Source organism: Nocardia aegles, from assembly GCF_052545135.1.
Genome location: NZ_JBQWRI010000002.1, coordinates 57672 through 170554, shown reverse-complemented (window position 1 = coordinate 170554; position 112883 = coordinate 57672). Strand labels below are relative to the sequence as shown.

Here is a 112883-nt window from a genome sequence, read left to right as displayed (position 1 = left end):
CGCCGACAACGGCGTCTATCTGATCGCGGGTCTGGGCATGCTGAATCAGGATCCACCCAAGGACGTGGACGGATTTCTGGCGCACCTGGATGCGGCGCCGAGTCCGATCGTCGGGGAGATCGCCCGTAAGGCCGAGTTCCTGGGACCGGTCGTGCCCTATAGGGTCAGGGGCAGTCGCCGGCGGATGTGGGAGAAACTCGAGCGGATGCCGGACGGGTATCTGGTCGTCGGCGACGCGGTAATGGCGTTCAACCCCCTCTATGGGCAGGGCATGTCGGTTGCGGCGTGTGAGGCGCTCGCCCTCGAACAGACCCTCGACGAGGACCGGATCCTCACGACCGCCGGCCGCCGCGCCCAGCGAGCCATGACCGAGGTGATCGACACCGTCTTCGCCATGGCGGTCTCCACCGACGGAGCCTACGAGGGAGCCGAACTCATCGGCGTCGAGCGGCCCTCCGCCGAGGCCGCGGCCGCCGGAGCCGCACTGTCCCAACTGGCCACGGAGGACGCTGAGGTGGCGCTGGCGACAAAACGCTACGCGCACTTCTTCGACCGCGACGCGTTGCGGACCCCGACTATTGCCGCCAAGCTCGCCGACTGGCAAGCGAAGCGGCGCACGGTCGTGCGCAACGATCCGGCGGTGGTGCCGGGCTTGATCGGCTGACCTGCCTGAAAGCGGCGAGCTCTGAAGGCGACGAGCCGGGCTCGCGTCGTTGGGGGTCTCGGCCTGCGACCGCGGTGTACCCCATCTCCTGCGCCGGCGACTGGAGCTGGGTCGCGGTGCCAGGCTGTCCAGGTAGTCGGTGTGGCGGTGGACTTGCCGTTCCCGTTGTGCGAGGTGATCTTCGCATTCTCCCGTTAAAGTCGGGTTGTCAATAGTATGCAGCTAGACTACCGTCATGTAATGTACATCACAGTGTGCAGATCCGGTGCCGGAGTCGCCTCCCGGATGAAGCCGACCCGATTTCGCCAGTGCGGCTATCGGATTGCGCACGAGAGGTATTGCTAGAGAGGGAGATTCGTCATGGTCGACATCACGCGCCCCTGGGTGGTGGACAACGAGCTCAGTGATCGGTGGCCGGTCTACACCCGCGGGAATGTCGGCGAGGTATCGTCCACGGCGGCGACCCCACTGTTCTGGAGCATGGTGGGCGGCCCGCTCGCCGAGCGCGAATGGAAGCAGGCCTTGGCCGAGTTCGGCGCCTTCGACCTCGACGAATTCCGTATCGATGTGATCGACATCCAGGCTCTGGTGCACGGCTACGTGTATCTGAACCTGTCCAACATGCGCACCTTCGGCGCCCGGATGCCGGGCGCCACACCGGATCTCATGGACCGGACCTACCTGGGCGACCGGCAGGCACCGCCCTACGTCCCGCACCCCGACGACGACAAGCCCGAGTACACCGAGCGGATTCTCGCCACCGTACAGCGTGTGCTGAGCGATACCGCACGCCCCGATGTCGAGGCGCACCGCGATGTCGCCGAGGATCTGCGCGCCCACCGCCCGGATCTGCGCGGGCTGCGGGAGCATGAGCTGGTGGATCGCAGCCGCCAGGTGATGAACGAGGTGTACCCGCCCCTGATTCGCACTCACCTGCGCATGGTCTACGAGGGGTCGGTGGTCACCGGCACACTCGACCAGACGCTGGCTCCACTCGAGGACCCCTCGCTCACCGTCGCGCTGATGAGCGGGCTGGGCAACGTCGCCTCGGCCGCACCGAACGAAGCCATGTGGCAGTTGGGGCGCCGTGTCGCGAGCAACCGGACACTGACCGCCGAATTCGACTGCGGCGTCAAGGATCTCGACGAGCGGTTGCGGTCCTCGGCCGAGGCGGAGGTGGAGGTGGAGGTGAAGTCGTTCGTCGCGGAGTTCGACGACTTCCTCTACCGATTCGGCTCGCGCTCGACCCAGGAGTGGGAACTCAACGCCAAGACCTGGGAAACCCACCCCGCCATCCCGCTCGGCATGATCGACCGGATGCGCTTGCAGCCGGAGGACAAGAACCCAGCCGCCCAGCAGGCCCGCTTGCGCGCCGAGCGAGACGCGATGCTGGCCGACGTGCGCTCCCGGCTCGTGGGTATGCCCGAACAACTCGCCGCTGTCGAACGCGTGCTCGCCTCGGTCGCCCTGTACTCCCAGGCCCGGGAGCAGAGCAAGACCAACACGATCCGAGTGCTGCACGAGGCGCGGATGTGCATGGTGGAACTGGGTGCCCGGTATGCCGCGCAGGGTGTCTTCGCCGAGCCCGGGGACATCGTCATGGTGCGCGAGGACGAACTCGACGCTCTCGTCGAGGACCCGGCGTCGTTTCGCGAAACCATCGCCGAGCGGTGGGAGTGGTGGCGCCAACTGTCGGAGTTGGAGCCGCCACTGATCATCGAGAAGGGGGCGGTCCCGCCGGTCACCGAGTGGCGCAAGCGGCGCGACCACGGTGTCGAGCCGGCCGCCGCCGGTCAGGTGCTCGAGGGCCTGCCCGCCTGTGCGGGCGTGGCCACCGGCAAGGCGCGGATTATCGAGGATCCGGAGGACGGTGTGGAACTGCAACCAGGCGAGATCCTGGTGGCGCCATGGACCGACCCGGGGTGGACGCCGTTGTTCACTTCCGCCGAGGCGGTCGTGGTGAACGTCGGCTCGTCGATGAGCCACGCGGCGATCGTCAGCCGGGAGCTCGGCATCCCCTGCGTACTGGGGGTCACCGACGCGACCAAACGCATCGCCGACGGCACGCTGTTGACCGTGGACGGCGCCACCGGAACGGTCACCGTCCACTGACCTGGTGAAGCTTTCCACGGTCAGCAGCGGTGTCATGATCTCCGCCGCGGTCGCACCGCGCGTGTGCCGCAGCTCCTCCTGAGCGCGGGCGATGGACTGCGCCGAGCGCGTGGTGGATTCCAGGTAGTCGGCCATGCCGCTCGTAGCTGATCGACACCGTCGACCAACAACGTAACCGAGGGCGCCGCCCCTCACGGCAGCGGCCGTTTCGTCGGGAAGCGGGATCGGTCTCGGCCTGCCATCGCCTCAGGGCCTCTGGCCGACACCTTCGCGTACTTGGTCAGGCTGCGTACCGAGGTGTGCCCGGACAATGCCATCAGCATCGGTGTGGACGCGCCACTCCCGGCGGCGTGGGTGAGCCGGGAGTCTTCCGTATCGGGACCCCACGACAGCGGTAGCCGCCGACTTCTCGCTCTGCGGGAATTTATCTCTGGCCGTGCCTAATCACCGCAGGTCTCGCCGGTGGCGTGGGACGTGAGGGGTCGGCGGGAACGGCTTTCGGTCGCCGCCAGGGGCGATGATGTCGAGGTGACCGCAGCGCGCAGCATCTCCGACTCCGACCTGTTACTCGCTCGGGTAGGGGACTACGCCGAGCAGGTGTTGCGCCCCGCCGCGCTGTCGACGGATCGGGGCGGGGTCCCCGCCGAGCGGATCGGTGAGCTGCGGGCGCTGGGCCTGCTCAATCACCTGGCGCCGCGAGAGTTCGGCGGACTGGCGATCGACCGCGACACCGACCGGCGGCTGCATGAGATCGTCGCGGGTGCCTGCTTCAACACCTGGCTGGTGTGGGCGCAGCACGCGCCGCTCATGGGGCGTATCGCCGCCATCCGCGCCGAGGGGGCGTCGTTGTCCGCTCTGTCCGAACAGATCCTGCGCGGTGAGGTGCTGGTCGGCGCGGGCGTCAGTGATGTGCGGCGGTTCCCGGATCACTTCATCGCCGCCCGCAAGTCCGCGGGTGGCTGGGTATTCGACGGCACCCTCTCTTGGGTCAGCGGATGGGGCCTCAATGCCGTGCTGGTCGTGGCCGCCGTGGAACCGGACACCGAGACTGTGGTGACCGCGCTGGTGCCGGTGAGTGAACGCACCCGCAGCGCTGGACCACTCGAACTCGGCGCCGTGGCGGGCAGCCGGACAGCACGGGTGCAGCTGGACGAGGTGTTCGTCCCCGACGAGAATGTGCTGGCCACGGAGAGTCTCGACCAAGCACGATTCGCCGATATCGGCACCGCGAGCGACGCGCGGGCCCATCACTTCGGTCTCGCCGAAACCGTCCTGACCGAGTTGGAGAACACCGGCCGACCGCTCGCCGTCGACGTCGCGGCGGCCTGGCGTCCGCGGATCGCCGACATCCGGGCCACTGCCTACGCTCTCGCTGACGAAGCCATGTCCGTGGGCGGGGGCCCGCATCGCCTCGACGAGCGCCTGGCCACCAAAGTCGCCAGCGGCGAAGCGCTCTCGGCGATTACCCGCGCGCTGCTCATCGCGCGAGCGGGCCGTGGCCTCGCCGGCGACGATACCGCGCAACTGCACGCCCGCTCCGCTCTCTTCGTCCTGGTTCAGGGACAGACCACCGATGTCCGTCGCGCCCAGCTCGCCCAGCTGGCTCGCTGATCACCACCGAACGCTCACCGCGCAGGCGCTGGAGGCGCACGGCTGGAAGGGTGCACTGCGCGGGATCGGCTGGGGTCGTCCGGACACTCTCGGCGTGGCCGCGATGCCGGCCGCCGCTGCACTGATACCGCTGTCACGCAAGCCGCCCGTCGACCGGACACCGATGCCGAGCCAGGACTGTCCGATGGCCTGACACCACTGGGCCACACCACCGTAGCGACGGAGCCGATCCCGGTTCCGGACAGCGAACCGGCCCACCAGTGCTGATGGGCCGGGTGTTCGCGGGCGAGTCAGGCGGAGGCGCGGGTGCGCTCGCGGGCCTGACGAGGGTGCGGTAGTCCGAAGCGTCCGCGCAGGGTGGGATCTGGGTAGTGGGTCTGGAACAGGCCGCGCTGCTGGAGGATGGGGACCACCAAGGTGGCGAAGTTCTCCAGGTCGACGGCGGTTTCGGCGGGCATGACGGTGAATCCGTCGGCGGTACCCGCGTTGAACCACGAGGTCAGATCGTCGGCGACCTGTTCGGGCGAGCCGACCAGCAGCCGGTGGCCCGACCCGCCTGCGCCGAGCTGGATCAGCTCGCGCGCAGTGCGTGGCCCGTCGGCGATCAGCGCTCTGGTCGAAACGCCGAAACCGGTGGAAAACGCCTCGGCTGGGATGGATTCGGGCAGATCGGCGAGGCCGATCGGATCGTCCGGCCCGAATGCGTTCGTCGGCAACCCGAGGTTGGTCAGCAGGCTCGCGGTGAGCCGCTCGATCGGCAACTGGTCGTAGAGTTGCCGCTCGCGCCGGCGGGCCTCGTCCTCGGTAGCCGCGACGAGCACCACCACCCCGAGCGAGATCTTCACATCGTCGGGATGACGGCCGGCCGCCGCCGCTCGCCGCCGGATGTCGTCGCGGAATGCGACGGCCTTGGCCTGGGTCTGGGCCACGGTGAACACGAGGTCGGCGAAGTCACCGGCGAGCTGCAAACCACCCTCGGACCCACCCGCCTGCACGATCACCGGTCGTCCCTGCGGTCCCGGTGCCACCGGCAGCGGCCCGGCCACCGAGAAGAACTCGCCCTCGTGGTCGATGCGATGGATCTTGCCGGTGTCGGCGTAGCGGCCGGTCGCCTTGTCCGCGATCAGCCAGTCGGGGTCCCAGCTGTCCCACAGCCGGGTGACGACGTCGAGGAATTCCCAGGCCCGCCGGTACCGGGTCGCCCGGTCCGGATGCTCGGCCAGGCCGAAGTTGGCTGCGGCGGCGAAAGTTCCGGTGGTGACGATATTGACTGCCGCCCGTCCCTTGGTCACATGATCGAGCGTCTGGAATCGCCGCGCGAGATTGTAGGGCGAGTTGTAGGTGGTGGACGAGGTGATCACCACACCCAGGTTCTCGGTCACCGCGGCCAGGTTGCCGAGCAGCACGAGCGGGTCGAGGCCGGTGCCGGGCGCCTCCTCGATCTCCCCGCGTAGCGCGGGGCTGTCACCGAGGAAGACCGCGTCGATCTTGGCGGCCTCGGCGATCTTCGCCAGTCGCTGGAAGTAGTCGATGTCGAGATAGGCCAGCGGATCGGCGTGATCCAGTCGCCACGCGTGGCGGAAATGTCCCGGGCTCAGCAGGGACAGGTTCAGGTGGAATCCGGTCATCTCAGAGCTTCAGTCCGGTTCCGTGCACGCCGTGCTCATCGATCAGCGCGAGCTCCTCCTCGGTGAAGTCCGGGAAGGTCAGGGCCGCGGTGTTGTGGTCGAGCTGGGCGACCGAGCTCGCGCCGATCAGCGCCGAGGTGACTTCGGGCTTGCGCAGCACCCATTGCAGGGCCAGCTGGGCCAGCGACTGGCCGCGGGCCTCGGCGATCTTGTTCAACTCCGTGGTGCGCTGCCGGTAGGTCTCGTCGATCACGTCGGGGGACAGGAACGTGCTGTTCTGCGCGCGGGCGCCGTCGGGAATGGTCTCGAGGTACTTGTCGGTGAGCAGTCCCTGGGCCAGCGGGGAGTAGACGATCACGCCGAAGCCGTCCTGGGCGGCGGTGTCGAGCAGGCCGTTCTGTTCGGGTCGGCGGTCGTAGATCGAGTACCTGGCCTGATGGATGAGCAGTGGCACACCTGCCGCGCGCAGCTGCTCGGCGACCTCGTGGGTGCGATCGGGCAGGTAATTGGAGATGCCGATGTAGAGGGCCTTGCCCTGCTGCACCGCGCTGACCAGAGCGCCGACGGTCTCCTCCAGTGGAGTGTCGAGGTCGGGGCGGTGGTGGTAGAAGATGTCGACGTAGTCGGTGCCGAGGTCACGCAGGCTGTGGTCGAGGGAGGCCAGAATGGATTTGCGGGAGCCGCCGCGCAGGTAGGGGCTCGGGCCGATCGGATTGCCCGCCTTGGTGGACAGGATGATCTCGTCCCGGTACGGGCCGAGGTCCTTGGCGAGCACCCGGCCGAAATTCTTCTGCGCCGCGCGGTGCGGTGGACCGTAGCGGTCGGCATTGTCGAAGTGGGTGATGCCCAGATCGAAGGCGCGCAGGATGATCTCGCGCTGGGTCTGGAACGGGTAGTCGGTGCCGAACTTCTGCCACAGACCGAAGGAGAAGGCGGGCAGGTCGAGACCGGAGTTACCGGTGCGGCGGTAGGGGATCTTCTCGTAGCGGTCCTGCGCGGCGGTGTAGGTCAGGTCGTAGGCGCCGTAGCTCATCAGGTGGTTCTTTCTCTCGTCGGTTCAGAAGAGGCCGGTGGTCGGGGGCTGCTCGCCCGTCAGGTGGAACGCGCCGGCGACGGCCTGCTTCCACTGGCGGGGATTGTGGTTGGCCGCGGTACGCGCATTGCGCCAGTGCCGGTCGAAGCCGAGGCCTCGGTCGGTGATCGACCCGCCGCCCACGTCGAAGACGAGTCCGGCTGCGGCCAAGGCGGATTCGATGGCGATCACACCTGCCTGGGCGATCTCGACAGCGGCCGCGGCGGCCGCTGTCCTGGCATCCGCGCCGGTGCGCCCGCGCACGTCGTCGAGGGTTTCGGCGGCCAGCACCACTACCGCCCGCGCGGCGAGGGCACGGGCGGCGATCTCGCCGACGGTCTGGCGGACGTAGGGGTCCTCGACGCTGCTGGTCGCGGTGCTGTGCTTGATCGGGCGGGCCTTCTCGCGCACGAATGTGACCGCGTCGTCGCGCGCCCGCGCCGCGATTCCCGCCTGGACAGCGGCCAGATACAGCTGCGCGAAGGAGCCCTGCCACGGGTTGTCGGGTTCGGTCTCCGGTGCCGGGATGACCTCGTCGGCAGATACCCGCACGCCGGTGAACCGGGTGGTGCCGCTGGCGGTGAGGCGCTGGCCGACCGCGTCGAAGTCGTCGAGCCGCTGCACTCCTTCGCGATCCAACGGCACCGTGAACCGCAGGATCTCATCGTCCTCGGTGCGCGCCTGGGTCGAGAACCAGTGCGCGTAGAGACCGCCGGTCGAGTAGTACTTCTCGCCGTCGATCACCCAGTCCTCGCCGTCGCGGCGGGCGGTGGCATTGACCTGGCCGCCGGCTCCGCCGGTGCGCTCGTTGGAGGTGCCCGCGAACAGTTCCCGGTTGCGCAGTCGCTGCAGGATCAGCGCCCGGTGCGGCAGGTCCGGCCTGCTCGCCGCCTGGTTCGCGATCAAAAAGCTGGCCCGCAGTGCCTGCGCCACATTGGAATCGGCGCGGGCGATCTCGATCACCAGTTCGGTGACCTCGCGCAGCGAGCCGCCTGCCCCGCCGTCGGCCACCGCGATACCGGTCAGCGTGACGCCGGCCTCCGCGAGCGCGCGCACGTCGGCGAAGGCGTAATCGCGCGTCTCCTCTCGCACTCGCGCGGTGTCGCCCAGCCTGCGCAGGATCGGCGCCGTCGCCGACCTGATCCCGGCCACGGTGAGTGCCGCAGCCGCATCGGGCTGCTCGACGCTGTTGTCGGTATGCGATCGATCGTGATTCACGTCGTCGGACCGATCGAGGTGTGCGGTGGTCATCGCGCACCGTCCGAGAACGCGTCGGCGGTGCGCACCGCGTCGGTGTCTGCCGGTCCGGTGCCGGTGTGGGAGGACCGCTGACGGTAGTAGCCGGGCACCGGGATGTTGCCGTTGAGCACGAAGTCACCGAGGACGCGCGGCTTGTAGACCACCGGATTGTGGGAGGCCAGGGTGCGGGCATTGCGCCAGTGCCGGTCCAGGTGGACGCGGTTGCGCACCGCGGAGGAGCCGCCTGCGTCGAAAGCCCTTGTCGCGGCGTCGAGTACGGCTTCGATGATGGCGATCTGGGCGGCCGAGGTGTCGAGGTAGGCGCGGGCGTAGGCGGCTTCGTCACCGGCGCGGTGGGCGGCCTCCAGCTGTTCGGCGGCGTGGCGCAACAGTGTCTCGGCGGTGAGCCTGCGCGTCTCCAGGGTGCCGATGACGGACAGGATGTCGGGGTCCTCGGTGGCGGTCTGGGTGAGGGCGTGCAGGCTCGTGCGGGTCCGGGCGCGCACGATCGCGGCGGTCTCGGCGACGATGCTGCGGGCGATTCCGGTGAGGTTGGCCAGGTGCACGATCTGGACGAAGGAATCCAGGCCGCGCAGCGACTCCTGATGGCGGCCGACGTCGCCGTGCTCCGCGACGGGGACGTCCACGAAATAGGTGGTGCCACTACCGGTCTGGCGCTGACCGATGCCGTCCCAGTCGTCGGCGTGGGTGACGCCGGGGTGGCGGGCGGGAATCACCACGAAGCGGCGGTTGCCGTCGTCGTCGGCGACGGCCGTGCGGATGAAGTCGGCGAATCGCGCGCCGGTGGAGTAGAACTTGGTGCCCGAGACCACGCGCGCCCCGTCGGCGCCGATGTGCTCTCGCGTGGTGATCGTGCCCCAGCCGACGGATTCGCCCTCGGCGGGTGCGGCCTCGGCGACGAGGGCCGCGGGTTCGGACTGCGCGTTGCCGAACACCGCGCCTTCGCTGATTCGCCGGAACCAGTGCTCGCGCACCACGGGGTCGGTTTCGGCGCGCAGGATCTCGGTGGTGGTGAAGTGACCGCGCCAGATCTGCGGGATGTTGGAGTCGGCCTGCCCGGCCTCGGCGAGCAGAGCGACCAGCGTCGGTAGATCGACGTCGAAACCGCCGAACTCCACCGGCACTCGCAACCGGCCGAAACCGGCGTCGGCCAGCGACCGGATCAGCTCGTCGGGGTGCTCGAAGGTGAGATCGCGATCGCCGGTGCCCGGCGCGAACTCGGCCAGGACGGCCCGGATGCGGGCCAGCGCCTCGTCCAGGGACGCGGGGGCAGTGGTGGTAGTGGTGGTAGTGGTCATGACAGTCCTCCGATGAGGTCGCGGCCGGCGATCGCGTCGAGCAGTCGAACGGTGTAATCGTCGGTGGGAGAAGAGAAGACCTGGTCCACGGTGCCCTGTTCGACGATGCGGCCCTGCCGCATCACGGCCACGCGATCGGAGATCGCCCGCACCACGGCCAGATCGTGGGAAATGAAGAGGTAGGTCAAGCCTCGGTCCTCCTGCAGGCCGCGCAGCAGATCCAGGATCTGCGCCGCGACCGAGACGTCCAGCGCCGAGATCGGCTCGTCCAGCACGATCACCTTCGGCTCCACCACCAGCGCCCGGGCGATGGCCACCCGCTGACGCTGCCCACCGGACAGTTCCCGCGGATGACGGTCGACGAAATCGGCGGGCAGCGCCGCCGCCTCCAGGGCGGCCACCACCCGATCCCGGTTCGGCTTGCCACGACGGAAGCCGCGCCGCGGTTCGAACGAGCGCAGCGGCTCGTCCACCACGTCGTACACGCCGAAACGCGGATCGAACGAGGAATACGGGTTCTGGTACACGATCTGTACGTCGCGGCGCAGTGGCCGGAACTCCCGGCGACCCAGCCGGGTGATATCGGTCCCGAGCAGCTGAACCCGCCCCGAATCCGCCTCGGTCAGCCCGGTCAGCACCCGCGCGGTCGTCGATTTACCGCTGCCGGATTCGCCGACGATGGAAAAGGTTTCGCCGCGCCGCACCCGGAACGAGATGTCGTCCACGGCGGGCACGCCACCGTAGTTCTTGCGCAACTGCTCGACGTCGATGACGGTCTCGTTCGTGACCTCGACCGGCGGACGGTCGCGCACCCACGGCCGCCGCGACGGCACACTGTCGAGCAGGCGGCGAGTATAGGGGTGCCGGGGAGCGGCGACCAGTTGCGCGGTCGGCCCGAATTCGACCAGCCTGCCCTGGTGCAGCACCCCGATCAGATCGGAGCGGTCGGCGGCCACACCGAGATCGTGGGTCACCAGCACCACGCTGGTTCCGGTGCGCGTGCGGACCTCGTCGAGCAGGTCGAGCACCTGCTTCTGCACCGTCGCGTCCAGCGCCGAGGTCGGTTCGTCGGCGATGATCAGCTCCGGCTCCGCCGCGACGGCGGCGGCGATGAGCACGCGCTGACGCATGCCGCCGGACAACTCGTGCGGATACTGCCGGTAGCGGCGCTCGACATCGGTGAAGCCGACCAGCTCGAACAGTTCGTGGACCCGCTGTCGGCGCGCCGCGGTGCCGAGGTCGGTGTGCAGGCGCAGAACGTCCTCGACCTGGTGGCCCACGCGCCGAACCGGATCGAGCGACACCGTCGGATCCTGTGGGATGAGACTGATCGCCCGCCCGCGGACCGACCGCCAGCCTTTGGCGCTGAGCTCGGTGAGGACCTGGCCGCGGAAGGTGATGGTGCCACCGGTCACCGACCCGTTGGCGGGCAGTAGCCCGAGTACCGCGTGCGCGGTGGTGGACTTGCCGGACCCGGACTCGCCGACCAGGGCGAGCACCTGGCCTGCGGGCACCTCGAAGGAAACGTCGTGCACAGCCGGGACGAGCCGGTCACGCACTCGGTATCCGACCTCCAGGTCGGATACCGTCAACACCGGCGTGTCGACGGATTCCACTGCGGGACTGTCTGTTTCGTAAGCGACGCTCATACGGAGGTGCTCCTGGTGAGGTGACGGGACAGGCGATTGGTCGCCAGCACCACCGCGACGAGGGTGAGACCCGGCCACAGCGTCAGCCAGCCGCGGGTGGCGATGTAGTTGCGGCCGTCGGCCACCAGACGGCCCCACTCCGGGTCCGGCGGCTGTGCGCCGAGGCCGAGGAAACTCAGCGAGGCGATCCAGATGATCGCGATGCCGAACTGCACGGTGATCAGCGCGACCGTCGGCGCGATCGAATTGGGGACCACGTGCCGCCGCAGGATGGCTGCCGTCGACGCGCCGCTGGTGGTGGCCGCTTCGACGTAGGTGCTGGTGCGGGCCTTGACCACTTCCGAACGGAGCAGCCGGGCGAAGGTCGCCGCCGAACTCAGCCCGACGGCGATGCCTGCCTGCCACACCCCGAAGCCCAGGAGCACCACGATGGTGATCGCGAGCAGGAAACCGGGGATCGACAGCACCACGTCGATCAGCCGCATGACCAGGCTGTCGGGGAAACCGGCGAACCAGCCCGCCACCGCACCGAGCAGCGAACCGACGAACACGCCGACCAGCACGGCGATGGCCGAGCCGAGCAGCGAGGCACGCGCGCCGTAGACGATCCGGGCGTACAGATCCCGGCCGAGCTGATCGGTGCCGAACCAGTGTTCCGCCGACGGGGGTTTCAGCTTCTGTGCCGGATTCACCGCCAGCGGATCGAAACTCGTGAACAGTTGCGGGACGACCGCCCACAGCAGCACCGTGCCGACGACCACCGCCGCCAGCACCACACTCCAGTTCCTGCGGGTCCAGTGCCACGCGAACAACGTATTTCGGCTGTTACCCGTCGGATCGGTCGGTGTGGTGACCGATCCGGGGATTTCGACGGCGGTCATGGCATCACCACCTCGGCAGGCAGGCGACGCGGAACAGGCGCGACGATCTCCGTGCGCTTCACTACGCGCGATCCGGTGACCCGGCGCGTGCGCCCATCCACGAGCACCCGCGGATCGATGAACGGATAGGCCAGGTCGACCGCCAGATTCACCAGCACATAGGCCGCCGTCGACAGTAGCACCACCCCTTGGACAATCGGCAGGTCCTGGGTGTCGACCGCGACCACGGTCAGCTGGCCGATGCCCTGACGCGCGTACACCGATTCGGTCACGACCGCACCGGCGATGAGCTCACCGAATGCCAGACCGAGCAGCGTGAGCACCGGCAGGCAGGAGTTGCGCAGCACGTCCTTGCGGAAGATGTAGCCCTCACCCGCACCCCTGGCCGCCACCACGTGGACGAACGGCCGCTGCCGGGTCGTGCGCACCGAGGTGGCGAACACCTGGGCCATCGGCGCGGCCACGATCAGCCCCAGGGTCGCCGCGGGTGCGAGGAGCGCGACCAGCGTGCCGTTGTCGACCGAGGGAATCAGGTGCCAGCGAAACGACAGATATTGCAGCGCCAGTACACCCACCACGAAGGTCGGTACCGAGGCGAACAGGGCAGGCGCGGAATCGAACACCCCGCGCAGCCACGCCCACGGCGTGTAGTTGGCGGCGACCGCGACGATACCGGCGAACACCAGTCCGAACACCAGCCCCAGGCCCGTCAACGTCAGGGTCGAGGGCAGGGCGTCGGCGACCGCCTGCGTCACCGGCTTTCCGTTGGTGAGTGAGAAGCCCAGGTCACCGTGCAGCAGCGCCCACAGTGCGCGCAGGTACTGCTCCCACACCGGCCGGTCGAGCCCGTAGAACTCGAGCAACTGCCGACCGGCCTCCGGCGTGATCTGCGCTTCTGGGTTCTGGATCCGGTTGGTCACCGAATCGCCCGGCAGCGCGCTGAGCAACAGGAACGACAGGGTGTAGGCGGCCCAGAGGACCAGTACCGCCTGCATCAGCCGCCGCAAGACATAGTTACGCATCTGCCCGCCCCTACTTGGTGATCCAGGTGTCGTAGAGCCAGGTGCGGGCCGTGGACTCGGTGCTGAAACCGTGCACGGTCGGCGCCAGGCCGAAGACCTGGGTCTCGTCGTAGAGCGGAATCGCGTAACCCTCGCCGAACACGCGGTCCTCGATCGCCTGCACCGCCTTGGCGCGCGCGGCCGGATCGAACTCGAAGGCCTGTGCGCGCACCAGATTGTCGAGGGTCTGGTCGGGGACCGGTGCGAAGAACTCGTTCTGCGCGGTGCTGTCGAACGCGGTGCGCAGCACATCGGCCTCGGCACGCGAGGTCTGGCCTTGCACCAGGGACCAGTTGTCGGGGCGGTTGTTGCGCAGCGAGTCGTATTCGGTCTGCGACGCGCTGCGGATCACCAGGTCGACGCCCGCCTTCTTCCACTGCGATTGCAGCAGCTCCAGCACCGGCTGCGACACCTGGTAGACCGGGGCCACCCACACGTCGAACTGCAGGCGCTTGCCGTCCTTGACCCGGATGCCGTCGCTGCCCTTCTTCCAGCCCGCGCCCTCGAGCAGCGAATTCGCCTTGGCCAGGTCGTAGTTCAGGTACCTGCGCGCGTCACCGCGGGATGGAGTGCCGTCGACCAGGATGGACGTCGGGATGGGGTAGCTGGGCGAGAGGACCGTCTTGTTGATCTCGGTGCGGTCGGTGGCGGCTTGCAGCGCGAGGCGAACGTCCTTCTCCCGGATCGGAGAATTCGAATCCAGTTGCGCCGACAGCTTGTTTGTCTGTCCCTGGACGGGGAAGGCCACGATCCGGCCGCCGTTGGCGGTCACCGTTTCCTCGTCATCGGGGGTGATGTTGCGGGAAATGTCCGCCTCACCCGATTGCAGTGCCCCCACGCGGGTACCCGCCTCGTGCACCGTCTTGAACACGACCCGCTCGAGATAGGCCTTGCCTTGGTGAGCCGATCCTTCGGGCGCCCAGTTGTAATCCTCCCGGCGGGTGAGGGTGACGCCGTTGTTGCCGTCGACCGACTCCACGACGAACGGACCCGATCCGATCCAGTTCTTCACTTGCCCTTGCCCGTTGAGATCCTTCTGCAGAAACGGCTTGGCGAGGATGGAACCGACCCGATAGAACGACGCTACCTGGAGGAAGCCGGCATTGGGCTTGGTGAAGGCGACCTCGATGGTCAGCGGGTCGATCACGGTCGAGGCCTGGTAGTCGGAGAAGAACCGGTCCGGTGGGATGCCGAGTGTCTTGTCGCCCAGGGCGTGCTGGTCGTAGTTGGCCTTCACGATCGCCGCGTCGACCGGGTCGCCGTTGCTGAAGGTCACCCCTTTGCGCAGCCGGAAGGTGTACTTCAGCTTGTCGGGGCTGATCTCCCACGACTCGGCCAGCCAGGGCTTGATCTGCCCCGTCTTGGGATCCTGCCAGGTGAGGCGATCGGCGAGGTTGTTGGCGACCTGGCTGTTGGACCAGATCGAATTCGTCGGCAGCCAGGCGGTGTACTCGATCGGGTCGTAGAACCGGAGTGTGCCGCCGAACACGGGGTCGCCTGCTGCTTCTCCTGGCGACGACGCGCCACCGCAGGCGGCGAGCGCCGAGGCGAGGGCGATGGCCACGGTGCCGGACGCCAGGAGCCTGCGGAATCGGATAGTCCTCATTGCGGTGGTAGATCTTTCGTCGAAGCGGATGGTGACGGGTGCACTCCGGAGATTAGGTCCGCAACCGTCGCATTCCGCGATTTCGGATCGCCAAGAATGACTACACCGATATTGAAGTTCGTCTTCACGATCCGAGCGTTCGAACGTGCACAGAAACTGAACGTGCTCGACCCGCCCGCCGATCTCGACCCACACTCGCCGCATGTGGCTCTCGCCCGGTCGGCGTAGCGGAACTGCACAGAATCGCGCTGATCGTAAGGATTTCCCGGAATGTCGTCGGTAGCGAGTATGGGGATATCGGGATGCCAACCGATCGGAGCGAGGAATTCATGTACGACATTCGACGTCTGGTCCTGTTGCGTGATCTCGCGGAGCGAACCACCATGACCGCGGTGTCGGAATTGCATGGAATCACCACCTCGGCGGTGTCGCAACAGTTGCGCATCTTGGAGGAGGAAGTGGGCACCGTGCTCACTCGGCGCGAAGGCCGGGTGCTGCGTCTGACCCACGCGGGCCGGGTGCTGGTGGACTACACCTCGCGTGTCATCGCCGCCCTCGAGGAGGCCGAGAGTGCGGTGGCCGCGACCGCGGAGGCGATCACCGGGGTGCTCACCCTGGCAACCTTCCGCACCGCGCAGACCCGACTTGCGCTGCCCGCCGCCGCGAAGCTGATGAACGAGCATCCCGGTCTGCGGGTGCGGGTGGTGGACCTGAGGCCGGTGGACTCGGTGCCCGCGGTGCGCCAGCAGGAGGTCGATATCGCGATCACCTACTCGTACTCGTTCCGGGCTCGCGACCTGCCGCTCGGGCTGTCCTCGGAGTTCCTGTTCGATGATCCGCTGGTGTTGCTCGCCCCGCCGGGCCCGCGGGAACGGGCACGTCAGCATGGCTTGGCCGCGGTGCGCGATGCGGACTGGATCACTGCCCGCGACGGGGCGCCGTCGATCGTGTCGGTGCTGTACGCGTGCCGCGAGGCCGGTTTCGCCCCGCGCATCGAGCATCGCAGCGGCAGCTTCGCCGGGATGGCCGAGATGGTCGACCACGGGCTCGGTGTCGCGGTGGTGCCGCAGATGTCGGTTCCGCCGGAGTACCGGCATCTGATCGCATGCACCATCACCGACGGGTCGCGGCAGGTCGGCGTGACCTACCGGCAGGCCGCGCTGGAACGACCGGCCATCGGGGCGGCCATCCGCGCGCTGCGCGGCATCGCCACACCCGAGCAACTGGCGTCATAGTCGTGGGCGACGATCGGCGATGCGGGCCTCTCCGACACTGAATCGCGAATTTCTCGACAATCCCTTCATCGTGGCCAGGGCGCCTTTATCGGCGGATTCCGGTAGGCCGCACAGATACATGCGTCCGATCGCTGACGTCGGTCGTGACGCGACCAGGAAAGTGACACCCGAATGACTACCGTGACACCAGCACAGACCGTGCACGGCCTGGACGAGACCGCATTCGCCGACGCGCCGGCGGCGATCGCGGGCCGCGCGCAGGAGCAGCAGCCATGAACCGACGACAGGTGCATCTCAACGTCAACATTCTCAACGCGGGAGTATTCGGCGGATCGTGGCGCTTCCCCGGCACCGATCCGGCCGCCTGCTTCACCCTCGACCACTACGTGCGAATCGCGCAGCGCGCCGAGGCGGCCACCTTCGACGCGATCTTCCTCGCCGACGGCCCCGCCATCCGGGAGGACATCCGATACCGGCCGTTCAACAGCCTCGAACCGACCGTCATCCTGGCCGCCGTCGCCGCGGCCACCGAACGTATCGGACTCATCGCCACCCTGTCGTCGAGCTACAACGACCCCTACGACGTGGCCCGCCGCTTCGCCTCACTCGACCTGCTCAGCGGCGGTCGCACCGGCTGGAACGTCGTCACCACGGCGGGCGCGGACGCCGCCCGAAATTTCGGTTTCGACACCGAACCGGCGCACGGCGCCCGCTACGAACGCGCCGCCGAATTCGTCGAGGTGGTGCGCACGCTCTGGAACAGCTGGGAGCCCGGCGCCCTGATCGGTGACAAGGCCACCCACCGTTTCGCCGACCCAGCGCGTATCCACCGGGCCGATCACCGTGGCCCGCATTTCGACGTGGCGGGCCCGCTGAACGTGCCGCGCTCACCGCAGGGCGAACCGGTGGTCGTGCAGGCGGGTGCGTCGAAGGACGGCCGGGCACTGGCCGCCCGGGTCGGCGAGGTGATCTTCACCGCCGCCCAGACCGAGGACGAGGCGGGGGAGTACTACCGCGACGTCAAGGGCCGCGCCGCCGGATACGGTCGCCGAGCCGAGGATGTCCTGGTGCTACCCGGCCTGTCCACGGTGATCGGCTCCACCGAGGCCGAAGCCGCGCAACGCAGGGAACTGCTCGCCGAACTGGTGCCCCCGGAGTACGCGCTCGACCGGTTGGCGAGCCAGCTCGGCGTCGACCGCGACGACCTGACCCTCGACGGTCCGCTGCCGTGGCACCTGCTCGCCGACCCCGACGAAGCAGGCGGCTCGCAGACGTTCTACAAGATCGCGCTCGGCCTGGCTCGCCGCGAGAACCTGACGGTGCGGCAACTGCTGCGCAGATTGGGTGGCGGCGCGGGCCACCGGATCGTCACCGGCACACCGGAACAGATCGCCGACGCGATCATCGACTGGGTCGACAAGGGCATCGCCGACGGTTTCAACCTGATGCCCGACGTGCTGCCCGGCGGCTTCGACGACTTCGTCGACGGCGTCGTGCCGATCCTGCGCGAGCGCGGCGTGTTCCGCACCGACTACGAGGCGACCACCCTGCGCGGTCACCTCGGACTGCCCGTCCCCGCCTACCGGGGAACCGCCGCGGAAGGGGCTGCCTGATGGCACGCAGACTGCATTTCCTCGTCAATGTCGGCAGTGCCGGCTACCACCCGGCCGCCTGGCTCGAGCCGGCTTTGCCCGCCGACGCGTTCATCCAGCTGCCGCACTATCAGCGAGTGGCCGCCGAGGCCGAACGCGGCGCCCTCGACGGGCTGCTGTTCCCCGACATCCCGGTGCAGCAGCCGGGGATCGCCCGCGCGCCCGCGGCCACCCTCGACCCGATCCTGCTCACCTCGGCGCTGGCCGTGTCGACCGAGCGCATCGGACTGATCCCCACCGCGACGACCTCGCTGAACCTGCCGTACAACCTGGCCCGAAGAATCCTGTCGCTCGACCATATCAGCGGCGGCAGAGCGGGCTGGAACGTCGTCACCACCTTCGAGCCCGCCGCGGCACGCAACTTCGGCATCCGTGAACTACCCGAGCGCGACGAACGCTACCGGCGCGCCGGCGAATATGTCCGTCTCACCGAGAAGCTCTGGGACAGTTGGGAATCCGATGCGGTGATCGGTGACCAGGAGCTCGGCCGGTTCGCCGATGCCGACCGCGTGCACGCGGTCGAGCACCGCGGCGAGTTCTACTCGGTGGCGGGACCGCTGAACGTGCTGCGCTCGCCGCAAGGCCGCCCGGTCCTGGTGCAGGCCGGCGCGTCCCCGCAGGGCCGCGCGTTCGCCGCCGCGCACGCCGAGGCGATCTACACGACCCAGCTGAGTCTGTCGGCCTCGCGTACGTTCTCCGCCGAGATCCGCTCGGCCGCAGCGGCGTCCGGCCGCGACGGGGACGCGATCCGCATTCTGCCCGGGCTGGTGCCGGTGATCGGCGCGACCGAGGCCGAAGCCAGGGCACGCTTCGATGAGTTGCAGGGCCGCCTGCACCCCGACAGCGCGCCTGCCCGCCAGCTCGCCCGCTGGCTCGGTTACCCCGACGTGGAACTCGACCTCGACTCGCCACTGCCACTGCGGCTCACCACGCTGCCCGAAGGCCGGATCGGCCCGCAGGGCTTCTTCGCCGCGATCACCGGATACGCCCGCGAGACCGGACACACCGTGCGGCAACTGCTCACCGAATTTCTCGGCGGGCACCGCGTGGTGATCGGCACGCCGGTGACGGTGGCCGACCACATCGAGCTGTGGTTCCGCACGGGCAGCATCGACGGCTTCACCATCATCCCGGCCGTCCTGCCCGGTTACCTCACCGACTTCGTCGACCAGGTGGTGCCCGAGCTGCGCAAGCGCGGACTGTTCCGCCACGAGTACGAGCACACCACCCTGCGCGGGCACCTCGGGCTGCCCGAGCCCGCGAATTCCTTTGCCCGCGAGCCTGTCTCCGCTGCCGGAAACTGACAACTCATTCCATGACGTCGCGATACCCCTGCCGCACCGGCGTGCTGGTCAGCCCACTCACACTGGCCGCCATGAACTTCGGTGCCTGGGCCAACCGTGATCAAGACGACGCGGCGAAGATCATCCACCGCGCTCTCGACGCGGGCATCAATGTCGTCGACACCGCCGACGTGGACTGCCAGGGCGAGAACGAGGAGATCGTCGGCAAGGCGCTGCGCGGCTGTCGCGACGACGTGGTGCTCGCCGGCAAATTCCACGGCCAGATCGGTACCGACCCCAACAGTCGCGGCGACTCCCGGCGCTGGATCATCCGGGCCGTGGACGACTCGCTGCGCCGCCTCGGCACCGACCACCTCGTCCTCTACCAGGGGCACCGGCCCGAATCGGTCAGCACGCTCGAGGAAACCGTTGCGGCGCTGGACGATCTCGTGTGTTCGGGCAAGATCCCTATTACGGCACCTCGGTGTCCCTCCGGTGAACTGGTCGAGGCGCAGTGGATCGCGGACAGCCGGGAGGTGAATCGTGCTGCTGCCGCACAGGTTCCGTATCCGCTGCTGATCCGCGGTATCGAGCGGGAGACCTTGCCGATCGCCAGAAGGTACGGTCTGGGTGCACTCACCTACGGCCCACTCGCGGCCAGCTGGCCGTCGGGCCAGTACCGGCGCAGCGCAGCCACAGTCGCACCGCGCCGACCTGATCCCGGGCAGGTTCGACATCGAATCACCCGCGCACGATTTCCCGCTAGAATTTGGCCCGAATGATATTCCGCTTACCCAGGTCGAACGTTCGTCCTTCCAGTGCTGCGGCTGGTGCAGACCGGCAGCGGCGGCATGTGTGGCCCGGAAATCCTTGACCCACAGCGAACCCAGGCCGCGGCGTCCGATTCACGATGCGAATTCCGGGCACAAGTTCGTCGTCGCCGCGCTCACGAACAGCGTGCCCTGGCTGAAACGGTAAACCCGCTCAACCGAAGATATCTCGTCGAGAACCGACACACCTGCGCGCAGGTGGTCACAGGTCGCGTAACCCGCGGTAATCATCTCGGTCGCCGATTTTCCGGGCAGGGTGGCGTTGTTCAGGCTGATCTCGTCGAAGAACATGGCTTCGGCGGTGCTGGTGTCGGCCGTCGCGGTAGCACCGTCGACCGCAGCATTTCCGAGTGCCACGAGTATCGCAGCACAGGCAACTGCGAAGGTGCGGCGGCGGATTCGGTTGATCACCATGATGTCTTTCCTTGGGTTCAGGCGCCGTTGTCGACGCAGTACCAACGATCCCGCAGCCACCATCGGCAAAGAACCCACCCCAGGGCTGACACAGGCCACCCTCGAATCTCGCCTGTGCTCCCTGGCAGGATGCGGTCGCGCTGGAAGTGCCAGCCCGACTGGGGACAGGAGGGCCGCCTCCCCAGCAACCCGACAACCGCCGAGTTCCTGCAAGCGCTGGCGACCGGCGAAGCGCCATAAGCCACGACGCCCTCGACGCCCGATCCACCCCGTGGGCTTTGACCAGCAAAGTAGATGGAACCTACGAATTCGAGCTCCTGTCCCTGCGAGAGTATTTCGCTGCCCGGTTCCTCTACCGCAACGCGGGCGAGGAAAATCCTGACTTCTCGACACCACGGCCGTGCTACGCGAGCTGCTGCGTCGCCCCTATTGGCTCAACACTGCCAGGTTCTATGGGCGCAACGCGAAGGGGAACGCAATCTACCCTCTGACGGCCGGGATCGATCTGCGGATGCGGCGTCACGATTCCGAGTTCCGGTCTGACGAGGCTGACCAGCCCGTTCACGGGCGCTGCCGCTGCCGCGTTCGCAATCCGGTTCATCCCGCTCCTCCTCCTGAGCCTCGTAGAACTCGCGCAGGACGGCCCCGCGCTCGTCTTCAACGCTGTCGCATGGGACGCCTTCACCGCGAGCCTGAGCCGGCGCGGCATCCACCTCTAGACGCACGACGATGCCCTCGCACACCACTGCGGGGGCATCGTCATGTCGGGACACGATCGCGCAAGTCAGCTGGAACGTGCCCCTTACCCTTCCGGCCGATACGCCACACTCGATACAGTCTGAGAGCTTCGTAACGGCCCCCCAGCCGAAACGATTGATCAATCAACAACAGACTGCACCAGGGGTCACCGTGTCCCAACCGCCGCCAGGGCCGCCACCACCGCCATATGGGCCACCGCCTCGTCCTGCGAGGCCGTACAAAAAGAACGACCCGGCCTGGCTAGGCCCACTGATCGTTGCAATCGTTGTAATTTTCGTGCTCGGCATGGCGGAACAGTCTGGGCTTGACGGCACTGGGTTCACGGTGCTGCTCATCCTGGCTATACCTGTAGGGCTCCTCGTACTGATTGTCCGCGCCCTGATTCGAGTGGGCGACAAACGGCCCGCGCCGGTCGTGATCGCTCCACCGCGAACTTCCGGCCCTCCCCCAGGCTGGTATCCAGACAGTGCAGGCGTGAGGCGCTGGTTCGACGGCAGCCAGTGGACGGAGTTCACTCAGCCGCCGCCGAACCCCGACAGCCCCTGAAACGCCAATAGTCTGAACGCCTCATCGCCGACGCGAAGCTGGCGCAGAGCACGTCGCCCGCGTCCTACCTGGCCCTGCGAGTGGCCGATGCCGGTCAACGTGATGCGGGTGGGATGCTCTGCTCGTACTGGAACACGTTGTGGGGGTCGTACTTCGCTTTGATCTCCCGCAGCCGCTCGAAGTGCTCGCTGCCCCAGTAGGCGGGCTCCCACCGCTGCATTCCAACGTTCGGCACGTTGACGTAGGCGCCGTCCACATAGGGTCGCAGTGCCTGGCTGAACTCGGCGGTCCAGGCTTGGGCCTGCGCGGTCAGCGGGTCGCCGACTCCGGGTTGTGAGGAACGAGTTCCCCAGGCCGCGCCGATCTCGCCGTAGAAGAGCGCGTCGCGGTGCGCGAAGGCCGTACCGCCGGTCGGCTCCTTCTCGATCGCCCCGCCGAAGGCATCGACGAAGTAGTTGCTGTCTTCGGAGGGAGCGTTGCGCATGAAGTCGCCGATGATGTCGATGGCCGCCTTCGGAAACCGCTGTTTGGCGAACTGCGAGAAGAACTTCCAGTTCGCGGGCTCCTGCGCGAGTGGAATCTGGCTTCCGCCGAAGATGTCGCCCCAGTTGCCGACCCGCACCGTGACATCGGGTGTGCCGACCGACAGGATCGGCGCCAGCATCTCCCTGGCCTGCGCCGCCTCCCCTTCCACGAGCCACCCGGACAGCATGATCTGGGATTTGTGGATCTCCAGCTCGGACCCCAGCCTGCTGTCGGCGGACGGCACCGTGCGCTGCCATGCCTCGAAGATCCCGTTCAGATCCCCGAGTCCGTCCCATGTCGCCTGCACGGAGGCAAGATGGTCGAGCGGATGGACCGTGTAGGTGAGTTGTGTGACGATGCCGAAGTTGCCGTTTCCCGCCCCGCGCAGCGCCCAGAGCAGGTCCGAGTGGTGCTGGGAGTCCACGGTGATCACCTCGGCGCAGTCGTGACCGGACGCGACAACGACTTCGGCTCCCGTCAGGCTGTCGCAGGCCATGCCGAACGAACGGTTGAGCGGCCCCAGACCGCCGCCGAGCGTCGCACCGGCCAAACTCACGCTGCCTTCACTACCGGTCGTGGCCGCGAGGTTCTGCTTCGCGAGCGCTGTCACCGCTTCCAGCTGCGTTATTCCGGCGCCGACCGTCGCGATACGAGTGTCGGGGTCGATCCGCACCGACTTCAGCCCGCTGACGTCGATCACGATGCCGTTGTCGACATTCGACCAGCCTTCGAGAGCGTGGCGGCCGCTGCGCACCCGCAGGGCGATGTCGTGCTGCCGCGCCCACGTCAGGGCGTTCACCACGTCCTCGGTGTTCCGCGCGAACACGATGACCAGCGGATAGTGCGAAAAGAGCTGATCCCAGCCGAGTCGCGCCTCCGTGTAGGACGCGTCACCGGGGCGCACGATATCGCCGGTCAACGTCGCGGGCGGGCATTGCGGGTTCGTGTTCGGCTGATCTGCGATATCGCGGGCGCTCGTGTCCGCGTGATCCAGCGTGACCGCCGCAGTGAGGCCCGCGCCGACGACTGCGCCGACGCCCGCGGCCGCCGACGCCCTGATCAGGTCACGGCGAGAAAGATCGCTCAAGGTCCAGTCCTCTCGATCGGGCTACGCGACTACCCGGCACACTCGAGGAACTCGCACCCGCCGGGCAGTCCTACGTGGTCGACCTCCGCACGTTAACCGGGTGGCGTGGTGACACGTATCGGACACGCCTGTCGGGGACCGATCTCGAACCTCTGCCCGCCGGACATCTCCTACCAGCGAGATCCCGTTCGAAACAGGCCCTGGACCGGCGACCCGCCGCCCGAAACTCCGGACAGAACCTCGTCATCCGCCGGAAGTCGGGCTCGCCGGTCCGGCTGCTATGTGTCAGGCGCGGGCGAACAGCAGTTCGGCGATGAGGGCTTCCGTGCGGGTGCGGATCTCACAGAACCCAGCGTTGAGAATTGCCGATGGACGTGGATCGTAATTCGACCTGAAGAGTTTATTTACTGGTCCTCGAGCACGCTCCGAGCCGCTTCGACATAGAGACATCAAAGCATTCGTCTATAAGTAGCGCAGATAATTACCCATAGTAGCCTGGGCCGGCGACCAGAATAGATTCAAAATATCGAGCCAAGCCATCCCGATCGACATCATTGCCGCCCTCGCGATTGAATCCCAGAGTCAGATCGGGGCAGCTAGGGCAGTAAGGATCGCTATCATCTACCCGAAACCCTCGCAAACGAATAATATTCAACACTGATTCAGCTGTCTCCACGAACACCTCGATACCCTCGAAGGTGACCTGCACGTCGGAATCAATGTCCTCGGGCCGCCAAACCTCGATGGCTGTCAAACGACCATCGGAGCCGAGATGTGCGAATACATCGAGGTTCAGATTCCGGTCGCACACGCGGAGCCTATTTGTCGGCCCCTCGAGTAGTTCAGGAACACCCCAGGAACCCATAGCCCCGGCGGCTTCATCGGAAGACATACCCAGGAGGAGTGGCGGCACACCCACTGGTGGAATCAAGCTCAAGTTCATCTAAGATCCTTTCCCTTTCCCTAGAATTATAAAACAGAGGGTGAATAAGCGCAGTATCGAGAATTCCGCTGATGACTGCCGGGAGGAAATTGACCTGTTTCGAGGCACGGTGGCAGGGATCAATTCGCACGCAATGTAAGGTCGTCCTGTGACTGAATGGCGAGCGCTCAGCGATGCCGAGATCGTCGAGTTGGCTACCCAGCTCTTGTCTCTGGATTGGTCGTGGCGGATGGCTGATATCCCTCAGCTGGCCGCCGAATTCGGCTGGGAGGTGCAGAGTCTCCGGGAGCGATCAGCCATCTTCGACGTGGGCTTCGGCATGGCGAGCGGAGGGGTGCAAGGCCGCGCCGACCTGGCCGAAGTGATCGAGGTGGCAGTGACTGCCAGGACAACCAGTGACGCAAGTGGCCACACATCGCTACGCGATGCCTTCGCGCGGATGGTGTCGGCGCTTACTGATGAACTGGGCGCACCGTCGAAGCAACTTCCAGGGGAGGAACCTGAGGTCCGTTGGGCCGGGGAAAGGACAACACTCCAACTGATTTGCTTCGAAACCATGGTATGCCTGTACTTGGTGACAAACTCGTGGCTCGCCATGCACGACAAGACCATCGAGCTGCAAGAACAAGGACTGATATGACCAGTTGGCGGAGTTCGCCGACGGCCTGACACCGCACGTGGCCGTGTTGTCCGCTGGGACGGTCGTCATCAGCGGAGAGGAAGACCAACCGAAGGAGCGCCGCCGCTTCGTCCAGTTCCGGCAACTCGACACCATGATCTGGGCAGAGCTGCCCGGCGACAGCCGGCTTGCCCCCGGACGTGCAGGCCGGAGACGAACAACCCGCAGCAACAACGCGCGCTCGTCGATGCCGAAGAAACCACAGGTCCAGGGGCGATTTGGTCCACAACGATGGGATCCGATAATCTTGCTGGGCACACCGGTCCGGGTGGCGGAATGGCAGACGCGCTAGCTTGAGGTGCTAGTGCCCTTTATCGGGCGTGGGGGTTCAAGTCCCCCTCCGGACACAGACACTACGCACGCGGGTGGTTGTGGAGCAGCTTCTGCCACGACCGCCCGCTTTCCGTGGTTGTAGGTGAGCTTCAGGCCGAGTTGCCGGTAGACCTCGAGTTTGTCGGTGGGGTCGGCTGCCTTCAGTATGTGGACAAGCCGTCCCAGTGACGTCACGAGTTGGTGGATCTCCTCCCGTTGCTTGCGCTGCTTGTTCCACCTCAGTGGCAGCGCCGGGCTGCCGGGTCGGTGTTCGCCTGCCCGGCCCGCAGGGCGTCCTTGCCCCGCCGTGCGTACTTCGCCGGCGAACGCACCGAGGTGTGCCCGGACAGTGTCATCAGCATCCCGAGGGAGCGGACGCGTGAGCGCCCGCACCGCGGTCGACATCGCCACGGTCCAGATGGTGATGGAACGTCTCGGGCCCACCGTTGCCGACCTGTCAGCCTCACCGTTGCCGACCTGTCAGCGCAGACCGGGCCGGCCACGGCGAGCGGGGAATGGCCGTGTGGTCTCACCGCGCGTGCTCCGGCATGGGTTCGCCGGCAATGTGCTCGACGCTGGCGGTGCGGTTGACGAGGTGCAGCAAGCTGCTGGGTTATCGCTTATTTCAGCTCCCGCCGCCAGGCGGTCTCGAGGTCGACGGCGGGTTCGATTCCTGGGGCGTTTGTCGGCGAGCCAGCGGCTGGTCGGGCGCGACACCGTGCACAGCAGCGCGGTGCAGCTGAAGAGCAGGAGCGTCCCGATGAAGGTCCAGTCGGCGGTGCGGCTGTCGCCACGAAGGGTGGCTCCGGCTCCGACCAAACCGACAATGCTGATGATGCCGGTACCTAACACCACGGCGATCCGGCCCGCACGCTTGCGCCGCAACAGTGCGATGGAGCCGCCGATCAGTAGGAGTGCCATCGTCGTGGAGATCGCCATGGGCGGGGCAAGTTCCAGGGCGACCGCACGCAGCGTCTGAGGGCGACCGAATAGGTCGCCGCTACGCCAGTTCGCCAGCTCGCTGACCCCGTTGGCGAGGACCACGCAGAAGAGCAGGCCGAAGGCGAACGCGATGACGGCGCCGATCCTGGGAACAACGCCGGATGGCCGGGCCGGATCATGGATGGGCGTGAGCGGTCGCAGCGGCGGGAGCTGCTCGGCGCGCCACCGGGGCTCCGAAGGCTGATTCAGCGCGGTCGGGACCGAACGCGGCCACGGGTCGACCGCCGTGGCCGGGTGCGCGGAGCGCTGGTTGCCGAAGGCCGGCGCGGGCGGCGCAGCGGGAACGTCGCCGCGCAGGGCCGCCGCCGCGGCTGCCGCGAAGTCGCCGCAGCTGGCGAATCGTTCGTCCCGATGCTTGGCCAGCGCGCGAGCGATCACCTCGTCGAGTCGCCGTGGCAAGTCGGGACGCGAATCGCTCAGTCGCGGCACCGGCTTGGCGATGTGCCCGGCGACGATTTGACCGGGATTGGTCGAGGGAAACGGTGGTTGCCCCGCCAGCATCGTATAGAGGGTGCAGCCCAGGGAATATTGATCGGCGCGGTGATCGACCGGCTCACCGGACAGTTGCTCCGGTGAGGCATAGGCGAGGGTGGCGGTGAACGTTCCGGTGGCGGTCAGCTTGGTATCCGCGTCGAGCACTCGGGCGATACCGAAATCGGTGAGGACAGCGCGAGTTTCGCGACCGGCTTCCGGCTCTGCGATCAGGATGTTGGCCGGTTTGATGTCGCGATGCAGCACGCCTCGGCTGTGGGCGTAGTCCAGTGCCTTCGCCGTATCGCCGACGATCTGCAGGACCTGATCCGGGCGGACGCTGCGGGGATCGAGCCGGGCGGCGTCGGTGCCGCGCACGTACTGCATGGAGATCCACAGGTGCCCATTCTGGGCACCGCGATCATAGACGCCGACGATGCCCGGATGCTCAAGGCGCGCAACCACATTGGCTTCCTGTTCGAACCGCCTGCGCAGCTCCTCGTCCTCGGACACCGCGCGATTGAGCAGTTTGAGTGCCACCAGTCGCGGCAGACGCGGGTGCCGGGCCAGATAGACGGTGCCCATGCCGCCTTGCCCGAGCACGCCTTCGATCACGTAGCCGGCGAACGACTCGTGCTGCCTCAACACCGGTGGCCCCCTTCCAGATCCCAGCCCACCTGGACCGCAGGCAGCATAACCTTCGCTTCCGGACCGGAGAACCAGCGGCGCTCACGCTGCGATCGACGAGCGGCAGCACACGGCGTCACGGTGACGAGCTCATCGTGTCGCGTGCTGCGCCGGACGTCGGTGAGCACGACGGCGACGGCTTCGATCTGGGCCTCGAGGTGTCGACCAGCAGGGGGCCCAGTGGCGCGGGACTTCGGTACGGTGGGGCTCGAGGTCCAGCAGCTGGCACGGTGCGAGAGTTCCGATCACCCTGATGACAACCCGGTCGGGGGTGATCGCGCACCGTGCGGGCCGCATGGCCGGGCCGCGACACCCTGTCGGCACGTTCGCCCTGCCGCGCGGGTGGTAGGAAAGGGGGCGTGTCCGCAACTGGCGAAGGATTCGACCCGAACAGAAACTCCCGCGCGGTGTCGGAAGTGGTGGAGTTGGTCAGCACGCTGATCCGCTTCGACACCTCCAACACCGGCGACCTGGCCACCACCAAAGGGGAGCGTGAGTGTGCGCAGTGGGTGGCCGACCAACTGCATCAAGCGGGGTATGTCACCGAGTACGTCGAGTCCGGCGCGGACGGGCGAGGCAACGTCTTCGCGCGGCTGGAAGGCGCCGACCGCAGTCGCGGCGCGCTGATGATCCACGGGCATCTGGACGTGGTGCCCGCCGAGGCCGCGGACTGGAGCGTGCACCCGTTCTCCGGTGCGGTGCGCGACGGCTACGTGTGGGGTCGCGGCGCGATCGACATGAAGGACATGGTCGGGATGATGCTGGCGGTGGCCCGTCAGTTCAAGCTCGAGGGCACGGTGCCGCCGCGCGATCTGGTCTTCGCGTTCCTCGCCGACGAGGAGAACGGCGGCAAGTGGGGCTCGCAGTGGCTGGTGGACAACCGCCCCGATCTGTTCGACGGCGTCACCGAGGCGGTGGGGGAGGTCGGCGGGTTCTCGCTCACCGTGCCGCGGCCCGACGGCACCGAACGCAGGCTGTATCTGGTGGAGACCGCCGAGAAGGGCCTGGGGTGGATGCGGTTGCGTGCCAAGGCCCGTGCGGGCCACGGCTCGTTCCTGCACGAGGACAACGCGGTCACCATCCTCGCCGACGCGGTGTCCCGCCTGGGCAAACACACCTTTCCCTTGGTGCTGTCGGATTCGGTGGCCGCGTTCCTGGCCGCCGTCGCCGAGGAGACGGGTCTCGAGTTCGATCCGGCGAGCCCGGACATCGAGGGCCAGCTGGCGAAGCTGGGCACCATCTCGCGCATCATCGGCGCCACCTTGCGAGACACGGCGAACCCGACCATGCTGCAGGCCGGTTACAAGGCCAACGTGATCCCGCAGACCGCCGAGGCGGTGGTGGACTGCCGCGTGGTTCCCGGACGGCAGGCGGCGTTCGAGCGGGAGGTGGACGAGCTGATCGGCCCCGATGTCGAACGCGAGTGGATCACCAAGCTCGACTCCTACGAGACGACCTTCGACGGTGATCTGGTCGACGCGATGAACAACGCCGTGCTGGCGCATGATCCGCGCGGCCGCACGGTGCCCTACATGCTCTCCGGCGGCACGGACGCGAAGGCGTTCGCGCGCGTGGGTATCCGCTGCTTCGGTTTCGCGCCGTTGCAATTGCCGCCGGAGCTGGACTTCACTGCCTTGTTCCACGGCGTCGACGAGCGGGTGCCGGTGGAGGCCCTCGAATTCGGCACCCGCGTGCTGGAACACTTCCTACTGCACAGCTGATCCGATCCGGAAGAGAGGTTCCATGACCTACAACCCCTACGACGCGCTGCCGAAGGTGCCGTCGTTCACCCTCACCTCCACCGATGTCACCGACGGGCAGCCGTTGAACAACGAGCAGGTCAGCGGCATCTTCGGTGCGGGAGGCCAGGATATCTCCCCGCAGCTGTCCTGGTCGGATTTCCCGGCGGAGACCAAGAGCTTCGCAGTGACGGTCTTCGATCCCGACGCCCCCACCGCATCCGGCTTCTGGCATTGGGCCGTCGCCGACATCCCCGTGAGCGCGACCTCCCTGCCGGCGGGCGCCGGCAGCGGCGAAGAGGGCGGCGCCCTACCGACCGGTTCGATCACGCTGCGCAACGATGGCGGCTTCCACGGCTTCGTCGGCGCGGCCCCGCCGCCCGGCCACGGCCCGCACCGCTACTTCATCGTCGTGCACGCCGTCGACGTCGAAAGCCTCGGCATCGATGAGACCGCCACCCCCGCCTACCTCGGCTTCAACCTGTTCTCCCACACCCTGGCTCGTGCGACCCTGATCGGCACCTACGAGCAGAAGTAAGAACCACTGCGCGATCGTGGCCCTGAGCGACATGCTCGGGGCCACCGCTCTTTTCCGCCGACGGGCGCGCTCCGCTACGGCTGAACAGCCGCCCCAAGTGGGTGCGCGGGATGGAACTGGTTGGCGGGCCCGCAAATAGGCGGGCGGGAGCGCCGCGATCGCTGCCGCCACAGGCAGGTTCATGCCTCCGCCATGCACGGTAGGGCCTTTGCGCCATGGCCGCGTGCTCGCGCTCCGAGGTGTGCACGCCGAGGCCGCTAGTATTCCGGCGTCGTTGCTCACCATCCTCCCGCCGAGGAGCCCGCCATGTCCCAGCCGTCGAATCCCGCCCAGCACCCGGTCGTGGCCGACTTCCACACCCGCCGCCGCGACAACTGGCAACTACGCCTCGCGGACTGGATCACGCGCTTCGCCGGCTCGATGCCGTTTGTCTACCTGCACGCGGCCGGATTCGCCGTCTGGATGATTTTCTGCGAGCACAGCCCTTGGCCGACATTGACTCTCGCGGTATCGCTCGAAGCGATCTTCCTGTCGACGTTCGTGATGATCGGGCAGAACCGTGCGGCCGAATTCCAGCAACTCAAGGCCGACCACGATTTCGCCGAGGAAGAGCTCGAACTCAAGACCAACACCGAACTCACTCGCGCCATCCACGCCATGACCACCGAACTGCACCGCCGCATCATCGACGACACACACAGCACGGCCGAGCCGTGATGATCGCGGTAGAGCCGCTCCGAGGGACATCCCGATGATGCTCGACAGCGACACTTGTGCACAGCGGACACGCTGAGGGGGTTGCCGGGTCGGGCCGCGACTCCGGGGTGACGGCGAGCACCGCGCACAGCGTGGCGAGGCGCTGTGCTCCCGAAGCTGCCGTGAAGTGACAAATAGCTCTCTGTAGCCGGTTCGGGGCCTGTTGTCCCGGCTTCGGTCGTTTCGTCCCTTCTCTGATGTGGCCCCGTCACCTTGGTGGCGTTCGTGGTGATCGGAAGGGGGTTGAGCGTGCGTCAGGACTGGGAGCCAGAGGACCTGATCGATCCTTCGGTGGCCAGACGGAAGAAGCTCAGTGAGCGGGGCGGGGCAGTACAGCAAGCGCTGTCCGGGCTATATCGGTCAGTGTCTCCTCGCTCGCTCCGGCCTTGCCCAGCGCTTCAATGCCGCGCAGTACGGCGAGCACCAGCGCAGCCAGCTTTCCCGGATCCGCGTCCGCGGCAATGTCGCCATTGCGCTGGCAGGCTGCGATGTCGCCTTCCAGTAGCGCCTGTAGCGCCTCGATGGCCGCGCGCGCCCGCTTGGCCACCGTCTCGTCGTGTTCGGCCAGCTCGGCGACGCCCTTGGCCAACAGACATCCGCGGTGGGCGGTGTCTGCGGCAGTCGCCGCCGCCACCGCCTACACGTGGGCGGACAGCCGCGCGTAGGCGTCCGCGTCGCTGCCGCGCAGCTGCCGGCTCACTTCGCCAACATGCACGCCGAAGGCGTGGCTTGGGGTAAGTCGGTGCAAGGACAGCATCGCCAGCCTGTAGTCACCAACCCGCACCGTGGTGTCGCCACTGGTGCGGGCGGCCGCGTGGCGACGAGGTCGTAGTCCTCAATCCAGTCGCCTCGACGCCCAGCCGCAGGGTCGCAGGACGCCGGACGCAGGCTCACACAGTGAGCGCTTTCCATCTGGCCACCTATCAGGCGAACACTGCGCAGACCACACGCCGGCCCGACCGCGGCGCCCAGCGCTTCGGCAACATCAACTTCTTCGGCGCGATCGAGGTCGACATCGATGCCGAACTCGCTCAGCACAGCCCGACCGGCTACCGGCCGCTACGGGTCCGCGACACCCTCTTCTGACCCTCACGGCTACAGGCGTGGCTGCGATCCTCGTCGAACTCCGCGCTGCTGGTCGCGCCATTCGGGACGGCCAGCGCTGAATTAGAGTGTTCCGGATGCCCGACCCACTGCATTTCGACAACCATGCTGAGGTCTACGACCGGGCCAGGCCGCCGTACCCGGCTGTACTGTGGGCCGAGCTGCAAGATCTCGGAGTGCTGCGGCCGGGAATCCGAGCTATTGATCTCGGTGCCGGTAGTGGACTGGCCACCGGAGGAATCCTCGAAGCGGGCGCGTCGGTCGACGCGATCGAACCGGGCCCGGCCCTGGCGGATCGTTTGCGTCGGCGCTGGCCGGCCGCGGTCGTGCACGCCGTCACGGCCGAGCAGGTTGAGCTGCCGACCGGATTCTATGATCTCGCGGTCGCGGCCACCGCCGTGCATTGGTTCGATCTCGAGGTAGTCGTGCCGAAATTGCATCGCATGCTGCGACGTGGCGGCCATTTCGCCGTGTGGCGCAACGCCTTCGGCGACCCCACTGTCCCGATCACGCCGTTTCGCGAGCGAGTCGCCGAGATCGTCGCCCGCCGGATAGCGGTGGAACCACGGCGCGTGCATGGTGAACTCGACACCGACGCGTGGGCAGCTCGCCTGACCGCCAGCGGGCATTTCGTCACCACGCATATTCGCCACTTCCCGTGGTCGATCGAGATGCGGACCGACCAGATCCGGGACCTGTTCACCACATTCAGCAACTGGAACCCCGCCGAAGTGGATGAGGCAGCTCAAGCTGTGGACGAACTCGGCGGCCGGGTGATCGAACACTATGTCACGCCACTGATCGTGCTGCGTCGCAACGAATCCGCTAACGCCTGAACACACGGTGCATCGGCGGTGACCGCGTTCGATCATCGGATAATCCGTTGCTGTCGCGCCCACCGACGGACGGCATGCGGTATGACTTCCGATCCCGCCGTACCTGGAGATCGAAGCCGCGACCGAAGACGACGTCATCCGTATCGCCGGATTGCTCGGCTACACCGATGCCGAACTGACCGGCCACAGCGCTTTCGCCGGGCACTACTCGACGCTGATCACCCGTCCGGAGGGTTCCTCGGCGTACAGCGCCTCGATCTCGGCGTGGTACTTGGCCGCGATGGGGGCGCGTTTGAGCGACATCTTCGGGGTCAGTTCGTCGCCGCCGGGCTCCCAGACCGCGCCGAGGATGGTGAAGCGTTTGATCTGCTCCACACGGGACAGTTTGGCGTTGCCCGCCCGAACCGCGGCGAGGACCTCGTCGACGATCTGTCTGCGGGCGGCCAGGGCGGCGATGTCCTCGGCGGTGGCGTCGAGTTCCTTGGCGCGCAGCGCGGCGACGTCGGGGTCGAGCACGATGAGGGCGGCGATGTAGGGTTTGGCGTCGCCGATGGCGACGACTTGGCCGATCAGCGAGGAGGCGGCCTTCACCGAGTTCTCGATGTTGCTGGGGGCGATGTTCTTGCCCCCTTCGTTGATGATCAGTTCTTTCTTGCGGTCCACGATCCGCAGGTAGCCGTCGGCGTCGAGGGTGCCGACATCGCCGGTGTGCAGCCAGCCGTCGGCGTCGATGGCCTCGCAGGTCTTGTCGGGCATGTTGCGGTAGCCGCGGGTGACGATCGCGCCGCGCACCAGCACCTCGCCGTCGGCGTCCAGTCGCAGTTCCACGCCGTCGCCCGCACGCCCGACCGAACCGGGCCGGGGCTTGTCCAGTTCGGTGTAGGTGCCCACGCCGGTGGTCTCCGACATACCCCACACTTCACTGACGGTGAAGCCGAGGCCGAGGAAGTACTCCAGGGTTTCCGGCGGGATGGGCGCGGCACCGGAGGAGGCGACTTTCAGCTGATCCAGGCCCAGGGCACGGCGCAGCTTGGACAGCACCAGCGCCTCGGCGATCGCGTGCTGGGCACTCAGCAGGGGACCGCGGCCTTCGCCCGCCAGATCAGCGCGAGCGGCGGCGATTCCGGTGCCGATCGCCCAGTTGGCCAGTGCCTTCTTCACCGGGCTGGGTTCTTCGGCGAGCTTGCCCTCGACACCGGCCTTGATCTTCTGCCAGACCCGCGGGACACCGAAGAAGGTGGTCGGGCGTGCGTCGGGCAGGGCGGCGGCGACTTCGCGCGGGTCGGGCACGGTGGTGATCTGGATGCCGGTGAACAGGTTGAGCGCGTGGGCAGAGATGCGGTCTGCGACGTGCGCGGCGGGCAGGTAGGACACCACCCGGTCGTCCGGGCCGACCTGCAACGGGCCGCTGAGCAGGACGATGATCTGGGCGAGCACGTTACGGTGGGTGATCTCCACGCCCTTGGACGGCCCGGTGGTGCCGGAGGTGTAGATCAGGGTGGCCAGGTCGTCGGCGCCGACGGCCTGCCAGGCGGCGTCGAAATCGAAGCCGGTTGCGGGCGCGGCCTCCACCTCCTCCAGGGTGACGGTGCCCTCGGCGGGGCCGTCGACCACGACGATGTGCTCGACCGGCACCCCGGCAGCGGTGATCCGGTCGAGGAAAACCTGTTCTGTCACAACGACTTTGTTGCCGGCGTTGGTGAACAGGTGGGTGATCTGCTCGGGGGAGCTGGTGTTGTAGACGGAGAACGGGGTGGCGCCCAGATGCAGGGCGGCGGTGTCGACGAGATTGAATTCGGGGCGGTTGGTGAGGATGATGCCGACAGTGTCGCCGTGGCCGACGCCGAGCCCGGCCAGGCCCGCGGCGATCGAGCGCACCCGTTCGGCGTACTCGCGCCAGGTGTACTGCTGCGTGCCGCCCACCGTGCGCAGGGCGATCTGGTCGGGGCGCAGCCGCGCGGTCTCCTGGAATGCGGCGGGCAGGGTGTACACCGTTGCGCCCGACCGATGCGCGTATCCGATTTCTGTTGTCGTCATATCCCTGTTCCCGGTAGCGCTGGCGTGAACCGGGCGCCGGTCCGGCCGGTGCCCGATCCGGGACTCGACATGGCGGTCGGCGGCGCCGTCGGTGTCACGAGTGAGCTGCGACACATGTGTCGCAGCTCACTTATGGTAGCGACATGTGGGAAGCCGGGTGGGCAAAAATCCTTCAGGCGCCGATCAGATCCGGCGCGGCGCCGGGTCCGGGACGCGGACCGACGTTCTCACCGGGTGCGAGCATGACCGGGTCCACGGCCTGCGGTCGGCCGGCGCGATCGCCGTCGTACTCGTCGAACGCCCATGGTGCGGAGTCGGTCGGGATCCAGTGCTTGCGGCGGGCGCGCTTGGCCTCGAGGTAGTCGCGGGCGCGTTCGCTCAGCGGCCGGGTGCGCAACGGCACAGGGGTGACCCGCAACCCTTCCTGCCGCAGGGCCTCGACCTTGGCGGGATTGTTGGTCAACAGCTGCACCGAACGCAGTCCGAGGTCGGCCAGCGCACGGGCGGTGGCCACGTAGGTTCGCCCGTCGGCGGGGTAGCCGAGGGCTTCGTAGCTGGTGAAGGTGTCCGCGCCGGAGCGCTCGCTTTCCCGGTAACCCAGCGCTTTGGCGATCAGCCCCGCACCGCGGCCCTCCTGTTCGAGGTAGACCAGTACTCCCGAGCCCGCGGCCTGGATGAGATCCAGTGCCTTGTCCAGTTCCGGCCCGCAGTCGCAGTCCTGTGATCGCAGCGCCTCGCCGTACAGGCAGCGCGAATGCACCCGCACCAGGCAACCGTCGGCGACCGCGCCGAACAACAACAGGTGCCCCTGTTCACCCACCCCGTCCAACTCCACCACGCGAACTCGCAGATCATGCCCGTTACGACGGAACCGATGCTCGGTGTCGGCAGGATCCACAACGTTGGTCAATGCTCCTCCGTAGCGAGTTTGTAAATTCGCTCCACCTCACTCACCAGTGGCATCGCCCCGGGAACATCCCCGATCGATTGCGTCGCCACCATCGCGGCGGTCGCCCAGACGTAGTCGTTGCGTTCGGCGGGGCGGCGCGTCGAAACGAGACGATATACCAGCGCGGCGGAGAAGGCGGCGTGAGCGCCCACCGAGTCCTCCAGCGCTGTCGGGAACGGCTGGAATCGGTCGCTGACCTGCTCCGACCAGACCTCGCACCGGAAATCCTGGATCGCGCAGACCGCGCCGACACCGAGCGCGCGCAGCCGGGTGGCGGTCTGCTCGCCGCCGGGTGTCGCGTCCTCGCCCGCCATCGCCAGCGCTCGCAGGTCCCGATCGCCGCCGACGAGGTAGTCCACTGCCGCGAGATGCTGATACAGGTACTGAGGGCGATCCAGCCGCGGCGCCGGATGTACCACCACCAGCGGCCGGTCCGGCAGTCCGCGCAGCTGCGCCATGATCTGCTCGATGACGCCGGTGGGTTGCTCGAAGGTCAGCAGCACCGCGTCCGAGGTGGCGATCGCCGAACGGATCGCCTCGCTGCGTAATTCTTGGGCGCTCAACCGGATTCGCTCGTCTTTACAGCCGATCGTGCTCGCCGCGCCGGTGCGGGCGACCACCACCGCGGTCACCGGTGTCGGGGCGAGGGGCACTACTTTGACCAGTTCGGTGTCGACGCGTTCGCTGCGCAGATATTCCAGGATGCGCTCGCCCGCGTCGTCGTCGCCAACCGCCGAGATCAGCCGCACCCGCAGCCCCAGCCGGGCCGCCGCGACGGCGCGGGTGAGGCCCTTGCCACCGGGATGCTCCCGATAGCTGCCCTGGGCGGTCGCGCCGGAACCGGGGATACGGTCGACCACGTACAGGTGGTCGATGACCGCGTCCCCGATCACCGTGACCACACCGCGATCGTGCGCCGTAACCGATTCGGACGCAACCGCTTGCGAGGACATGCCGAAGTCGACGACGTGCGCGCCGTCGAACACCGAGGCGGTGGCCAGCTGCGCGGCCAGCTCGGTGAACGCCCGGCGCTCGGGTGCGCCGCGCAGCGAGCGCACCGTCAGCGTGCGGGGAACCGGCTGCGCCCCCAGGGCTTCGTGCAGCACCGCCCACCGCTCGGCGAGGTACTCGCGCCGCTCACCCAGATCCGGCGCGTAGAGCCGACCGGGATCCACTCCGGCGGGAGGGTTTTCGCGCAACAGCCCCAGCGACAGTTCCGCGTCGACGACGAGCCGGTCGGTGGGGTCCATCCGCTGCGCCAGATCGCACACCAGCGGCAGCACCGCGTCTTCGCGGTCGATGCCCGCCCGCCGCGCGTACTGCCGCACTGCCAGCAGATCCAGCAGGGGGAGTACGTCGATTTCGGTGCTGCGCAAGCGATCCGAGCTCAGGCCGGAGCGTTTGCACAAGCGAGTGAGGATATTGCGAACGGCAACCATTCCCGAATCCTGCGGGACCATGGCGATGCCACCCTCCTCTATCGGCGCGACCTCGGGCCGTCGCGCGCATGTTGGCACGCACATCGGGTTTAGCCGGCGAGAAAATTGTCAATTACCAAATTACAACGGCAATTGCGCGCTGGGAACGGCAAATGCCACACTGGGTGTGGCGATCCCCATCGCACCACCAGGCAATCGGGAGGGCTGGTGATGAGAGTGATTCTTCAGATACGGCAGCCGCGACGGCGACGGCGACACCGCCCCGCCGGATCCGACACCGAGCTGGTGCCCAAGCCGGTGAGGGACTGAACCAGCCACCGGACGCTTCCCGCGGCAACGCACCGGTCATCACCCGCCTTGCGGCGGCACACCGGTACGCCGACCACACGCTGGAGCGCACACGGGCCCCTCGGCACCACGCCCGCTTCCCGCCCCACCCCTGAACCCACCACAGCCGTGGCGTACGCCACCAGGCCGATCAGGCCTCGCGCACCGCAACCGGCGCGCGACAGCAGCCCGCGCGACCGCCTCGACCACCCCACATCAGCGAGCACCCCTAGCCACCCGGCCCGCAGCGGAGATCTCCGGCCGGGACACTCCCACCGCGCCCGCCGCACCGGCGGATCGCACGATGTGGCGCATCCCCACCGCGCCGCATCAGCGGATGCACGACAGGAGGCATTCGTGAGCATCGACATCAGCATCCTGGAGCAGGCCTCACTCCACCCGTCGCACCGGAGACCGCGATGACCATCCACACCACCGAATGGACGATGACCAGTGACATCACCCCGGAATCGGCCTGCCGCGACACCGACGCGACCGACAGTTGGCGGCTGAGCTGGCTACCGGAGCGGCGGCTGACCCGCAGCCAGGCACTGGCCGGAATGTCCCTGGACGAACTGCTCAGCGACCCACACGTCGTGCACGACCGGATGACCCACGCCCGCGTCGAGGCCTATGCCGACCACCTGGGCATCTTGCGCGACCACGCGGTGATCCTGCTCGCCAAGCGAATGGCCGCGCGGCTGGGGCAGGAACTGCGGCCGAAGGGAGATCCCGCGCCGCCGGGGCACCCGGCACGGGCTCGGCGGCTACACCTGCGCACCGCCGAACCGCCGTTCGTACACGGCTGATTCGCCTGATTCAGGCGTGGGCTTTGTGCTCCGCGCCGACCGCATCACCGATGCTGCGGTAGCCCCCGGCCCGCAGCCGCTGCGCCAACCCGCGATGAATCCTGCGCATCCAGAACGGGCCGCCGTAGATGAAGCCCGTGTAGCCCTGCACCAGCGTCGCCCCGGCGAGAATGCGTTCCCACGCCTGGTCGACGGTTTCGATGCCACCGACCGAGATCAGCACCAGCCGATCACCCACCCGACGGTAGAGCCGCCGCAGCACCTCCAGCGAACGGTCGGCTACCGGCGGACCGGACAATCCACCCGCTCCCATGGCGGCGACCTCCGCCGCGTCGGTCCGCAGACCGTCACGGCGAACGGTGGTGTTGGTGGCCACGATGCCCGACAATCCCAGTTCCACGGCCAGATCGGCGACCGCGTCGATGTCCTCGTCGGACAGATCCGGCGCGATCTTCACCAGCACCGGCACCCGCACACTGTCCAGCACCGCCCGCAGCAGCGGCCGCAGTGATTCCACCGCCTGCAGATCCCGCAGCCCCGGAGTGTTGGGGGAGCTGACGTTGACCACGACGAAATCGGCCAGCGGTCCCAGCAGCGCGGCGCTGGCGGCGTAGTCCGCGGCCGCGGCGTCGGGTGCCACGACCTTGGTCTTACCGATGTTCGCGCCGATCGGCACCCCGCCGCGGCGCGCACGCAGCCGTTCGGCGGCCGCGGCCGCACCGTGGTTGTTGAAACCCATCCGGTTGATCAGGGCACGGTCGGCAGGCAGCCGGAACAACCGTGGCGGGGGATTGCCCGGCTGCGCCTGCGCGGTGACCGTGCCGATCTCGGCGAAACCGAACCCCAGCGGCGCCCAGGCATCGACGCCGTCGGCGTTCTTGTCGAAACCGGCGGCCAGGCCCAGCGGCGCGGGGAACTCGACCCCGAACGCCTCGGTGCGCAGGATCGGATCGCGGGTGACCAGGACCTTGCCCATCGCCCAGCGCAGCGGCGGCAACCACGCCGCGAACCGCATGGCGACGAAGGCCACGTGGTGGATGCGTTCCGGCGCGACCAGGAACATCAGTCGGAGTAGCAGGGCGTACATCAGCTCACATTCCGGGTTCGGGCTGGGGTAGTAGCGCGGATTTTCGCCGCCGCAGCAGCACCCGCCTGCTGCCGTCGGTGTAGGCGCGCACTCGCGACAGCTCCCAGCCGCCGAACTCCGCCTGGATCGCCAGCCGCATGGACGCGGTCACCCGCGTGACATCCGGCGGCAGCCGCAGCGGCACGTACTCGTAGTCGTCGCTGGTGGTTTCCCAGCCCGCGGGCAGCGCACGCCCGCGCCCCCGATGTGCTGCCGGTTCGGTAGATGCCGCGGAGTCATCGCCCGCGCGTGATGTCGGAGCCATCAGTGCCCTCTCTTCCGATCGTCCGCACCGATCCGTTGCAGACCGTCGCCGGTCGCGGACCCCACGAACAGATCACCGGTGCGTTGCTCGACAGCCACCGAGTTCGGTTGCCGGACGGTGGCGTAGCGGCCCACTTCCTTCGGTATACCAGTCGACAGGTCGAATCCGACCAGCTCGTTGCGCTGCGTGCACGTCACCCACACGGTGTCCGACCGCTGATCGTAGGCAAGTGCGTAAGGCGAAAATCCTACCGGGAAACGCTGCCGCAACACGAGCGGTCCCGCGGTGTAGACCAGCAGTTCTCCGCCCGCGGTATCGGTGACCACGAACCGGCCGCGCGTGTCGCCGATCAGCTGGGTGGCCCCATCACCGGCGCGCAGCGCCAATCCAGGACGCTGTTTGCCCGGGTCGAGCTCGAAAATCGCGGTCTGGTGCCGGTCCAGCACGGTCCGCTTGCCGTCGGCTTCGGCCAGTACATCGGCGGACACCAGCCCGGACACCGTGCTGGTGACCGCACCATCGGACGCCAACTCCAGCACCCGGCCGTCGGCGGTGCCGACCGACAACCCGCCGTCGGGGCGCGAGCGCACCGACCGCACGTCGCCGTCGACGGCCACCGCGGCCACCGATCCGGAGGCGAGGTCCACCCGCAGCACCCGGCCCGGCGCGGCCACCAGCATCTCACCCCGCCGGCCCGGCGTGAGACCGCTCGCGCGATCCGGCAACGTCACCGTGCGCACCACCGGCTCGGCGGCGTCCGGATCGAGCACGGTGAGCACCGCTCCGTCCAGACCCGCCAGCAACCGGCCACCGGAATCGGCTTGCAGCTCGGCCAGCGGACCGGCGGACAACACCCGCCCGACCGGCGGCGTCGTCACCGCCGGCGCGACCGCGGGAGCAGCCGGGTCCCTGGTGGGCAGATCAGGACCGCCGGGGCCGGAGGAGCAGCCGACCAGCAACACCAGCACCGCCACACCCGCGAACACCGAGACGAGCGAGCCGCGAGAGCGCATCCACCGAACTCCTTCTACCGACGAAACTGCCGCAACCTCACCATCTGACCATGATGACGCAACCAACCGACCGACCGGGGTGGCGGCTGGAGCGGAATGTCGGCCGCGGAAGCTACCGTGGACACCACACTGTCCGCTACAGGGAGATCCGGGTTGAAAGCCGACCATACGTCGGAATTCGTCATCGACGACCTCACCGTCGGCGCGTACGCGCACGGATTCGGGACCACGGCCGACGGCCACCCCTTCGCGTTCCGCACGGTCCGCGCCACCCTGACCCTGGAGATCTACCGCCGCGATCTGGGCGACGCCGTTCCCTGCCCGCAGGACGTGCTCGCGGTCGCCGAAGCCACGGTCACCGACATCGACCTCGACGACGAACGCAGTATCGCAGCCTTGGTGCGGGATATGATCCCCGCCACCGCGACGATCGACACGGCCGCGGAACGGGACGCCACGACCGTGCGTGCCCTGCTGGGACGAATCAGCTCCGTCATCGAAGGTATGTAGGAAGTGATGACCCACACACGACTCGCCCGCGCCGCGCTCGCCGCGGCAGGCCTGCTCCTGGCGGCGGCCGCCGCCGCGTGCGACACCGGAACCGACGAGGCCGCCGTCGACGCCGCCCGCTCCTCGGCGAACGCGTCGCTGTCGTCCTCGATCGCCGCGTCCGCCAGCGCCGCGCATCCGCCGCTGCCGACGGCCGCCGATCTGGACGCCCAGATCAAGCGGGCGCTGGACCCGGCGCTGCCCGACAGCGAACGCACCGCCCTCATCGAGGACGGGGAATCCTTCCGCCAAGCGATCCCCGACATGTACAAGGCACTGCGGGACAACCCGCGCGCCGTCTACGGCGTCACCGACCCGGTGTTCGACAACCACGACGGCACCCTGACCGCCACCATCCGACTGGACAAGGACGGCACCGGCGCCGCGGTCCGCACCACCGTCATGCATTTCGTGCTCGTCGACGGCACGTGGAAGATCTCGCGCACCGACCTGTGCGGCATCCTGCGCTCGGCCGACTACCGCACCCCGGCCTGCGGCTGACCCGCGACGCGATGCGCCGGTCCGCAGCAGTGCAGTGGGGGCGGTGGGTCCACCGCAACCGCTACCTCGTTCTGGCCTCGTTTCTGCTGTTGGTCCTGGTCTCCGGCTGGTACGGCCGCGACCTGGCCGAGCGGCTGACCCAGGAGGGATGGTTCGACGAGAGCAGCGAATCGGTGGCCGCGGCCGAACTGGCCGACCGCACCTTCGGCCGCGACACCGACAGCGACCTGATCCTGCTCTACACCGCACCCGACGGCGCCACCGTCGACGACCCCGCCGTACGGGGCCCGGTCACCCGGCACCTGGCCGGATTGCTGGCGGCCTACCCCGACCGCATCCAGAAGATCGACAGCTACTGGGACAGCCCGTTCTCCGCCCAGGCCACCGACCCCACTCACCTCCACGCCGTCGCCAGCGTCGGGTTGCGCGGCTCGGGCACCGCGACGGTCCAGAACTACGCCGCGATCAAAGACCATCTCGGCGCCGGCCGCGCAGGCGCGGGCCCGGGCGGCACGACCGTGCAATTGGCCGGGTTGCAGCCGATCGTCGATGGCATCAACACCGGCATGCAACGCGACATCAAGCGCGCGGAACTGATCGCCCTGCCTGTGGTGGCGATTGTGCTGTATTTCGTGTTCGGTGGCGTGATCGGCGCGCTGCTGCCGGTACTCATCGGCGGCATGACGATCCTCGGCACCCAGGGCGCGCTCCGGGCACTGACCGACCACCTCGAGGTGAACGTCTTCGCCAACGCCGTGATGACCCTGGTCAGCCTGGGCTTGGCGATCGACTACGGCCTGTTCACCGTCACCCGCTTCCGCGAGGAACTCGCCGCGGGCCACACCGTCGAAGCGGCCACCGCCCGCACCGTCGCCACCGCCGGTCGCACCGTACTGCTCTCGGCGGCCATCATCGCCGTCAGCCTCGCGACACTGTTCATCTTCCCCACCGGGGTGCTGCGCTCGGTGCCGCTGGGCGGCATCAGCTCGGTGCTGCTGGCGGCGCTGCTATCGGTGACCGCGCTGCCCGCGGCGTTGAGCATCGTCGGGCGCCGCATCGACTTCCTGGGCTGGAAACGGTTCTCCCGCAGCCGGACCGAGACCCAGATCGACGCCGGATTCTTCTCCCGCCTGGCCCTGTGGGCAATGCGCAGGCCCGTGGCGGTGGCCGTGCCGATCGTGCTGGCCCTGCTCGCGCTGAGCATCCCGATGCGGCATATCGAATTCGGCGGCCTGAGCGAACGCTATCTGGCCGACGACAACCCGGCGCGCGTCGCGCAGGAACGTTTCGACACCCTGTTTCCCAGCTTCCGCACCGAACCGCTGAAACTGGTCGTCGTCGGCGCCGACCCGCGCCAACTGAGCGACATCCGCTACGCCGCCAATCAGATCCCCGGCCTGACCGGACGCTTCGAACCCGCCGCACCCACCCACGACGGCATCACCGTGCTCGCCGCCGGGCTGACCGACACACGCGACGCCGACCCGGTGATCGCCGCGCTGCGCGCCATCCCCGAACCACCCGGGGTGCAGGTGATGGTCGCAGGCGTGCCCGCCCTGGAACGCGACAGCATCAACGGCCTGCTCGACCGCCTGCCGATGCTGCTGGCCATCCTGGTCGCCGCGGCACTGGCACTGCTGTACGCGGCATTCCGCTCGCTGGTGCTCGCGTTGAAAGCCGTGCTGATGAGCGCACTGAGCCTGCTGGCCACGCTGGGCATGCTGACCTGGATGTTCGTCGAGGGCCACGGCGCGGGGATCGTGCACTTCACGCCAGGACCGCTGATGTTCGCGGTGCTCGCGCTGATCGTGACAGTGGTGTTCGGGCTGTCCACCGACTACGAGGTGTTCCTGCTGTCGCGGATGTCGGAAGCGCGCGCCGCAGGCGCCGACGCGCCCGAGGCCATCCGCTCCGGCATCGCCCGCACCGGCGGGGTGATCACCTCCGCCGCCGCGATTCTCATCGTGGTCACCGGCGCGTTTGGCGTCTCGGATCTGGTGCTGATGAAATACATCGCCTACGGCATGATCGCCGCGCTGATCCTGGATGCCACCATCATCCGCATGCTGCTGACTCCCGCGGTGCTCACACTGATCTGGCGGTAGCGGGCGCCGGTCCGCGACACCACCGACAGCCGCTGCCCCCCGACAGCCGAGGCCTTCGGTGCACCGGGCCGGAAAGCGGCAGCCACCGTATCGACCGACGCCACACCCGCCGTCAGCGGCGTACCGGCAGCACCAGTTGCGCGCCGGTGACCGGATGGTCGAGCACTTCGACCGGATGCTGGTAGACCTTGGTGAGCAGCTCGGTGGTCAGCACGTCCCGAGGCGGCCCGTCCGCGGCGATGCAACCGGCATCGAGCACGGCCACCCGATCGGCGTAGGCGGCCGCGACACCGAGATCGTGCAGGACGACGACCACCGCCGCGCCCGCCGCGGCACGCTCGGCAGCCACACCCAGCACCGCCTCCTGGTGGCCGAGGTCCAACGCGGCGGTCGGTTCGTCCAGCAGCAGGGTGGCGGTGTCCTGCGCCAGCACACGCGCCAACGCGACCCGGGCGCGTTCACCACCGGACAGGGTCGGAAACGAGCGCGTGGCCAGATGCGCGACGTCGGTGGCGGCCATCGCGGCGGCGATGTGCTCCTCGTCGTGTGCGCGGCGTTCGGTGCGCACCCACGGCGCACGGCCCATCGCCACCACTTCCCGCGCGGTGAACGGGAACCCGACGGTGTGGGTCTGCGGAAGCACCGCCCGCCGCCGGGCCATGTCCACCGTCGTCCACTGCGCCAACGGCCGTCCGTCGAGTTCCACCGTCCCCTCGCTCGGCGCCAGCTCCCCGGCCAGCGCGGCCAACAGCGTCGACTTCCCGGCACCGTTGGGCCCGACAACAGCCACGACCTGCCCCGCCACCGCCTCGAAATCGACACCGTCGAGTACCCGCCGCGCCTGCCCGCCCCCGCGCCGTTCCACACTCACCCCCGACGCCCGCACGGTCACATCGCCCCGCACCGGCCACCCCGGCACCTCGTGCACCATCCGCACCCTCACCCCACACCTCCGGCGCAGCCACGTGCCACTCGACAAGACCCGGTCACGCCCAGCCTCCGGAACGGGCGCGGGTGCGGCGCAGGAGGTAGAAGAAGACCGGACCACCGATGAGCGAGGTGAGCATGCCCAAAGGAAGGTCGGCGTTGTCGACCAGGGAGCGGGCGGCGACATCGGCGGCCAGCAGCACCACCGCGCCGACGACGGCGCTGAGCGGGATCAGCACCCGGTGGGCGGGACCGACCAGCATCCGCACCAGATGCGGGACGATCAACCCGACGAACAGGATGATGCCGGTGAACGCGACACCGGCGGTGGCGAGGATCGCCACCACCACGATCACGTTGCGCCGCAACCGCTCCACGTCGACACCCAGATGCCGGGCCGCCGACTCCCCGAGCGCCAGCAGATCCAGCCGCGGCGCCAGCAGCACCGCCGCCGCCACCCCGACCGCGGTCAGCGGCGCCACCACACCCACCGACTCCCACGTGGCCCCGTTGAGCGACCCCAACTGCCAGAACACGATCTGATCGCGGGCGGCGGGGGAGGCCACGAACAGCAGCAGCGCGATCAACCCGCCCGCGAACGCGTTGATCGCGACACCGGTCAACACCAACGTGACGACCTCGGTGCGGCCACCCGAACGCGCCAGCAGATACACCAGCAACGTGGTCGCCAGCCCCGCCACGAACGCCGCCGCGGCCACCGACCACGCCGCCACGAACGCCCCGCCCACCACGATCACCGTGCCCGCACCGACCGCCGCCCCCGCCGACACCCCGATCACGCCGGGCTCGGCCAGCGGGTTGGCGAACACACCCTGCAACAACGCACCCGCTGTCGCCAGCGCCGCACCGACCAGCATCGCCAACACCACCCGCGGGAACCGCACCTGCCACAGCGTCACCTCACCGGCGGGATGCGCGGGCATCGGCCCGACCTCCACCCCGATCCGGTGCAACACGCTGCCGGCCACCTCGGCGGGCGTCGTCGGCACCTGCCCGATCGCCGCCGACGCCACCGCCAACACGACCAGCCCCGCCACCGCGACCACGAACACCAGCAACACCCGCGAACGGCCCCGCGACTTCGGCAGCGGCGGCACCGGCGGCCGCGCCGTCGTCTCCGAGATACTCATGCGTGCCCGCTGCCGTACACCGCCGCGCTCAACGCCGCGATCACCCGGCCGGTGTTGGGTCCGAAACTCAACAACACCGCATCCGACATGTCCACCACACGCCGGTCGCGCCCCGCCGGGGTCTGCGCGATCCCCGGCACCTTCTCCAGGCCCTCCACACCACCGACGGACTTCAACCCGTCCGACATCACCAGCAGCACATCCGGCGCCGCACCGATCATGGCCTCACTGGTGATCGCGGTGAACGGCTCTTTCACTCCGGCCACCGCACCCGCGTCCCGTGCCCGCAGCGCCGCGATCAACGCGTCCGCACCCGACCCCGGCCCGGCGAGCATCGTGATCGCCGTCGAGCGCAGATACAGGAAAGCGATGGTCAGCTGCCGGTCCTGCGCGGGCACCGCGGCACTCGCGGCGGCGATCTCGTCGCGGGTGCGCTGCGCCAGCGCCTGCCCCCGATCCGGCACACCCAACGCGGCCGCCACCGCCTCGATCTGCGGCACAACCCCGTCCATCGTGCGTTCCGGATCGAAGTACACGACCGTGACCCCGGCCGCGCGTAACTGCTCACGCACCGCGGGCGCGGCGCTGGTGGTGTCGGTCAAGAACACCGACGGCCGCATCGCCAGCACCGATTCCACGTTCAGCGATCCGTTGCCCCCGGCCACATTCGGCACGTCCCGCACCGCGGGAAACGCCGCCGATGTGCTACGCCCCACCAGCTTCGGCCCCAACCCGAGTGCGTACACGATCTGAGCGAGGGTGCCGTAGCGGTCGACGGCGATGATGCGGGAGGCATCAGTGACGGTGACCTCCGCGCCGTCGAACGAGCGCACCGTCACCGGCAGCGCCGGCGTCGGTTCCGGCCCGATCGGCACCGGGTCCAGATCGGTCAGCGTCGCCGTCGTCGGCCCGTGCCCGCCGTGCGCGGACCCGGCGTCCGCGCCACACCCGACGGCGACCGCCAGCACACTCACCACGAACAACACCGGCACGGCACGCCACCATCCGGCTCGGACTCGGTTCCCACCCCCGGTCACTGCAGTGCTCATGCAGGCAAGGCTAATCTGTGTCACTCGGCGCGTGCACTCACATCGTCCAGGGCCGCGGCGATCGCCCGCGGCAACTCCAGGGTCTCGGCGGCCAGCACGCCGGTGAGCTGCCCGATGTCACGCGCGCCGACGATCATGCTCGCGATGCCCGGCCGGTCACGGATCCAGGCCAGCGCCACCGCCAACGGCGAGGTGCCCAGCCCGTCCGCGGCGGTCACCAGCGCATCCACCACCCGGGTGGCGCGATCGTCGAGACCACTGCGGATCTCCGCCGCGGTCGCCTCGTCGGCGCCCCGCGAATCGGCCGGAACACCGTCGCGATACTTACCGGTCAGGATGCCACCGGCCAGCGGCGCCGAGGCGATCACCCCCACCCCGTGGAACCGCGCGGCGGGCACGACATCGACCTCCGCATCCCGCGCCAGCAGCGAATACGGCGTCTGCGCCGAGGTCACCGGCGCCACCGCGGCCAAGCTGGCCAGCTGCCAGGCCCCGAACCCGCGCACCCCCACGTACCGGACCCGACCCGACCGCACCACCTGCTCCACCGTCGAGGCGACCTCCTCCAGCGGCGTCCGCGGATCCCACACCGCGACATTCCAGATATCCAGATGATCGGTGCCGAACTCCAGCAGCGTGCGGTCCAGCTGCCGCAGCAGCGCCCGCCGCGAGGTGTCCACCGTGACCCGCGCCGCCTCCGGCACACCCGCCGCGGCCGGCCCCCACGGCGCGATCCCCGCACAACCGCTGAGCACCAGCTCGTCGCGGGAGACCAGGTCACCGAGCAACTCGGCCAGGATCCGCTGCGCGGCCCCACCCGCATAGGTGGGGGAGGTGTCCACCAGCGTGCCACCCGCCTCGACGAACGCCACCAGCTGCCCCGCCGCGTCCTCGGCGTCGGTGTGCGCACCCCAGGTATGGGTCGCCAGACCCATCCGCGACACCCGCAGGCCGCTGCGACCCACCGTCCGCTGTTCCATCACCGTGCCCGCACAATCGTCACGGCGCCAAGCCTAGAGTGTGGACACGCGACTCGGCGCCCACCAGCACAGTGGGTCGCGCTTCGGTGCGCGGGAAAACCCGCGACCCGAGCGGTGGCGGCAGCGCAACATCCGGGCACGCTGCCGCCACCTCGACACTGTACTGTCGCTGCGTAATTGGAGAGGTCCTCGGACAGGAACCGACCGACCGCACCAATGCCCAGGTAGGAACGCGTATTTCGCGCGGAAGTGGAGGATGGTTCGTGGTAGGCGAGTCGATGACCTGGGTGCAGGCCTTGGTGCTGGGTCTCGTGCAGGGACTGACAGAGTTCCTACCGATCTCCTCCTCGGCGCATCTGCGCATCGTGTCGTCGGTCTTCTTCGGCGACGACGCGGGCGCCTCGTTCACCGCGGTCACCCAGCTGGGCACCGAAGCCGCGGTACTGGTGTACTTCGCCAAGGACATCTGGCGGATCGTGCTGGCCTGGTTCGCGGGTGTCCGCGAACAGCTGACCACGCGCGGTCGCCCGCAGATTCCCCTGCACGATCAGCCCACCACCAGACTTCCGGTCATCACCGCCGACCACAAGCGCGTTTTCGACGACCGAGCCCAGCGCGACCTCGACTACCGCATCGGCTGGTATGTGATCATCGCCACCATACCGATCGGTGTCCTGGGGTTCCTGCTCAAAGACGAGATCCGCACCGTCGCCCGCAATCTGTGGCTGGTGTCGTTCATGCTGGTCTTCTTCGCCCTGGTCATCGCCGCCGGTGAGCACTTCGGCCGCAAAGAACGCCCGATCGAGCAACTGAGCACCCGCGACGGCCTGGCCATGGGTTTCGCGCAGTGCCTGGCGCTGATCCCCGGTGTCTCCCGCTCGGGCGCCACCTCCACCGCGGGCCTGTTCCTGGGGTTGGAGCGCGAAGCGGCCGTGCGGTTTTCGTTCCTGCTGGCCATCCCCGCCGTCACCGCCTCGGGCCTGTTCAGCCTGCCGGACGCGTTCGAACCCGCTGGTGAGGGCCTCAACGCCAGTGGGCCGCAACTGCTGGTGGCCACCGTGCTGGCGTTCGCGGTCGGCTACGCGTCGGTGGCGTGGCTGCTGCGTTTCGTGGCACGGCATTCGCTCTACTGGTTCGTCGGCTACCGCGTCGCGCTGGGCGCGATCCTGCTGGGTCTGCTGGCGGGTGGGGTGGTCTCGGCGACATGATCGCTAGGCTGACCGCATGACGGTGATCCTGTTGCGGCACGGTGTGTCGACGTCCAACACCGCCCGCACCCTGGCCGGTCGCAGCACCGGCGTCGAGCTCACCGAGCGCGGCGAGGAGCAGGCGAGAGCCATAGCCGAACGATTGGCCGGGCTGCCGATCGAACGAATCGTGCACTCCCCGCTACTGCGCTGCCAACGCACGGTCGCACCGCTGGCGGAAAAGTTCGGGCTGGAACCGGTATTCGACGACCGGCTGCTCGAAGTGGACTACGGCGAGTGGACCGGCCGCCCCATCGCCGAACTGCTCGAGGAACCGCTGTGGAAGGTCGTGCAACGGCACGCCTCCGGCGCGGTGTTCCCCGGCGGGGAGGGGCTGGCACAGGTGCAGGCCCGCGCGGTCGCCGCGATCCGCGAACACGACCGCGCCCTGGCCGAGCAGCACGGCCACGACGCACTGTGGGTGGCGTGCACCCACGGTGACGTGATCAAATCGGTGCTCGCCGACGCCCTTGGCATCCACCTCGACGGATTCCAGCGGATCCTCGTCGAACCCGCCTCGCTCAGCGTCATCCGCTACACCCCGACCGCACCCTACGTGTGGCGGCTCAACGACACCGGCGCCGACCTGTCGGCCCTCGCCGCCACCGGCGGGCAACAGCAGGCCGCGGCGGCGCCGACGCCCGGGGGCGAGGTGACCGGACCGGTCCCCGGTGGCGAACTCGGCAACAGCGCACGTGCGGATAATGGGAATGCGGAGCGACGAGATTCCTTGTAAACAACCGAGCGGTCGTTGTATGGAATCCCCGCGCCGCGGGTAGTCGATCAGGGTCATATCAGGAGGTGCATGTGTCACGCGCAATCCATGTATTCCGCACCCCCGATCGTTTCGTCGCCGGGACCGTCGGTGAGCCGGGCGATCGCGCGTTCTACCTGCAGGCCGTGCAGGAACCGCGCGTGGTCAGCGTGCTGCTGGAAAAGCAGCAGGTCAAGGTGCTCGCCGACCGGATGGGTCTGCTGCTGGACGAGGTCGCGCGCCGCTTCGGCGCCGAAGTGCCCCCGCAGGCCGAAGACGTCACCGACAACGCGCCACTGGTCACCCCGATCGACGCCGAATTCCGCGTCGGCACCATGGGCCTGGGCTGGGACGCCGACGCGGGGGCGGTGGTGGTGGAACTGCTGGCGATCACCGAGACCGAAGTCGACGAGTCGGTGGTGCTCGACGACACCGACGAGGGCCCCGACGCGGTGCGGGTGTTCCTCACCCCGATCCAGGCCCGCGAATTCGCGCTGCGCTCCACCCGGGTGATCGCCGCGGGCCGCCCGCCGTGCCCGCTGTGCGGGGAGCCGCTGTCGGCGCGCGGGCACATGTGCGTGCGCACCAACGGCTACAAACGCGGTGACATCTTCGGCGCGGCCGAACTGGAGGAGTGATTCGGTGGCCGAGACCGGGGACGGATTCCACAGCGGCGAGTTGACCGTGATCGGGCGGGTCAGCACCGCCAGCAACGTCACCCTGGTCTGCGAGGTGAACGACACCGCCACCGGCGGAACACCGCTACGGGTGGTCTACAAACCGATCCGCGGCGAACAACCACTGTGGGACTTCCCCGACGGCACCCTGGCCGGGCGCGAGGTGGCCTCGTATCTGATCTCCGAGGCGATCGGCTGGGGCGTGATCCCCGAAACCATCTTGCGCGACGGCCCTTTCGGCCTCGGCATGGTGCAACGCTGGGTCGTGGGCGCCGACAACCACACCGACCGCGGCGACCGCCTCGACCTGATCGACCTGTGCCCGGCCGGCGCGGTGCCCGACGGCTTCCGCGAAGTGCTGCGCGCGATCGACGACATGGGCCACGAAGTGTCGCTGATCCACGCCGACGATCCGCGGTTGCAGCGCGTGGCCGTGCTGGACATCTTGCTCAACAACGCCGACCGCAAGGGCGGGCACGCCCTGGAAGGACTGGACGGGCAGGTCTACGGCGTCGACCACGGCATCTGCCTGCACACCGACCACAAACTGCGCACGGTGCTGTGGGGCTGGGCCGGGCAGCCCATCGACGACGGACTGATCGCCGACATCACCGCGTTCGCCAAGCAACTACCCGGCGCGTTCGCCGACACGCTCGGCGAACACATCACCGACGCCGAGATCGACGCGTTGATCGAGCGCACCCAGCAGGTGCTCGACAACCCGGTGATGCCGGTGCCACGCACATCGCGGCCCATCCCGTGGCCCGCCTTCTGACCGTCACCGCTGCCACGCGCGGGGTTTCCTGGCACAGTTGAAACTTCGAGCACTCGGCGCGACGACCCGGAGGACGCGATGCCCCACCCCACTCCCGATCGCGCGGCACCGGTGGTGCGGATCGTCGTCGGCGCCCCGACCTACCGCATCGCCTTGCACTACCTACACCTCTACGACAAGAAACCGTTTCCCGACACCGACCTGCACCTCTACGACAACGGCGTCTACTGGCTGAGCTCGGAAGGGGAGAACCACTTCGGCGTCTACGTCCTCACCGAGGGCTCGGTGGACTCCGGGCGGTTCACCATGCGGTTCATCTCGTTGCCTTCCGCGGACTGGGGCGATACCGTCGCCTATCACGAACTCGAGTTCGACGTCGCGCGCGGCGTATTCACCCAGATCGCGCTCGCCGACACCGATCCCGACATCCCGGAACTGGACGGGACCTTCGCGATCACCGCCAACACCGTCACCGATCCCACCCGCGGCGCCGACAGCTGATTCAGCGAAACCGTAATTATTGACATCCCACGATTTCCTGGAAGACGCAGGTCGCGGCGTCCGATCGGACCGCCCGGACGGCCGGGCCACCGGCCCGGGGAACAACGAGCTCGACCAGACCTTTACCCTCGTAAGCATGCAGTCCTGGTCCGATACCGCCCTCCCCACCGTCCCCGGAGCAGGACCGCCGTTGCGGTTGTACGACACCGCCGACCGCCTGGTGCGCCCGGTCACCCCCGGCCCGACCGCCACCATGTACGTCTGCGGCATCACCCCCTACGACGCCACCCACCTCGGGCACGCCGCGACCTACCTGACCTTCGACCTCGTCAACCGGCTGTGGCGCGACGCAGGCCACGACGTGCACTACGTGCAGAACGTCACCGACGTCGACGACCCGCTGTTCGAACGCGCCGCCCGCGACGGCGTGGACTGGCGCGACCTCGGCGCGGCCGAAACCGACCTGTTCCGCGAGGACATGGCCGCACTGCGGGTCGTCCCGCCCCGCGACTACGTCGGCGCCGTCGAATCCGTCGACGAGGTCGTCGAATTCGTGCAGAAACTGCTGGCCTCCGGCGCCGCCTACATCGTCGACGACGCCGAATACCCCGACATCTACTTCCGCGCCGACGCCACCGAGCAGTTCGGATACGAATCTGGCTACGACCGCGCCACCATGGAGCGGCTGTTCGCCGAACGCGGCGGCGACCCGGACCGCCCCGGCAAACGCGACATCATCGACGCGCTGCTGTGGCGCTCGGCGCGTCCCGGCGAACCGTCCTGGCCCGCCCCGTTCGGCCCCGGCCGCCCCGGCTGGCACATCGAGTGTTCGGCGATCGCGTTGAACCGCATCGGCGCCGAATTCGACATCCAGGGCGGCGGCAGTGACCTGATCTACCCCCACCACGAATACTCCGCCGCGCACGCCGAATCGCTCATCGCGGGCCGCCGCTTCGCCCGCCACTACGTCCACGCCGGCCTGATCGGGCTGGACGGGGAAAAGATGTCGAAGTCCCGCGGCAATCTCGTGCTGGTATCCACGCTGCGCCGCGGCGGCGTCGATCCGGCCGCCATCCGCCTGGGCCTGCTGGCCGGGCACTACCGCCAGGACCGGATGTGGACCGATGCCCTGCTCGAGCAGGCACAGCGGCGCCTGGAGCTGTGGCGCGAGGCCGCCGCGCTGCCCGCCGGCCCGTCGGCCACCGATGTCGTCGCCCGGCTGCGCCAGCACCTGGCCGACGATCTGGACACCCCCAAGGCGCTCGACGCGATCGACAACTGGGCTCGCCAAGCGCTGGACTACGGCGGCCAGGACGCCGACGCGCCCGCGTTGATCGCCACCGCCGTCGACGCACTACTGGGCGTTCTCCTGTAACCGATCCCTTGCCCGCATCTGCTGCACACGGTGGTGCGGCGGCTGCGCGACGCCTCGGTCCGGCACTGTTCGTGCCGAGTCATCACGACAAACGGTCGACGGCGCGGCGATCGCCCCGCCGCCGGCAGCAGCCGCGACGAATCGGGACTCCGCTCGGCGGACCGGGCGGGCGTCAAATATTGCAGCAGGTGACAGGTACCGAAGCGTCTTCCCGGCGTACGCATCGGTACTTCCCGTGCACGGTCCGAGCGACACTAGGATGAGGTACTGTTCGGTCCCTTCCCTGACCGAACGCAGAGAACGGCGCACGCATGTCACGAATGGTCACCAAGGATCAGTACTTCGACACCGGCTTGGAAGTGCTCGCCGAACTCGGCTTCAAAGGTCTCACCATCGGCGTGCTGTGCCGCCGGCTCGGCGTCACCAGCGGATCCTTCTACCACCACTTCGGCAGCTGGCAAGGATTCGTCGACGCCTTGCTCGAACACTGGGAGAACCGCCAGGTGCGCATCCTGGGCACCATGCCGTTCAACCAGGGCAACCCCGACAACGACATCCGCGCCCTGTCCGACCTCGCCGCCGGACTGCACCACACCGCCGAAGCCGCCATCCGCGCCTGGGCGGCTAACGACGAATCGGTCAACCTCGCACTCAAACGCGTCGACGAATCCCGCAGGCGCACCGTACACAAAGCCATCAAGGGCATCGTCGGCGACGACGACACCGCCGCCGTGGTCACCGCACTCGGCATGGCGATGCTCGTCGGCTACCAGCAGATCGCCGCGGGCGGGGAAAACCTCTCACTGGACCAACTGCTGGCCGAGTACGCGCGCCTGATCTACTCCCACGCCCAGCGCTGACCCCCGTCAACCGAGCAACTCGTCGACATAACACCAGCGCCACGCCTCACCAGGCTCCACACTACGCATCACCGGATGCCCGCTGGCGGCGTAATGCTTGCTCGCATGATTGCCCGGAGAAGAATCGCAGCACGCGACATGCCCGCATGACAAGCACATCCGCAGATGCACCCACGCCAGCCCTTCGGCGACGCATTCGGCGCATTCGTCCGGCCCGCCGTGCGCACGCACCAACGGCGCATCCCGCAGATGCCCGCACGCGTCGTCGGCCCCGGCCGCGGCCAGCGGCTCGACCCGTTCTTCCTCGGTCTCGTCGTAGCGATCGATAATCGACTCCTCGAGATCCAACTGCGCCAGCACATGCTGCAGGACCTCGTAGTCGACAGTGCCCGAATCCCGCACCCGCAACACGGTTTCGCGTTCGGCCCGCAACATCGCCAACCGCAGCCGCCGGTACTCCGCGGTCGGTGTCACCAGCTCCGACTCCGCCCGCCCCAACCGCTCCCAAGCGGCGTTGGTCTTCCACAACACGCGATCACGCAACATCTGCACCACCCCCGGCGGCGTCTCCGGCGTAGCCTCCCGCTCCAGAACCGCCAAACCGGCCGCAGTGGCCTGCTGCAACACGTTGGCCTTCTGCAACGCATCCTCGGCGCGACTCGGCGCCCGCAACCGCAGCCACCGCACCAGCCACGGCAACGACGTCCCCTGCACCAGCAGCGTTCCCGCCACCACCACCAGCGCCAGCAGACGCAGCACCGCCAGCAACGGCGTCCCCTCGGGCAGCAAAAACACCGCCGCCAACGTCACCACACCCCGCATCCCCGCCCACGACACCACGACCAGATGGCTCACCGGCACCGCCCTGCCACCACCGAGACTGCGCGACAACAACGACGACCCGAACACCCACACCGGACGCGCCAACATCGTCACGGCCAGCACCGCCAACGCCGACAACAGCAGCGCGGCGTGATCGAGCTCGCTGTGCCAAGCACCCTCCACGATGCCGCGCACCTGTAACCCGATCAGCGCGAACACCGCGCTCTCCAGAATGAACTGGATCGTGCGCCAATTGATGCGTTCGGCGATCCGCGACGCCGCGCTCTGCCACGCCGGCGCATTGTGCCCGAGGATCATCCCGCACACCACCACCGCGATCACTCCCGAGGCATGAATGCCCTCGGCGGGCAGATACGCCGCGAACGGCGCCAGGAACGACAGCGTCGTGTCCAGCACCGGATCGGTGATCCGCCGCCGCAGCATCGCCAGCAGGTAGGCAACCACCACCCCCACCGCCGCGCCACCACCGGCCGCCAACAGGAAATCGGCCCCCGCCGCCCACACCGACACCGAGCCCACCACCGCGGCCAACGCCGTCCGCAACGCCACCAGCGCGGTCGCATCGTTGAACAGCGACTCGTCCTCCAAAATCGTCACGACCCGCCGCGGCATCCCGATCCGCCGCGCCACCGCCGTTGCGGCCACCGCATCCGGCGGAGCCACCACCGCACCCAACGCGACAGCGACCGCGAACGGCACCGGCAGCAGCCACCACACCACCACCGCCACCGCGAACGTCGTGAACAACACCAACCCCACCGACAACAACCCGATCGTGCCCACATTCGCCCGGAAATCCACCAACGACGTACGGATCGCGGCGGTATACAGCAAAGGAGGAAGAAAACCGAGCAGAATGATCTCCGGCTCCACATGGATCTCCGGCACGAACGGCAGATACGACGCCGCCACCCCGCCCACTGTCAGTACCAGCGGTTCGGAGACCCCGAACCGACGCGCCAACGCCGCCAACGCGGCCGCCGACGCGACGAGAACAACCAGGCCGATCGCGACATGCACGGTGAAATTCTCGCAGAGCCCCGACCGGCCGCCGCCCCGCGCAGTAGATGACACGTACACGGCCGACCGAACTACTGCCGCCCCGGCGCACACACGCGCCATGCTTGTCGAGCACAAGGAGGTAGACATGGAGGAGTTCGCGTCCTGGCGGACAAACGGACGACACCACACCCACCGCGGCCACCAGATCTTCTGGCGCGACGCAGGCGCAGGCACCGACGGGACACTGGTGTGCATCCACGGATTTCCCACCGCATCCTGGGACTGGCATCGGATCTGGTTCGGCCTGTGCGAACGATTCGCCCGCGTCATCGCCCCCGACATGATCGGCTTCGGCTGGTCGGCCAAACCCCGCCACTACGACTACCGCATCACCGACCAAGCCGACCTCCACGAAAACCTGCTCCGGGAACAAGGCATCGGCCGATTCCACATCCTCGCCCACGACTACGGCGACACCGTCGCCCAGGAACTCCTGGCACGCGACGCCGAACGCCGCGCCGCCGGCAACGAATCCCTGGTGATCGAATCGGTGTTCCTGCTCAACGGCGGCCTGTTCCCCGAAGCCCACCGCCCCCGCACCGCACAACGACTGCTGGCAAGCCCGCTCGGCCCGCTCGTCGGCGTCCTCGGCAGCGAACGCACCTTCCACCACAGCCTCGCCGCGGTTTTCGGACCCGACACCAAACCCACCGACATCGAACTACACCAGTTCTGGCTGCTGTGGTGCAGCAAGCATGGAAAACGCAACGGCCACAAGCTGATCCGCTACATGGCCGAACGCCGCAAGCAGCGGCGGCGCTGGGTGGGCGCACTACAGCAAGCCCAGGTTCCGATCCGGTTCGTCAACGGCGTCACCGACCCCGTCTCCGGCGGCCACATGGCGCGCCGCTACCGCGAACTGATCACCACCCCCGATGTCGTCGAACTGCCGCGAATCGGCCACTACCCGCAACTGGAAGCACCCGCCCAGACCCTCGAGGCACTCATGGAATTCCACGACACCCGCGTCCACAAACCCACCGCTTGACCACCACCCGAGCACGTTCCCGATCGCGCCGAAAACATTAGGGTGTAGCAGGCAACCGCGCCCGGACAATCATCGAAAACAACTCGCGCGAAACAGTTCTCACGCCCCAACCGCCGACACCGCACCGAAGGAGCCGCCGATGTTCGCCGCCGACCTACCGCTGGAAACCATCGAACTCGACCAGACCGGACGAGTACTCACCGCGCGGATCGTCGCACCCCCGGTCAATTTCGTCACCACCACCGTCGTCCGCGACCTCGACACCCTCACCACCACGGTCGACACCGACGACACCGTCGGCGCGGTCGTGCTCACCGGAGGACTACCCGGCCGCTTCCTCACCCACGCCGACCCCGCCGCACTCGGCGGCATGATCGACAAGCCACGCCCCTTCGTCCCCGCCCGCACCGCCGCACCGTTCCTACGCGCCGCCGCGGCTTTCCTGCACGTACCCGGCGCCACCGACCTCGTCGAACGCCACGGCGGCAGCCTCGGCGCCGGCCTGGTGTGGGGCTACCGCTGGAAACGCACCACCCTCCGGATGAACCGCTCCGGCGTCGCCTACCTCGCCGCCATCAACGGCCCCGCACTCGGCGGCGGACACGAGATCGCGCTCGCCTGCGACCTGCGCTACGCCGCCGACGCCGACCACGTGCGCCTGGGCCAGATCGAAACGCTGGCCAACCTCATCCCCGGCGGCGGCGCCACCCAACGCCTCACCCGCCTGCTCGGCGCCGCCAAAGCCATCGAGATCACCCTCGAAGGCACACCCTTCACCGCCCGAGAAGCGCTACGCCTGGGCCTGGTGCACCGCCTGCTGTCCACCGAGGACCTGCTCGCCGAGACCCAAGCCACCGCGGCACGACTGGCCGCCCGCAACCCGGTCGCCGTCGCCGAACTCAAACGCGCCGTCTACTTCGGCTCCGACAAATCCCTCTCCCGCGGCCTGGACGCCGAACAAGCCGGATTCGTCTCCGTCGGCACCACCGCCGCGGCCGCCCGCACCACCAAAGCCTTCTTCGAAGACCTCGATCGCCTCGAAGACACCCCATTCCTCGCCGACCCCCAACCTTGGCTGGACGGCACCCGCGTCGACCAGGTCAGCAAGTGAAACCCCGCATTCGGTCGCCGCACCGATGACCACGTGCTGCGCCTGAATCGGCCCGAACGACGAACCCAACCGGCCTCTGAAACCGAAATTTCACCTTCTGCCTGACCGCTTACCCGCAGGCTATCGGGGACAGCACGTCGCGTGCAGCTCTCTACGCCGAGCGGATGCGTGCATGCACGTGCATGTCATGCCAGCCGTCCGCGTGCAAACCGGCGCTGCGCCGGACACCCTCCGGCGCGAATCCCGCCTTCACCGCCGCACGACACGACGGCAGATTACGCACCGAATGCGACACCTCCAGCCGATGAAGCCCCACCTCGAACGCCCACTGGGTCACCACCTCGACCGCAGCAGGCGTGACACCGCGCCCCCGCCAGCCCGGAGCGGTCCAGTACGCGAGTCACACGCAACCACTTCCCGACCTCGACCGAGATCGTCACAGTGCCGACCGCCGTGAACTCGGGCATCACAGGGGAGTAGGGCCGCCAAGCTACGCGGCCGGGAGCTCCGCGGCACCACCGAGGGCAGGCACCGGCTTCGGTGCGGAACCAGGCAGGAACCGGTTCACCGCGGGGAATCATGCAGGTGGATCAGCGGGCCGATCCCGAAGGCGTACACCAGTGTTCCGATGCCGACACTGCCGCCGAGCACCAACCCCGTCACCAGCACCATCACCTCGATCACCGTCCACCAGCCGGAGTGGTCGCCCGAGTATCTGATCGGGTCGTGGACGCTGATCGGCAAGAACGACCGGCGGTTGGTGGGCAACAAATCGGGAGCTACCAGGCGCGGGTTCGCCGTTTCAGCGTTGCGGGTAGTCCCAGTCGCGATCCTTGCCCATGTGCGGTTTGCTCAGCCCTGCCGAGTCGGTCGAATGGTCAGGTCACCGATTTCGACGTCGTGGGGTTGGTCGATCGCGAATGCGATTGCCCGAGCCACTGCGGTGGGGTCGATACCGAGTTCGGCCATGTTCTGCCTGGCCTGCTCACGTACGGCTGGATCGTCGACCGCGTTGTCGATGAGTTCGGTGCGCACGTAGCCGGGAGAGATCGACGTCGTGCGTAGAATCCCGTCGGTGCTCTCCTGACGCAGCCCTTCCAGGAGAGTGCGGACCGCGTTCTTCGTCCCGGCGTACACCGCTTGTGTGGGAACGATCTTCAGACCGGAGGTTGAGACGACGGTGACGAGGTGGCCGCTGCCCTGCTGGCGGAACACCGGCAGGGCAGCGGCGATGCCGTGCAGGAGCCCTTTGACGTTCACCTCCACCATCGCCGACCAGCCCGCGACGTCCAGGTCGGCAACGGGGCCGATCCTGCTGATCCCGGCGTTGTTCACCAGAACATCCAGCCGCCCGAAGCGTTCGATGGCGAGGGTGACGAGCGACTGGAGGTCGGCGGGATCGGTGACGTCCACCCTTGTGGCGGCTGCCTCGCCGCCAGCGGCTTCGATCTCGGCAACCAGACGGTCCAGCCGGTCGGTGCGGCGGGCACCGAGCGCGACGGCCGCACCGAGTGATGCGAGATGACGAGCTGTCGCTTCACCGATTCCGCTGCTGGCACCGGTGATGGCGACGACTTTGCCGTGGATGGCCATGAGGATCCCTCCGCCTAGAATGGACATATGTCCGGTTACATCGACCATACTAGCGGACACATGTCCGCTTCTGTCAAGAGCGGCCCAACACGACGTGCGGACGCACAACGCAACCGCGAACGGATCCTCCAGGCGGCCCGCGAACTCGTGCACCAGCCGGGAGAGCTGAAGCTCAACGCAGTCGCGAAAGCCTGCGGTATCGGTCAGGGCACGCTGTATCGGCACTTCCCGACCCGCGAGGACCTCCTCACCGAGGTGTACCGACGCGAGATGGACGAGCTGGTCGCAGCGGCTGCACACCTGCTCGAGACCCATGGGCCGCTGGATGCGCTGGCGGCGTGGTTCGACCGCGTGGCTGCCTACGCCCGGGTCAAGCGCGACGTATTCGCTGCCGTCGAGGCCGCGACATGGCGTGACCTCGCCGCCCACAGCCTCGGCCCGATCGGTGACGCCGTGGAACTGCTGCTGGCCGCTGGTCGCTCGGCCGGCGAAGTCCGCGCCGACGCCGAAGCCCGCGATGTCATCGTGCTCATCAGCTGGCTGTCGCGACTGGACGACGCCGAACTCGATGCGCGCGCACCCCGGTTGCTGTCGATCCTCATCGACGGTCTCCGCGCAAACCACCCCCCGGCCACCCACAACCAGCGCCGATCACCGATCACCGGACTGCATGACACAGCCATCGGAGGGTTGCCGCTCGGCTGAACTCACCACACATCGTCACTGTCCTGATCCACCGAGACCTGCCGCTAGTCTCGACAAACCCTATCTAGTAAATTTCCAAGAATTGTCAACCACACGGCAGCCATACCGTCATCAGCGCTCGCCGGTTCAGCATGGCAACGACGGCAAGATCGGCCAGGTACAGCACACTACGGCCAGGCAGTGCGACGAACCAGATCCACGGATCCACGCCGTGATCGCCGCCTACGAACCGGGATTCGTCACCACATGACGGCCATCCCGAATGCGTATCCACCTGTTTTACTACCCTAATTCGTCACAGTGACGTAATTTGCTCGGAGGGGCCCGGAGGAGGGGAGTGGCTCATCATAGACCCACGCTCGCGACATCCAGCTACAGCCACTTCCGGATCCAATCCACGCATTCCGCTGATCGTGAACCCGCACAAGAGTGCAGTGGCAGCAGAGTGCCGGCTGATCGCACCGACCCGGATAGAACAAGGAGGCATCTAGTTGACATAACGCGTATCGGCAACCTTCGTCCGTGCATAACTATGCGCACCACCACGCATAGATCGACCACCGACTCGCATCTCCCGAAACATCTCACCAGACGCAGCTTTCGAGCTGTTCTCGCCATGGGACCCGACAGCAACGAATCCAGTGCGACACCAGCCACCAAGCCACCCGAAATTACGCCGATAATCAATATTATGTCAATTAGAGGGTGTCGACGGCGCTCCTCCGGGTGTCCACAGACTCGTCTACCGGCCACAGGTGTGCGTATCGGACCGGCCGAGCATCGTGGCGTGCGATTGCGTCAACGGTCGACATGCCGCAACGGGGAAAACGGGGATGCTCTACACCGCGCGAGATCGGACGTACTGATACGTACCGCCCGAGCCACCAGCTCCGCGCCGGCCAGATGGGCGTCTCGCCGACCGCGTGCCCTCAGCTTCGAGCCGGCGGAAGGGTTGCCACTCCCCCTGGTTCCCTGATCGGTCCCACTGGCCCCAGGTTGCCGCGTGCGGCAGTCCACGTTGAGACCTTTGTTCCTGGGCTCAACCCCGAAATATCTGCCTGCGCAGGGGAATCTGATCCGCACTGCGGCGGCCCATATCGCACTCGGTGGCGATGCCGAACTCGGCGACCGCGGAGCGGGCGGCCTCGATGCGCTCGAGTACTCCCGCACGGCAATCGCCAGCGCATACCAGGCCCAGGTGCAAGGCTTCTCGACCGCCCCGAGGTCCGCCATCACCTGCGAACTACTCGTTCTTGCCACGAATTACCCGGCACCGGAAAGCCCGCCTCGGCTCCGGCGCTGGCCCGCACCGATCACCCCTACACCATCGATCACGCCGCTGCCTGCCGAATATCGGGGCGACAGCGACCGAGGCTCCCTGGGCGCTCTCCGCTGTCGCGATGAGTAGCTGTTCCCGGCTTCTACGGTGTCTTGGTCGGGATTGGGTTTGGTTGTTTCGAGAGTCTTTGCCGGGGCAAGATTTATGTATACATGCGCAAAGGAACATATCGCAATTTTAGCTTCATGCATCGAGCACCTCGAACCACCAGACTAGTTCGCACCTCCACGGCTCCGCGGTTCCGATATCCCTCGCCCCCAACGCTTTCGGCACTCTCAACAGCACTTACCCACACTCCCCTACCCCATTACCGCACGAGCCCGGAAGACAGGCCCAGGTCCGTCTCGGCTTTTCGCCTCGCGCAAGGACATTCGCATACCGACAGGAAGCTGAACTAACGTTCGAATGGTGCTTGGACATTCACATGCGACCAGTGGCGCGTTGGCCTGGTCGGCGGCGGCGACGACGCTGCCGGTCACGATCTTGACGTTTCCGGCTGTACAGAATGCGACGGGACATCTCGGCACCGTCGATCTACTGCTGGGGGTCTTCCTGACCGCAGGCGCCGCACTGCTGCCCGATGCGGACCATCCCGACGGGACTATCTCCCACGCCTTGGGTCCGATCACACACACCGCGTGCAAGCTCATCTCGTGGGTATCCGGCGGCCATCGCGGCGCCACCCACTCCTTGGCGTTCGTCGCGGCCGTCGCCTACGGCACCTGGGCCGGCGAGCACTGGCTCGGCCGCTGGTTCACTCTCGGCCTGGTGTTCTTCCTTCTGGCTCTGGCCGTGCGCGCGCTGCATCTGTGCCCGTCCGGCAACAGCTTCCAGGCATGGGGACCGATCGTCGTACTCGCCGCCGCGGGCACATTCACGATGGAACATTGGATCGCCGACAAGCCGGTTTGGCTACCGTTCGCGGTCGGGCTGGGCGCGCTGGCCCATCTCCTCGGTGACTGTCTCACCGAGCGCGGCTGCCGACTGTTCTGGCCATTCGCCCTCCGAGTCAGCTTTCCCGTCATTGAACGCACCGGGAACAAGGTCGAAACCTTCATCGTGGCACCCGTGTTTACGGTCGGTACGCTGGCCATTCTTTGGTACACCATCACGTACCGGCCCTGACATCTGGACGCCGCCGCCCGGACTGCCGGAAAGCGGCGCGGCGATCACCCCTACAGGCAACCGGGCAACAAAGCGAGACCGCTCGGCTTATGCAGGTGTGTCGCTGATCGCTCCCCTCTCGCCCTTCTTTGCTGTTTTTGTTCGTCGGGTCTGAGCGTAACGGCCGGATAGGAAAAAAATTCGTAGATGCGCATATCTACGTAAGAGCATGTTGCCGACTCCTGGGGCAGCGACCGCTTCGGCGCACGCGGCTCCCCGCCCGGCACGCCAAATCCGCAGTACCCGAACCCCTTCCCGAGATCCGGGATTCTCGATTGCCCGGCACCGGCCCGGAGGATGTCGTCCCCTCCCCCGACGGCAGGATGATCGCAGGCGTCGAAGGCGATGCGATCCGACGATGCGATCCTCAGCATCGATTCCGCCGACCGGCGTTACGCGGATGCCGGAGGCGCTCGGTCCGCACGCTGACGGGCGCGTCCTGATCTGCGCTTTCGCGCCGGGACTGCTGGAGCCGGACGCCGAAAGTGTGCCCGACCGGGCTGGTCAACGAGATCGATGGTGAGCGTTCACGCTGGGCGCGACGGGGGCGTTGCCCTGCCCCGCCCAGCTTTCAGAGGAGGTCTTCGGGGTCCGCGTCGGCTTCGAGACGCACATCTTCGGCGAACTGGGTTTCGGCGTCGTCGTACTCGGTGTGAGCGGCGTAGAGCAGCAAGCAGCCGCGGATGCCGTCGAGGAGATCTTCCAAGAGATCGAGGGCGGGACGGGCAGGGTCGAGGCGGCTGATACGGAAGCCGGTGAGCATTGCTTCGCGAGTGTCGGCGTCGACGCCGAACCGGTGGGCCTGGGCTTCGATGTCGGCGACGCGGGCGACGAGGCTCCAGGGGGCCGGGACGCGGCCTTCGTGGACAGCCATCGCCTCGGCGATCAGGTCGAGCACGACTTCGGTAGGGGTGTCGCCCGCGGCGAGTCGTTCGAGGACGAGGGTGGGGGTCTCGACTTGGAGTGCTTCGATCTCGTCGGCTTCGGCGACGACATCGGTGGTGGGTATGTTCGCGGCCTCGCCGGCGACTTCGGCAGCGGCGTAGAGCCAGTGTGCGGCGGCGACGGAGGCAGAGGCGGGGTCGAGTTCGGTGAACAGTTCGATGCTGCCGAGTGGGTCGGCGCGCAGGAGCGCATCGGCGGCGTGGACCTGGGCCGGGGATACGTCGGGGCGGGACAGTTCGACGGCTTGACGGGCGCGGCCGGAGAGGTCGCCGCGTTCGGCGGATTCGATGGCTTCCTGCTCGGTGCGAACCTCGGCGGCGATAGTCTCGAGCAGGGCGGTGTCGCCGATCTCGTGCAGGGTGCGTCCGATGCGGTGGGCGGATTCGACGACTCCGCTGTAGGAGACGAGCAGTCCTTCTTCGGTGGGTAGGTTGGGGCTGCGCAGGCCCGGTTCGACTTCTTTGAAGTTGCGGCGTTCCTCGGCGCGCCGCCATGCTTCGCTGTTGGGGACGTCGGGGTCGCCCGCGGCGCTGGCCGGGCGGGTGTAGGTGCGCCATTGGAACCGCGAGAGGGTGGTGAGGTTCGACGCCAGATCGGTTGCCTGGTCCGTGGTCACCTGCGGGGGCAGGGTGGCCACCGTCTGGGCGAGGTCGCCTCGTCCGGTCGCCCAGATGGCGACGAGGGCGGCGCGGTCGGCGTCGAATGCGTATCTGGTCACCTGGGCAAGTCTGGTCGATCAGCGGCGGATGCGCTCGGTCAATTTATTCGCTTGTGTGATGTTGTGCGGCGTTTCCCAGGGACGCGCTGGGCGGATGAGGCTGTGACTGCCGATCATGGTGCCCCGGGGTCGGGCCTTCGGCGGCTGAGGAGGCGAGAACAACGGTGGCGGAGCCGAATACCGCGGAGACGAATACCGCGGAGCCGAATACCGCGGAGCCGAATACCGCGGAGCCGAATACCGCGGAGCCGGCGAGGCCGGCGGAGGATGGCTCGCCCGGCTGAGGTGGATGAGTTGCGGGCGGCGACGGTGGTGTTGGCAGGGCCGTCTCGGGTGGGTTGAGCCTGGATCGTGACGGTTGCGCGACCAGCGACACGCGAGTTCTTGCGCCGAGGTTCAGCAATCTTCCAGTTACGCTTCGGCGATGCGTACACGCACTCACCGGCGCGGGTTCGCCGCGTTGTCGGCCGCTGCGGCGGTGCTGATGGCTTCGGGGCTTTCCGCCGCTCAGCCGAGCCGGGAGCTGCCCGTGTTCGATGCGCATTTTTTGTGGGGTGTGGCGTCGTCGGGTTTCCAGTCCGAGGGTCATGCGCCCGACAGCAACTGGTCGCGTTTCATCGCGTCGGGTGGGACGGCGGATCCGTATCACGATTCGGTGGATTTCGCCCGCCGCTATTTCACCGATATCGATCTGGCGGCGCGGCTGGGTGTGCGGGTCTACCGGGTGGGTATCGAGTGGGCGCGACTGCAACCGGCGCCGCATGCCTGGGACGAGGCGGCGTTCGGGTTCTATGACGATGTGATCGCCCGGATCGTCGCGGCGGGGATGCGGCCGATGCTGACGTTGGATCACTGGGTGTATCCGGGGTGGGCGGTGGATCGTGGCGGGTGGCGCAACCCGGGCATGGTGGAGGATTGGCTGGCGAACATGCGTGAGGTGGTGCGCCGGTTCGCCTCGCGCGACCCGCTGTGGGTGACGTTCAACGAGCCCGTCGCGTATATCGGCACCGAGTTGCGCACGGGCGGCATCGGTGTCGAGGAGGCGCCGGTGACGTTGAACCGGATCGCGCAGGCGCACAACGAGATCTATGACGTCATCCATGGTTTTCGGCCGGATGCGCAGGTGACCAGCAACCTGGGGTATGTGGCGGGTGCGGAGACGGAGGTGAACCAGCCTATCGTGGAGCGGATCTCGGCGAAGTTGGACTTCATCGGGCTCGACTATTACTTCGCTCCGCTGCCGCAGACCGGGGAGGCGGAGCAGGGCGGCGCGGCGGGGGGTACGCCGATGTGGGAGCTGCCGGTGCATCCGGAGGGTATCTACTATGCGTTGCGGCATTACGCGCGCCAGTTTCCGGGTCGTCCGCTGTATGTCGTGGAGAACGGGCTTCCGACGGAGAATGGGCAGGTTCGCCCGGATGGGTACACCCGTGCCGATCATCTGCGGGACACGGTGTATTGGTTGCAGCGGGCGAAGGCCGACGGGATGAATGTGATCGGCTACAACTATTGGAGTCTGACGGACAACTACGAATGGGGTTCGTACGCGCCGCGGTTCGGGCTCTACACGGTCGATGTGCTGACCGATCCGACGCTGGCGCGGCGCCCGACCGATGGGGTCGAGGCGTATGCGCGGCTGATTCGCGCGGGGGGTGTGGCGCCGGCGTATCGGCCGACGCGGGCGCCGGTTCCCTGTGTGCACATCGACGCGGCGGAGACCTGCGTCGGGGAGGACCCGGCCTAGAGCGGTTGTCGTCGAGGGGTGGTGGGGTTCGGGTAGCGTCGGGCGGAAGAGCACGCGTTCACGGGTGGTGCAGGCTCTCCGCCCGGAGAGGTGATTCATGACGACCGACAGTCACCTGCCGCTCGGCTTGCGGTATCCGGCGGCGTCCTTCTCGGAGTATCTGCGCCGGTATGCGCCGGAGTTGTTGCCGGAGTGCGATTTTCGCGATGGTGCGGGTGGTGTCGCGCCGCACGGGACGACGATCGTCGCGATCTGTTATCGCGGTGGTGTGTTGGTGGCGGGTGATCGGCGGGGCACGATGGGTCATCTGGTGTCGATGCGCGATATGCAGAAGGTGTTCATCACCGACACGTATTCGGCGGCGGGTTTCGCGGGCACGGTCGGGATGGCGTTGGAGATGATCCGGTTGTTCGCGGTGGAGCTCGAGCATTACGAGAAGATCGAAGGGGCTTCGCTGACGTTCGACGGCAAGGCCACGAAGTTGTCGGCGATGGTGCGGGCGAATCTGCCTGCGGCGTTGCAGGATATGGCGGTGATCCCGGTGCTGGTGGGCTATGACCGGGACGCCGCGGATTCGGAGCGGGCGGGGCGGATCGTGTCGTATGACGCGGTGGGTGGCCGGCAGGAAGAGCGTTTCGGTTATACCGCGGTCGGTTCGGGTTCGGTGTTCGCGAAGTCGTCGTTGAAGAAGACCTATCACCGCGATGTCGATGCGGAGGCGGCGTTGCGGCTGGCGGTGCAGGCGTTATTGGACGCGGCCGATGACGATACCGCGACGGGCGGTCCGGATCTGTTGCGCGCGATCTATCCGACCGCGGTGCTGGTCGGTGCCGACGGTGCGGTGGAGGTGGCGCAGGAGCGCCTGGCGGAGATCGCTCGCGCGGTGGTGGATGCGCGGGCGGCCGCGGAGGGGCAGTTGATGTGACAGCGGCCGGGTCAGTCCGGGAGCGGAGGTAGTTCCAGGTTTTCGCGGAAGGTCGCGCCGAGGTAGTCGGAACCGGCGATGCCGCGGCGGCGTAGTTCCGGCAGCAGTCCGTTGACGACGAAGTCGCGGGTGCGTTCGTCGGCGAGCCCGCCGAGGGAGATCACGTCGAGAACGCCTGCGTCGTAGCGTTCTTCGATCGCGTCGGCGAGTTGTTCGGGGGTTCCGGCGGCGGCCCAGTGGCCGGTGTCTTTGGCGGCGATGATCAGTTCGCGCAGTGTCTTTCCCGAGCGCGCGAAGTTGCTGAAGATCTCGACGCGGCCGCGTCTGCGGTGCACGGTGGTGACGTCGGGGAGCAGGGTGTCGGGTAGGGGTTTGTCCAGTGGCAGGTCGGACAGGTCGACCCCGCCACCGAGCATGTCGGCGAGGGCGGTGCGTCCGGCCTCGAAGTCGGTCGCCTCGGCTTGTTCCCGCGTGAGGCGCTCGGCTTCGGCTGCGGTGGCGCCGTAGGTGGCGTGGAAGGAGCTCATGATCAGCGGCAGGCCTTCGGGGCGGCCGAGTTCGCTCGCGCGGGCGCGGATGCGTTTGGTGTAGGTGACCGCGTCTTCGATGGTAGGCAGTGAGGTGAATACGACCTCGGCGAATCGGGCGCCCAGTTCGATGCCGCCTGCCGATTGGCCGGCCTGGAACTGGACGGGTCTGCGCTGCGGCAGGGGCGGGATGTTCAGCGGCCCACGGACGGTGAAGTATCGCCCGGTGTGGTCTATGGGCCGCACGCGGGTGGCGTCCAGGATGGCGCCGCCGTGGCCGTCGGAGCTCAGCGCGCCGGGCCGCCAGCTGTCGAACAGGGCGTTGACGACCTCGAGGGATTCGGTGGCGCGGGCATACCGGTCTTCTGGGCTGGGCAGGTCCTGGTCACCGTAGTTCTCCTCCCCCACCGAGGATGTCACCGCGTTCCATGCCGCGCGGCCGTTGCTGATGTGGTCGAGGGTGCCGAAGAGCCGGGCGAGGTTGTAGGGGTGGTGGAAGGTGGTGGTCACTGTCGCGATGAGCCCGATGTGTGTGGTGACGGCGCTCAACGCGGATAGGAAGATCAGTGGTTCCTGCGCGCCGATCGCGCCTTGCGCGCCGAAGCTGAGCAGGTCGGCGGCGAAGAGGGCGTCGAATTTGTGCTGCTCGGCGATTTTCGCGATCTCGATCGACGAGGCGACCGTGGTGGCGGCGGGATCGATGGCCGCCGCGTATACGCTGACCGCACCGCTGACTCCTGTGACGATCTTCAGGGGCCGTCGTCGCCCACCAGCATTGCCCATTGCGGCGACGCTACCGGCGTGCGCTGCTGTCGCAGCGGGTTGCGATCAGCGAGATGTTTTCTGTGCGGCCGGTTTTCCGTCGTCGGGGTCCTCGGTGGTGGTTCGGTCCGTGCGCGGCACTCGCACCACTCCGGTGTCCAGATCGATGTCGAACCGCGGCGTATGGGTCTGCCCGTCGCTGTCCTCGCTGCCCGCATGGGTCAGCTTCTTGCCCGGAAACAGCTCCCCGATGACGCCCATACGATCACCCTACGCGCGAGTGGTGCGGGTTGTTCCGCAAGCGCATCGGCGGCCGACCGCCGTCCCGGCGACTCAGCGGACGCTGGTTTGATGCGGGCCGGTTTCAGTGCCGCGGCGCTGCGGCTGTGCGGTGGGGACGGGCACGGTGAGCATGGCGACGATCATGTCCACGATCTCTGCGGCGTCGTAGGGGTGGGCGGTGCGCACACCTGCTTCCAGGGTGCGCTCGTAGTCGGCGATCAACGCGAACATGACGGTGGCCATGGTTTCCAGGCGCTGCCTGCGGAGCCGTCGCGGCAGGCCGGTCAGCGCGGCGTCGAGGCGGGTGGCGATGATGCGGACCGCGGCGCGGTCGGCTCCTGCGAGGCGGTGTGCGTCCGCGACGACGGAATGGGTGCGCACTACTTCCAGGAACCGGCCCAGGTGGGTCACGTGGTCGTTGCGGAGCAATTCGAGGATGGGGGTCGCGAGCATGGCGACGAGGGTGTGCACGTCGTTGCCGCGGCCGTCGGCTTCGTGGGCGGCCAGCAGGTGCATGCGCCGCTGTTCGAGCCAGGTCATCCGGCGTTCGACGATGGCCTCGATCAGCCCGGTGCGTGAATCGAAGTAGTAGTGCACGGCGGAGTTGTTGCGCTGGCCGGCGGCGGCTGCGATGTCGCGCAGCGGCACGTCGACGCCGCGTTCGGCGATGAGGCGTTCTCCGGCGTCGAGCAAGGCGGTGCGCGAATCGTCGCTCGGCATAACCGCACTGTACTGAACACATGTGTTGACGGTGTTGAACACAGATGCTTAATTGAACGGCGTGGATAGTGTGGCGGCTCTATCTGTTCGCACAACGAATTGCTGCGGGTGTCGCGGGAGATGAAAGCGTTGTTCGGACACTTGATCCCGGAAGGCTTCACCAACCCATGGCGGTAGACGGTGGCCCCGGTGCCGTCCTCGAGACCGTCGAGGCGGTTCGGTCCGTCTGCGGAAGTTCCCATCATGTCCCGGCGACGGGCCCGGTCGCCGAAGGGACCTGCGCGGCGCGTCCCGACGCGCCAGGAAGGCGAGCACCATGCGTTTCACCTATGCCGAGACGATGACCGACCCGTCGTATTACCTCGCTCTGGCCAAGGCCGCCGAGGAGGCGGGCTACACCTCCATGGCGGTGGCCGACAGCGTGGCCTACCCGAGGGAATCGGACGCGAAGTACCCCTACACCCCTGACGGCAGCCGAGAGTTCCTGGAGGACAAGCCGTTCATCGAGGCGTTCGTGCTCAGCGCGGCGATGGCGGCGGTGACCACCACGCTGCGTTTCACGCCGTTCGTGCTGAAGCTGCCGATCCGGCCGCCGGTGCTGGTGGCCAAGCAGGCCGCGTCGGTGGCCGCGCTCAGTGGCAACCGGTTCGGGCTCGGTGTCGGCATCAGTCCGTGGCCGGAGGATTTCGAGATCATGGGGGTGCCGTTCGACAGGCGCGGCGCGCGGATGGACGAATGCATCGACATCGTGCGCGGACTTTCGGCCGGCGGGTACTTCGAATACCACGGGCAGTTCTACGACATTCCGCCGATCAAGATCAGTCCGGTGCCGACCGAACCGGTGCCGATCCTCGTCGGCGGGCACAGCAGGCCGGCGTTGCGCCGGGCCGCGCAGCGCGGCGACGGGTGGATGCACGCCGGGGGCGACAGCGCCGAACTGGACCGGCTGCTGGGCGAATTGGACACGTTGCGCGCGGAGTGCGGTACCCGCGGGGATTTCGAGGTGCACGTCATCTCGCTGGACGGATTCACCGTCGACGGGATCAAACGCCTCGAGGACAAGGGGGTCACCGATGTGATCGTCGGCTTCCGGCTCCCCTACACCACCGAGCAGGACACCGAGCCGCTGGAGCGCAAGATCGCCAATCTGTCCCGCTTCGCGGAGGAGGTCATCGCCCGGGTCGGCGGGTGAAGCCGGGTGCGGGCCGGGACCCGAGCGCGGCTGCGGTGAGGGTCCGCGCCCGGTAGCTCGCACCGAACAGCGCGACGTGCACCAGCAGCGGATGCAGCTGGTGCAGCGGCGTGCGGGTGCGCCATCTATCCGGCGGGTGGACGGGTTTCGTCCGCATCCTACGAATGGTCGGCCGGCGCGGCCATTACCTCCCGGGTAATGACTGCCGATACCGAGCGGGTCTCCGGCGTGCCCGGCCGTGCTGCTGTCCGGCGCGGTGGCCGAGTATGACGAGGTCCGGCCGGAAGCATGTGCTCCGGCCGGATGTCGAGCGAGGTCAGGCCATTTCGGGGACGCGCAGATGTGCGAACGCCAGGTCGAACTCCCCGACCTCGAGTACGTTCGCGCCTACCCGCTGGGTAGCCGTGCTCCTGATCCGATTGCTGTGCTCTCGGGTGGCGTCCATCGCCTCGCGAGTCGCCCACACCATCGCGCCCACCCCTCGGCCGCTGTCCCGGTCGACGAACAGGCTGGCGCTGCAGAATCCGTCGAGCGTTTCGATCTGCGGCAGCACTTCCATCCGGAACGAATCGATCAGACGTTCCACCTGTCCCGGGTCGACCTGCACCCAACTGCACCGGGCGCAGGCCGTGTCGTCGGCCGGATGGTCGCGGTGCATCGCCGCGATCTCCCACTCCTCGACGCGCTCCACCTCGCCGCCGAGCTGCCGCGCCAAGCCCTCGCGCAGTTGCTGGGCTCGTCCTCTGCTGGCCTGCAGCGCCTCCTGTGACTCCCACGAGGTCGACGCGATGCAGCGTCCCGTCGACCGGTTGACGAGCAATGACAGTCCGACCCATCCGTCCAGTTGCCGCAGATTCGTCATCACTTCATCGCGGAGGTATGCGATCCCGTCGTCCATCGATGACGGCTGGGACGCGAATGTGCTGGAACGTGCGTACACGGCCCACCTCCCGACTGCTCGGGGTGGCGCCCCGGTGGCGCCACCGGACATACTCACCTTCCTCCGGCCCCGGCCCGCACGCAATGCCTCGGTTACTGATCGGCTATGGCACTCGGCGGATCTCGATTGGGCCTGCGGATACCGGGTAGGTCCCTGCCATGGAACTGTTGGTGATTCTCGGACTCGTGGTGCTGGTCGGGGCGGTGATCCTGTATCGGAAGAGGTCCGGTAAGCGGCCCGACGCACCTGAGGTACCCGGGAACGACGGCGAGTAGGGAGCGGCTATGAGCGCGATGGATCCCGATCCCGCGAAAACCCCCGACCTGGAACCCGGCGGTGGTGTGCCGCCCGGCGCCACACCACCGGATACGCCGCAGACGTCCGGTCTGTCGGCGCCGGAGCCCCGCACCCGACACCACTTCCCCGTTACCGGAGTGGTGGCGATGCTCATCGGGGCGCTGGTGATCCTGTTGTTCGTCGCCGTCGCCGTCGGGCTCGTGGTCTCGATGCTGTGATCGGCCACCGCCGCCGATCCAGCCGATCCGCCGACCCCGGGTCATGGTGCGCCGAGCCTCACAGGATCGGCCTGCCGCCGGTGACGGCGATCCGAGCGCCGGAGACGTAGCTGCCGTCGTCGGAGGCGAGCATGACGTAGATGGGCGCCAGTTCGGCCGGTTGACCGGCGCGGCCCAGCGGGGTGTCGTCACCGAACCGGGTGACCTTCTCGACCGGCATGGTGGACGGGATCAGCGGAGTCCAGATCGGCCCGGGCGCCACGCTGTTGACTCGGATCCCGCGCTCCCCCAGCAACTGTGCCAGGCTGGCGGAGAAGTTGGCGATGGCGGCTTTGGTCGCCGCGTACGGGGCCAGCGTGGGCGAGGGCATGTCGGAGTTCACCGAGGAACTGCCGATGATCGACGACCCCGGCGGCATGTGCGGCAGCGCCGCCTTCACCAGGTAGAAGTAGGCGTTGATGTTCAGTGTGACGGTGTGCTCGAACTCTTCGTCGCTGATCTCCTCCAGGGTCTCGTGCGTCATCTGGAATGCCGCGTTGCTCACCAGCACGTCGATTTTCCCGAATTCCCGGACCGCCCGATCGATGACGGCGCGGCAGTGCGCGGCTTCGGACAGGTCGCCGGGCACGAGCACCGCTTTGCGGCCTGCCTGTGTCACCAGGTCGGCGACTTCCTTCGCGTCCTCGTCCTCGTCGAGGTAGGAGATCAGCACGTCCGCGCCTTCGCGCGCGTAGGCGATCGCCACCGCCCGCCCGATGCCGCTGTCGGCGCCGGTGATGACGGCGGCCTTGCCGGTCAGTTTGCCGGAACCGCGGTAGCTGTCCTCACCACAGTCCGGCACCGGATCCATCTTGGCCTGGATGCCCGGGACTTTCTGTTGCTGCTCGGCAAACCCCATATCGGTCCTCCTTCGGGCGTTCGGGGGCTGCGGGTGGTTCAGGTGTTCTGCTGCTGTCGCCAGTCGCGCACGGCGTCGCGGGCCCGGTCGAACAGCGCCAACGGCGGGCCAGCCACCAGATTCGCGAGCGCGGACTCCCCCGCGTGGGGATGCGGCCGGGTGGGCGCCACCGCCTCGGCGGCCCGCAGCGACCCGGCCATACGCTCGAGCTGGCTGGCGGAGAACTGGGCACGCAGCAGGGTGAATTCCTCGGCCTCCTCGTGCGCGGCGTGCTCGTCGACCGCGTCGGCGAACCGGGCGAGCCGGGCATCGAACTCGGGATGGTCCACCCCGAGGTCGTAGAGGTCGGCCAGCGCGCGTTTGGCCGCGTTCTCCTCCGCCAGCCGCGGCTGCACGATGTCGGCGTCGGCGCCGAAACGGGCCCGTCCGGCGACCGGGTGTACGACCTCCTCCTCGGCGCTCTCGTGCACGGCAAGCAACCGCACCAATTCGGTGAACATCTCCTGTCTGCCGTCCTGGTCGGCCTGCAATCGCGCCAGCAGTCCGCGAATCTCCTCGTGCTGGGCGGTGAGCAGGTCGACGACATCCTGGTCGGTCATCGCAACTCTCGTTTCTGTCGCTTCGGAACGTGTTCCTGGGCTGAGGTTGTCGAACTCTGGGCGACCGGGTGCCAGGTGTCCCGGTCACCGCGCGGCACGGCTGTCGGCGGTGTCTCGCGCCGATCCCCGGTCCGTGCCGGTACGGCCCTGCCCGACGGCAGGGTCCGTCGTCAGGCGGGTACCCGGGCGGTCAGCCGCCAATCAGCGCACCGCTCTACTCGGGTTCCGGCTCGGGCAACAACCGCGGAAGCACCACCGCGGCGGCGGTTGCGGTGGTCGCGCAGGTGGTCGCGATCCCCCAGCCGATCGGATCCAGCGGGCGGCAACCGAAGTAGCCGCACAGCCCCGGCGTCATCACTACCGCACCCAGCACCGCTCCGCTGGCGGCCGTGGTGAGCCATACCAGGGGACTGCGGTAGCCGGAGACCAGCGTCTGGCCCAGCTGCGTGCCGATGAGCGCGACCAAACCGATGGTGGCGGCGCGCCGCTGGGTGCCGGTCAGGCGACCGAGGGTCCAGGCGACCGACGCGCTGGTGGCCGTGGCGACGCCGCGGACGCCGAGCGTGCGCAGCAGGTCGGGGCCCAGGCGCGCCGGCGGCAGTTCGGCCAGCCGCTCGGCCGCGCGCTGCGCGTGTGCCTGCGGGTCGTCGCCGTCGTCGGGGTCGACCGCGTCTCGCTCGCGCGAGAGCGCGAGCGCCATCGCGGGGAACATGTCGGTGAGCATGTTCACCAGCAGGAATTGCCGGGTGCCCAGCGGCGCCTGCCCGCTGACGGCGGTGCCGTAGAGCGTGAAGGCCACCTCGCCGGCGTTGCCGCCGACCAGCACGCCGACGGCGTCGGTGACCCGCTGCCACATGCCGCGGCCTTCGACCAGAGCGTGCAACAGCACCAGGGGGTCGGGGTGGGTGAGCACCATGTCGGCGGCGTTGCGTGCGGCGACCGAACCCTGTGCGGCCAAACCGATTCCGACGTCGGCGGTGCGGATCGCGGCGGCGTCGTTGCTGCCGTCGCCGGTCATGCCGACCACGTGGCCCGCGCGGCGCAGCGCCGCGACGATGCGCACCTTCTGTTCCGGGCTGACCCGGGCGAAGACCGTGGCCTGTTCGATCAGTTCCGTCCGCGCGGTCTCATCGAGCCGGTCGAGGTCCGCGCCGGTCACCACCTGTCCCGCCTCGATGCCGAGCTGGCGGGCCACCGCCGACGCGGTCACCGGGTGATCGCCGGTGATCATGCGCACGCTGATGCCGTTGCGCTGCAACGCCGTCACCAGCGGCACCGTCTGCGGGCGGGGCGCGTCGGCGAGGCCGATGAACCCGAGCAGGCTGAGTTCCACGACCGCCGCCTCGATGTCGTCGGGTTCGGTGGACAGGTCGCGCCGGGCCACCACCAGCACCCGCAGGCCCTGTTCGGCGAGATCGCGGACCACGTGTTCGGCGCGCTCGCGCATGCGCTGGTCGAAGGGGTGGTCGAGCTCGCCCACCCGCACCTTGGTGCAGCGCGACAGCACGACTTCCGGCGCACCCTTGACGATCAGCCGCAGTTTGCGGGTGGTGTGACCGAGGGTCGCGGCGTAGCCGCGGTTGGATTCGAACGGAATCTCCTCGATCGCATCCCAGCGGCGGGCGTCGTCACCGAGCGCCTGGTCCGCGGCTTCGACCACGGCGCGGTCGGTGGCGTGCAGGATCGGGCCGTCGGCGGGATCGGGGCAGGCGCGGGCCGCGGCGCGCAGCAGACGGTGCGCGTATTCGGCGTCGGCGTCCGGGGACCACTGGTGGTCGAGATCGGCGAGCGTGGTCAGGCGCAGCCGTCCCTCGGTCAGCGTGCCGGTCTTGTCGAAGCACAGGGTGTCCACCCGGCCCAGCGCCTCGACGGTGCGGCTGGCGCGCACCAGCACGCCGTGGCGGGACAGCCTGCGTGCGGCGGCGAGCTGGGCGACCGTGGCGACCAGCGGCAATCCTTCGGGGACCGCGGCGACCGCGACAGCGACGCCGTCGGCGATGGCGGTACGCAGCGGCCTGCCGCGCAGCATGCCCAGTCCGGTCACGATGCCGCCGCCGGTCAGGGTCAGCGGCAGCGCGCGGTCGGTCAGGCGGCGCAATTGCGCCTGCACGCCGGCCTTCTCCGGCGGGATGGCGCCGGCGGCGGCGCGGCCGGCTTCGGTGTCGGAACCGACGGCAACGACGATCGCCCGCCCGGTGCCGTTGACCACGGTGCTGCCTTCGAAGACCATGCAGGCGCGATCGGCCACCGCCCGGCCCGGGGTGGCCGCGACCTCCTTGTCGACGGTGATCGACTCGCCGGTGAGGCCTGATTCGTCCATTTCCAGGTCGTCGGTGCACAGCAGCCGCGCGTCGGCGGGGACCACGTCGCCGGCCCGCAGCACGATCACGTCGCCGATCGCGAGCATGTTCGCGGCTACCCGATGTTCGCGCGGTTCGTCGGCGTCGAGTTCGGCGCGATCGATCACGCGGGCGCTGAGTTGTTCTCCCTCGAACAGGCGGTACAGCGCATTCTCGGCGCGCTGGCGCTGCCAGGCGGAGACCAGCGCGTTGACGCCGAGCACCGACGACAGCAGCACCGCGTCCGACGGCGCGCCGAGCACGGCGGTGGCGACCGCGCCGACGCCCAGAATGGGGGTGAGGGGATCGGCGAGTTCGCGGCGCAGCTGGACGGCGAACGACGCCGCCGCCGTGAGGACACCCACGCCCGGGATGCGAGCGACGGGGCCGGGCTGGGCGCGCTCGGTCACCGGGACGGGCTGCGGCAGTCGGCTCAGCACCTCCTCCGGCTCGAGGGCGTGCCAGGGCAGCAACGGTGCGAGCGTGGCCGGTGGGGCGGTCCGGGCCGCACGCCATCCGGTGAAAGCGCCGGTGAGCAGACCGGTGTAGTGGGCGACGGTGATGGGTGAGGAGCGGCCCGCGTTGTCCGGTGCCACCGCGAGCAGCAGGCCGCCCAGCGCCGCCCCCGACAAGGCCAGTGAGCGGCCGCGTTCGCTCACCTGACGGGCCGGAGCGATGGTGGCGAGGACGCGGTCGGCCTGCGCGAGGTCGCGGCAGACCGCGTCGGCGGTCCAGGGCATCTGCAGTGCGTTGGCTTCGCGCACGGCCAGACCGATCGCGACATCGGCGTGGGCCAGCGCCTTGTGCGCGCGGGGGCTCAGCACGGCGACGACGTGACCGTCCTGCTGCAGAGCGCGCACCAGCCCGCTCATCGACGTGGAGGGGGAGACGAATTCGTCTGCCATCGAGCGCAATTCGGCGGCGTCGGCGCCCGCGGCGAGGGTGATGCGCAAGCCCGCGCTGCGCGCCCGGCCCAGCAGCGCATGTGCCCGCCGGTCGAGTTCCCGGCCGACCAGCACGCGTCCGACCGGCATTCCGTTGTCGTGGAGTACGCGCCACACGGGGCGGCGCGTCACACCGTCGTCGGGTTTTCCGGTCGCGGGGTGCACCAGTCGGCGGAGTCCTCCGGACGACAGGTACCGGCCGGTGTCGTCCGGCTGCGTGTCGTCCCGGCCGTCGGCGCCCTCGTGCTCCCACAGCAGGCGCTGGCTCGCGCTCCATACCTCGGCCACCGACCATCTCGGGTCGGTGGCTTCCGCGTCGAGCACCAAACGCCGTGCGGTCAGCAGCGATTCTCCGTCGATCACCAGCGCCGACAATCGGTCCAGCCGCCGCCACACCCGGGGGTGCAGCGTCAGCACACCCGCCCGGCCCAGCATCGTGGAGACGAGCGCGCCGTAGGCCTCACGGCTGGCCCGCGCCGCCTTGGGTGCGCCGAGTTCCAGCGCGTCGGACGCGCCGAACAGGCCGCGTCCGCCGAGGACGGAGGTCACCGCACCCACCAGCGCACCCGCGGCCGTCTCGTCGGCGACCCGTTCGATCGGTCCCTGCGGCATGTCGACCACGCGGTCGGGCGGGGACAGCGGATCGCACACTTCCGCTGGGCGGCGGTCGATCTCGGCCTCCCAGTCCTGCCACTGCACATAGCGGGTCAGCGACTCGGTGAGCGTGAAACCGCGGTGCACCGCGTCGATCACCAGATTCGCCGTGCCCGCCGCCGCGTTGTTGCCCAGGGCGTTGCCGATCGCGTTCGCCGTGGTCAGCACCAGATCGGTGCGTGGACGGCCGAGCTGATCCTCCAGCCGTCTGCGGATGCGGGGCTGGTTGTCGGCGAAAGCCGCCACCGCGCGCAACACCCGGGCGGGCTTGCGCAGCGGCAGCACCGCGCTCACCGCGGACAATCCGATCGCGCACACATCGCCCGCGACCTGGATCCCCGCCGCCAGCAGCGGCTCCCGGTCCCCCGGATGCTCGCAGCCGCGACTCCAGTCCAGGTCGCCGACCGCGGTGTCGGCCTCGACGGATTCGATGGCGGAGACCAGGGCGGGCAGGTCGGCCGCACCGTGCTCGAGGGCGGCCACGATGCGGCCGGTCACCGCGTTGACCCGCCACCAGCGCACATCGCGGCGGCGGTCCAGGGTCCGGTGCAGTGCCTGGGTGACGTCTTCGCTCTTGCCGGAATCCAGTCCGCGAACCTCGACGGTGGCCCGGTCCTCGTAGAGGGCCACCCGGCGCCGCGACCGCAACGCATGCGGATCGACCAGTGCCGCCAACTCGTCGCGCAACTCCTCGTCGCGGCCCAGATTCAGCAGCGACGCACCCGCCCGTGCGCCCGCGGCCACCGCCTGCGCCGGCGCCTGCGCCGCTCTGGTTCCCAGATCGACGGCCTTCTCCACGCTCGCGCGGGCCAATTCCGCCGCAACGGAGGTGGGCGCCTCGAGCCACCACGGTGAGACGACTCCGCGTAGTAAGAAGCTCATACCCGGCAGCTACCCAGGCATGGGCGGAGCAAACCGTCACGACCGCGGTGCCGGGCATCGCGGCCGGGTCCGGTGCGGACCCGCTGCGCCGGTCAGTTCGCGGTCGGGTCCAGCACGATCTTCACCGCACCGTCGGTTTTCCGCTGGAAAGTGGCGTAGGCCTGCGGTGCGTCGCTCAGCGGAAGGCGATGGGTCGCGAAGGTATCCACACCGAGCGGATCGCCGTCGCGCAGCAGCGGCAGGATGTCCTCGACCCACCGTTTGACGTTCGCCTGTCCCATCCGCACCTGGATCTGCTTGTCGAACAACACCCGCATCGGCAGCGGGTCGAGCATGCCGCCGTAGACGCCGATCACCGAGATGGTGCCACCGCGACGGACGATGTCGATGGCGGAGTGCAGCGCCGCGAGCCGGTCGACGCCCGCGGTGTCCATCACCTTCCGGGCCACGACATCCGGCAGGAACGCCGCCGAGCGCTGAGCCGCCGACGCGATCGGCGACCCGTGGGCTTCCATCCCCACCGCGTCGATCACCGAGTCGGTGCCCCGGCCGTCGGTCCAGCCGCGAATGATGTCGCCGAGCGGCTCGTCGACGCCGTCGAGGTCGATCACCTCCACCCCGTGCCCGGCCACTCGCGCCAGCCGCTCGGGTACCCGGTCGACACCGATGACGCGATAGCCACGATGCGCGGCGACCCGGCAGGCCATGTCCCCGATCGGGCCCAGACCCAGCACGGTCACCGATCCGCCGTCCGGCACTCCGGCGTATTCCACCGCCTGCCACGCGGTGGGCAGCACGTCCGACAGGTACAGGAAGCGGTCGTCGGCCGGTCCGTCGGGCACTGTGATGTGGGTTGCGTCCGCGTGCGGCACCCGCAGGTACTCGGCTTGGCCGCCGGGCACCCGCCCGTACAGCTTCGAGTAGCCGAACAGTGCCGCGCCGCAGCCGTATTCGCGTACCTGCGTGGTCTCGCACTGGGTGGTCAGACCGGTCCGGCACATGTAGCAGGTGCCGCAGCTGATCTGGAACGGGATGACGACGCGGTCGCCGCGTTCCAGCCCGGTGACGGCCGAACCGGTCTCCACCACGCGCCCCATGGGTTCGTGGCCGAGGACGTCTCCGTTGCTCATGTAGGCGCCGAGCACTTCGTACAGGTGCAGGTCGGATCCGCAGATCCCGGTGGAGGTGACCTCGATGATCGCGTCCGTCGGTGCCTCGATCCGAGGATCGGGCACCGTCTCCACGGCGATTTTGCGTCGTCCTTGCCAGGTCACTGCCTTCATCCGGGCGGCTCCTTCGTCGAAGTCGGTAGGTGTTCCCGTCCTACCCGGACACCTGTGCCCGAAACGATCGCGGCGGGGTCGCCCGAGCGACGGCGGGGTGGGCGACACCGCAGGCCACGGGGCATGATCAGTGCAAGTGCGATGCCGGTCATGACTGCGGCAGAGGTGGGGCTACCGAAGTCGTGGCCTGCTAGTGCGAGCAGCGCGGCGAACAGCATGAGAACGCTGAGTATCATGCTCAGGGCCGTGAGTGCGAGGCTGATACGTGCGAAAAGCCAGGATACCGGCCAGCTGCCGGGATCTTTGTCGCGAGCCATTTCGATCTTGTCGAGCCGTCGAGAGGCAGGGGTGATCACCACTGCGTCTGCGAGAGCGATGATCGGCGGCCGCCGCTATAGCCAGCCAGAGGCCCTCGTGATCCGCCATATCTGCCGGTCTCCCCTGCCGTGAACGTCATTGTGCGGCAAGACTGATCCCGAGCGACCTCGAGCGTGCGGCCTTTCGTGGCGACCGTGTACCCGCGGGCCCCTGATCAGCGCCGCGGTGCCTGCGCGATCGTGCATCGCGGTGTGCATACGAACATCAGATATGCGCTCCAACAGCGGATGCTACGGCGACCCATGAAGGCCCGCCCCAGAAGGGTTTAGTGGGATGTGGGCGGGCCTGACCATCACCTGTGAATTGTGGATCACGTGGGGGATCGCATCGACGGACACCCCAGGGACCCGCCCAGCGAGGGAGGTGCCAAGCGGGCCCCGGTGTGCGGCTGCCCTCTGCGCTGTCCTGGGCCTTGGAGCACAGCCCGGGACGACAGGCATGCTGGATCCCGCGCAGCGCAGGTGCTTGACACCGCAGTTCACGCGTGTCGCGCTGCGCCGCAGGGAGGTTGGGCCCGGAAGAGCTTGCGCCCGCAGCACCATTCCGGACCCAACACTTCCAGCGTGATCGCAACACCTGCTCGGGCGGTCGAACATTGCGCGGCTTTGCGCCTCTAGTTTGCGCCGTGCCTACGCGCGGTTCCCGGCGTCCGGTGTGGCGTGACGTGACGGCAGCAGCTCGTCGTACTTGGCGAGGTCGGGCATCGGGCGGTCCTCACCGGCCGCCAGCTGCTTGCCGAGCTCGGGCACGTACTTGTAGATCGTCGAGCGGGAGACGCCGAGCAGCCGGGCGACCGAGGAGGCGGTTTCCTCGGGCCGGGTGAGGATGGCGCGGGCCTGGCGGATCTGTTCGGCGGTCGTGGCCGGTGGCCGGCCGAGGCGCTGCCCGCGCGCGCGTGTGCGGCGTCCAGGCCCTCGTGGGTGCCTTGGACGATCAGCTCTCGGATGAATTCCGCCAGCGCCGCGAAGACGTGGAACACCAGGCGCCCGCCGGGGGTGGTGGTGTCGAGAGCCTCGTGCAGCGACCGGAACCCGATGCCGCGCTGACGCAGTCCGGCGACGATAGAGATCAGATCCTGCAGCGAGCGGCCGAGCCGGTCCAGCGACGCCACCACGACGGTGTCCCCGGCGCGCATGTACTCCAGGCACTTCCACAGCTCCGCGCGTTCGGCGTCCTTGCCGGACTTCTTGTCGGTGTAGATCTTCTGGCATCCCGCCTCGCGACATTGTGCCGCCGGGCAGCGCGCGGACCCGGTCGCGGTCAGGTGCTTGCTGTCCGAGGCGGACGGCGACGACCGCGCGGTGGCAAACGCCCAGGGCCGATTCGCGCTACCGCCGGATTCCACGCCGCGGTTCCTCGCGCCTTGACAGCTACACCCATCCCAGGTGGCGTTGGCGCGCCGGAGTTAGGGCTGCGGTCGATGTCATGGGCATGTGGTTACCTGTCCCTGGTTCGGGATCTCGTCGACGCCCATGTCTCGCAGGTGAGCGATTGCTCCGGCGGCATATTGCTCGGGGCTGGATAGTTTCACCGGCAGGCCGGTGCCGAAGTGTGCGGGAAGCAGGTAGCTTCCGCTGTCGAGGTCGCTGTCGGTGGGGACGATCGTCTCCAGCTGGTAGCACAGGCCGGTGTCCTCGAACCGCAGGATCAGATCCGCCACGTTGTCGTACTTCCACCTCAACGATACGGGCCGGATACTGTCGGCGATCGCGCCGCGCCGCGCGATGGCTTTCGACAGCGCAGCGAAGCAGCGTGAGATCCCCGCGCTCGTGGGGGGCTCGGTCACTGCCAGATCCCAGTAGCGGCCGCGGGATTCGGTGTAGGGCTGATAGAACGGTGGGAACCGGCGGTTCTCGTACACCGTTTCCGTTGGCCGGCCGTCGCGGTCGATCAGCGACACCCGCAGCCCGCGAAAGCCGACACGATGTTTCACCCAATCGAAATCGTCCGGGGCGGTGAGGAGCTCGTTGTCGGGTCCGCGGAAGAACACGAAGTACCAGCCCGAGGCGCTGCCCGGTGAGGGGTCTTCAGGGTTTTCGAGGGCATAGCAGTGGTCGATCTCGGGTAGCAGTGAGTTGCGCCACGCAGTCGCTTCGGCGCGTGTCAGCCTCCGCTTCGAGAGACTGCCGTCGGGTGCCACTGCGGCGACGAGGAACATGACCACCGACACCGGCGCGGTCGGGAAGGTCCCATCGTTGTCGGCGTTTCGGCTGCCGATCTCGGCAGCGACAGGCAACTGGGGGGCAAGGCACGACCATCCACGCAGCGTCAGTTCGGAGCGGGAACCCTCGCTGCGGGTGAATCTGGTCTTGCCCTGGTGGGTGTGGGTGCGCCAACCGGACAATTGTTCGCCCACCTGCTGGCGCAAACGGTCCAGATCAGGTTCGGGTGAAGTGGTCACGATCGCTCCTCGACATATGTTCATGATGACTGAGTGCCGGGCCGGCGCGTGCATGCAGCACCGGCCCGGCGTGGTTGAATCCGCTCAGTTGATTTTCTGGCCTTCGGCGCCCTTCAGGAGTGCTGCGGTGACCCACAGATCAGCGCCGGGGTACGCCGGATGTGTGCCGCCGCGGATTCGGGGTAGGCGGTAGCCGTGGACCATTCACGAACTCCTCTGCTGGAAGCACTTGCCGACTATCACCGGCTGGGCCGGTACGGCTTCACGCCTCCCGGGCATCGGCAAGGACGCGGAACCGACGAACGCGTCCTGGACGTGATCGGCCGGGACGCCTTCGGGTCTGATGTGCTGGCCGTCGCCGGGTTGGACGACCGGCTCTCGCGCGGTGGCTATCTGTCGCGCGCCGAGGCGCTCATGGCCGACGCGGTGCGGGCGGAATCGGCGTTCTTCTCCACCTGCGGCAGTTCCCTGTCGGTGAAGGCGGCTATGATGGCGGTGGCGGGCGGCCACGACGGCGGCCTGCTCGTGGCGCGCGACAGCCACAAATCCGTCGTCGCCGGCCTGATCTTCTCCGGCGTCCAGCCGCACTGGATCAGCCCGCGCTGGGATGCCGAGCAGCATTTCGCGCACCCGCCCTCGCCGCGGCAGGTGTCCGAGGCGTGGGACGAGCACCCTGACGCCGCGGGAGCGCTGATCGTGAACCCGAGCCCCTACGGCACCTGCGCGGACATCGCGGGCATCGCCGAGGTCTGCCACCGGCGGGGCAAGCCGCTCATCGTCGACGAGGCGTGGGGCGCCCACCTGCCGTTCCACGACGATCTGCCGACCTGGGCGATGGACGCCGGGGCCGACCTCTGCGTGGTCAGCGTGCACAAGATGGGCGCCGGTTTCGAGCAGGGCTCGGTGTTCCACCTGCAAGGCGATCTGGTCGACTCGATCAGGCTCAGCGAATGCGCCGACCTGCTGATGACCACCAGCCCGAATGTGCTGGTGTATGCCGCGCTCGACGGCTGGCGACGGCAGATGGTCGAGCGCGGCGAGGAACTGCTCGGCGCGGCGCTGCGGGTCGGTGAACAGGCCAGGCGCCAGCTCGCCGAGATACCCGGCATCGAGGTGCTGGACGAGGAACTGCTCGGCGTCGAAGCCTCACACGACTTGGACCGATTGCAGGTGCTCATGGACGTCTCCGGCACCGGGGCCAGCGGTTATCAGGCCGCGGATTGGCTGCGTGAGCACCGCCGCATCGACATGGGATTGAGCGATCACCGCCGGTTGCTCGCCACGCTGTCGCTCGCCGACGACAAGGACACCATCGACACCCTGGTCGACGGCATCGCCGCGTGGCGCGATCAGCTGACCGACCCGCAGCCGCCCCGCATCCAGCTGCCCTCGCCGGAAGACTTACAGCTCGAGTCCGTGATGCTGCCGCGCGACGCGTTCTTCGCCCCCGTGCAGACCGTGGCCGCCCACGACGCCGTCGGACGGATCGCCGCCGAACAGCTCACCCCCTATCCCCCGGGCATTCCGGTGGTGGTGCCCGGGGAGCGCATCGACGCCGCCGTCGTCGATTACCTGCGCACCGGGCTCGACGCGGGCATGAACGTGCCCGACGCCTCCGACGCCCGGCTGCGCACGATCCGGGTCGTCGCCCGCGGTTGAACCGGGGTGGCCGGGGTCGCGGTGGTCGGCAACGAGGACGGCGCGCACAAGATCGTCGCCGACGTGTACCAAGGGCTCAACGACATCGGCTTCACCATCCCGGCGCAGGGTGCACGTACTGGAACGACCAGGCCATGGGCGGCACCGACTATACGCGCCGGCCACCTCCCCGGTGCCGGAGTGACCGACCGGGGTCAGGCCAGCACGGCGTCCACGGCCTTTTTCAGAGCAGACGGCTGCGCGGGCGAGGTCGGCGCCTTCTTCCTCAGTTCTTGCAGCCGCGCCCCGATCTCCTGGAGTTGTTTGCGCCCCAGATGTTCCCGCACCTTCGGGAACCACTCGTTCTCCTCCTGGTCGATGTGGTGATCGACACTCTCGATCAGCACGGTGGTCTTGGCGGTGAAGTGCTCGTCGTCGGGTTTCATCATCGCCAGCTCGCTGACCAGCACGTCGGCGACGTGGTGTTCCTCGTAGGACTCCATGATGTCCTCCTCGAGTTCGGGCACGAGCTTGCGCACCTCGGGATACATGCACTCGTTCTCCAGATAGGTGTGCACGGTGAGCGCTTCGATGATCTTGCTCACCGCCTTCGCCTTGGTCGCGATGGCGTCGTCGCCCGCTTTCTCGAACTCGCGGAACAGTTTCCGGATCGCCTTGTGGTCGTCGCGAAGCAACACGATCGCGTCGGTGGTCATCGCTTTCTCCTTGTGTGGGGGCCGGTTCTCTGCCGACATTCCCGGCACCGCGCCGACGAAACCGCCGCGTGCACCGTGCGGGGCGACCCGTGGCCGGTCGTATGGTGAGCTGCACGCAGCACAGGAAGGACAAAGATGTCGCACGCGGACGAGTACGCGCACGAGCTGGCCGAATTGGCGCAGCGCACGGGGATCACCGTCGCGGTCGCCGAATCGCTCACCGCGGGCCGGCTGTGCGCCACATTCGGCGCCGCGCCCGACTCGTCGACGTGGTTGCGAGGTGGCCTCGTCGCCTACAGCACCGAGGTCAAGCGGACGGTACTCGGCGTGCCCGACGTGCCGGTGGTGTCGCGGCCCGCGGCCGAAGCGATGGCTACCGGTGTCCGCAGTCTACTGAATTCTGTTGTCGCCGTTGCCGTTACCGGTGCGGGAGGTCCGGCCCCGCAGGACGGGCAACCGCCGGGCTCGGTCTGGTTCGCGATCGCCACCGGGCATGATGTGCGCGCCTGGCACCGTCAGTTCGACGGGGAACCGCAGGACGTGCTCGAGCAGACCATCGCCTGCGCCGCCGAGACGCTCCTGGAGACCGTGCGCGGCCTGCACTCCGACCGCTCACCCAGGTGACGCTTCGGTCACGGGGAACGGCGGCGCTTGCGGTGGCTGGTGTCGCAGAACGGGTAGTTCTTGGAGCGCTTGCACAGGCACAACGCCACCAGGAACCGGTCGGATCGGACCGTCCGGCCATCCGCGGTGACGAACTCCACCGGGCCCTCGATCAATGCGGGGCCGTCCGCGGTGAGCGTCACTCGCCGCCACTGCTCATTGCCGGATTCGGTCGGCACGGATCACCACCAGATCTTCCATTCGCCGGCCGGGCTCGATCAGCCCGGCCGATTCCAGCCAGTCCGCGCGGCGGCGTAGCACCGGCCCGAACGGCACCGTCGCCCGGGCCACCACCGCGGCCTTCAGCTCTCGCTCGCGCAACTGAGTGAGTGTCGTATCCGGGTCCGACAGCGCCGAGTGCACGATCAAGGCGATACCACGCGGTTTCAGCAGGGTGGGCAGCGCCGCGCACAACTGGTCGAGAACCTCCCTGCCCCCGGCCCCGGCGTTCCATGCGCGAGCGATGCCGCGGCTGTCGGCTCCGGCGGGAGCCGGGACATACGGCGGGTTGGCCAGCACCAGATCGAAATGGCGACCGCCGAGGACCGCGGCGAAATCACCGCGCAGCACCTCGGCGTCGATGCCACGCAGCCGGCAGTTCATCCAGGCGGACACCACCGCGGCCCGGGACACGTCCACCGCTGTCACCCTCGCGGCTCCGGTGTACGCGGCGGCGACGGCCAAAGCGCCGGTGCCGGCACACACGTCCAGCGCATGCCCGCCGCGCGGAATACCTGCCTCCGCCAGAGCACGAACGAGCAACCAGGTGTCCAACTGCGGCCGGTAGACGCCGGGCGGTCGAATCAACATCACATTCGGCGGATAGCCCGCCGAGTGGTGCTCAATCACCCGCGCCGGGCTCGTCCAGCGCTGCCCGCAACGAGGTGCGGCCCGCATGCCAGGCATCGAGCACCTGATCGGCGAATCGGTCCTCGAGCAGGTTCGTCACCTGGATGCCGAACACTACGGATTCGGTCAGTTCGGGTTCCCGCCGCAGCAGGTCGCCGATCACGCCGGTGCGCATGACCTGCTCGTGCACCGCGTCGGCTTCGACGTGCTCGCGGTAGAACAGCACACACGCGGGGTCGGCCGCCACACGCCGCAACGCCTCCACCAGACGCTGGGCACCCGGCGGCGAGGTGATCTCCACCGTGGCGAAATGACCCACCAGCGCGCCACGCCACGACCGGTGCAACCCGAACAGCGACATCATGTTCATCAGCGCCAGCATCGGCGCGGGGACCACGTCCAGATAGTGCAGGTAATCGGGGTTCAGCCCCGCGCCCGCCAGCAGGTCGGCGTACAGCTGCGCGTGCACGCGCTCGCCGCGCCCACCCCCGAACTCGTCGAACTCCACCGCCACCAGCGACGCCTTGGCCTGCCCCCGCAGCCGGGGAATCACCCAGACGTACGGGTCGGCCTCTTTGTGGTGGTAGATCGAGCGGTGCACGAAGTACTCGCGCAGCTGCCACCATGCGCCCTCGTCGCGCAGGAAGCGGGTCAATCCCTCCGGATCGGCGGGTGTCACCAGCAACTGCTCGAGTTCGGCATTCAGATCACTTCCGCCGGGCACGTCCTCGCGCAGCGCCCGCAGGAATCGCTGTTCCAGCGCGGCGCGCAGACCCAGCAGGCCCGGATCCCATTCCCATCCCGCGTCGACCGCCGGAAATCCGTGATAGTGCAGCTCGTAGCAGGTGTGCAGTGCCAGATGCAGGTCGTCGCCGTACGGGTCCGGCGCAGCCGGCACCGGCACGGAACTACCCGGTTCGCCGCGCAGCAGCTGTACTACCGCCTCCGACAGCTCGCCGCGCGGAGCGGGCAGACGCTGTTTCGAGGCGCCGGTCATGACTGTCATACCGACCGCTTACCCAGCCGGGCAGCGTTATCGCGGCATCGAGCCGAAAGACTGCGGTGGCCGTCGCCATGGTCCGGGGACGGCCACCGATCGAGACCAACGGTCCCGGCGGTTACCCGTTCGCCTTCTTGTACGCCTCGACGACCTCGGCGGAGATCCGTCCACGCGCCGAGACGTCGATGCCGTTCTTGCGCGCCCATTCCCGGATCACCGTGGCCTGTTCCCGATCGGTCGCCGACCGCAGGACACCGCCGCGGCCGCGCCGCGCCCGACCGACCTTGCGAGCATACGGAACCCATTGTTCGAAGAATCCGCGCAACTGACCGGCATTCTCCGTCGACAAGTCCATCTCGTAGGCCACGCCGTCCACGGCGAAAGACACGGTTTCCTCGGCCTGAGACTTGCCGTCGTAGTCATCGACCAGGGTCACGACGACCTTGCGTGCCATAGAGATAATCCCTTCACGGTTACCGAGCGCGTGCAGTCGAAAAAAACAATCGTAGCCAGTAGATAACAGATCGGTTCCGCCCTCGGAACAGCGGGGTCCCCTCTCGCGGCGCGGAATGGATCACGGCGAGCACGCACCCCGGCAGCCGTCGAGCCTCAACATATTGCACGCGCACCCGGCCCAACCGCAAACCGCCCCCCGGACGAACTCCCCCGGGCCCGCGAGGAGGTCGGTTGCGCGCTTTTCCGAGGGATCGCGGGTGGCACTCGGCGAGTGCCGCAGAAAGGAGCAGCGGCGAGCTATCGATGACCGATGCGCGGCAGCAGCATTCCCGCCCGCAATTTCTTTTCACCCCGGCGACCACATCGGCCGAAGCGACTCCGGCTCGCCGAACAATCCGCTCGGTCGCGCCCGCGCTGAGCCGATACCGGACAGGACGACCGCGCCAACCGGCCCGCACCTGCGAGGCGGGAGAACCGGCGCGATCGACGGCGTCCCATTCGAATTGCGACGAATGCGTCGCCGCCGCTATGCGGTATCAGAGCAGCGGAATTCGATCGCGCTGACGCCAAATATGTCGCCCCGGAAGCATTGCTGCGAACCTGAAGTCTCCGGCGCTTCGGCTGCCGGGTGTACGCCCGGCGGACCGATTCCCGGGCGCGGCCGGCAGGGAAAGGCGTCGAGCGCGTGGCAGACAGCGACGATCAGCACACCACGGCGCAGGGCGGCGCGCCGGACTGGGCGCGCACCGCGCCGACGGAGATGTCGACGCGGCGTTGCGGTCGGCGGACCGGGTCGTAGTGTTCGCCACACGGCCCCGGAAGGTGGCGCAGGATGTGCCGATCGCACTGGAACGGCTCCGCGCGCAGGATGATCCGGAATATTCGCGGCTGCGGCGAGAAATCCTGCGGCTGCTCGGCGAGACGGAAAGGGCTGTGGCATGACCGCAATCCACGCGCGCACGAGCGGGGTCTTCGATTCCGTCACCGACGCGATCGGCAATACCCCGCTGGTGCGGCTGAACCGGGTCACCGAAGGGATCGCCGCGACGGTATACGTCAAACTGGAATACCTGAATCCGCTGGGCAGCGTGAAGGATCGGGCCGCGCGGTCGATGATCGACGCCGCGGAGACTTCTGGTGAGCTGCGGCCCGGCGGCACCGTCGTGGAGGCCACCTCCGGCAACACCGGGATCGCGTTGGCGGCCATCGCCGCGACTCGCGGATATCGGACGATCGTGGTGGTGCCGGACAAGACCAGCGACGAGAAGCTCGCGCTGCTGCGCGCCTACGGCGCACAGGTGCGGGTGACCCCGGGCGGGCGGCCCGCCGATCATCCGGAGCACGTGCGCACGGTCGCGGCCCGGCTGGCCGCCGAGATCCCGGGCGCGTGGCTGGCCGGGCAGTACGACAATCCCGCGAATCCGGCTGCGCATCACCGGACGACGGGTCCGGAGATCTGGGCCCAGACCGGCGGACGAGTCACGCACTATGTCGCGGGTGTGGGGACCGGCGGTACCGTCACCGGCGCGGGCGAGTACCTCAAAGAGGTATCCGGCGGCGCGGTCCGCGTCATCGGCGCCGACCCGGAGACCTCCGCCTACGGTGGCGGCGACGGCCGCGCCTGGTACATCGAATCCGTAGGGCACTACCGGCATCCCGAGACCGAGCACGACCAGTGGCCCACCTCGTATCACCCCGCCGTCGTGGATCACCTGGAACGGATCGGCGACCCGGAGGCGCTCGAGGTGCTGCATCGCCTCGCCCGCGAGGAAGGACTGCTGCTGGGCGGATCGTCGGGCACCGCGATCGCGGCCGCTCTGCGGGTGGCGCGAACGCTGCGATCGGGCGACGTGGTGGTCGTCATCGCGCCGGACTCCGGGCGCTCCTATCTGACCAAGTATTTCGACGACGAATGGCTCGGCCGTTTCGGCTTCGCGCTGCGCGGCCGGGTGACCGGGCCGACGGTGGCCGACGTGGTGGGCGAGGTTGCCGGAAGCCCGCGCACGATACCGTCGGATGTCACTGTCGTCCGGGCGCGGGCACTGCTCGGCGGTGCCCCGGCGCTGCCGGTGCTGTTGCGGCGGGAAGGGGCCGGACCGGTGGTGGTCCCGGAGATCCTGGGCGCGGCGGTCGCGACCACGCTGGCCGCCGCGCCGGACGACGACCCCGTTACCGCTCACCTGGCGCCGCCGCTGCCGGTGGCGGGCACCACGGAATCGCTGGCCCGTGCCGCCGCCCGGATCTCCGGCCATCGCGGACCGGTCGTGGTGGCGCACGAGGGGCGGGCCATCACGCTCGTCGACGCGGCACATCTCACGGCCGCGGCCCGAAAACATGAAGAGCAGCACAGTGATCCGCGGTGAAGCGGCTCACCGCCACGGCCGCGATCGCCGCGCTCGACGCCGGACCGGGAATCGCCGCCGCACATGTCACGGCCGGCGCTCCCCCGGCGGATACAGCCTGGTCAACGTTGCGGGTTCGGTTCGGGCATCAGGACTTCGACGACGCGGCGGCCGCCCGGGTCGAGGTGGCCCGCCGCATCCCGGAAGCGGTGGTCGTGCTCGTGGTGGTCAGGATCGTCTGTGCGACCAGCCGGGGGTCGTCGATCATCGGAACGTGACCGGTGTCCGGCAGCACGGAGAACGCGGCCTCGGGCAGCCGTGCCCGTGCGATCGGCACGTGGATCTCGCCCGGCAGCACACGATCGTGCTCCGACCAGGCCACCGTGATGGGGCACGGCAACGGGTCGAGCGGGGCGATCTGTTCGTCGGTGCCGAGCAGATCGGCGGTGACGGTGCAGCCGAGCAGGTCCCGGAGGAAGGTCATGGCCTGTGCCGGGCGAGCGCGATCACCGTGGACGGCGATGGCGCGCAACGCTGCTCGCCGAACCGCCGCGCTGCGCAGACCCATCGGGGCGAGGAAGCCGAGCAGCCGCCCGATGGTCACCTCCCGGGCGATGCGGCGGTTCGCGGCCGAGCGGCTGCGGTCTCCGGATGCCCAGAACCCCGCCGGCGAGAGGGCACAGACGGTCTCGGCCCGGCCGCGGCGGGCCAATTCGATCGCCATCCAGCCGCCGAGCGAATTGCCCGCGACGTGCACCCGGCGCAGGCCCAGCCCGTCCAGCCGCCGCTCGATGTCGTCCACCAAGTGCTGGACCTGCGCAGGGCGGCGCAGGGCCGGCGGTCCGCCCCGGTGCCCGACGGCGGTCGGTGTGATCACCTCGTGCCGCGCGGCGAGCAAGGGTGTGACGTCGTCCCACACCCGTTCGGACATCGTGACACCGTGCAGAAGAACGAGCGGGGGCTTGCTGGGCATTGGCGTCCCTTCGAATTCGTAGTGCGGTCCCGACGGTGGATACCACAACTTCGCCCTGGTGGCAGTGGAAAGCCCGACTTCAGACCGCTTCCGGACGCCAGGTGGCGACCGCCCAGATCACCACGACATTCAGCGCGATCACCAGAATCGACCATGCCGGGTAGTACGGCAGCCACAGGAAGTTCGCGATGATCGACAGGGCCGCCAGGCAGATCGCCACCACCCGCGCCCATGTCGCGCCGGTCATCAAGCCCAGTGCCGCGATGATCAGGAGGATACCGAGCACGATGTGGATCCAGCCCCACGCCGTGGTGTCGAACTTGTAGACGTAATCGGCGCCGACGATGATGAGCTCGTCCTTGGCGACGGCGGAGATCCCCTCGAAGATCGACAGCACACCCACGGTCAGCAGCAGGATCGCGGCCGCGATGGACGTGCCCGCCGCGATGCCACGGCGGACGGGATGTGGCTCCGGTTCGGTCATGTGCGTCATCGGTCGCCCCCTTTCTCGGGAAAATAGTGGACGCCTTCCGAATCTCCACCAGTCACCCCGTCCGGCACTTCACCCGTTTCGGGTGACTCCGATATTTCGCGGTCGCGCGAAATGAAAATTCCATAACGACGACAGACGATCTGATCGAGCGGACTTCGCACCGGGTATGTTCCGCTACCGAGGCGCGGTAGTGATCTGTCAGCACACGGCCCGGGAGGCACGGTGACCACATCGCACGTCCCCGCTCTACGCCGCATCCCCGCCGCGGCGCGGCCCGCTGCCGAGATACCGGCGTTGCCGTTCACTCCGATTGCCCGGCCCGATCTGTACGCCGCCGCCGACAACCTGCCGGGCACCGGGCACGTGCTGCTGATCTGCGCACCCGCCGGGACCGGGAAGTCGGTGCTGGCCACCGACTGGGCCGCCCGGCGCGCCGCCGGTGGATCCGACGTCGCCTGGTTGACCGTCACCGAGCAACTCGACGACGTGACGTCGCTGTGGACGGTGCTGCACGCGCGCTTCGAGATCGCGACCGACCCCGGCGCTCCGACGGCGTACGCCGCGGCGCTCGTCGACACGCTCGCCGCGCGCACGACGCCGACGATTCTCGTGCTCGACGACGCCCACCTACTGACCGATCCGCTCGTGCTCGCCGGTATCGAATACTTTCTGCACCATGCACCACCCACCGTCACGACGGTGCTGTGCGCCCGCTTCGCCCCGCCGATCCGCTGGCATGTCCTCGACCTGCACGCGCGACTCACCCGCTGGGGCGCAGGCGAACTGGCCTTCACCGCGGACGACATCGACGCGCTGTGCCGCCACCACGGGTGCGAACTCACCGGCGCGGAACTCGATGCGCTCGACGCACTGACCCGGGGCTGGGCCGCGCTCGTGCGCATCGCCGCGATCCAGCTGGCCGCCGGATCCCACGACCGCGGCGCGACGCTCGCCGTTCTCGCTCGCCCGGCGCGCGCGGTCACCGATTTCCTGCTCGGCGAACTCATCGGGGCACTGCCGCCGACGCTGCGCCGGTTCCTCACCTATACCAGCATTCCCGTCGCGTTCACCGAGCAACTCGCCGACGACCTCACCGGCGGCGATGCGGGGCACGCGCTGCACGAACTCGACCGGATCGGCTTCCCGATCGACTCCGTCGTGCGTGACGGCGACGTGTGGTTTTCCTGCCATCCGCTGGTGCGCGCGTTTTTTCTCGCCGAAGCCCGCCGCCTCGGGCCGCAGGTGGGCGCGGAACTGCACCGGCGGTCGGCCCGCTGGCTGCGGACCGCGGGGTTGCCGGAGACCGCACTGCCACATCAGCTTGCCGGTGCGGACCACGAACAGTTGTGCGAATTCCTGTCCACCTCCGCGTTGCGCATGGTTCTCGACGGTGCGGGTCGGACACTGTTCGATCATCTGGCCCGCTCGGCGCCCGCGTTGCTCGACGACCCTTTTCTCTGGCTGGTGCGCGTTGTCGACGCTCTCGTCGCGGGCAGCACCGCCGCCGCGGTCGCCTGCCTGGACACCGCGGCGGCGCGGCGTGCGGCCAAGGTCTCCTTCGCCGCCCCCGAGCGGCTGGATGCGCTGACCCGCGCCGCGACCATCGACGTCGCGGCGACCACCGGGGCGGTCATGCCCGGGTTTCCGGAGGATGTCGCGCCGACCGGCGATCCCGATCTCGACGCGTACACCGAGATCCAGATCGCCACCGCGTTCGTTGCGGGTGGCGCCATCACGCGCGGGGAACAGCTACTGCATTCCGGGCTCGCACTGTCCGAGCACGCGGGGCGGCCCCGGCTGGTGCTGCGCGCGCTGACCCGGCTGGCGTTCGCGGCCGACGCCGTCGACGCCGCCACCGCGATGCGTGACCGCGCGGCGCGCGCGCTGGCGATCGCGGACAGACACGGGCTACTGACGACCACCGACGCCGTCCAGGCGACCGCCGTGGCGGCCTACGGCGCCTACCTGCAAGGCGAGACGCCCGCGGCGGCGCAGGTCGCGTCCGTGCTCACCGAGCGGGTCGATCACGACGGATCCCACGGTCCGCTCGCGGGATGGCGCGGGCACGTCGTGGGCCGCCTGCTGGAACTCGAGCGGGCCGAGGAACAATCCGCCGCGGTCGACGCGCTGCGCCGCAGTCTGCTCGTCCTGCTCGAACACAAAGCGCTGCCCGCCGCGACCGGGAGCCTGATCCTGCCGGTGGTATGGGCGCTGCTGCGCGTGCACGACGCCAGAACGGCACAACTGCTGGTCGAACGCGCCCGCGGCATCGTGGGGGAAATACCCGAGGTGCGGCTGGCCGATGCGGCACTGCACGCGGCGGCCGATCGCCGGAAGGCGAGCTGCGCGGTCCTCGAACCGCTGCTCGACCGCGCGGGCGACCTCCGCCCGGTCAGCGCGATCACCGGATGGCTGCTCTACTCGGCGGCGCAGCACGAGTCCCGCGCTCCGGCCAAGGCCCTCACCGCGCTGGAGAACGCGCTGGGTTCCGCGACGCCGCACCGGTTGCTGCGGCCGTTCCTCGACGTGCCCGCCGCGATGCCGTTGCTGGACAGCTACGCGGGCCGTCTCGGCCGGGCGGAAAGCTTCGCGGAATCGATCCGGCGTCATCCCGCGGCGCGCCGCAGGCCCGCGTACCCCGCCTTGACCCACACCGAGATGACCGTGCTCAAACAGCTGCCCTCCGGCCGCACCGCTCAGCAGATCGCCGAGGATCTCGGGGTCTCGGTCAACACCGTGAAGACGCACCTGCGCGGCATCTACGGCAAGCTGGGCACCAATTCCCGGGTCGACGCGCTGTACCACGCGCGCCGCGGCGGCCTACTCTGACGCCGCGGCGGATCCCGCACACGAGCAGGGAACCCGGTTCATTCGGTCGCCGCCTCCGCACGCAGGATCAGCACGGTGATCTCGCTCGGGGCGAATACTCGCAACTGTGGCCCCCAGAATCCCGTGCCCCTGCTGGTGTAGAGCTGGGTCCGCTCGCCGTGGCGGCTCAGCCCGGCGACGGCGGGCTGCTCGAGGCGAACGAGATAGTGGAACGGCCAGATCTGGCCGCCGTGGGTGTGGCCGGAGATCTGCAGTGCGACCCCCGCGGCCGCGGCCTCCGCGACCTGCCTGGGCTGATGGGCGAGCAACACGACCGGGACCTCGGGGTCCGCCCCCGCGAGCGCGGCGGGCAGATCGGGGCCGTGACCGGTCAGGCCGACACCGGTGGGATCGTCGATGCCCGCGATCACCAGCCGATCGTCGCCTCGGCGCACGACCTCGTGCTGGTTGTGCAACGGCTGCCAGCCGAGCGAGGTCATGTGCTCGATCCAGCCCTGGGCATCGCCGAAATACTCGTGATTGCCCGTGATGTAGAACCGGCCGAGTTCGGCCTCGACCTTGCCGAGCGGATCGACCTGCGGGTGCCGCTTCGCCACCGATCCGTCCGCGAGGTCGCCCGCATGACAGGCTATGTCGGGACGTTGCGCGTTGACGACCTCGACCACGCGCTCCGACCAGCGCAGCCGGTTCAGCGCCGCGTAATGGGTGTCGGTCACGACGACCATGCGCAGTCCGTCCAGCGCGGGGCCGAGACCGGCGATCGGCACCTGCACCGTACGCACCCGTGGCACCCGGCGCGCCTCGATCACACCCCACACCACCAGCACCGTCGCGGCGACGAGTACCGCCGCGGCGACGATCCGGGAGCGAGCCGGGTCGTCCACGCCCGCGACGGTCAATCCCGCGCGGGCGAGATTTCCCAGCACCGACCAGCTGAACAGCACCCACATCGCGCCGAGCAGCGTATCGCCGACGATCGAAGCCCGGTCCGACTGCGCGGGCCCGTGGCCGAGATACATCGCCGCGGGCAGGCACGCGAATCCGAGCAGGAACAGGGTCGAACCCAGCCAGAACAGCGGGCCGGATTCGTCGGTGGTAGCCGCTACCAGCGTCCACCAGGGCAGCAGGAACAAGACAGCGGGAATCGCCAGGAACAACAGCAGGCGGGGCACAAATTTCAAGAGCGCTCGTCCTCGTGCGCGGGTGTAGCGCGCGGCCCTCTCCGGCGCCATGGGCGCTGTCGACGATAGCAGCGGTCATGCCGTGGAGGTGTTCGGCCGGGTGCGTGGCTACCGGTCGGCGGGCACGATAGCGGAGGTCTGGGCGACCAGCTGCCACGGTCGCTCGGTGTCGGTGGTGGCCTTGCCGCTGGTGAGAATCGCCCCGGACAGCCCGCGAGCCGGGTCGGCCCAGCCGTACTGGGTGGTCAATCCGCTGCGCCCGAAATGCGATCCGGTGTCGCGGCCGAATTTCGACCTGCGACCGCCGAGTTCGAACCCGGCCCGGCTGACGCGTCCGGCGACGCCGGGTAGCCGGCGAGCCGGGCGCACCGCCTCGGCCAAGGTCTCCGGCCGGATGATGCGCCGGCCGTCCGGTGCACCGCGCGTGAGGATCTCGTAGAACCGCGACAACTCCGACGCGGTGGTGATCAGATTGCCCGACGGCAGTTCGGCGGCGAGGAAGGCCTCGGTCGCCGAGCGCGACGCCCGGTCCATCCGTCCGCCGATAGCCTTGCGCGCCAGGTAGATTGCCGTGCGCGACGGAGCCGGGCCGGTCATCACGCTCGGCACGACTTTGCCGACATCCTCAGGTCGCACACCGAAGTTCGTCCAGCGGAAACCGAACGGCTCGAGCACCTGCTCGGCGAGATGCTCCCGCAGTCGCTTGCCGGTGGCGCGCTGCACCAGCAGACGCAGGATCAATCCGATGGTCAGCGCGTGGTACACGCGGAACCGTCCCGGCTTCCAGCTCGGGACCAGGTCGGCCAGGGCACGCACGGCCAGTTCCTCGTCGAGTACCAGATCGACGCCTTGATACGGCGGTGTCACGAAGGGGATCCCGGCGGAGTGCGACAAGACGTCACCGATCGTGATGGCCGCCTTGCCATTCGCCGCGAACTCCGGAATGTAGCCGGACACCGGCTCGTCGAGGGCGAATGCACCCTGCTCGACGAGCATGAACATCAGCGCTGCGGCCACGCCCTTCGCGGTCGAGAAGCCGCAGAACGGCGTGTCCGGAGTGGCGGCGACCTTGACCGCGTCCGGCCCGTCGCCCGGCGCGTTTCCCCAGCCGTGACCGATGGCGCGGTTCAACACGATCTTGCCGTCGCGGCGCAGACAGACCTGGATCGCCGGGGTGGTGCCCAGCCGGTACCACGCCTGCACCGACGCCCACAGCGACTCCACGTCGTCACGTCCGATCCCGGTCGACGCGGGATCGTCTTCGGAGCCCCGGGTCGTCACGACCTCCAAATCGTCGACGATCTCCACCGATCCGGCCGTTGGTGCGCGCACCGGACCAGCTTATCCACCGCCCGCGCCTGCCGCCGCGCCACAATCGCCGACTCGGCAACCCTGGGCAAGCCGTTGCCCCTTCTCCGGGAGCCGGCATGCCGATGCTGCTCGCGCGCATCATCGCCGTCCCGGTCAGCCTGCGGGGACCGCCGCCTTCGCCGCCGAGTATCGGAGGGACAATATCTTCGCCCTGCCGGTTGCCGCCTTCTCGTTGCTGCTGCTCGAGCGAGCGCGCTCAGCAGACATGTGCTCGGGTCCTCACGAGGGCGGGCGAGCAGAGCCCGAGCCGATGCCGTCTGGTCGCTTGGGCCCGAGTGGGCGATGGCGGCCGGTGTCAGCGGCCGTTCAGCCAGCTCTCCTTCAGTTTCGCGTGGTTGTCCCACCAGGCCTGAACAGCCGCGGGGTCGGCGTTCCACGGTGGCGGCGGGGATTCACCCGGGAAGAGATAGGTGTCGTCGGGGGCAGCGGCGGTTTCCGGTGCCGGGGATTCTGTCGGCGTACTAGTGCGCGGATGCGGCGGCGGTTGCTGCTCGGGCGGCGGGGGTGCCGGGGCCGGGGGTACCAGCGGCGCGGACAGTTGAGCCTGTGCATTCGCGGGATGCGGCGGTGGCACCGGCGGCTCGGGATACGGCTCCGGGGTGGCGGCCGCCTCCGGCAGCACGGACACGGGCGCCCGCTCGGCCGCCGGTGTCGGAGTCGCGAGCGCTGGATTCGGGACGACAGGCTGGATGGCGGTGACCGACGCCTGTTCGGGGTTACCGATCTCGGTATCGGCCGGACGGTCCTCCCGCGCTTGCGCAACCGCGATGGCGGCCCCACCCAGCAGCGCGGCGACGGCGGCTCCGGCCAGGATCACGCGGCCGCCGTGCCTGCGATCGGCTGCTGCCGGTTCCGCCGCCGCGCGCCGGAACGGAGCGGCGGCGACCAAGGCCGCACCGTAGGCGGCGGCGTTGGCATGGTCCGGCGCCGTGCGGACCGGTGCGTCGAGCCCGGCCCGCAACGCGGAGACCACGCGCGGATCTCCCGCCGACGAGCCGCACAGCACCACGGCGTCGGGCCGCAGCCCGGCCGCCTCCAGGGCGGGCCGGATCCGGCCGACCGCCGAATCCGCGGTCTCGGCATCGACGACGCCGGACGACCAGGTGCCGGAGACCAGGATTTCGTTCCGATTCGGCCCGGCCACGAGATAGGACGTGTGGTACCCGACCACCTCCAACACCAGCAGGGTGTCGTACTCGGCCAGCTCCGGCAGCTCGTCGAGTAGCGCGAGCAACGCTGTCTTGGTCGACACGAGCGACGACGATCGCCACGACGCCGACGAAAGTTGCGAGACGATTGCGCGACGCTCGGCGACGGTGCGATACGCGACCGCGACGTCATCGATTTCGGTGCCCGATCCCGCGGCGTCGGTCAACGCGTCCAGCGCGGCGGCCACCGATGCGGCGGTGGAGTCCTCGACCGGCTGCTCGATCTCCCGCAGTACGGCGGGGCGGGTGCCTCGTCGCGCCGTCGACGAGACCATCACACCACGCACCACGGCCTGTTCCGCCGATATTCCGACTGTGGCCCTCATGAGATCACCTCTGCTCGACCGGTCTCGGTAAAGGTTCGTCACCGCGGCCGTCGGCGATCGCTCCGGTCGGTGAACCGGACCGCCCATCCGCCGAGCGCCCATGGCACGAAATGGCGTCCTCGAAGACCACGAACCGTGACCGGCCTCGTAGGCGCCGCTGGTAGATGCCACGCGATAGCTAACGACCACAATACTTCTGTTGACGCGGTCCGGAGACGCCTTTGCGGCAGCGTCGCGCACTCCGCGGGCGAGTCCGTGGCCGATTCCTATCGGCGACGCTCCCGCAGCGGCTTTCCAAGTAGTGCACCGCGCAGCGCATACCGGCAGTCTCGCGGATGCGAGCGAGCAGCTCGGGGTGAGAGGCTCGAGGTCGGCCTGCCGGTGGCGGCGGGAGTGGACCGGGCAGCGGGATGACGATGCCGAGCGGGATCAATTGCGCGATTCTCCGGAAACGCACCGCGTGGTGCAGATAGCCTCTGCCGGAATTAGCTGGTAGAACCTGGCCATGGTCGATCAAACGCGGTTCGCGCGGTTGGCGCTGGACCAGGTGGCCGCCGAACTGGACGGCACGGCTCTCCGCGGCGGCTACCTCACCTCGGAGCGGATGCGCTTCCTCGCGACCAAGGTCCGCGACGCCGGATATATCTACGACAAAGCCCTCGAGCCGCACGCGGCCCCGGAATAAGCCACCAAGACTTCGCCGATCGCGCAAGACCGATCCGGCCGGCCATTCCGCCCCAGCACTACCGGCACCGGTTCGGCGAAGTTCCAGATCCAGTGACTCCGGCACGCCCGGTCGGGGCGCGGTCGGCATGAACCGGGCGTCGCCACAGGGCGGCCGGGTCCCAGTCCGGCGTGTTCCGCCCGCGCGTGAGGGGGAAGGCGGCCAGCCCGATCAGCAGCGCCGAAAAGTGCCCGATGCTGGTGAAGGTGGGATGGATCAGCAGCGGGATGGCGAGCCACATCAGGATCCCGCCGAGGTACAGCCACCGCCACGGACGCGCGACATGGTAGGTCAGGACTCCGATCACAGCGGCGAGAAAATAGCTGACGCCGATGTCGCGGACATCGACCATCCCGGGATCGGCGTAACCGTGGCGAATCGCCACGGCCAGGATGCCCTCGCTGAGGTATGTGGCTCCGACGTGTGCGCACAGACCGACGATCGCCCAGCGCAACGAGCCGAGCCACCGTTCGGCCGGCGCGTGGAAGACGCAGAACAGCACCAGATACGGCAGCCAGAAGTAGCCGTCGATCCACAGCAGACTGGTCACGAGGACATGCACCGGATCGGACTCGAGGTGACGCAGGTTGGTGGAACGCTCACCCAGCACGCGCTCCAAATTGCCGCGCGGCACCAGGTGCTGGATGATCGTGGTCCCCAACAGCAGCGTCAGCCAGGCGAAAGTCCACGGGGCAGTACGCACGTACTTCCAGGCCGCCCCCGCGCGGCCGAGTCGCGTGCCGCCGCCGTCGGCTGTATGAGTCATGGCGCGGCCTTCCGTATGGAGTCCTCCGCCCGGAGGACGCGACCGCCCGACAGCATTGCCGACTCGAGACGCGCGCTCCTGGCTCTGCCAGGTGAAACATTACTCCCGGACCGGCCGGAGATCCCGCCGACCGACTTCCACGACCAGGTCGACGGCACCCGGTCGGCGGGTCCCGGCGGACCGCCCGGAGCAGTCGGCAGCTATCAGCGAGCGAGACCTGCTCCTCGCCCGCCGCCACGTCGGAACCCCGCACCAGCAGCGCCGAGCGCACCGGAACGACCGCGCCTCGAGCAACCCCCGCACCGCCTCGGCCGCGGGTGGCCGAGAAACTCGCCATCGGCGGATCGGTGAACAGCACCTCGTCCAGCGCGTCTCGAGCCGACGCGCGCACGCCGAGGACATCGCCGCCGAACCGGTCGTCGGTGCGCAGCAGTACCAGGATGTCGATGATCAAATTCTGCGTACTGCTCTACCCACATCGACGCTGCCCCGCCGCGCAGAAGATATCGATCAACTCCCCCGTCTCGTGCAGAACGTGCAGTGAACTGCGCTGATATGTTTCTTCCGTTGCAGCGCAAGGCTTTTCGAGACACCTCGCCGCCCGATGCTCCGCCCACGATCACCGGATGATCCGGCAGCACCGTGCACACTCGCGAATCCCCCGGTGCCACTACGTATTCGCCACCGGCGGCAGGACGGGCGGACCCATCCGACCCGATACGGCAGACCCTCCGCGCGACCGCATCCCTGGGGAGACAAGCACTTCGACGTGCAAATGGCTCGTGTATAACTTCCATCGGCCCGGTCGACTCCACCGACAAGCGATAGCGAGACACGATGCACGGTTACCTGAGCCAGGTGTCCCACGGCACGACCCCCTCCGGCTATCCGACGCGCGAGCCCGAGACCCGCGCCGTCGAGCCCCCGCGGACCGCGGACCTCGTCGTCAGCGCGCTGTTGTGGTTCCTGCCCGCGACACTGGCGGCCATGTCGACGGTCCTCGCGCCGTGGTTCCTGATGGCGGGCGGCATCTGCGCGTCCAAGCCGGAGTGCCGGGTCGACACCAGCGCGGGCGTCTGGATCATGGTCGGTGGCGGGATCGTCGGCTTCGCCTTGGGCGCGTTGTGGTCGATGACGGCGGCACGGCACGGACGGGCGATGTTCCCGGGCGCGTTGGTCGGTGCGGTGCTGGTCCTGCTCGCGTGGTTCGCCGCCTCCTTCGCCATGGGCTGAGCCGCACGTCGGCAACTGCGGCGGTGCGAGCATGATCCGGCAAGCTCAGTGGGTGTCGTAGATACCCTGATAGTGGGCCGGCGCGTGTCGCGCACCCGCTCGTCGGTCCAGTGCTCGAAGCGATGCGGGGCGAAGCGCGCCGGATCGATCGCGAGATCCCCGGGCCGAGCAGCAGATTCGTCAGATGGCGGGTGTACTATTCGCGGAATCACCCCAGCGCGGGAGCTCGGGCACGGCCGGGCTGAGAGGGCGGACCGCACGCGTCGCCGACCGCATGAACCTGTCCGGGTAATGCCGGCGTAGGGAGAGCGTTTCCGTCATGTCGACCACCCGCGCGAGCGCGGCGCACGAAGCCCCGCTGACCCTCGACCAGCCCGCGCCGAAGGTGCTCTCGTTCTGGGACCAGAGCGCGTTCTGGGCCAATCTCGGTGTCAGCCTCATCGCGTTCTCCGGCGCGTACACGGTGCTCGCGCCGAACTCTGCGGGAGCCGCGCAGATCTCGATCGCGGCGGGCATCCTGGCGACCGTCCTCGGCACCCTGCTCGGCGGGCTGATGCTCGGCGCCGCGGCGCTGACCGGCGCGCGTACCGGGCAACCCGCCATGGTGCTGCTGCGCGGGCTGTTCGGCGCGAAACTCAGTTATCTGCCGACCGTGCTCAACATCGCGCAATTGATCGGCTGGGGGACGTTCGAGCTGATCGTCATCGGGGAAGCGGCCGGGGAGCTGTTCGGCGGCGGCCCGCACTGGCTGTATGTCGTGGTCGCGGGTGTGCTCACGACCGTACTGACGATCTGGCCGCTCGGCTCGGTCCGTCTGCTGCGCAGGTTCGTGACCGCCGGTGTCGTCATCGCCCTGGTCTGGTTCTATGCGCAGTTCTTCCGCGCCGGCCTGCCCGATCTGCGGGTGAACCCCGGACCGAGCGGGAGCGGACCGTTCGGCGTCGACTGGAGCCTCTTCTGGGTCGCCACCGATGCCGCCTTGGCCGTCTCGATCTCGTGGGTGCCGGTAGCCGCCGACTACACCCGGCACTCCCGCACCGGCCGCTCGGCGTTCGGCGCGGCCGCCGGCGCGTACGCGCTCACCCAGATCATCGCCTACGTCCTCGGCCTGTTCGCGCTGGCGCTCGCGACCGGCGAAGGCGGGCCGTATGCACCGTTTTTGCAGGTGAGTCTCGGCGCGGTGTTTTTCTTCGTCTTCGTGCTGCGGGAGGCCGACCAATCCTTCGCCAATGTCTACTCCACCGCTGTGTCGATCCAGAATCTCGCGCCGCGCGTCGACCGCCGAGTGCTGTCGATCGGCCTCGGCGCCCTGATCACGGTGCTGGCGCTGCGCTTGGACATGACGAATTATTTCGGTTTCCTGGGACTCATCGGTTCGGTGTTCGTGCCGCTGCTCGGCGTGTTGGTCGCCGACTTCTTCCTGCGTGCCCACCGCGAGTGGAACACCGCGCCCGACGCGCCCGCGCGATGGGGCATGGTGGTCGCGTGGTCGGCAGGGTTCGCGGTGTATCAACTGATCAACCCCGGTGATGCCGGTGTGTGGACCGAGTTCTGGGATCGGGCTCGACAGGCTCTGCACTTCACCGCGCAGGCGTGGATGAGCGCATCGCTGCTGTCGTTCCTGGTGGCGCTGGCGGTGGCCCGGCTGGTCGGCACGGTGGCGGCGAGGACCGCACCGGCGTAGCGAATTTGCCACCATGGAGAGATGGGCCAGATCAGGATCGGCACGTCGGGCTGGGTCTACCCGCCCTGGCGCGGGACGTTCTATCCGCAGGGCTTGGCGCACAAGCGCGAGCTGGCCTATCTGTCCGAGCAACTCGACAGCGTGGAAATCAACGGCTCGTTCTACGCACTGCAACGTCCCTCGAGCTATCAGAAGTGGGCGCAGCAGACACCGGACGATTTCCTCTTCGCAGTGAAGGGAAGCCGCTTCATCACACATATGAAGCGGCTGCGCGACGGTGACGAACTGCTGGCCAACTTCCTCGCGTCCGGCCCGCTGGCACTCGGACCCAAGCTCGGGCCGATTCTGTGGCAACTGCCGCCGACCTTCCGCTTCGACGCCGACGTGCTGGACGCCTTCCTGGCCGCGCTGCCGCGCAGCACCGAGCAGGCCGCCGAGATCGCACGCAGGCACGATCACCGCGTCGACCCCGCGCACACGAGCATCGACGCCGACCGGCCGATGCGGCATGCGCTGGAGATCCGGCACGACAGCTTCGTGACCCCGGCGTTCACCGACTTGCTCGGCCGGCACGAGGTGGCCCTGGTCGTCGCCGACGCGGCGGGCAAGTATCCGCTGCTGGAGGAAGTCACCGCCGACTTCGTCTACATCCGGTTGCACGGGCACGACGAGCTCTACGTCAGCGGGTACACCGACGAGGGCTTGGACATGTGGGCGGAGAAGATTCGCTCGTGGGCCGGATCGCTGGACGTCTATACCTATTTCGACAACGACGCGAAAGTGCGGGCGCCGCACGATGCCGTGGCATTGCGGGAGCGCCTGGCATCGGTCGTGGCGCCGCGGCCCGCGGGATGACGCCGATGCGGCAGGTCGCGGTCTGCGGGCCCAGGGAGTGCACGCGACAGGAGGCGGACTGGGCTCGCGCGGTCGGCGCGCTCTTGGCGCGGGCCGGGGTCACCGTCTTGTGCGGCGGCGGGTCGGGGGTGATGGCCGCGGTAGCCGCCGGTGCCGCCGAGGTCGGTGGGCTGGTGATCGGCGTGCGTCCGGACACCGACCGCGACGCGGCGTGTCCCGGGTTGTCCGCGGTGCTGTTCACGAACATGGGTGAGGCGCGCAACGCGATCCTCGTCGAGTCGGCGGACGCGGTGATCGTCATCGGCGGCTCGTGGGGCACGCTCTCGGAGATCGCCCTCGCCCGGCGACGCGGCGGAATTCCCGTTGTCTCCCTGGGCGGTTGGGAGATTCACGATGCGAACGGGCGTCCACTGACGGCGACGGTGAGCGCGGACGACCCGGCCGACGCGGTGCGCCGGGCACTGAACGGAATCGGTTCCGGACCGGCCGAGCCGAGCTGAGATCACCTTCTGAACGCCGTATCAGCGCGATACGCCTGCCCGGGTCCTCCGTCGGCGTCAGGGAGTCGGCGCCGTGGCGGCGTCGTAGGTGGCGCGGGCGGCGGTGATGTCGGCTCGGTGGCGTTCTGCCCAGCCGACGAGCCCGGTGAGGGTTGCGTGGAGTTCGCGGGCCATGGGCGTGAGGCTGTATTCCACTTTGGGCGGCACGCTGGGGTAGACGGTCCGAATGAGCAGGCCGTCGCGTTCCAGCTTGCGCAGGTTCAAGGTCAGCATGCGGCGACTGATGCCTGTGATGGTGCGTTCCAACTCGGTGAATCGGACCGGTCGGTGTGCGGCGGCGACGAGGATTCCAATGCTCCATTTGCCCGCGACGTGGTCGAGGACCTCGGCAAGCGGGCACGCCTCGTTGCTGACCTGGTCGGACACATCGGTGTGACTGTGTGACATGAAAGTGCCTCCTTCCGCCACGAGCAATCGTTACAGATGATGACTTCTGTAACAACTCATGCACTATTGGAGGAAGCCCGTGCGGAGAAGCAACGCATCAGCACAGACATCACGGTGGTCGGCACTCGCCGTACTCTGTGCCGGGCAGTTGATGGTCATTCTCGACGGGACCATCGTGAACGTGGCGCTGCCGTCCATACAGCAGGACCTCGGGTTCTCCCCGTCGGGCCTGGCCTGGGTGATCAACGCCTACCTGGTCCCGTTCGGTGGTCTGCTGCTGCTGTCCGGACGGCTCGGCGACCTCGTCGGGCGCAAGCGCGTCTTCATCACGGGCCTGAGCATCTTCACGACCGCCTCGCTGTTGTGCGGTGTGTCCCAGGACCCGGCGATGCTGCTCGCTTCCCGGTTCGTCCAAGGCATCGGCGGCGCGGTGACCTCCGCTGTCACCCTCGGCATGGTCGTGACCCTGTTCCCCCAGCCGAACGAGCGGGCCAAGGCCATCGGCGTCTACAGTTTCGTCCAGTCCGCCGGCGGCTCGATGGGTCTGCTCGCCGGGGGCGTTCTGACGCAGGCCATCAGCTGGCACTGGATCTTCTTCGTCAACATTCCGATCGGCATCGTGGCCGCGCTGTCGGCCGGGCGCATGCTCGCGTCCGAGCACGGTGCCGGACTGGAGAAGGGGACCGACGTCATCGGCGCGGTCCTGGTCACATCCGGCCTGATGCTCAGCGTCTACACGATCGTCGAGACCACCAGCTACGGATGGACTTCCGCACACACGCTGAGCTTCGGCGCGGCGGCACTCGCCCTGCTCCTGGCATTCGTCGCCCGTCAGGCGCAGGTGAACCACCCGCTTCTGTCGCTGCGTGTGTTCCGCTCGCGCAACATCTCAGCGGCGATGGGCATCCAGGCTCTCATGGTGGCCGGGATGTTCAGCTTCCAGTTCCTGTGTGTGCTCTACCTGCAGAAGGTGCTCGGCTTCGATGAGATAGACACCGGTCTCGGCATCGTCCCGGTCTCGGTCGCGATCGGCGTGTTGTCCCTCGGCATCTCGCCCGAGCTGATCGCACGCTTCGGTCCCCGCGCCGTGCTCCTGCCAGGACTCTCGCTCATCACGGCAGGTCTCGCCGTGCTCGGCCGCGTGCCTGCCGATGGGAGCTACACCGTGGACGTCCTGCCCGCGCTGCTGCCGCTGGGCATCGGCTTCGGCCTCTCGATGCCGTCGCTGGCGACGCTCGCGATGTCTGCGGCCACGCCCCACGACTCGGGGATCGCCTCCGGCATGTTCAACACCATGCAGCAGGTCGGCAGCGCCTTCGGCCTCGCGGTCCTCAGCACGCTCGCCACCTCCCATACAGATGCCCTGCTGGGCGCGGGAGCAAGCACAGCCTGCGCTCTCACGGCTGGCTACCAGCTTGCCTTCCGTATCGGCTCGGGCCTCGTCATCATCGCTCTCCTCCTCGCCGCCATGCTGCTGCGATCCCCCGCTACCGCCCAAAGTCCAGCGGCCGAGAAGAAGCCGGTCGCCGACCCGACCTCGTGACCCGAAGCATTACCGCGAAGATCGCCGAACGGGGCGAACGAATCCCCGATCCAAGCCGACGGACGGTGGGTCGTGGAACGCACGACTCGTGGAACAACGTCGGCAAGCTCCGCCGATGCACTGATGCCGCCGGGTCTGCGTCGAGTTCTTCATCGCACTGTCCACCGCGATCATCACCATCCGTAGCCTCATCCGCCGAGCGTGAAACCTCTATCGCCGGCCCGACCCGTATCCGGTGACCTACTGGCGGACCCGCTAAGCCGACTGACGCAAGGGGTGCAGGGCGGCCAGCGCTCGCAGGGCGTCGGCGCGCGAAATGGGCTGGTCGTTGTCCAAGGCGGCCAGTTCCAGTTCCATCCAGTCGCGGATGAGCGCGGACATGGTCACGTTGCGCTGCTCGGCGGCCTTCTTGACCCGCTGGTGCAACTCCAATGGGATGCGCAGCGAGGTGGTGACGGTGACCGTGTCCTCGGCGCGCAGCGGCGGGGGCAACTCGGCCGGGTCGACCGGCGCCTCGCTGTATTCCAGACCGGAGAGGAAGTCCCGGACGTCCTGCGGGTTGGTCGGATAGTCAGTCATCGGTGTACTCCCAACGCTCGAGTTCGGCCACCTGGGCCTCGGTCATCTCGACCGCGCCCAGAATGTCCCACTGCCAGCCTTCGGTGCGGCGGACAGCGACGATGAGCGGCCGGCCCGCCTCGGTCCGGCCCCACACCGTCAGGACCGCGAGCTCGTTCCGGCCGCGCGCCTGCCGAGGCCATCGGCGGGCGCCCATGAGCACCTGCAGCACTTCACGCGGGTCGATTCCCACCAGCGACAACAGCGCCCACTCGGGCCAGTTATAACCCACGATCAGCGATAATACAAGTGTATTGCAGGAAAGCTCAGCGCGCTCTCACTCGGGACAAATTCCAGCTCTGCCACGTGTCCTCGCCGAGATCGGCCCGCAGCCGGGCGCGCACCTCGGCGCGCAACGGCTCCGGGAGCCGTTCGACCGCGGGCAGGATATCCGGCGAGAGCGTGACCAGGTATTCGGTGTCCAGCGCTTTGCCCCGCTGCCAGCGATCGATGTTCTCCTCGGCGATCAGCCGCTCCGGATCCGACACGGCCAGCGCCAGCAGCGTCGCCATGGCGGTGCCGACCACAGCCCGCGGCAGCCACGCCCGCCGCAGCCGCAGCACCGCGGCCAGGACCAGGACATAGACCAGACCGAGCCACAGTTCGCAGGCTTCCACCAGCAGGCGCAGTACCGTGAAACCGTAGGCCTGCTGGTAGGTCCACATCCGGCCGAGCGCAGAGGCGACGATCACCAGCGCGAGCACGCTCACCGCCGTCAGCAGCCCGCGCAGCCACCACCGGTCCGCGGGCGTGTCCTGAGCCGCCCAGCGCAACACGACCGCGAGCACCGCGAGAGTCAAGACGGTGACGGCCGACAGCTGCCAGAACCCGGTGCGCGCGTACTCGGCGTAGGTCAGGCCGGAGGTCTTCCGCACGTGGTCGTCGCCGCCGAAGAGTACGACGAATTGGGTCGCGACGAACGCCGCGAACAGGATCGCGAGCGCACTCACCGGCAGTGCCCATTCCGAACGGCGCAAGGTTCGCCGACCCGTGCGGACGGTGGCAGGTGGCGGCGGGCCCGCGAGCACGAACAACGCGCCGAGCGCCCCGAGCGCGACCACCGCGAACAACACGATCCACCGCACCACCGAGGGGATGTCCAGGTCCGGCGTCACGGTCTCGAGCAGCGCGGCGAACATCGCATCGGCGCTGCCGAGCAACGGAACGAACACCGCGAGCAGCGCGACGGTCACGGCCACCGACAACCCGAGCCGCCGAGCCCGTGGCGTGTGCGCCCCGCGCACCCCGGCGGTACCGGCATACACCCACGGCACGGCGGCAACCGCCTCCAGCCCGACCGCCAGAGTGTCGTAGAGGATGCCGTTCGCCGAGCGTCGTCCGACGACCGCCAGCGAACCGGCGACACCTGCCGCGACCACACACAAGGCGAACAGCCAGCCCGCGGCGCGGACGGCACCTACCGCGAGCAGGGCAAGTGCGAGCGCCGCCCACCATATACGTCCCGCGCACCGCGCTCGACGCGCGTAACTCGGTGTCGCCGTGTCTGTTTCGGTCTTCTTTTCCGGCTTTGCGAGGGCTTCGGTCGTGCTCCCTGCGGCCCTTCGGGCGTTCCGGTCGACGAGGAAGACCGCCGTCGCGGCGATTCCGGCGGCGAGGACCCAGCCGATGCCGGGCCGGTCCCAGTGGATGAGGATCGCCGCTGCCAGACCGGAGACGAGCGCGGCGGGCACCACGCCCGGAGGACAGGCCACCCGCCGCCACTTCGGTGGCCGCCACCAGACGGTGGGCCCGCCGAGGGAAGGCGGCACCGAACCGCTGTCCGGTGTGCCGGGTGTGGCGCGGACCGCTGTCCATCCCTCCGATCCGGCGGCGGGCTCGCCGGTGGCAGCGCTGAGATCCGGTGCGGAGGAAGCAGATTCGGCGCTCGGAGCAGCCGAGGCCGCAGAGTCGGCCGTCGAGGCGGATTCGGGTTCCGGCGGCATGGGTTCATCCCTTCGATAGGCGTGCGGAATCATCCCGGCACCGCCCTGCGGTCCGGGTGGGAGATGTGGCAGGTCAGCGTCCGGGCAGAACCACCCGGATACGGGAGCCCGGCTCGGCGACCGCGATAGTGCCGCCGTGCAGGTCGACCACCCAGCGGGCGATGGCCAAGCCCAGCCCGGTGCCCCCACCGGTCGTACGGCCACCTCTGGTGAACCGGTCGAAGACCTGGGCGCGTTCGGCGAGCGGGATGCCGGGGCCGTCGTCCTCGACGTCGATCACGACCTCCCCTTGCGAGGCACGCGCGGCCAGGCGGACTTCACCGCCCGCGGGGCCGTGGCGAGCGGCGTTGTCGAGCAGGTTGAGCAGCACCTGGTGCAGACGCGCACGGTCGGCGTACACGCGCGCGGCGCCGGGCAGCACATCGGTGCGAAACCGCACGCCGCGTCCGAGCGCGGCGGTCATGACTTCCGCTTCGGCGACGACGTCGGCCAGCAGCGGCGCGATCGGCAGCTCCTCGCGGTCGAGCGGAAAGGCGCCCGCTTCGATGCTGGAGAGATCGAGCAATTCGGAGACCAGCAGGGTGAGCCGTTCGGTCTGGGCGAGCGCGGTGCGCAGGGTCGCCGGGTCGGGTTGGGAGACGCCGTCGACGAGGTTCTCCAGCACCGCCTGCAAAGCGGTGATGGGCGTGCGCAATTCGTGCGAGACGTTCGCGATCAGATCGCGGCGTTGCCGGTCGGCCGCCGCGAGGTCGGCCGCCATCTGGTTGAACGCCTCGGCCAGTTGCCCGACTTCATCGCGCGAGCTCGCCCGCACCCGAAGGGTATAGTCGCCCTGGGCCATCCGTTTCGCCGCCGCGGTCATCTCCCGCAGCGGTCTGGTGATGCCGTGGGCGAGGAACTGCGAAGTGAGCAACGCGATCACCCCCGCGGTGAGCGTGGTGCGCGGGGGCAGCCAGCCGATCTTGAACCGGAAGAACCCGAACGCGACGCCGCCGGAGCACAGCATGAGGATGGCGAGCTTCAGTTTGATCGACTTCACCGGATCCAGAGGCCGGGGCAACAGCTCGGCGATCCGGTCGCTCGCCCGGCGCACCTGTCGGCGCACGGCGAAATACGCTGGCGCGCTCGACATTTCGCGCTCCACCCCGGCGCTCTCGCGGGAACTCACCGGGCCTCCAGGGCGTATCCGACGCCGCGCACGGTGCGGATCAGGTCGGCGCCGAGTTTGCGGCGCAACGCCTTGATGTGGCTGTCGACCGCGCGGGTGCCCGCCGCGTCGGACCAGTCCCAGACATCTTCGAGCAGCCGCTCCCGCGCGAGCACCGTGCGCGGGCGACGGGCCAGCCGGGTGAGCAGATCGAATTCCAGCGGCGTGAGCAGGGCCTCCACCTCCGCGCGCCAGACCCGGCGCTGGTCGACATCGATCCGGAGGTCACCGACGAGGATCGTCGCGCCCTCGTGGTCGGCCGCCCGATCCAGCCTGCGCAGCAGCGCGTGCACCCGGGCGGCGAGCACGCGCAGCGAGAACGGCTTCGTGAGATAGTCGTCCGCGCCGACCCCCAACCCGACGAGCTGGTCGGTTTCGTCGGCGCGCGCGGTGAGCATGAGCACGGGCACCGGACGACGCGCCTGAATGCGGCGACACACCTCCAGTCCGTCGAATCCCGGCAGCATGACATCGAGCACCACGAGGTCGGGGCCAACCGCCTCGGCCGCGGTGACAGCCGAGGGCCCGTCGTGCGCCAGGTCGACGGTGTATCCCTCCGCCCGCAGCCGCGCCGCGACGGATTCGGCGATGGTCATCTCGTCGTCCACCACAAGGATCCGCCGTGCGGCCCGCGCCGGTGCGCTGTGTTCCATGCCCCGAACCCTAGCCACCGGCCGTGGAGAGATCCGGCGTCGATTGTGGAGATTCCGTGTGCATCCGCGAGAGCGAGCCTGCGTTCCCGGCCGGGTCCAGGGACGCTTGTCGATGCGTTCGATTGCGGGGCCGCGCCCGCGGCCCGGACCGCAACCTGTTCCACCCGGTTCGCATACCATCGCGAAGGTGATCACGGTGGCCACTTGGAACGTCCTGCATCGCGTCCACGCCGAGAACTGGTACGAGGACGTCGCCACTCGCTGGCCGGACGAGGGGGCACGGATCGCCGAAGTCACCGCGCGGGTGGCCGAGCGCACCGAGCGGGTGATCGCGTTACAGGAGGTCAGCGGCGATCAACTGGCCAGTCTGCGAATGGCGCTGCCGGACCGCACGTTCCACGCGATGCGGTACCAGCGGCTACCGACGCCCCGGCGCCTGCCCAGCTCTCTGCTCGACGGCGGTGAGTACCTCGTGGTGCTCACCGCGGAGCCGAGCCGGGGGGTGACGGCCGAATCCTTCGCACAGGACCACGGCAAGGGTGCCCTCGTCGTCGACGTCGGCGGGGTGACGGTGATCGCCACCCACGTCACCGGCGATCGGCGGCGCGCCGACCAGCTCACCCGCCTGGCCGAACTCGCCACCGACGCCCCGGAGGACGCCGCGGTGCTGCTGGGCGACTTCAACATCGACCGCACCACCGTCGCCACCGCGCTGGGTGACCACTTCGTGGTCGCCGAACACCTCGCGGGCGGGCTGCCCACCCGCCCGCGTTCCTCGGGCACGAAGTCGCAGCACATCGACCACGTGGTGGTGCACGGCGCGACCGTCACGGCGGCGTCGGTCGACGACATCGGCGGGGTTTCCGACCATAATCTCGTCCACGCGACCGTCACGGTGTGAGGACTGCTGCTCGGTCCGCGACCATGCCCATGCGGCGCCGGACACGTCAGGTCCACAGCACGGCCACAAGGACGTTCACGATCGCCAGCACACCCGCGGCATCGGTCAGCCACGGCACCGACTTGCCTCGCTTCTCGTCCGCATGCCCGATCTCGGCGAACGCGGCCACAGCCACCGCCACGACCAGCTTCGCGCCGATCTTCACCATGTTCGGGTCCTTACCGAGCGAGTCGATCGATTCGGCCATGCCGACCAGGATCAACCCGGTGACCACCTGCAACCGCGCACCCCAGACCATGACCTCCGAGACCCGAGGCCGCCCGGCCACATACCCGCCCACCACGGCCGCCATGCCGAGCAGGTGCGCGACGACTACTACGTTGTAGATCAACTCTGACACGTTCACGCTGCAAACCTGCCATGGTTCGAGTGACGGTGCACGTCGCTACCGAAGCGGGTTGTGCGGACAGGAATCGAATTTCCCGCGCGACCTCGATCCGGTGCTGGCCCGTTTCGTCGACGGGGCGCCGCGCGCGTTCGAAGGGCCACGCGGCTTCACCCTCTACGCCGCCTACGGTCCCCACTCGCGGTACTACAAGGTGCAAGCCGAGTACACGACCGTCCGCCATGCCGCCATCCCCGGCGGAGGCGCCCCGCCCCGCGCGCGATAGCGCCCGCCGGCGGATGTACGACCGATCGACACCTGGGTCGACAGCCGGATCGCACTGCACGGTGGATACGACACGCCGTGCCCGGGGTGAGACGGGAAACACAGTGAGCCAGCCGACAGAGAAATCTGGAATGATTCCAATAAAGTCGGGGTTGGTAGTCCACGACGATCCGAAAGGAGTGCGACCATGACCACGGCACACCAGACCCAGCAGCGAACCAATCGGCGTCTCGCCGACGAGATCCGGAATTTCACCGGTTCGCCCCGGCTGGCCGCCGACCTGCAGCGTGTCCTCGTCGATCTCATCGAGCTGCACCTGCAAGGCAAGCAGGCCCACTGGAACGTCGTCGGGGCCAACTTCCGCGATCTCCATCTGCAGCTCGACGAACTCGTCGACGCGGCCAGGGAGGGCAGCGACACCATTGCCGAGCGGATGCGAGCCCTCGACGCGGTCCCCGACGGACGGTCCGACACCGTCGCCGCGACGACGAGCCTCCCCCCGTTCCCCGCGCAAGAAGTGAACTCCGCCGACGTCGTCGAGCTGATCACCACCCGGACCTACGCGGCGATCGACACCATCCGTGCGGTGCACGACGCGGTGGACGCCGAGGACCCCAGCACCAGTGATCTGCTGCACCAGATCACCGCTTCGCTGGAGAAACTGGCGTGGATGATCAAATCCGAGAACCGCGAGGTGTAGTCGCGACCCGGCCCGCCCCAGGGCGCTACCCGTGCGCGGCGGGTCCGGTCGGTCGCAGTCGCCGGAACACGTGATGCGCCGCCGATTCGCGCATCCGTGCCCGCGGCGGCATCGAAAACGGGAAGCCTGCCACCGCCGGTGCGTTCCCGCCGCCCAAGGGCGATCATTGAGGCGTGCACGACCTGCTCCGCTCGATGTGGAACGAGCCCCACGCGTCCGATCCTCCGCGGCGGTCATGGCGGGATTGGGCGCTGATGGGAACCTCCACGGCGCTCGCCATCCTCG

At 68.5% G+C, this 112883-nt stretch carries 105 protein-coding genes, 1 tRNA gene, 4 pseudogenes and 1 riboswitch (2 of these 111 cut by a window edge); of the genes and pseudogenes, 52 read left to right on the top strand and 58 right to left on the bottom strand.

The window, feature by feature from the left end; translation table 11 throughout:
* The 4 genes from ACT89H_RS06080 to ACT89H_RS06065 form a co-directional block, all read left to right on the top strand.
* Positions 1-664, top strand: partial view of an FAD-dependent oxidoreductase gene (locus ACT89H_RS06080; RefSeq protein ID WP_445107510.1) — the 3' portion only. It extends 695 nt beyond the left edge of the window; 664 of the gene's 1359 nt are visible here — the last part of the coding sequence; its start codon lies off the left edge, out of view; the stop codon is at positions 662-664.
* A gap of 360 nt (positions 665-1024) precedes the next feature.
* On the top strand, positions 1025-2776 hold the full coding sequence (locus ACT89H_RS06075) for a PEP-utilizing enzyme (RefSeq protein WP_445107509.1): 1752 nt from the start codon (positions 1025-1027) through the stop codon (positions 2774-2776).
* Positions 2777-3304: 528 nt separating this feature from the next.
* The gene (locus tag ACT89H_RS06070; RefSeq protein ID WP_445107508.1) at positions 3305-4387 is read left to right on the top strand and encodes an acyl-CoA dehydrogenase family protein; all 1083 of its coding nucleotides are present in this window, start codon (positions 3305-3307) and stop codon (positions 4385-4387) included.
* Complete coding sequence (locus tag ACT89H_RS06065; protein ID WP_445107507.1) at positions 4350-4580, top strand: hypothetical protein; 231 nt, start codon at positions 4350-4352, stop codon at positions 4578-4580. Before ACT89H_RS06070 ends, ACT89H_RS06065 begins: the two co-directional genes overlap by 38 nt.
* A gap of 97 nt (positions 4581-4677) precedes the next feature.
* Here ACT89H_RS06065 and ACT89H_RS06060 read toward each other — a convergent pair whose 3' ends face one another.
* The 8 genes from ACT89H_RS06060 to ACT89H_RS06025 are packed head-to-tail and all read right to left on the bottom strand — an operon-like array spanning position 4678 to position 14842.
* On the bottom strand, positions 4678-6015 hold the full coding sequence (locus tag ACT89H_RS06060) for an NtaA/DmoA family FMN-dependent monooxygenase (RefSeq protein ID WP_445107506.1): 1338 nt from the start codon (positions 6013-6015) through the stop codon (positions 4678-4680).
* A gap of 1 nt (position 6016) precedes the next feature.
* Positions 6017-7048, bottom strand: a complete 1032-nt coding sequence (locus ACT89H_RS06055; protein WP_445107505.1) for an aldo/keto reductase — start codon at positions 7046-7048, stop codon at positions 6017-6019.
* Positions 7049-7072: 24 nt separating this feature from the next.
* On the bottom strand, positions 7073-8338 hold the full coding sequence (locus ACT89H_RS06050; protein ID WP_445107504.1) for an acyl-CoA dehydrogenase family protein: 1266 nt from the start codon (positions 8336-8338) through the stop codon (positions 7073-7075).
* Positions 8335-9645: an acyl-CoA dehydrogenase family protein gene (locus ACT89H_RS06045; protein WP_445107503.1), complete on the bottom strand. Its 1311-nt coding sequence runs from the start codon at positions 9643-9645 to the stop codon at positions 8335-8337. Before ACT89H_RS06045 ends, ACT89H_RS06050 begins: the two co-directional genes overlap by 4 nt.
* Complete coding sequence (locus ACT89H_RS06040) at positions 9642-11294, bottom strand: dipeptide ABC transporter ATP-binding protein (protein WP_445107502.1); 1653 nt, start codon at positions 11292-11294, stop codon at positions 9642-9644. The genes ACT89H_RS06045 and ACT89H_RS06040 overlap by 4 nt, the downstream gene beginning before the upstream one ends.
* A complete protein-coding gene (locus tag ACT89H_RS06035; RefSeq protein ID WP_445107501.1) occupies positions 11291-12175 on the bottom strand; it encodes an ABC transporter permease in 885 nt (294 codons plus the stop codon). Before ACT89H_RS06035 ends, ACT89H_RS06040 begins: the two co-directional genes overlap by 4 nt.
* Positions 12172-13197, bottom strand: coding sequence for an ABC transporter permease (locus ACT89H_RS06030; RefSeq protein ID WP_445107500.1), 1026 nt, complete (start codon positions 13195-13197; stop codon positions 12172-12174). The genes ACT89H_RS06035 and ACT89H_RS06030 overlap by 4 nt, the downstream gene beginning before the upstream one ends.
* 10 nt (positions 13198-13207) lie before the next feature.
* Positions 13208-14842 carry an ABC transporter substrate-binding protein gene (locus ACT89H_RS06025; protein ID WP_445107499.1) on the bottom strand — a complete coding sequence of 545 codons (1635 nt, stop codon included), beginning with the start codon at positions 14840-14842 and terminating at the stop codon, positions 13208-13210.
* 96 nt (positions 14843-14938) lie between these two features.
* Here ACT89H_RS06025 and ACT89H_RS06020 point away from each other — a divergent pair, with 96 nt between their 5' ends.
* The 5 genes from ACT89H_RS06020 (at position 14939) to ACT89H_RS06000 (ending at position 19794) form a co-directional block, all read left to right on the top strand.
* The gene (locus ACT89H_RS06020) at positions 14939-15070 is read left to right on the top strand and encodes a hypothetical protein (protein ID WP_445107498.1); all 132 of its coding nucleotides are present in this window, start codon (positions 14939-14941) and stop codon (positions 15068-15070) included.
* Positions 15071-15144: 74 nt separating this feature from the next.
* Positions 15145-16077 carry a LysR family transcriptional regulator gene (locus ACT89H_RS06015; RefSeq protein WP_445107497.1) on the top strand — a complete coding sequence of 311 codons (933 nt, stop codon included), beginning with the start codon at positions 15145-15147 and terminating at the stop codon, positions 16075-16077.
* A 272-nt stretch (positions 16078-16349) separates the two neighbouring features.
* Positions 16350-17690: an LLM class flavin-dependent oxidoreductase gene (locus ACT89H_RS06010; RefSeq protein ID WP_445107496.1), complete on the top strand. Its 1341-nt coding sequence runs from the start codon at positions 16350-16352 to the stop codon at positions 17688-17690.
* A complete protein-coding gene (locus tag ACT89H_RS06005) occupies positions 17690-19033 on the top strand; it encodes an NtaA/DmoA family FMN-dependent monooxygenase (RefSeq protein WP_445107495.1) in 1344 nt (447 codons plus the stop codon). Before ACT89H_RS06010 ends, ACT89H_RS06005 begins: the two co-directional genes overlap by 1 nt.
* Before the next feature lie 11 nt (positions 19034-19044).
* Complete coding sequence (locus ACT89H_RS06000) at positions 19045-19794, top strand: aldo/keto reductase (RefSeq protein ID WP_445107494.1); 750 nt, start codon at positions 19045-19047, stop codon at positions 19792-19794.
* 123 nt (positions 19795-19917) lie between these two features.
* Here ACT89H_RS06000 and ACT89H_RS05995 read toward each other — a convergent pair whose 3' ends face one another.
* A complete protein-coding gene (locus ACT89H_RS05995) occupies positions 19918-20319 on the bottom strand; it encodes a DUF732 domain-containing protein (protein WP_445108236.1) in 402 nt (133 codons plus the stop codon).
* Between the two features lie 666 nt (positions 20320-20985).
* On the opposite strand from ACT89H_RS05995, the gene ACT89H_RS05990 reads away from it, so the two are divergent.
* On the top strand, positions 20986-21561 hold the full coding sequence (locus ACT89H_RS05990; RefSeq protein WP_445107493.1) for a DUF2510 domain-containing protein: 576 nt from the start codon (positions 20986-20988) through the stop codon (positions 21559-21561).
* 94 nt (positions 21562-21655) lie between these two features.
* On the opposite strand, the gene ACT89H_RS05985 is transcribed toward ACT89H_RS05990, so the two are convergent.
* Positions 21656-23173: an FAD-binding oxidoreductase gene (locus ACT89H_RS05985; protein ID WP_445107492.1), complete on the bottom strand. Its 1518-nt coding sequence runs from the start codon at positions 23171-23173 to the stop codon at positions 21656-21658.
* Between the two features lie 481 nt (positions 23174-23654).
* Positions 23655-24116 carry a hypothetical protein gene (locus ACT89H_RS05980; RefSeq protein WP_445107491.1) on the bottom strand — a complete coding sequence of 154 codons (462 nt, stop codon included), beginning with the start codon at positions 24114-24116 and terminating at the stop codon, positions 23655-23657.
* Between the two features lie 148 nt (positions 24117-24264).
* Here ACT89H_RS05980 and ACT89H_RS05975 point away from each other — a divergent pair, with 148 nt between their 5' ends.
* The 3 genes from ACT89H_RS05975 (at position 24265) to ACT89H_RS05965 (ending at position 25142) form a co-directional block, all read left to right on the top strand.
* Positions 24265-24756, top strand: a complete 492-nt coding sequence (locus ACT89H_RS05975; protein WP_445107490.1) for a DUF6301 family protein — start codon at positions 24265-24267, stop codon at positions 24754-24756.
* Positions 24757-24760: 4 nt separating this feature from the next.
* Positions 24761-25087 (top strand): TY-Chap domain-containing protein, encoded by a 327-nt coding sequence (locus ACT89H_RS05970; protein WP_445107489.1) that lies wholly within the window; start codon positions 24761-24763, stop codon positions 25085-25087.
* A tRNA-Leu gene (locus ACT89H_RS05965) sits at positions 25058-25142 on the top strand. Before ACT89H_RS05970 ends, ACT89H_RS05965 begins: the two co-directional genes overlap by 30 nt.
* 204 nt (positions 25143-25346) lie before the next feature.
* Here the strand turns inward: ACT89H_RS05965 and ACT89H_RS05960 are convergent.
* Complete coding sequence (locus ACT89H_RS05960) at positions 25347-25469, bottom strand: hypothetical protein (protein ID WP_445107488.1); 123 nt, start codon at positions 25467-25469, stop codon at positions 25347-25349.
* Positions 25470-25587: 118 nt separating this feature from the next.
* Positions 25588-27228, bottom strand: a complete 1641-nt coding sequence (locus ACT89H_RS05955; RefSeq protein ID WP_445107487.1) for a serine/threonine-protein kinase — start codon at positions 27226-27228, stop codon at positions 25588-25590.
* Positions 27229-27626: 398 nt separating this feature from the next.
* On the opposite strand from ACT89H_RS05955, the gene ACT89H_RS05950 reads away from it, so the two are divergent.
* The 3 genes from ACT89H_RS05950 to ACT89H_RS05940 all read left to right on the top strand — a co-directional run bounded on the left by ACT89H_RS05950 (position 27627) and on the right by ACT89H_RS05940 (position 30261).
* Positions 27627-28988 (top strand): M20/M25/M40 family metallo-hydrolase, encoded by a 1362-nt coding sequence (locus ACT89H_RS05950; RefSeq protein ID WP_445107486.1) that lies wholly within the window; start codon positions 27627-27629, stop codon positions 28986-28988.
* A gap of 22 nt (positions 28989-29010) precedes the next feature.
* Complete coding sequence (locus ACT89H_RS05945) at positions 29011-29544, top strand: YbhB/YbcL family Raf kinase inhibitor-like protein (RefSeq protein WP_445107485.1); 534 nt, start codon at positions 29011-29013, stop codon at positions 29542-29544.
* A 342-nt stretch (positions 29545-29886) separates the two neighbouring features.
* Positions 29887-30261, top strand: a complete 375-nt coding sequence (locus ACT89H_RS05940; protein ID WP_445107484.1) for a DUF1003 domain-containing protein — start codon at positions 29887-29889, stop codon at positions 30259-30261.
* Between the two features lie 349 nt (positions 30262-30610).
* Here ACT89H_RS05940 and ACT89H_RS05935 read toward each other — a convergent pair whose 3' ends face one another.
* The gene (locus tag ACT89H_RS05935) at positions 30611-30934 is read right to left on the bottom strand and encodes a TetR family transcriptional regulator C-terminal domain-containing protein (RefSeq protein ID WP_445107483.1); all 324 of its coding nucleotides are present in this window, start codon (positions 30932-30934) and stop codon (positions 30611-30613) included.
* A gap of 263 nt (positions 30935-31197) precedes the next feature.
* Between ACT89H_RS05935 and ACT89H_RS05930 the strand changes: the two genes are divergently transcribed.
* Complete coding sequence (locus ACT89H_RS05930; RefSeq protein WP_445108277.1) at positions 31198-31386, top strand: hypothetical protein; 189 nt, start codon at positions 31198-31200, stop codon at positions 31384-31386.
* Positions 31387-31481: 95 nt separating this feature from the next.
* Entirely contained in the window at positions 31482-32240 is a 759-nt protein-coding gene (locus ACT89H_RS05925; protein WP_445107482.1) for a class I SAM-dependent methyltransferase, read from the top strand.
* Between the two features lie 204 nt (positions 32241-32444).
* Here the strand turns inward: ACT89H_RS05925 and ACT89H_RS05920 are convergent, their stop codons facing one another.
* The 3 genes from ACT89H_RS05920 to ACT89H_RS05910 all read right to left on the bottom strand — a co-directional run bounded on the left by ACT89H_RS05920 (position 32445) and on the right by ACT89H_RS05910 (position 36665).
* Positions 32445-34277 carry an AMP-dependent synthetase/ligase gene (locus ACT89H_RS05920; protein WP_445107481.1) on the bottom strand — a complete coding sequence of 611 codons (1833 nt, stop codon included), beginning with the start codon at positions 34275-34277 and terminating at the stop codon, positions 32445-32447.
* A gap of 172 nt (positions 34278-34449) precedes the next feature.
* Positions 34450-35187, bottom strand: coding sequence for a GTP cyclohydrolase II (locus ACT89H_RS05915; protein ID WP_445107480.1), 738 nt, complete (start codon positions 35185-35187; stop codon positions 34450-34452).
* The gene (locus ACT89H_RS05910) at positions 35184-36665 is read right to left on the bottom strand and encodes a carbohydrate kinase family protein (protein ID WP_445107479.1); all 1482 of its coding nucleotides are present in this window, start codon (positions 36663-36665) and stop codon (positions 35184-35186) included. Before ACT89H_RS05910 ends, ACT89H_RS05915 begins: the two co-directional genes overlap by 4 nt.
* Positions 36666-37411: 746 nt before the next feature.
* Between ACT89H_RS05910 and ACT89H_RS05905 the strand changes: the two genes are divergently transcribed.
* Positions 37412-37801 carry a hypothetical protein gene (locus tag ACT89H_RS05905; protein ID WP_445107478.1) on the top strand — a complete coding sequence of 130 codons (390 nt, stop codon included), beginning with the start codon at positions 37412-37414 and terminating at the stop codon, positions 37799-37801.
* Positions 37802-37811: 10 nt separating this feature from the next.
* On the opposite strand, the gene ACT89H_RS05900 is transcribed toward ACT89H_RS05905, so the two are convergent.
* From ACT89H_RS05900 to ACT89H_RS05890, 3 genes are read right to left on the bottom strand one after another with little or no spacing between them, the layout of a single operon-like run.
* On the bottom strand, positions 37812-38888 hold the full coding sequence (locus tag ACT89H_RS05900; RefSeq protein WP_445107477.1) for a quinone-dependent dihydroorotate dehydrogenase: 1077 nt from the start codon (positions 38886-38888) through the stop codon (positions 37812-37814).
* A 4-nt stretch (positions 38889-38892) separates the two neighbouring features.
* A complete protein-coding gene (locus tag ACT89H_RS05895) occupies positions 38893-39192 on the bottom strand; it encodes a DUF5703 family protein (RefSeq protein ID WP_445107476.1) in 300 nt (99 codons plus the stop codon).
* A complete protein-coding gene (locus ACT89H_RS05890) occupies positions 39192-40205 on the bottom strand; it encodes a YncE family protein (protein WP_445107475.1) in 1014 nt (337 codons plus the stop codon). Before ACT89H_RS05890 ends, ACT89H_RS05895 begins: the two co-directional genes overlap by 1 nt.
* Before the next feature lie 153 nt (positions 40206-40358).
* On the opposite strand from ACT89H_RS05890, the gene ACT89H_RS05885 reads away from it, so the two are divergent.
* Genes ACT89H_RS05885 through ACT89H_RS05875 form a run of 3 tightly spaced genes read left to right on the top strand, consistent with a single transcriptional unit; the run spans position 40359 to position 43360 of the window.
* Entirely contained in the window at positions 40359-40715 is a 357-nt protein-coding gene (locus ACT89H_RS05885) for a hypothetical protein (RefSeq protein WP_445107474.1), read from the top strand.
* A gap of 6 nt (positions 40716-40721) precedes the next feature.
* Positions 40722-41255, top strand: a complete 534-nt coding sequence (locus ACT89H_RS05880; RefSeq protein ID WP_445107473.1) for a WKL family lipoprotein — start codon at positions 40722-40724, stop codon at positions 41253-41255.
* 11 nt (positions 41256-41266) lie between these two features.
* Positions 41267-43360 carry an MMPL family transporter gene (locus tag ACT89H_RS05875; protein WP_445107472.1) on the top strand — a complete coding sequence of 698 codons (2094 nt, stop codon included), beginning with the start codon at positions 41267-41269 and terminating at the stop codon, positions 43358-43360.
* Positions 43361-43472: 112 nt separating this feature from the next.
* Here the strand turns inward: ACT89H_RS05875 and ACT89H_RS05870 are convergent, their stop codons facing one another.
* From ACT89H_RS05870 to ACT89H_RS05855, 4 genes are read right to left on the bottom strand one after another with little or no spacing between them, the layout of a single operon-like run.
* Positions 43473-44291: a heme ABC transporter ATP-binding protein gene (locus ACT89H_RS05870; RefSeq protein WP_445108235.1), complete on the bottom strand. Its 819-nt coding sequence runs from the start codon at positions 44289-44291 to the stop codon at positions 43473-43475.
* 55 nt (positions 44292-44346) lie between these two features.
* Entirely contained in the window at positions 44347-45438 is a 1092-nt protein-coding gene (locus tag ACT89H_RS05865) for a FecCD family ABC transporter permease (protein WP_445107471.1), read from the bottom strand.
* Positions 45435-46487: a heme/hemin ABC transporter substrate-binding protein gene (locus ACT89H_RS05860; protein ID WP_445107470.1), complete on the bottom strand. Its 1053-nt coding sequence runs from the start codon at positions 46485-46487 to the stop codon at positions 45435-45437. Before ACT89H_RS05860 ends, ACT89H_RS05865 begins: the two co-directional genes overlap by 4 nt.
* A 20-nt stretch (positions 46488-46507) precedes the next feature.
* Positions 46508-47467 (bottom strand): aldo/keto reductase, encoded by a 960-nt coding sequence (locus ACT89H_RS05855; RefSeq protein ID WP_445107469.1) that lies wholly within the window; start codon positions 47465-47467, stop codon positions 46508-46510.
* A 278-nt stretch (positions 47468-47745) separates the two neighbouring features.
* On the opposite strand from ACT89H_RS05855, the gene ACT89H_RS05850 reads away from it, so the two are divergent.
* The 7 genes from ACT89H_RS05850 (at position 47746) to ACT89H_RS05820 (ending at position 53656) form a co-directional block, all read left to right on the top strand.
* Positions 47746-48675, top strand: a complete 930-nt coding sequence (locus ACT89H_RS05850) for an undecaprenyl-diphosphate phosphatase (RefSeq protein WP_445108234.1) — start codon at positions 47746-47748, stop codon at positions 48673-48675.
* A 16-nt stretch (positions 48676-48691) separates the two neighbouring features.
* The gene (locus ACT89H_RS05845; RefSeq protein WP_445107468.1) at positions 48692-49450 is read left to right on the top strand and encodes a histidine phosphatase family protein; all 759 of its coding nucleotides are present in this window, start codon (positions 48692-48694) and stop codon (positions 49448-49450) included.
* Positions 49451-49521: 71 nt separating this feature from the next.
* Positions 49522-50106 carry a DUF3090 domain-containing protein gene (locus ACT89H_RS05840; RefSeq protein WP_445107467.1) on the top strand — a complete coding sequence of 195 codons (585 nt, stop codon included), beginning with the start codon at positions 49522-49524 and terminating at the stop codon, positions 50104-50106.
* Between the two features lie 4 nt (positions 50107-50110).
* Positions 50111-50920, top strand: coding sequence for an SCO1664 family protein (locus ACT89H_RS05835; protein ID WP_445107466.1), 810 nt, complete (start codon positions 50111-50113; stop codon positions 50918-50920).
* A 78-nt stretch (positions 50921-50998) separates the two neighbouring features.
* A complete protein-coding gene (locus tag ACT89H_RS05830) occupies positions 50999-51421 on the top strand; it encodes a hypothetical protein (protein WP_445107465.1) in 423 nt (140 codons plus the stop codon).
* A 136-nt stretch (positions 51422-51557) separates the two neighbouring features.
* The gene (gene mshC / locus ACT89H_RS05825; RefSeq protein ID WP_445107464.1) at positions 51558-52796 is read left to right on the top strand and encodes a cysteine--1-D-myo-inosityl 2-amino-2-deoxy-alpha-D-glucopyranoside ligase; all 1239 of its coding nucleotides are present in this window, start codon (positions 51558-51560) and stop codon (positions 52794-52796) included.
* A gap of 311 nt (positions 52797-53107) precedes the next feature.
* On the top strand, positions 53108-53656 hold the full coding sequence (locus ACT89H_RS05820) for a TetR/AcrR family transcriptional regulator (RefSeq protein WP_445107463.1): 549 nt from the start codon (positions 53108-53110) through the stop codon (positions 53654-53656).
* 6 nt (positions 53657-53662) lie between these two features.
* Here the strand turns inward: ACT89H_RS05820 and ACT89H_RS05815 are convergent, their stop codons facing one another.
* Positions 53663-55519, bottom strand: a complete 1857-nt coding sequence (locus ACT89H_RS05815; protein ID WP_445107462.1) for a Na+/H+ antiporter — start codon at positions 55517-55519, stop codon at positions 53663-53665.
* A gap of 127 nt (positions 55520-55646) precedes the next feature.
* On the opposite strand from ACT89H_RS05815, the gene ACT89H_RS05810 reads away from it, so the two are divergent.
* Positions 55647-56549 carry an alpha/beta fold hydrolase gene (locus ACT89H_RS05810; protein ID WP_445107461.1) on the top strand — a complete coding sequence of 301 codons (903 nt, stop codon included), beginning with the start codon at positions 55647-55649 and terminating at the stop codon, positions 56547-56549.
* Between the two features lie 139 nt (positions 56550-56688).
* Positions 56689-57660, top strand: a complete 972-nt coding sequence (locus tag ACT89H_RS05805; protein WP_445107460.1) for an enoyl-CoA hydratase/isomerase family protein — start codon at positions 56689-56691, stop codon at positions 57658-57660.
* Between the two features lie 151 nt (positions 57661-57811).
* Here the strand turns inward: ACT89H_RS05805 and ACT89H_RS05800 are convergent.
* The 3 genes and pseudogenes from ACT89H_RS05800 to ACT89H_RS05790 all read right to left on the bottom strand — a co-directional run.
* Positions 57812-58048, bottom strand: a pseudogene (locus ACT89H_RS05800) (GNAT family N-acetyltransferase); the annotation flags it as partial.
* A gap of 102 nt (positions 58049-58150) precedes the next feature.
* A pseudogene (locus ACT89H_RS05795) lies at positions 58151-58347 on the bottom strand (membrane protein YczE); the annotation flags it as partial.
* 165 nt (positions 58348-58512) lie between these two features.
* Positions 58513-59253, bottom strand: a complete 741-nt coding sequence (locus ACT89H_RS05790; RefSeq protein ID WP_445107459.1) for an SDR family oxidoreductase — start codon at positions 59251-59253, stop codon at positions 58513-58515.
* A 60-nt stretch (positions 59254-59313) separates the two neighbouring features.
* On the opposite strand from ACT89H_RS05790, the gene ACT89H_RS05785 reads away from it, so the two are divergent.
* Both ACT89H_RS05785 and ACT89H_RS05780 read left to right on the top strand, forming a co-directional pair.
* Entirely contained in the window at positions 59314-59958 is a 645-nt protein-coding gene (locus ACT89H_RS05785) for a TetR/AcrR family transcriptional regulator (protein WP_445107458.1), read from the top strand.
* Between the two features lie 1744 nt (positions 59959-61702).
* On the top strand, positions 61703-62422 hold the full coding sequence (locus tag ACT89H_RS05780) for a metal-dependent hydrolase (protein WP_445107457.1): 720 nt from the start codon (positions 61703-61705) through the stop codon (positions 62420-62422).
* 610 nt (positions 62423-63032) lie between these two features.
* Here ACT89H_RS05780 and ACT89H_RS05775 read toward each other — a convergent pair.
* Positions 63033-64124 (bottom strand): hypothetical protein, encoded by a 1092-nt coding sequence (locus tag ACT89H_RS05775; protein WP_445107456.1) that lies wholly within the window; start codon positions 64122-64124, stop codon positions 63033-63035.
* A gap of 424 nt (positions 64125-64548) precedes the next feature.
* Here ACT89H_RS05775 and ACT89H_RS05770 point away from each other — a divergent pair, with 424 nt between their 5' ends.
* Together ACT89H_RS05770 and prcB are read left to right on the top strand one after the other, a co-directional pair.
* Positions 64549-65868 carry a family 1 glycosylhydrolase gene (locus tag ACT89H_RS05770; RefSeq protein WP_445107455.1) on the top strand — a complete coding sequence of 440 codons (1320 nt, stop codon included), beginning with the start codon at positions 64549-64551 and terminating at the stop codon, positions 65866-65868.
* 97 nt (positions 65869-65965) lie between these two features.
* Positions 65966-66793 (top strand): proteasome subunit beta, encoded by an 828-nt coding sequence (gene prcB / locus ACT89H_RS05765; protein WP_445107454.1) that lies wholly within the window; start codon positions 65966-65968, stop codon positions 66791-66793.
* A gap of 11 nt (positions 66794-66804) precedes the next feature.
* Here prcB and ACT89H_RS05760 read toward each other — a convergent pair whose 3' ends face one another.
* From ACT89H_RS05760 to ACT89H_RS05750, 3 genes are all read right to left on the bottom strand, one after another.
* Positions 66805-68103, bottom strand: coding sequence for an NtaA/DmoA family FMN-dependent monooxygenase (locus ACT89H_RS05760; protein WP_445107453.1), 1299 nt, complete (start codon positions 68101-68103; stop codon positions 66805-66807).
* A 45-nt stretch (positions 68104-68148) separates the two neighbouring features.
* Positions 68149-68343 carry a hypothetical protein gene (locus ACT89H_RS05755; protein WP_445107452.1) on the bottom strand — a complete coding sequence of 65 codons (195 nt, stop codon included), beginning with the start codon at positions 68341-68343 and terminating at the stop codon, positions 68149-68151.
* 72 nt (positions 68344-68415) lie between these two features.
* Positions 68416-69084, bottom strand: a complete 669-nt coding sequence (locus tag ACT89H_RS05750; RefSeq protein WP_445107451.1) for a TetR/AcrR family transcriptional regulator — start codon at positions 69082-69084, stop codon at positions 68416-68418.
* 316 nt (positions 69085-69400) lie between these two features.
* Between ACT89H_RS05750 and ACT89H_RS05745 the strand changes: the two genes are divergently transcribed.
* Positions 69401-70276, top strand: coding sequence for a TIGR03619 family F420-dependent LLM class oxidoreductase (locus tag ACT89H_RS05745; RefSeq protein ID WP_445107450.1), 876 nt, complete (start codon positions 69401-69403; stop codon positions 70274-70276).
* On the opposite strand, the gene ACT89H_RS05740 is transcribed toward ACT89H_RS05745, so the two are convergent.
* Positions 70254-70433 carry a hypothetical protein gene (locus ACT89H_RS05740; RefSeq protein WP_445107449.1) on the bottom strand — a complete coding sequence of 60 codons (180 nt, stop codon included), beginning with the start codon at positions 70431-70433 and terminating at the stop codon, positions 70254-70256. The genes ACT89H_RS05745 and ACT89H_RS05740 overlap by 23 nt on opposite strands.
* 159 nt (positions 70434-70592) lie before the next feature.
* Entirely contained in the window at positions 70593-71216 is a 624-nt protein-coding gene (locus ACT89H_RS05735) for a hypothetical protein (RefSeq protein ID WP_445107448.1), read from the bottom strand.
* A 284-nt stretch (positions 71217-71500) separates the two neighbouring features.
* Here ACT89H_RS05735 and ACT89H_RS05730 point away from each other — a divergent pair, with 284 nt between their 5' ends.
* Complete coding sequence (locus ACT89H_RS05730; RefSeq protein WP_445107447.1) at positions 71501-71731, top strand: DUF6480 family protein; 231 nt, start codon at positions 71501-71503, stop codon at positions 71729-71731.
* A gap of 58 nt (positions 71732-71789) precedes the next feature.
* Here ACT89H_RS05730 and ACT89H_RS05725 read toward each other — a convergent pair whose 3' ends face one another.
* From ACT89H_RS05725 to ACT89H_RS05700, 6 genes and pseudogenes are all read right to left on the bottom strand, one after another.
* The gene (locus tag ACT89H_RS05725; RefSeq protein WP_445107446.1) at positions 71790-72629 is read right to left on the bottom strand and encodes an SDR family oxidoreductase; all 840 of its coding nucleotides are present in this window, start codon (positions 72627-72629) and stop codon (positions 71790-71792) included.
* Between the two features lie 38 nt (positions 72630-72667).
* Entirely contained in the window at positions 72668-73228 is a 561-nt protein-coding gene (locus ACT89H_RS05720; protein WP_445107445.1) for a hemerythrin domain-containing protein, read from the bottom strand.
* A 214-nt stretch (positions 73229-73442) separates the two neighbouring features.
* Complete coding sequence (locus ACT89H_RS05715; RefSeq protein WP_445107444.1) at positions 73443-78047, bottom strand: cation-translocating P-type ATPase; 4605 nt, start codon at positions 78045-78047, stop codon at positions 73443-73445.
* Between the two features lie 92 nt (positions 78048-78139).
* Complete coding sequence (locus tag ACT89H_RS05710) at positions 78140-79330, bottom strand: alcohol dehydrogenase catalytic domain-containing protein (protein WP_445107443.1); 1191 nt, start codon at positions 79328-79330, stop codon at positions 78140-78142.
* 1327 nt (positions 79331-80657) lie between these two features.
* Positions 80658-81053: pseudogene (locus ACT89H_RS05705) on the bottom strand (recombinase family protein); the annotation flags it as partial.
* 78 nt (positions 81054-81131) lie between these two features.
* The gene (locus tag ACT89H_RS05700) at positions 81132-82109 is read right to left on the bottom strand and encodes a hypothetical protein (protein ID WP_445107442.1); all 978 of its coding nucleotides are present in this window, start codon (positions 82107-82109) and stop codon (positions 81132-81134) included.
* A gap of 195 nt (positions 82110-82304) precedes the next feature.
* Here ACT89H_RS05700 and ACT89H_RS05695 point away from each other — a divergent pair, with 195 nt between their 5' ends.
* On the top strand, positions 82305-83768 hold the full coding sequence (locus ACT89H_RS05695; protein ID WP_445107441.1) for an aminotransferase class I/II-fold pyridoxal phosphate-dependent enzyme: 1464 nt from the start codon (positions 82305-82307) through the stop codon (positions 83766-83768).
* 6 nt (positions 83769-83774) lie between these two features.
* Positions 83775-83920 (top strand): annotated as a pseudogene (locus tag ACT89H_RS05690) (flavodoxin); the annotation flags it as partial.
* A 42-nt stretch (positions 83921-83962) separates the two neighbouring features.
* Here ACT89H_RS05690 and ACT89H_RS05685 read toward each other — a convergent pair.
* Positions 83963-84463 (bottom strand): hemerythrin domain-containing protein, encoded by a 501-nt coding sequence (locus ACT89H_RS05685; protein WP_445107440.1) that lies wholly within the window; start codon positions 84461-84463, stop codon positions 83963-83965.
* Between the two features lie 135 nt (positions 84464-84598).
* Between ACT89H_RS05685 and ACT89H_RS05680 the strand changes: the two genes are divergently transcribed.
* The gene (locus ACT89H_RS05680) at positions 84599-85087 is read left to right on the top strand and encodes a CinA family protein (protein ID WP_445107439.1); all 489 of its coding nucleotides are present in this window, start codon (positions 84599-84601) and stop codon (positions 85085-85087) included.
* 8 nt (positions 85088-85095) lie between these two features.
* Here ACT89H_RS05680 and ACT89H_RS05675 read toward each other — a convergent pair whose 3' ends face one another.
* The 4 genes from ACT89H_RS05675 to ACT89H_RS05660 all read right to left on the bottom strand — a co-directional run bounded on the left by ACT89H_RS05675 (position 85096) and on the right by ACT89H_RS05660 (position 87429).
* Entirely contained in the window at positions 85096-85305 is a 210-nt protein-coding gene (locus ACT89H_RS05675) for a CDGSH iron-sulfur domain-containing protein (protein ID WP_445107438.1), read from the bottom strand.
* Positions 85283-85975, bottom strand: coding sequence for a HemK2/MTQ2 family protein methyltransferase (locus ACT89H_RS05670; RefSeq protein ID WP_445107437.1), 693 nt, complete (start codon positions 85973-85975; stop codon positions 85283-85285). Before ACT89H_RS05670 ends, ACT89H_RS05675 begins: the two co-directional genes overlap by 23 nt.
* Positions 85968-86981, bottom strand: a complete 1014-nt coding sequence (locus ACT89H_RS05665) for an iron-containing redox enzyme family protein (protein WP_445107436.1) — start codon at positions 86979-86981, stop codon at positions 85968-85970. The genes ACT89H_RS05670 and ACT89H_RS05665 overlap by 8 nt, the downstream gene beginning before the upstream one ends.
* 112 nt (positions 86982-87093) lie before the next feature.
* A complete protein-coding gene (locus ACT89H_RS05660; protein ID WP_039798258.1) occupies positions 87094-87429 on the bottom strand; it encodes a histone-like nucleoid-structuring protein Lsr2 in 336 nt (111 codons plus the stop codon).
* A 940-nt stretch (positions 87430-88369) separates the two neighbouring features.
* Here ACT89H_RS05660 and ACT89H_RS05655 point away from each other — a divergent pair.
* Complete coding sequence (locus tag ACT89H_RS05655) at positions 88370-89794, top strand: PLP-dependent cysteine synthase family protein (RefSeq protein ID WP_445107435.1); 1425 nt, start codon at positions 88370-88372, stop codon at positions 89792-89794.
* A gap of 127 nt (positions 89795-89921) precedes the next feature.
* On the opposite strand, the gene ACT89H_RS05650 is transcribed toward ACT89H_RS05655, so the two are convergent.
* Together ACT89H_RS05650 and ACT89H_RS05645 are read right to left on the bottom strand one after the other, a co-directional pair.
* The gene (locus ACT89H_RS05650) at positions 89922-90746 is read right to left on the bottom strand and encodes an alpha/beta fold hydrolase (protein WP_445107434.1); all 825 of its coding nucleotides are present in this window, start codon (positions 90744-90746) and stop codon (positions 89922-89924) included.
* Between the two features lie 79 nt (positions 90747-90825).
* The gene (locus ACT89H_RS05645) at positions 90826-91239 is read right to left on the bottom strand and encodes a DUF7144 family membrane protein (protein ID WP_445107433.1); all 414 of its coding nucleotides are present in this window, start codon (positions 91237-91239) and stop codon (positions 90826-90828) included.
* A 222-nt stretch (positions 91240-91461) separates the two neighbouring features.
* Here ACT89H_RS05645 and ACT89H_RS05640 point away from each other — a divergent pair, with 222 nt between their 5' ends.
* The gene (locus ACT89H_RS05640; protein WP_445107432.1) at positions 91462-94068 is read left to right on the top strand and encodes a winged helix-turn-helix domain-containing protein; all 2607 of its coding nucleotides are present in this window, start codon (positions 91462-91464) and stop codon (positions 94066-94068) included.
* A 38-nt stretch (positions 94069-94106) separates the two neighbouring features.
* On the opposite strand, the gene ACT89H_RS05635 is transcribed toward ACT89H_RS05640, so the two are convergent.
* The 3 genes from ACT89H_RS05635 to ACT89H_RS05625 form a co-directional block, all read right to left on the bottom strand.
* Positions 94107-95249 carry a metallophosphoesterase gene (locus ACT89H_RS05635; protein WP_445107431.1) on the bottom strand — a complete coding sequence of 381 codons (1143 nt, stop codon included), beginning with the start codon at positions 95247-95249 and terminating at the stop codon, positions 94107-94109.
* A gap of 108 nt (positions 95250-95357) precedes the next feature.
* Positions 95358-96581, bottom strand: a complete 1224-nt coding sequence (locus ACT89H_RS05630) for a serine hydrolase (RefSeq protein WP_445107430.1) — start codon at positions 96579-96581, stop codon at positions 95358-95360.
* Positions 96582-96915: 334 nt separating this feature from the next.
* Positions 96916-98154 carry a DUF7159 family protein gene (locus tag ACT89H_RS05625; protein WP_445107429.1) on the bottom strand — a complete coding sequence of 413 codons (1239 nt, stop codon included), beginning with the start codon at positions 98152-98154 and terminating at the stop codon, positions 96916-96918.
* 505 nt (positions 98155-98659) lie between these two features.
* Between ACT89H_RS05625 and ACT89H_RS05620 the strand changes: the two genes are divergently transcribed.
* A complete protein-coding gene (locus ACT89H_RS05620; RefSeq protein ID WP_445107428.1) occupies positions 98660-98839 on the top strand; it encodes a hypothetical protein in 180 nt (59 codons plus the stop codon).
* A gap of 58 nt (positions 98840-98897) precedes the next feature.
* Here ACT89H_RS05620 and ACT89H_RS05615 read toward each other — a convergent pair whose 3' ends face one another.
* Entirely contained in the window at positions 98898-99644 is a 747-nt protein-coding gene (locus ACT89H_RS05615) for a rhomboid-like protein (protein ID WP_445107427.1), read from the bottom strand.
* A gap of 837 nt (positions 99645-100481) precedes the next feature.
* Here ACT89H_RS05615 and ACT89H_RS05610 point away from each other — a divergent pair.
* From ACT89H_RS05610 to ACT89H_RS05595, 4 genes are all read left to right on the top strand, one after another.
* Positions 100482-100877, top strand: coding sequence for a hypothetical protein (locus ACT89H_RS05610; protein ID WP_445107426.1), 396 nt, complete (start codon positions 100482-100484; stop codon positions 100875-100877).
* Positions 100878-101085: 208 nt separating this feature from the next.
* Positions 101086-101200: riboswitch (TPP riboswitch) on the top strand.
* Positions 101197-102561 carry a purine-cytosine permease family protein gene (locus ACT89H_RS05605; RefSeq protein WP_445107425.1) on the top strand — a complete coding sequence of 455 codons (1365 nt, stop codon included), beginning with the start codon at positions 101197-101199 and terminating at the stop codon, positions 102559-102561. Its footprint overlaps the riboswitch before it by 4 nt.
* A 21-nt stretch (positions 102562-102582) precedes the next feature.
* Positions 102583-103416 carry a DUF72 domain-containing protein gene (locus tag ACT89H_RS05600; protein ID WP_445107424.1) on the top strand — a complete coding sequence of 278 codons (834 nt, stop codon included), beginning with the start codon at positions 102583-102585 and terminating at the stop codon, positions 103414-103416.
* 5 nt (positions 103417-103421) lie between these two features.
* Entirely contained in the window at positions 103422-103916 is a 495-nt protein-coding gene (locus ACT89H_RS05595; protein WP_445107423.1) for an SLOG cluster 4 domain-containing protein, read from the top strand.
* Between the two features lie 57 nt (positions 103917-103973).
* Here ACT89H_RS05595 and ACT89H_RS05590 read toward each other — a convergent pair whose 3' ends face one another.
* Entirely contained in the window at positions 103974-104363 is a 390-nt protein-coding gene (locus ACT89H_RS05590) for a winged helix-turn-helix transcriptional regulator (protein WP_445107422.1), read from the bottom strand.
* A gap of 79 nt (positions 104364-104442) precedes the next feature.
* On the opposite strand from ACT89H_RS05590, the gene ACT89H_RS05585 reads away from it, so the two are divergent.
* On the top strand, positions 104443-105906 hold the full coding sequence (locus ACT89H_RS05585; RefSeq protein ID WP_445107421.1) for an MFS transporter: 1464 nt from the start codon (positions 104443-104445) through the stop codon (positions 105904-105906).
* A 255-nt stretch (positions 105907-106161) separates the two neighbouring features.
* Here ACT89H_RS05585 and ACT89H_RS05580 read toward each other — a convergent pair whose 3' ends face one another.
* From ACT89H_RS05580 to ACT89H_RS05560, 5 genes are all read right to left on the bottom strand, one after another.
* A complete protein-coding gene (locus ACT89H_RS05580; protein WP_445107420.1) occupies positions 106162-106485 on the bottom strand; it encodes a ribbon-helix-helix domain-containing protein in 324 nt (107 codons plus the stop codon).
* Positions 106478-106756 carry a hypothetical protein gene (locus ACT89H_RS05575; RefSeq protein ID WP_445107419.1) on the bottom strand — a complete coding sequence of 93 codons (279 nt, stop codon included), beginning with the start codon at positions 106754-106756 and terminating at the stop codon, positions 106478-106480. The genes ACT89H_RS05580 and ACT89H_RS05575 overlap by 8 nt, the downstream gene beginning before the upstream one ends.
* Before the next feature lie 34 nt (positions 106757-106790).
* Positions 106791-108467, bottom strand: a complete 1677-nt coding sequence (locus ACT89H_RS05570) for a DUF4153 domain-containing protein (RefSeq protein WP_445107418.1) — start codon at positions 108465-108467, stop codon at positions 106791-106793.
* 73 nt (positions 108468-108540) lie between these two features.
* Complete coding sequence (locus ACT89H_RS05565) at positions 108541-109599, bottom strand: HAMP domain-containing sensor histidine kinase (protein ID WP_445107417.1); 1059 nt, start codon at positions 109597-109599, stop codon at positions 108541-108543.
* Between the two features lie 32 nt (positions 109600-109631).
* Positions 109632-110327 (bottom strand): response regulator, encoded by a 696-nt coding sequence (locus ACT89H_RS05560; protein ID WP_445107416.1) that lies wholly within the window; start codon positions 110325-110327, stop codon positions 109632-109634.
* A 196-nt stretch (positions 110328-110523) separates the two neighbouring features.
* Between ACT89H_RS05560 and ACT89H_RS05555 the strand changes: the two genes are divergently transcribed.
* Positions 110524-111228: an endonuclease/exonuclease/phosphatase family protein gene (locus ACT89H_RS05555; protein ID WP_445107415.1), complete on the top strand. Its 705-nt coding sequence runs from the start codon at positions 110524-110526 to the stop codon at positions 111226-111228.
* 46 nt (positions 111229-111274) lie between these two features.
* Here ACT89H_RS05555 and ACT89H_RS05550 read toward each other — a convergent pair whose 3' ends face one another.
* Entirely contained in the window at positions 111275-111580 is a 306-nt protein-coding gene (locus ACT89H_RS05550; RefSeq protein ID WP_445108233.1) for a hypothetical protein, read from the bottom strand.
* A 106-nt stretch (positions 111581-111686) separates the two neighbouring features.
* On the opposite strand from ACT89H_RS05550, the gene ACT89H_RS05545 reads away from it, so the two are divergent.
* From ACT89H_RS05545 to ACT89H_RS05535, 3 genes are all read left to right on the top strand, one after another.
* Positions 111687-111899: a hypothetical protein gene (locus tag ACT89H_RS05545; RefSeq protein WP_445107414.1), complete on the top strand. Its 213-nt coding sequence runs from the start codon at positions 111687-111689 to the stop codon at positions 111897-111899.
* Between the two features lie 186 nt (positions 111900-112085).
* Entirely contained in the window at positions 112086-112598 is a 513-nt protein-coding gene (locus ACT89H_RS05540; RefSeq protein ID WP_445107413.1) for a Dps family protein, read from the top strand.
* 254 nt (positions 112599-112852) lie between these two features.
* Positions 112853-112883, top strand: partial view of a sensor histidine kinase gene (locus ACT89H_RS05535; protein ID WP_445107412.1) — the start only. It continues 1037 nt past the right edge of the window; 31 of the gene's 1068 nt are visible here — the first part of the coding sequence; it begins with the start codon at positions 112853-112855; the stop codon falls past the right edge of the window.

Excerpts from the sequence above, each read along its gene's own strand:
- ACT89H_RS05865 (WP_445107471.1), bottom strand. The coding sequence starts at position 45,438 with ATGAGTATCTCGGAGACGACGGCGCGGCCGCCGGTGCCGCCGCTGCCG.
- ACT89H_RS05655 (WP_445107435.1), top strand. The coding sequence starts at position 88,370 with ATGACCGCAATCCACGCGCGCACGAGCGGGGTCTTCGATTCCGTCACC.
- ACT89H_RS05645 (WP_445107433.1), bottom strand. The coding sequence starts at position 91,239 with ATGACGCACATGACCGAACCGGAGCCACATCCCGTCCGCCGTGGCATC.
- ACT89H_RS05580 (WP_445107420.1), bottom strand. The coding sequence starts at position 106,485 with ATGACTGACTATCCGACCAACCCGCAGGACGTCCGGGACTTCCTCTCC.
- ACT89H_RS06005 (WP_445107495.1), top strand. The coding sequence starts at position 17,690 with ATGGCACGCAGACTGCATTTCCTCGTCAATGTCGGCAGTGCCGGCTAC.
- ACT89H_RS05805 (WP_445107460.1), top strand. The coding sequence starts at position 56,689 with ATGTTCGCCGCCGACCTACCGCTGGAAACCATCGAACTCGACCAGACC.
- ACT89H_RS05890 (WP_445107475.1), bottom strand. The coding sequence starts at position 40,205 with ATGCGCTCTCGCGGCTCGCTCGTCTCGGTGTTCGCGGGTGTGGCGGTG.
- ACT89H_RS06015 (WP_445107497.1), top strand. The coding sequence starts at position 15,145 with ATGCCAACCGATCGGAGCGAGGAATTCATGTACGACATTCGACGTCTG.
- ACT89H_RS05770 (WP_445107455.1), top strand. The coding sequence starts at position 64,549 with ATGCGTACACGCACTCACCGGCGCGGGTTCGCCGCGTTGTCGGCCGCT.
- ACT89H_RS05565 (WP_445107417.1), bottom strand. The coding sequence starts at position 109,599 with ATGTCGAGCGCGCCAGCGTATTTCGCCGTGCGCCGACAGGTGCGCCGG.
- ACT89H_RS06050 (WP_445107504.1), bottom strand. The coding sequence starts at position 8,338 with ATGACCACCGCACACCTCGATCGGTCCGACGACGTGAATCACGATCGA.
- prcB (WP_445107454.1), top strand. The coding sequence starts at position 65,966 with ATGACGACCGACAGTCACCTGCCGCTCGGCTTGCGGTATCCGGCGGCG.
- ACT89H_RS05590 (WP_445107422.1), bottom strand. The coding sequence starts at position 104,363 with ATGTCACACAGTCACACCGATGTGTCCGACCAGGTCAGCAACGAGGCG.
- ACT89H_RS05750 (WP_445107451.1), bottom strand. The coding sequence starts at position 69,084 with ATGCCGAGCGACGATTCGCGCACCGCCTTGCTCGACGCCGGAGAACGC.
- ACT89H_RS05880 (WP_445107473.1), top strand. The coding sequence starts at position 40,722 with ATGACCCACACACGACTCGCCCGCGCCGCGCTCGCCGCGGCAGGCCTG.
- ACT89H_RS06065 (WP_445107507.1), top strand. The coding sequence starts at position 4,350 with ATGTCCGTCGCGCCCAGCTCGCCCAGCTGGCTCGCTGATCACCACCGA.
- ACT89H_RS05810 (WP_445107461.1), top strand. The coding sequence starts at position 55,647 with ATGGAGGAGTTCGCGTCCTGGCGGACAAACGGACGACACCACACCCAC.
- ACT89H_RS05615 (WP_445107427.1), bottom strand. The coding sequence starts at position 99,644 with ATGACTCATACAGCCGACGGCGGCGGCACGCGACTCGGCCGCGCGGGG.
- ACT89H_RS05560 (WP_445107416.1), bottom strand. The coding sequence starts at position 110,327 with ATGGAACACAGCGCACCGGCGCGGGCCGCACGGCGGATCCTTGTGGTG.
- ACT89H_RS05720 (WP_445107445.1), bottom strand. The coding sequence starts at position 73,228 with ATGACCGACCAGGATGTCGTCGACCTGCTCACCGCCCAGCACGAGGAG.
- ACT89H_RS05910 (WP_445107479.1), bottom strand. The coding sequence starts at position 36,665 with ATGGTTGCCGTTCGCAATATCCTCACTCGCTTGTGCAAACGCTCCGGC.
- ACT89H_RS05740 (WP_445107449.1), bottom strand. The coding sequence starts at position 70,433 with ATGCGGACGAAACCCGTCCACCCGCCGGATAGATGGCGCACCCGCACG.
- ACT89H_RS05745 (WP_445107450.1), top strand. The coding sequence starts at position 69,401 with ATGCGTTTCACCTATGCCGAGACGATGACCGACCCGTCGTATTACCTC.
- ACT89H_RS05860 (WP_445107470.1), bottom strand. The coding sequence starts at position 46,487 with ATGAGCACTGCAGTGACCGGGGGTGGGAACCGAGTCCGAGCCGGATGG.
- ACT89H_RS05625 (WP_445107429.1), bottom strand. The coding sequence starts at position 98,154 with ATGAGGGCCACAGTCGGAATATCGGCGGAACAGGCCGTGGTGCGTGGT.
- ACT89H_RS06000 (WP_445107494.1), top strand. The coding sequence starts at position 19,045 with ATGACGTCGCGATACCCCTGCCGCACCGGCGTGCTGGTCAGCCCACTC.
- ACT89H_RS05980 (WP_445107491.1), bottom strand. The coding sequence starts at position 24,116 with ATGAACTTGAGCTTGATTCCACCAGTGGGTGTGCCGCCACTCCTCCTG.
- ACT89H_RS05660 (WP_039798258.1), bottom strand. The coding sequence starts at position 87,429 with ATGGCACGCAAGGTCGTCGTGACCCTGGTCGATGACTACGACGGCAAG.
- mshC (WP_445107464.1), top strand. The coding sequence starts at position 51,558 with ATGCAGTCCTGGTCCGATACCGCCCTCCCCACCGTCCCCGGAGCAGGA.
- ACT89H_RS05895 (WP_445107476.1), bottom strand. The coding sequence starts at position 39,192 with ATGGCTCCGACATCACGCGCGGGCGATGACTCCGCGGCATCTACCGAA.
- ACT89H_RS05650 (WP_445107434.1), bottom strand. The coding sequence starts at position 90,746 with ATGCCCAGCAAGCCCCCGCTCGTTCTTCTGCACGGTGTCACGATGTCC.
- ACT89H_RS06025 (WP_445107499.1), bottom strand. The coding sequence starts at position 14,842 with ATGAGGACTATCCGATTCCGCAGGCTCCTGGCGTCCGGCACCGTGGCC.
- ACT89H_RS05990 (WP_445107493.1), top strand. The coding sequence starts at position 20,986 with ATGCCCTCGCACACCACTGCGGGGGCATCGTCATGTCGGGACACGATC.
- ACT89H_RS05960 (WP_445107488.1), bottom strand. The coding sequence starts at position 25,469 with ATGCTGATGACACTGTCCGGGCACACCTCGGTGCGTTCGCCGGCGAAG.
- ACT89H_RS05850 (WP_445108234.1), top strand. The coding sequence starts at position 47,746 with ATGACCTGGGTGCAGGCCTTGGTGCTGGGTCTCGTGCAGGGACTGACA.
- ACT89H_RS06010 (WP_445107496.1), top strand. The coding sequence starts at position 16,350 with ATGAACCGACGACAGGTGCATCTCAACGTCAACATTCTCAACGCGGGA.
- ACT89H_RS05830 (WP_445107465.1), top strand. The coding sequence starts at position 50,999 with ATGCCCCACCCCACTCCCGATCGCGCGGCACCGGTGGTGCGGATCGTC.
- ACT89H_RS05710 (WP_445107443.1), bottom strand. The coding sequence starts at position 79,330 with ATGAAGGCAGTGACCTGGCAAGGACGACGCAAAATCGCCGTGGAGACG.
- ACT89H_RS05820 (WP_445107463.1), top strand. The coding sequence starts at position 53,108 with ATGTCACGAATGGTCACCAAGGATCAGTACTTCGACACCGGCTTGGAA.
- ACT89H_RS05570 (WP_445107418.1), bottom strand. The coding sequence starts at position 108,467 with ATGCCGCCGGAACCCGAATCCGCCTCGACGGCCGACTCTGCGGCCTCG.
- ACT89H_RS05685 (WP_445107440.1), bottom strand. The coding sequence starts at position 84,463 with ATGACCACCGACGCGATCGTGTTGCTTCGCGACGACCACAAGGCGATC.
- ACT89H_RS05875 (WP_445107472.1), top strand. The coding sequence starts at position 41,267 with ATGCGCCGGTCCGCAGCAGTGCAGTGGGGGCGGTGGGTCCACCGCAAC.
- ACT89H_RS05620 (WP_445107428.1), top strand. The coding sequence starts at position 98,660 with ATGGTCGATCAAACGCGGTTCGCGCGGTTGGCGCTGGACCAGGTGGCC.
- ACT89H_RS05780 (WP_445107457.1), top strand. The coding sequence starts at position 61,703 with ATGGTGCTTGGACATTCACATGCGACCAGTGGCGCGTTGGCCTGGTCG.
- ACT89H_RS06055 (WP_445107505.1), bottom strand. The coding sequence starts at position 7,048 with ATGAGCTACGGCGCCTACGACCTGACCTACACCGCCGCGCAGGACCGC.
- ACT89H_RS05595 (WP_445107423.1), top strand. The coding sequence starts at position 103,422 with ATGCGGCAGGTCGCGGTCTGCGGGCCCAGGGAGTGCACGCGACAGGAG.
- ACT89H_RS05605 (WP_445107425.1), top strand. The coding sequence starts at position 101,197 with ATGTCGACCACCCGCGCGAGCGCGGCGCACGAAGCCCCGCTGACCCTC.
- ACT89H_RS06075 (WP_445107509.1), top strand. The coding sequence starts at position 1,025 with ATGGTCGACATCACGCGCCCCTGGGTGGTGGACAACGAGCTCAGTGAT.
- ACT89H_RS05905 (WP_445107478.1), top strand. The coding sequence starts at position 37,412 with ATGACCATCCACACCACCGAATGGACGATGACCAGTGACATCACCCCG.
- ACT89H_RS05715 (WP_445107444.1), bottom strand. The coding sequence starts at position 78,047 with ATGAGCTTCTTACTACGCGGAGTCGTCTCACCGTGGTGGCTCGAGGCG.
- ACT89H_RS06030 (WP_445107500.1), bottom strand. The coding sequence starts at position 13,197 with ATGCGTAACTATGTCTTGCGGCGGCTGATGCAGGCGGTACTGGTCCTC.
- ACT89H_RS05610 (WP_445107426.1), top strand. The coding sequence starts at position 100,482 with ATGCACGGTTACCTGAGCCAGGTGTCCCACGGCACGACCCCCTCCGGC.
- ACT89H_RS05680 (WP_445107439.1), top strand. The coding sequence starts at position 84,599 with ATGTCGCACGCGGACGAGTACGCGCACGAGCTGGCCGAATTGGCGCAG.
- ACT89H_RS06060 (WP_445107506.1), bottom strand. The coding sequence starts at position 6,015 with ATGACCGGATTCCACCTGAACCTGTCCCTGCTGAGCCCGGGACATTTC.
- ACT89H_RS06035 (WP_445107501.1), bottom strand. The coding sequence starts at position 12,175 with ATGACCGCCGTCGAAATCCCCGGATCGGTCACCACACCGACCGATCCG.
- ACT89H_RS05725 (WP_445107446.1), bottom strand. The coding sequence starts at position 72,629 with ATGGGGTTTGCCGAGCAGCAACAGAAAGTCCCGGGCATCCAGGCCAAG.
- ACT89H_RS06040 (WP_445107502.1), bottom strand. The coding sequence starts at position 11,294 with ATGAGCGTCGCTTACGAAACAGACAGTCCCGCAGTGGAATCCGTCGAC.
- ACT89H_RS05755 (WP_445107452.1), bottom strand. The coding sequence starts at position 68,343 with ATGGGCGTCATCGGGGAGCTGTTTCCGGGCAAGAAGCTGACCCATGCG.
- ACT89H_RS05995 (WP_445108236.1), bottom strand. The coding sequence starts at position 20,319 with ATGGTGGCTGCGGGATCGTTGGTACTGCGTCGACAACGGCGCCTGAAC.
- ACT89H_RS05945 (WP_445107485.1), top strand. The coding sequence starts at position 29,011 with ATGACCTACAACCCCTACGACGCGCTGCCGAAGGTGCCGTCGTTCACC.
- ACT89H_RS05760 (WP_445107453.1), bottom strand. The coding sequence starts at position 68,103 with ATGGGCAATGCTGGTGGGCGACGACGGCCCCTGAAGATCGTCACAGGA.
- ACT89H_RS05540 (WP_445107413.1), top strand. The coding sequence starts at position 112,086 with ATGACCACGGCACACCAGACCCAGCAGCGAACCAATCGGCGTCTCGCC.
- ACT89H_RS05845 (WP_445107468.1), top strand. The coding sequence starts at position 48,692 with ATGACGGTGATCCTGTTGCGGCACGGTGTGTCGACGTCCAACACCGCC.
- ACT89H_RS05665 (WP_445107436.1), bottom strand. The coding sequence starts at position 86,981 with ATGACAGTCATGACCGGCGCCTCGAAACAGCGTCTGCCCGCTCCGCGC.
- ACT89H_RS05550 (WP_445108233.1), bottom strand. The coding sequence starts at position 111,580 with ATGGCGGCCGTGGTGGGCGGGTATGTGGCCGGGCGGCCTCGGGTCTCG.
- ACT89H_RS05730 (WP_445107447.1), top strand. The coding sequence starts at position 71,501 with ATGAGCGCGATGGATCCCGATCCCGCGAAAACCCCCGACCTGGAACCC.
- ACT89H_RS05925 (WP_445107482.1), top strand. The coding sequence starts at position 31,482 with ATGCCCGACCCACTGCATTTCGACAACCATGCTGAGGTCTACGACCGG.
- ACT89H_RS05900 (WP_445107477.1), bottom strand. The coding sequence starts at position 38,888 with ATGTACGCCCTGCTACTCCGACTGATGTTCCTGGTCGCGCCGGAACGC.
- ACT89H_RS05790 (WP_445107459.1), bottom strand. The coding sequence starts at position 59,253 with ATGGCCATCCACGGCAAAGTCGTCGCCATCACCGGTGCCAGCAGCGGA.
- ACT89H_RS06045 (WP_445107503.1), bottom strand. The coding sequence starts at position 9,645 with ATGACCACTACCACCACTACCACCACTGCCCCCGCGTCCCTGGACGAG.
- ACT89H_RS05785 (WP_445107458.1), top strand. The coding sequence starts at position 59,314 with ATGTCCGCTTCTGTCAAGAGCGGCCCAACACGACGTGCGGACGCACAA.
- ACT89H_RS05600 (WP_445107424.1), top strand. The coding sequence starts at position 102,583 with ATGGGCCAGATCAGGATCGGCACGTCGGGCTGGGTCTACCCGCCCTGG.
- ACT89H_RS05855 (WP_445107469.1), bottom strand. The coding sequence starts at position 47,467 with ATGGAACAGCGGACGGTGGGTCGCAGCGGCCTGCGGGTGTCGCGGATG.
- ACT89H_RS05920 (WP_445107481.1), bottom strand. The coding sequence starts at position 34,277 with ATGACGACAACAGAAATCGGATACGCGCATCGGTCGGGCGCAACGGTG.
- ACT89H_RS05870 (WP_445108235.1), bottom strand. The coding sequence starts at position 44,291 with ATGGTGCACGAGGTGCCGGGGTGGCCGGTGCGGGGCGATGTGACCGTG.
- ACT89H_RS06020 (WP_445107498.1), top strand. The coding sequence starts at position 14,939 with ATGACTACACCGATATTGAAGTTCGTCTTCACGATCCGAGCGTTCGAA.